This is a genomic window from Phytoactinopolyspora halotolerans (assembly GCF_010550675.1).
In the GTDB taxonomy this organism is placed as follows: Bacteria; Actinomycetota; Actinomycetes; order Jiangellales; family Jiangellaceae; genus Phytoactinopolyspora; species Phytoactinopolyspora halotolerans.
Genome location: NZ_JAAGOA010000009.1, coordinates 172,200 through 261,845, shown reverse-complemented (window position 1 = coordinate 261,845; position 89,646 = coordinate 172,200). Strand labels below are relative to the sequence as shown.

Below are 89,646 nucleotides of genomic sequence, written 5' to 3'. Positions count from 1 at the left end.
GAACCGGCCCCGCCCACCAGCAGCCGCCCCACCAGGCATCTCACCCGGCGAGGCAGAGCTACAAGCAGCCGAATCGAACATGTGTCCATGCTATTCGAACACCCGTACCCCCGCAACCAAGATCCACGACTAACATCGAGATCAACCGTTCGCCCACCACGAACACACCTGCACGGTGCCGAACGTCGTGTGGGGTCCGTTGGCCACGAGCTTGTTGCGCGGAGCGCGCCAATCGATGGTTCAACCGGCGAGCTTGAATGCGAGGTCGGTCTCCCACTTGTTCATGTCCGGCTCCTCAGCCGGGTCCGTGTGGTAGATCTCCAGGCGGCAGCCCCAGAGTTCGCCGTGAGGTGTATCGGAGCGATCCCACTGCAGCCCCTGTTGGTTGCCCCACGTCAAGAGCTCACCCGTCGCTCCCATCAGGCCGTCGGGATGGCCCACGTGAGTCACGGTGGCGTACCTGCCGCCGGGCAGCGTCCCAGCGGTGACCGTGTCGTCGCCGGCCACAGCAGCCTCGACGGGCACGCCGACCTCCACTTCGAGGTCGGCGGCCATGTCGATGCGGTTGTACCTGAAGAACGGCGATCCGGCAGGGGCGACGCCGCGCGCCGCGAGCCAGGCGAAGACCTCCGGCAGCCGGTCGGCCACCTCGGGCATGGTCTCCATGGTGACGACATGTGTGATGCCCACGTAGGGCTGTTCCGTTCGCTCGATGACTGTCGGCACAGTCGGCATGACGGTCTCCTCCGCGTAGACGGGCCCAACGACGGGGTAGACCGTCGAATCATGCGGAACTCATCGTCCGCGCCGATGTCAACTCACTCGTCGATCTCGTCCAGCACGGCGTCGACGAACGCGTCCCAGTCCTTCTCGGGATCGTGCTCCTCACGGGCTTCGCGCATCGCGTCCCGGAGCGCGTCGGGATCGACGTCGTCGAACGTGGAGGCGGCGCCCGGCCTTCCCGGCTTACCCAACAGCTCGCCCGCCTGGTCGGCGTACGAGCCATGCTCGCGCGGGTAGTCGTCGATGCCCTCGCGGTAGCAGTGCACGATGTTGTTGGCGTCGCCTTCCAGCCCACCGCCGCGGTTCATGCTCTGGCTCTCCGGCCGGTAGGTCTCACCGGGCAGCTCGCGTCCGCTCGGCAGCCGGATGCCCGACGCCTCGCGGGTCCGTTCCTCGACGGCGCTCGCGAGATCCTCGCCGAGCTCGAGCGAGTCGAGCAGGCGGCCCCCGACGTAGTCCGTGAGCAGTTCCGCGGCCGCGTCTTCCCGCCCCGACCGCAGCCTCGCCTGCGCACGCCGTTCGATCCGCTTCTGCTCATGCAGCAGGTCCGCCTCGAACTCTTCAAGCTCCGCCGTGACCGGTTTCAGGTACTCCTGCGGGTTCTCGCAGGTGTGGTACATGAGCCGCTTGAACGTCCGCGTCGCGTACCGGGTCGCCTCCAGCGGCGCGTAGTCGGCTGCCAACCACTCCGCCGCCGCACCCTTGGTCATGTAGCGGTGCTGCTTGAACTCCGGAGGCACGTCCTCGGCCCCGATGTAGATGGGAACGTACGGTGTCGCGACGGCGCCGGTCACCGCCGTCCACAGCGCGTTGAGTTCGGGGTGCTTCACGTCGGAGAGCTTGGCCACCTGGCCGTACCCGGACCGGTCGTGCGACCAGCGCGGGTCACGGACGTAGGCGAGCATGTCCTCCAGCGAGACGGGCGCCAGCTCTTTGGCGAGTTCATCCTCCAGCTGGTCCTGCATGTTGAACCCGGCCGGATGGGTCTCGCTGACCTGCGGGTCGTGCGGCTGCAGACCGCCGTAGACCTCGTGCGGGTCGAACTCGTCGCTCTCCTCCGGGTCGAACCAGCCCTGTTCGATGGCGAAATCGATGAAGTTGTCCGAGGCCAGGTACTCGTCCGGATGGTCCTCGAAGTCCAGCGGGAACGGGTTGAGGTAACCGGGGAAGGAGACGCGGGTCTCGTCCGGGCCGAGCCGCTCTGCGGCCCACAGCCCCTGGTTACCGCCGTAGTTGACCAGGACCCAGCCCTCGTCTTCGTCGGCGAACAGGTGCGAGTTGCCGCCGTAACTGGAGTAGCCGTGCTCGTCGATCAGCGATCCCACGATCTCCACCGCTTCACGTGCGGTGCCGGCGCGTTCCATCGCGATGCGGGAGAGGTCGCTGTAGTTCGGACCGCGCTGCACGTCGTCGGTGAACTCCAGCAGCCGCTCGCTGCTCGGCGACCAGATGTCGCGCGCGGCGACGCCGTGCTCGTTCAGGCCGCCGTTGGTCAGCGGTGCCGGGAATCCGGCGAACTCGGAGTAGTTCGAGGTGATGTATGTGTTGGTCTCTCGGGCCTGCGGGATCTCGATCAGTTCTCCGGGCATCCGCGCCTCGTCGGTGATGCCGACCGTCGTCGTCGCTCCTTCGGGGAACTCCCGCCGGGGCACGATTTCCAGCCAGTGGCTCGACGGCTCGTGCCCGAAGCCGCCCAGCAGCACCGAGCCGTCTTCGGTGAGGTCCTTGCCCACATAGAATCCGATGCTCTTGGTCGGCGCCGATGACGAGGGCGTGCTCGCCTCGGCCGGCGCGACTGAGGCGGCCGCGTCGTCCTGACCGCCGTCGACGGCCGCGGCCGCCAAGGGAAGCGCCAGGAGGCTCACCCCGCAGACGGCGAGTACGGAACGGGTTCTCGGGATGGAACGGTGTGCAGTCGAGGTCTCGGCCATGGCGAGGTCACCCTCCTGTTCAGCGACGTCGGTGTCACATCCGGAGGCCGGTCAGCCGGGCGCGCGGCCGACTGCTCCGGCGTCTTGCCTACCCGTATGCGTATGGCTCAATCAACCGTTCGCAGAATCCGGCCCGACATGAGCCAGTGGCCGCCGCGCACTACCCAGGCGGATCGTCGGCCAGGATCTGGCTGAGGGTGTGCAACGCCTGACGGACCATCTGGGGGTTGGTCTCCCAGTAGTAGGGCAGGGCCACTACGGCCTGGAAGAGCGCCCAACCACGGCCGCGTAGCCAGGACGCGTCATCGACGCCGAGTTCCGTGCGGTACCGCGTCCTGCTCGTTCCGGTGAACAGGCTCCACGCGGGCTGCAGGTCGCACGCAGGGTCGCCGACGTTGAGGCTGCCGAAGTCGATGACCCCCGTGAGACGGTCGTCGACGACGATCAGGTTGCCGGCCAGGAGGTCACCATGTATCCAGACCTCTTGTCCGTCCCACAGTGGTGCGCCGAGCGATTCCTCCCACGCTCGAAGCGCGGCGTCGCCGTCGACTCGATCGCCGAGTTCGGTGATCGATTGCCGCACACGCTCGTCGAGGTCGGAGAGCGGTCCGCCCCGGCTGCTCGGCGGGCGTGCAGGCGCGTCACTCGTGTCGAGGTGACGCAGCGCCTGCACGAACGTCGCAAGATCGACTGCAGCCTGATCCAGGTCGGTGATCGTGCCGTTCGCGTTGTCGCCAGGCAACCAGGTGACCACCGACCAGTCGAAGGGAAAACCGTCCGCCGGACGGCCGAGCGCCATCGGTGTCGGCACGGTGAGGGGCAGGTATGGGGCCAGTCTGGGCAGCCATCGGGATTCCTTGGCGGCTTGTGCCGCTGCCCAGCCGATCCGTGGCAGGCGTACGGCGAGTCGGTCACCGAGGCGGTAGATGTCGTGGTCGGTGCCGTACGAGTCGACCGGCTCGATCGGTAGCCCGGCCCACTGCGGGAACTGTGCCGCAAGCAGCCGGCGAACCATGTCGGCGTCGGTCTGGATCTGGTCGGCATGCATCTTGGCTCCGGGCATGGCTCACGTCCGGGCGATGGCGGTGGACGGCCGCGTGTCAGGTTCCATCAACCTCGACCCCCGTCGCACGTCGCTAGTGATCACGGCGGTCATGATTCACGAGCCCTGAGAAGCCGTGCAAGCGAATTTCACGGCAGATGCGACGGTGCTCAGGTGGTGCGCACGATCGCGGCGACCTCCCGGGCCAGCTCGAGGCCCCCGTCCACCGCAGTCGCGTCGCCCGTCGCGACCAGCGTCTGTGCGACGCCTGATGTGCCGGTCAGCGGGACCCGTTGCGTCTGATCCGCCAGATTGACGACGACGCGCAGCGTGCCGCGGTGCAGTACTAGCCAGGAACGCTGCTCGTCGTAGTCCACGGCGACCGCGGTGAGGTCGCCGTCGCTCAGCTCCGGCTCGGCGGCGCGCAGCGCGATCAACCGCCGGTAGAGCTCCAGCATGCCGGCGTGACCGGCGTCGTCGAGCTCGGTCCAGTCCAGCTTGGCGTCGGCGAAGGTGGCCGGATCCTGCGGGTCCGGCATCGCCGCCACGTCCCAGCCGTGTTCGGCGAACTCCTCGATCCGGCCCGGTCCGGTCGCGGCGGCCAGTTCCGGCTGAGGGTGTGAAGTGAAGAACGGCCACCGGGTGGACGCCGCCCATTCCTCACCCATGAAGAGCATCGGTGTGAACGGCAGGCTGAGCAGCAGCACGGCACCGATCCGGACCCGGCCCGGTGAGGTCAGCTCGGGCAGCCGTTCACCGGCGGCGCGGTTGCCGACCTGATCGTGGTTCTGCAGGCAGACGACGAACCGGAAACCGGCGGTGCGTTCAGGATCGATGGGCCGCCCGTGGACCCTGCCGCGGAACGTGGAGTACGTGCCGTCGTGCATGAAGGCCGCGCGGCAGACCTTGGCGAAGACGGCGAGCGACCCGAAATCGCAGTAGTACCCCTGGCGCTCGCCGGTGAGCATCGCGTGCAGCGCATGATGGACGTCGTCGTCCCACTGCGCGTCCATGCCGTAGCCGCCGTCCGCCCGCGGTTCGATCATGACCGGGTCGTTGAGGTCGGATTCGGCGATCAGCGGCAGCGGCCGGCCGACCTCGTCCGACAACCCTTCGACCTCGGCGGACAGCTCGGCCAGCAGGTGCGGACGCCGCGGGTCGATCAGGGCGTGCACGGCGTCCAGCCGCAGCCCGTCGACGTGGTAGTCGCGCAGCCACATCAGGGCGTTGTCGATGATGAACCGCCGCACCGGCGGCTCGGCGAGGTTGATCAGCTCACCCCACGTGCTGCGGCCGCTGGTCAGGTACGGCGCGAAATCGGACAGGAACTCCGCGCCCGGGCCGACGTGGTTGTACACGACGTCGAGGACGACGGCGAGGCCGCGAGCGTGGCACGCGTCGACGAACCGCTTGAACGCGTCCGGCCCGCCGAGCGGCTCGTGCACGGCATACCAGCCGACACTGTCGTAGCCCCAGTTCCACACCCCGTTGACGGCGTTGATCGGCAGCACCTCGACGTGGGTGATGCCGAGTTCGACCAGATGGTCGAGCAGCGCGATCGCATCGTCGAACGTCCCGCCGCGGCTGAACGTGCCGATGTGCAGCTCGTAGATGACCGCCCCGGCCAGGTCCCGGCCGGTCCAGCCGTGGTCGGTCCAGGAGAAACGATCCTGGTCGTAGACGCGGCTGGCGCCCTGGATACCGTACGGCTGCCGCCTGGAGCGAGGGTCGGGCAACAGATCATCGGAATCGTCGAGCAGATAGCCGTAGTCGGCACCGTCCGGCGCGGCGGCACTGGCCGACCACCACCCGTCGTCCCCGCGCGTCATCGGGACGTCGTCGTTCTGGCCGACGCGCAACCGCATGCAGTGTGCGCGCGGCGCCCACAGGTGGAAATCGGTCATCGCATCCGCCATCAGGCAGGCTCGGTATCCGAGGTGTCGGGCGCGAGCAGTGCGACGGGATAGGTGTCCAGCAACCGGCCGAGTCGCGTACGGCCACCCGCCGGCCGCCCGGTCAGCGTGTCGACGAGGCCGCGGGGGAGTTCGGCGACGGTGTCCCGCCACCCGCCGTGCCGGTCCAGTATGACCGGAAGCCGCGTCGCGACGGTGATCGCACCACCCCGGTCGAACGCGACGGCATGGTCCGCGGCCGGTCCGTCCACCCGCACCCGGCGGTACCGTCCGAAGAGCTCCGGCCGGTCGCGGCGGAGCCGGAGGGCGCGGGAGACCACCCACGCCTTCGCGGCACCCGTCGCATCGACCGGCGGGCGCTCGGCATCGAACAGCCGACGCTGCGCCGCGAAGTCCACCGGCCGCCGGTTGTCCGGGTCGACCAGCGAGTCCTCCCAGCCTTCGGTCCCCTGGTAGACATCCGGGACGCCGGGCATGGTGAGCTGCACCAGCTTCTGGCTCAGCGCATTGCTCCACCCGAACGGCCGGATCCGCTCCACCAGGTCGGAGACGGCGTTGCGGAGGTGCGGCTCGTCGTAGAGCGCGTCGACGGCGTCATGCACCGCGCGCTCGAACGACGTGTGGGGCTCAGCCCAGCTCGTGCCGTCGGCCGCCTCACGCATCGCCTTCTCGGCATAGGCGTGCAGCCGGTCCCGTTCGATCAAGCCGACTCCGAGAACGGTCTGCCACATCAGGTAGCCGAATGCGGGGTTCGGCATCGGAGCGTGTTCGCCGAGCAGCGCGACGAGCGTCGCCCACTCGTCGGGCAGTTCCGAGAGCACTGCAAGGCGGGCCCGGACGTCTTCGCCGCGCTTCGTGTCGTGCGTGGACAGCGTGGTCATCGAATCCGGCGCGACGGCCTGCCGATACCGCTGTGCGTCGTGGAAGTCACCGAGCGAAAGCCCGAACCGGCTGGGATCGCCGCCCACCTCGTTGAGCGCGACGAACCGGTTGTACCGGTAGTACGCGGTGTCCTCCACGCCCTTGGCCATGACCGCACCCGTCGTCTGCTGGAAGCGCGCGCACAGCTCGTCCGACGGGTCGCACAGCCGTGGCGCCAGCGTGGTGATCGCGTCCTCGAGATCGGGCCGGCGCTGTCGCGCGGTTTTCGCCGCGGCCGCCAGACGGTCCGCGCCGATCGGCAGGTAGGAGCGGTAGACGTCGAAGGCGACGGCGAGTTCGGTGAGTGCCTCGGCGGCACGGGGGACGTCCGGCGCGAGCCGGGCCAGCCGGCGGAACTCCGCCCGGAGGATCGTCGTGGCGACGTGCCGCTTGCCGGCCTCGACGTGCGCCGCCAGGTCCCGGTGGTCGCCGGTCAGTTCGCGGTACAGCCGGTCGAATCGCGGCTCCGCGGCGGGGTCGATGAACAACGGGCCGACCTCCGCCAGCGCGTCGTACCCGGTGGTCCCATCCACCGGCCACGTCTCCGGGAGTTCCTCGCCGGGCTCGAGGATCTTCTCCACGATCAGCCACACGTCGCCGGTCGCGCGGCGCAGCCAGGTCAGATACCCGGTGGGGTCGGCGAGTCCGTCGGGATGGTCGACGCGCACCCCGGTGACGCCGTCCTCGCCCACCCAGCGGATGACGCGGGCGTGCGTCGCCGCCGCGACGTCGGGATCCTCGACCCGCACGCCGGCCAGGGTCGTGACGGCGAAGAAGCGGCGGTAGTTCTGGTCGGTGTCCGCGCGGCGGGCGTCGGCCAGCTCGTAATGCTGCCGGTCGTGGACGTCGGTCGCGCGTTCGCCGGGCGAGCGTCCGGTCCCGGGTGCGATGGGGAAACGAAGGTCGGCGTAGCGGAGTTCGCCGTTCTCGGCCTTCAGCTCCGTGTCGAGGTCGGCGTCCGGTCCGAGCACCGGCAGCAGGATGCGTCCGCGGGACCACTCGATGTCGAACCAGGACGCGTACGCCGAGTCCCGGCCGCGCCGCAGGACGTCCCACCACGCCGGGTTCTGTTGCGCGTCCGCGACGCCGAGATGGTTCGGGACGATGTCGACCACCACGCCGAGGTGGTGTTCGCGGGTCGCGGCGACGAAGGCGCGCCACCCGGACTCGCCGCCGCGTGACTCGTCCACGCGGGCGACGTCGACCACGTCGTACCCGTGGTTGGAACCGCGTGCCGACTGCAGCAGGGGCGAGCAGTAGACCGCGCCCACACCGAGATCGGAGAGGTGGTCCAACACCGCGGCGGCGTCGCGCAGGGTGAGATCGGCGCTGAGTTGTAGCCGGTAGGTGGACGACGGTGGTCTCATGTCGGTGGTCTCATGCGGGGGAGCCTTCCGGAACACGTCAATGCTGCCATCCTTCACCGGTTACCCACCTGATCGCATCTTCTCCGCCGTAACCCACGACAAGGCGCACCGTCGTGCATGAGGATGAGGGAGACGTCTGTCGATCCATGAAGGGATGGTGGCCGATGGATGCCCACGACTCGTTCCGAGCCGCTCGCGACCTGCTGTTCGAACACCGAGACGACCACGACGCGGCGGTGGCCGCCTTCACCTGGCCGGCATTGGACGAATTCAACTGGGCGCTGGACTGGTTCGATCGGATAGCCGAGGCAAGGCCGGAACAGACCGCGTTGTGGGTGGTCGACGAGTCCGGCGCCGACGTCACCCGCACCTACGCGGAGATGGTGCGGCGGTCGAATCGGCTGGCCGCCTTCTTGCACGAGCACGGGGTGAGCCGGGGCGACCGGGTCCTGGTCATGCTGGGCAACGTCCCGGAACTGTGGGATGTGATGCTGGCCTCGATCAAGCTGGGGGCGGTCATCATCCCGGCGACGACGCTGCTGGCCGGCGCCGAACTCACCGACCGGCTGGATCGTGGCGGCGTCGCGCACGTGGTGACCGACCCAACCCACACGGCGAAGTTCGAGGCGCTGGGCGGGACCTACCAACGGTTCGTCGCCGGCGGTGAGGCCGATGGGTGGGTGCCGATCGCGGCTGCGGAGGACGCGTCGTCGTCGGGCATGTCGTCGTCGTTCGAACCGTCCGGCACGACCAGAGCCACGGATCCGCTGTTCCTGTACTTCACGTCGGGAACAACGTCGCGTCCCAAACTGGTCCAGCACACGCATGCGAGTTATCCGGCCGGCCACCTGTCGACGATGTACTGGATCGGGCTACGGCACGGCGACGTCCACCTGAACGTCAGTTCTCCGGGCTGGGCCAAACACGCGTGGAGCAACTTCTTCGCGCCTTGGAATGCCGAGGCCACGACCCTGGTGTTCAACTTCGCCCGGTTCGACGCCCGCGCGCTGCTGGATGTGCTGGTGCGTTGCGGGGTCACGACGTTCTGCGCGCCGCCCACCGTGTGGCGGATGCTGATCCAGCAGGACCTGGCGTCGTGGGACGTGTCGCTGCGCGAGGTCGTCGGTGCGGGGGAGCCGCTCAACCCGGAGGTCATCGAGCAGGTGCGGCGGGCCTGGGGCCTGACCATCCGCGACGGTTACGGCCAAACTGAGACGACCGCTCAAGTGGGGAACTCGCCGGGCCTGCCGGTCAAACCGGGCTCGATGGGCCGTCCGCTTCCGGGCTACCGGGTCGTCCTGCTCGACCCCGACGGTAACGCGGCGGACGAAGGTGAGATCGCGTTGGACTTGGACGAGCGGCCACTCGCCTTGATGGACGGGTACGTCGACGCCGAGTCGGGCACGGCGGAGGCCGGGTCGGGCGGGTTCTACCGCACCGGTGACGTCGCCTCCCGCGACGCTGACGGCTACTTGACGTACGTCGGTCGCGCCGATGACGTATTCAAGGCGTCCGACTACCGGATCAGCCCGTTCGAGCTGGAGAGCGTGTTGATCGAGCACGACGCCGTGGCCGAGGCGGCGGTGGTTCCGTCGCCCGACCCAGTGCGGCTGGCGGTGCCGAAGGCCTACGTCGTGCTGAGCGACGGGCACCCTGCCTCGGCCGAGACCGCGGAGTCGATCCTGCGGTTCTGCCGGGAGCGGCTGTCCCCGTTCAAACGGATCCGGCGGTTGGAGTTCAACGACTTGCCGAAGACCATCTCCGGCAAGATCCGCCGGGTGGAGCTGCGCACGACCGAACAGGGACGTCCACCCGACGACGCCCGTCGCCCGGACGAGTACTGGGAAGAGGATTTCCCCGCACTCGTCACGTGACGGCGACGCCGCCAGACCGGTCGTGGGGGGCGATGGGATTGTCGCATAGTTCGGCGAGCTCCAACGTCGCAGAACGTCGGGGTCGCGGCCGGATCCATGGCACGTTTGGCGCGTGTGCATGGCTCGCTGAGCGCCTGGCACGATGAACGTCTTGGCGGAGTATCAACCTGGTAGAGGAGTGACGAGAGTTCACATGTCCCCACGGAGTTATCGGACCGCGATCGTCGGCACCGGCGGCATCGCCACGGCCCATGCGCGTGCCATGCACCAATCGGAAGACCGGGCCCGGCTGCTGGCGGTGGTCGACGTCGACGGCGACCGGGCACGCGCGTTCGCCGACACGTGGAGCGTGCCGCGTTCCTTCGCCAGCCTGTCCGAGCTGCTGCTGGAAGAGGAGGTGGACCTGGTGCACGTGTGCACCCCTCCTCAGCAGCACGCACCGATGATCCGGGCATGCCTGAAGGCCGGCACGTCGGTGCTGGTGGAGAAGCCGCCGGCGTTGTCGCTCGCGGAGGTCGATGAGCTCCTCGAGGCCGAGCGACGATCGTCCGGACGGGTAGGCACGGTCTTCCAGCACCGGTTCGGCCCGGCGGCCATCCGGCTGCGGCGGATGGCCGCCGCGGGGGAGCTGGGCCGGCCGCTGCTGGCCACGTGCGCCACGCAGTGGTATCGCGACGACGCGTACTTCGAGGTCGCGTGGCGCGGCTCCTGGGAGAGTGAGGGCGGCGGGCCGACGATGGGACACGGCATCCACCAGTTCGACCTGTTGCTGTCGGTGCTGGGGGAGTGGCAAGAGGTGAGCGCGGTGGCGGTGCGCAGCGCCCGTCAGACCCAGACCGAGGACATCTCCATGGCGCTGGTCACCTTCGATAACGACGCGGTGGCGTCCGTGGTGAACTCGGTGGTGTCGCCGCGTGAGACGTCGGCGCTGCGGTTCGACTACCAGCATGCGACCGTCGAATTGGAGCATCTGTATGGCTACAGCGACGCGGATTGGACGGTGACGGCCGCCCCGGGACACGACGACGTGGCCACGCGCTGGGCGGCCGAGAGCAGCGACGTGTCCAGCGGTCACGACCAGCAGCTCGCCGCCGTCCTGGATGCACTCGATGCGGGAACGGCGTTGCCGGTCAGCCTGGACGACGCCAGGACCACCATGGAGTTCATCGCCGCGCTGTACGCGTCGGCGTTCACCGGGCAGCGGGTGCGGCGCGGGGACATCGGCCCGCACAGCCCGTTCTATCACCGGATGGACGGCAGCGGCGCACCCTGGGCGGGGGCGATCGCCTGATGCCGCCCGCATTCCCCGGGGGCACGTCGGTGAGCCGGCTGTCGGTGTACCGGGACGCGTGTGCGGACGGTCTCGCGGGCGGGACGCCGCATCTGCACACCGCCTCCACCGAGGGCTACGTCGTCACCGGCGGCCGCGGTGCCCTGCAGACCATCGACATGTCCGGGTTCCGGGAGATCGAGCTGGCGGCCGGGTCGACGGTGTGGTTCACGCCGGGCACGATCCATCGGGCGGTCAACCACGATGATCTGGAGGCGGTGGTGGTGATGCAGAACGCCGGCTTACCGGAGGCCGGCGACGCCGTTATGACCTTCCCGCCTGAGGTCGTCGAGGATCCGGCACGCTACCGCGAGGCGGCGACGCTGCCGTCGGATGTCTCCGACGACGAGGTAGCAGCGGCGATGCGGCGGCGGCGCGACCTCGCCGTCGAGGGCTTCCGCCGGATCAGGCAGGCCATCGATGGAGGCGACAGCGGCCCGCTGCAGCGGCTGTATGCCGCCGCGGCGGCGCTGGTCCGTCCGGCGGTCCCCGGGTGGCGGAAGATCTGGGACGGCACGGTGGCGCACACGACTCAGGTCACTTCCGAGGTGCTGGACGCGCTCGAGCGCGGCGAGGCCGGCCACCTGCACGACGCCGTCGTGCTGGAGTCGCCGCAGAGCACGACGCGTCGCTGGGGGATGTGCGGCCGGCTGCACACCCACGACGTCGCACAGCCGCACGTGCACTCGTCGCCGCCCGACGGCAGGTAGGCCGACAGCTCCATTCCGGCGCGATCGCGACCATTAAGAACAGAACCACGACACGCCTGTGTGACCTAGGCAACATCTCCTTCACCTTCACCCGTGACACCCCGGTGAACGAGGCGTTGCCGATTGGAGTCATCATGGCGATCGAGACCAGACCCGCCCCGTCGACGGATCAGCGCACGCCGGCTGAGCTCGAGGAGCAGGCTCGGGCATCTGCCGGACCCAGGCCCGGCGCCGACGAGGCACATATCCCTCCCGTACGGCTGTGGACCGGCAGGATCCTCGGGCCGGTGCTCGCGCTCCTCACCTATTACCTGCTGCCGGACGACGCCACCCTGTCGGTGGCGGCGAGAACGACCGCCGCCGTCGTCGTACTCGTGGCGGTGTGGTGGATGACCGAGGCGTTACCGCTGTCGGCGACGGCGCTGATCCCCATCGTCGCGTTCCCGCTGCTCGGCGTGTTGGAGGCCGGCGAGGCGACGGCACCGTATGCGTCGCCGACCGTCTTCCTGTTCATGGGCGGGTTCATGATCGCGATAGCGATGCAGAAGTGGAACCTGCACAAGAGGATCGCCCTGCGCACCATGCGGCTCGTCGGCACCAAGCCTCGACAGCTGATTCTCGGCGTGATGATCGCGACGGCGTTTCTGAGTATGTGGGTGAGCAACACGGCCACGACGTTGATGATGCTGCCCATCGGGATCAGCGTGCTGGCGCTCGTCGGCGGTGCCGCGGAGCAGGACGGCGACGACACGAGCGTGCGCAACTTCTCCGTCTGCCTGATGCTGGCCATCGCCTACGCGGCGACCATCGGAGGGTTGTCCACTCTGATCGGCAGCCCGCCCAACCTGATCATGGCCGGCTTCGTCGAGCAGAACTACCCGGAGATCTCCATCGGCTTCGCGGACTGGATGAAGGTCGGCGTGCCCGTGTCAGTGGTCTTCCTGATCATCGCGTGGGTGCTTCTGACGCGAGTGATCTACCCGTCGAAGATCGCGGAGATCGCCGGTGGGAAGCGTGTCATCCAGGATGAGCTGGACAAGCTCGGCCCGATGTCTCGGGGTGAATGGAACGTCCTGGTCGTCTTCGTGCTCACCGCGGCCTTGTGGGCGTTCCGCGAACCGATCACCGGCTTCGAGCCACTGACGTCCGTGCTGCCGTTCATGGCCAATCTCGACGACGCGTCGGTGGCGATCGCGGCCGCACTCGTGCTGTTCCTGCTGCCGGCGGCACGGGACAGGTCCGCCAAGAAGGTCCAGTTCACACTGGATTGGCGCACCGCGCAGGCCGGGCTTCCGTGGGGCGTGCTGTTGCTGTTCGGTGGCGGGCTGAGCTTGGCCAAGGCCGTGCAGGACACGGAGCTGAGCGACTACATCGGCGCCGAGGTCGGCGGACTCGGTGGGCTGCCCACTGTCCTGCTGATCGCGGCGATCTGCCTGATCGTTCTCCTCCTGACGGAGTTGACCAGCAACACCGCCACGGCTGCGACGTTCCTCCCCGTCCTCGGCGGCGTGGCCGTCGGAATCGGGCTCGATCCGCTCTTGCTGCTGGTGCCTGCGGCGCTGGCGGCGACCTGCAGCTTCATGCTTCCGGTGGGCACCCCGCCGAACGCCATCGTGTTCGGTTCAGGGCAGGTGACCATGGGACAGATGGTGCGTGCCGGTATCTGGCTGAACCTGATCGGCGTCGTCCTGATCACCGGTATGGTGCTCCTGCTGGGCGGATGGGCGATGGGGATCCGGTTCTGAACCGGCGATTTCCTGCCACACTGTGGGCATGAGCGCGCGGCAGCGGGATCGCGTCCGTCACGGGGCGCGATCCCGTGTGCCTGGCCGGCGTCGTCGTTCCTTGAGCCTGGCGCAACAACTCTTCGCCCTGCAGCTTGTTCTGGTCCTCCTGCTTGTCGTCGCCGGAGGTGCGCTCGCCTACGTCAACGCCCGGCGGGAGAGCGAAGCCGAGGCCGGCCGGCGGGCTCTTGCACTGGCGCATGCGATGGCCGAACTGCCTGAGGTCCGCGGCGCGCTGGACGACGACGATCCGTCCGGCGTGCTGCAACCCCTCGCGGAGTCGGTCCGTGCGGCCACCGGCACGGACTTCATCGTCTTCATGGACACCGACCGCACCCGCTACTCCCATCCGACCGCCGAGCAGATCGGCGAGCGTTTCATCGGAACGGTCGAGCCGGCGGTCGCGGGCGAGAGCCTGACGGAGACCTACCAGGGCACGCTGGGTCCGTCGGTGCGGGCCGTGGTGCCGATCTACGCTGCCGACACTGCCGACGCTGTCGGCTCTGTCGACGCCGCGGACCGGGCCCAGCCTGCTGCGCTGGTGTCGGTCGGCATCCTCCAGGAACGCATCTGGGGCGAGCTGCGTCGCAGGCTCAGCTGGATCGTGGTGATCGCTGTGGCCGCTCTGGGTGTGGCCGCGCTCGGCTCGTTCGCGATCAGCCGCCGGCTCGACCGGCAGACACTGGGTCTCGGCGCGGTCGAGATCACCCGGATGTATGAGCACCACGAAGCCGTGCTGCACGCCGTGCGGGAAGGGCTGCTGGTCATCGACACGGCGGGGCGCCTGATCCTGGCCAACGACGAGGCGGTCGAACTGCTCGGCCTGCCGGAGGATCGCGAACGCAAGACCATCCGCGAACTCGGCCTCAGTGGTCCGTTGGCCGATGTGCTGACCAGCGGTGAGGCCGTGGAAGACCGGCTACACGTGCACGGTGACCGGGTGCTCGTCGTGAGCCAGCAGCCGACCTTCAAGCAGGGCCGCCACCTGGGCAGCGTCGTCACGCTGCGCGATCACACGGAACTGGAGGCGCTCAGCGGCGAGCTGGAGTCGGAGCGGGGCTTCGCCGATGCCCTGCGTGCCCAGGCTCACGAGGCGGCGAACCGGTTGCACACGGTCGTCACGATGGTGGAGATGGGAGAACCGGAGCGGGCCGTGGAGTTCGCCACCGCCGAGCTCCAGACCTCGCAGCAGCTCACCGACCAGGTGACCGGTTCGGTGACGGAGCCTGCGCTGGCCGCAGTTCTGCTCGGCAAGGCCGCACAGGCGCATCAGAACGGCGTGGCGTTCACGGTGTCCCCGGAGACGAGCGTCGATGACACGTTCCTTTCGCCACGCGAACTGGTGACGCTGGTCGGCAACCTTGCCGACAACGCGATCGACGCGGCTGTCGCGGCACCGCCGCCGCGACGGGTCAGCGTGACGATCCAGGGCGACGACGAGCTGGTGGTCAGGGTCACCGACTCCGGGCCCGGCCTCGCCGCCGAACACCTGGACGACGCCCTGAGCTGGGGATGGTCCACCAAGGATGCGGACCACAGCGATGGGGACGGCGCCGCCGTCGATCGTTCACCACGCGTGCACGGCCGGGGGCTCGGGCTGGCGTTGGTCGGCCAGATCGTGCACCGGTACGGCGGAACGGTAGAGGTGGAGCCTCGGATCGACGATGGTGGCGAGAGCGCGATCGTGGTCCGTTTACCGCGCCAAGCGGAGGGAGCGGCGGCGGCGCTCGTCCGGCCCCCGGCCGGCCGGCACGTCGCTGCGCGGCCGATCTTGCCAGGTGAGCCATGATCGGCACGCTCGTCGTCGAGGACGACCCGCGGATTGCCGAGGCGCACGCCCGGTTCGTCGAGCGGGTGCCGGGTTTCTCCGTCGTGGGCATCGTGCACAGCGGCGCCGAGGCGCTGCGTTTCCCCCGCATGGACGACGTCGATCTGATCCTGCTCGACGTCTATCTGCCGGATATGTCCGGCCTCGATGTGTGCCGCGGTCTGCGCAGCCACGGCAGCACCGTCGACATCATCGCGGTGACCTCGGCACACGACATCCAGATCGTCCGCTCGGCGGTCGCGCACGGCGTCGTGCAGTACCTGCTCAAGCCGTTCACCTTCGCCGCCTTCCGCGACAAGCTCGAACGGTACGCGGACTTCCGGCGTCGGATGGCCGGCGGAGGGCAAGCAGCCGCGCAGCATGACGTCGACCGGGCCCTCGCGGCGCTGCGCGGCACCATCGGAGGTCCACTGCCGAAGGGCATGAGCAGCGAGACGCTCGAGGCGGTGACCGCCAAGCTGCGCAACGCCGCCGACGGTCTCTCCGCCACCGAGGTGGGGGAGAGACTGGGTACCGCCCGGGTGACCGCGCGTCGTTACCTGGAGTACCTGGTCGAGCACGGCAGTGCCCGCCGGGAGCCACGGTATGGCAGCACGGGACGCCCTGAGCACGTCTACCACTGGGACAAGAGTTAGTTCACGTCTCTCGTCGACTTGCTGAGCGTAGGTTACGCATAGAGCCGTCCGTCGGACGTCCATGCGTCACGCACGCTCAGCAAGTGCCGGCGACGGGCGTCAGGCGGGCGCCGGGACCTCGCTCACGTACAGCACGTTGCCGTCCGGATCGCGGAAGTCGAACATGGGTGGCACCCCTTCCCAGGTCAGCAGGTCGTCGACGTCCACGCCACGGCCGGACAGCCGGTCGTGCAGTGCCGCGGCGTCGCCGGTGGTGAAACGGATGCCCGTGTCCACACCGGCAGGTGTCTGCGCTCGGGCCGGCGTGAGCGCGATGGTGACATCGGACCGCGGCGGGCGCACCTCGATCCAGCGGCCGCCCAGTTGGTCGATCGGGGCGTCCATCAGCTTCTCGAAGCCTAGAGTCTCGACATAGAACTCCAGCGCCTGGTCCTGGTCTCGCACCGGAATCCCCACGGTGCGTATCGCGTCGATGCGTGCGTTCAATTGGTCGTTCATGGTGCAACTCCTGCCGGGCTCGGGTGTCCTTCTTGGGTGGCTTACCGGGTGGTTGCCGAGGTCTCATCGGCGTGTACCTGTGGTCCCGTGTCGTGTGGTCTGGTACCTGGTCGGTCAGTTGTCTCCGAGTTCGAGGACGGTCTTGAGCGCGGTCAGGCGTGCACGCCAGAAGGCCTTGACGCGCTCCGCCGTCTCCGGATCGGGCAGCCGCTCGTGCTCCACCGCCAGCCGGCTCTTGGCGCCGCCCTCGGCTTCGAAGGTGAAGCTGACCCTCGTGCCGTCGTCCGCCCAATCGAACCGGGCCGACCGACGGGGCCGCGATGTGCGGTGATGCAGGACGACACCGGGCAACCAGCGCGCTCGGTCTTCCGGGCGCAGCACGGCGTCGTAAAGGCGTTCGACGGGAACCCGGACCGTCTTGCTCGTGCCGACGGTGAAGGTCCCGCCGGGGCGTACACCGGGCTGACGAAGACCGCGCGCCTGCTCGTATTCGACGATCAGTTTCTGCGCCCACCAGCTGCTGATTTCGTGTTCGGCCTCGAGCCAGTCAGCGATCTCCCGAAACGGGCGTCCGGCCGCGCCCCATTCGTCGAGCAACGCGAACCAGTCGGCATAGGTGCGGCCGGCGGCCCGTCGCGCGACTTCGGCATCATGTGTGCGTCGCTGCCGTTCGGCTGTCATCATCGTGCTCTCCTTCGTCCGGTGTGTGCCGTGGTGTCTCGGCTCGTCTGTACCAAGAGGTAGAAGCTGCTGCGCCGGTTTCGACATGCTGGAGGAAGGAATCCGGGCGACAAGAGAGGCGAGGCGTGAAGTATCTGATCCTGATCTACACCAACCCGGAGGCACGGCAGCTCTGGGAACAGATGCCCGAGGCAGCCCGGATGGAAGGGCTCAAGGCGTACGCCGCGCTCAACGAGCGGCTCACGGAGTCCGGAGAGATGATCGTCTCCGAGTCTCTCGCCGAGCCGTCGCAGACCAAGGCCGTCACCGTACGTCGCGGGCAGGCGAGCACCACAGACGGGCCGTTCGCGGAGACCAAGGAACAGCTGGCCGGGTTCTACCTCGTCGAGTGCGAGAGCATGGAGCGGGCCACTGAGATCGCCGCGAGCATTCCGGAGGCCGAGGCCGGCGTGGTGGAGGTCCGTCCGGTGCGCACCTACAGCGGATTGGAGATGTGACGACCGAGATCTGGGTCGACAGCCTGCTGCGCGAGCTGGCCCCGCAGGTCGTCGCGCGGCTCGTGCGGCGGTATGGCGACTTCGACAGCTGCGAGGACGCTGTGCAGGAAGCGCTGCTGGCCGCTGCTCAGCAGTGGCCCGTCGACGGGGTCCCGGACAACCCGAAGGGCTGGCTGGTGACGGTCGCGTTCAGGCGGCTGATCGAGATGATGCGCAGCGACGTGGCCCGCCGCAGGCGCGAGGAGACTGCGGCAAGGCTGGAACTGCGAGAGCCGTCGGAACCGGAAGGGCCGGGCGCCGAGGACGACTCGCTGATCCTGTTGCTGCTGTGCTGCCACCCGTCGCTGACACCGCCGTCTCAGGTGGCGCTGACGCTACGCGCCGTGGGCGGACTGACCACGGCCGAGATCGCGCGCGCGTTCCTGGTTCCGGAGTCGACGATCGGCCAGCGCATCAGTCGCGCCAAACAGCGGATCAGAACCGAAGGCGCCGCGTTCAGGCTTCCGTCGCCGCCGGAGCTGCCGGACCGGATCGCCGGTGTGCTGGAGGTGCTGTACCTGATCTTCAACGAGGGATACACCGCGACCTCGGGGACCGACCTGGTGCGCGTCGATCTGACCGCGGAGGCGATCCGGCTGACCCGGCAACTGCAGACCGTGCTTCCCGACGACGGCGAGGTGGCCGGGCTGCTGGCGCTCATGCTGCTCGCCGATGCCCGACGGCCGGCGCGCACCCGTCCCGACGGGGCCCTGGTGCCGCTGGCCGAACAGGACCGCAGCCGGTGGGACAGACAGGCGATCGATGAGGGGATCGCTCTGGTCACGCGGACACTCCCGGAAGGGCCGGTCGGCCCGTACCAGTTGCAGGCAGCCATCGCCGCCGTCCACGCCGAAGCCGCACGTGCCGAGGAGACCGACTGGCCGCAGATCCTTGGCCTGTACGACCTGTTGAACACGCTCGCCCCCGGACCGATGGTGAGGTTGAACCGTATCGTCGCGGTGGCGATGGTTCACGGCGCCGACGAGGGTCTCCGCCAACTTGCCGAAGCCGAGACCGACGACGCGCTGGCCGGCCATCACCGCGTGGACGCGGTCCGCGCCCACCTGCTCGAGATGGTGGGCGATCGCGAGGAAGCCTGCGAAGCGTACCTCACAGCCGCGCGGCGTACGCTGAGCATTCCGGAGCAGCGTTACCTCGAGTCCCGTGCCGCGGCGTTGGGACCAGGCTTGAGCGAGCAAGAGTGATGCACGGTCTGACGCCTACACTGAGCTGATTCGCTCATGGCGAGTGACAACCGCAGCCTTCGCGACGGAAACCCGACTGCGCCGCGAGCAGTGCACCAACATGTGACAGGGCTTGAGTACGCTGACCGTATGAGCGACACAGATGCGGCACGGCGTATACGTGCTGTGTTCGATATGTACGAGTTCGGCGAGCAGATGTACCGTGCAAAGCTGCGCCGTGAATACCCCCAATCTCCGCCGGACGAGATCGAGTCGCTGGTGAAACAATGGCGGATGGATCGGCCCGGTGCGCCGATGGGTGATGCCGTCGGTCGGCTTACGACGCGGTTCGGATGAATCAACTAGAGGCTGCTCTTCGGCGCGCCACCGAAGACCTGGCGCGCTTGGATGTCCGCTGGGCGCTGATCGGTGGGTTCGCCGTGTCGGCTCGGACGGAGCCGCGATTCACTCGTGACGTCGACATTGCCGTCGCAGTTGACGACGATAGTTCGGCTGAACGTCTGGTCCGGTCATTGCTCGCAGAGGGATATCAGCTCATGGCATCGATCGAGCAAGAAGCCACAGGACGCCTAGCCACGGTCCGACTCGCTGCTCCTCTTGCAGATGACGCCGATATGGTGGTTGACCTGTTGTTCGCCAGCTCAGGCATTGAGCGGGAGATCGCCGAGGCAGCCGAAGACATCGAGATCGTCCCTGGGCTCACGTTGCCGGTGGCGAGGACAGGCCATTTGATCGCGCTGAAGCTCCTGGCAAGGGATGACACCCGGCGTCCCCGGGACGCCGCGGACCTTATCGGTCTGGCTGCGGTCGCAGAACCGGAGGATCGGGAACTTGCTCGTGAGGCTGTCGAGTTGATCTCCTCGCGAGGTTATGACCGAGGGCGGGATCTACAACAGGATCTCGAGGCGCTCGGCACGGGCTGAGGCTGCTGTCCGGTTAGCTTCTGATCATCGCTGCCTGGACGGTACCTGCGGTGAGGTCGACGCAGTTCAACCGTGTCGACCTCACCCGCGTGGCATTCCTTAAGCTTCGAGAAGGACGCGGACGTCCCAGGCTTCGAGTTCCACCTGGTCACCCTTGGCATGGCCAGTGCCGGTGAGCACGTCGCGGACCGCGCAGGGTGCGCGGAGCGCGATCGCGTCCCAGGACCAGTGTGGACGAACCGCACCTTGCGGCCGTCGTCGGTGCGTGCGCTGGTCACGGTGATCGGCTGCCGGCTTCGCGCCACGGGTCGGCGTCGTCGGGCGTGACCCAGCGGAACAGTGCTTCGGTGAACGGCGCGTTCGGAACGGTACCGATGTAGGTAATCCGACTGGCGGCCGCGCCATCGCAGACGGAGAACGTCGACTCGTGAGGCGCATGGACCGGCACGTCCTCGGAGAGCCTGGTGAACTCGTCGTAACAGACGCCGGCAGCGCCGGCTAACCGTCCGGGCTGGATCTCCATCCGCGCGCGGGCCTCCGGTGTGTCAAGAGGGTGAACACAGGTATCGGTTAGGTTGCGTTACCTGTGGCGCTCCCGGCCTTGCCTGTTCGGTGCGCCCCCGGCGTGTGTCCGAAGCAGCGCCGGAAGGCGTCGATGAATGCGCTGGCGGAGGACCAACCGCACGCATGCGCGACGGCCGTCACCGGTGTGTTCTCGGCCAAGAGCACCAAGGCGCGGTAGAGCCGCAGTTGCGTACGCCATTGCGGGAACGACATGCCCAGTTCGGCCTTGAACAGCCGGGTCAGGGTCCGATCGCTGGCGCCGATCTCCCTGCCCAGCTCGGTCAGGGTGCGATCGTCCACCGGATTGTCACGCAAGATCGCGCAGAGCTCCACCAGCCGCGGATCAACGGGGGAGGGAAGGTGGATGGGCTGCTGAGGCGACGCGCGCAACTGGTCGAGCAGCACCGCCCGGAGCCGTCGGCGTGGCGGGCTGTCGTCGGTGCTGTTGTCGGTGCGGTCGTCAGTGGTGTCGCTGGTGTAGGCGCGGATCAGCTCGCGCAGCAGAGGGCTGACGGCCAGGACCATCGGCCGGTCCAGGGAAAGCGGATTGTCGGTCGCCGGAAGGCCGAGCAGATGCAGCTCGGTCTCGCCGTGTGCCTGGTGGGAATGGATGGTTCCGGCCGGCACCCAGATGGCGTGGGTGGCCGGCGCGACCCAGGAGCCGGCATCGGTGGTGACGGCCAGCACCCCGCGGGAGGCATAGACGATCTGGTGATCGTCATGGTGGTGCGGTGCGATGACGCCTCCATGCGACAGCCATTGTGCCCGGGTCGGCGCGAGCGGCTTGTGGCGGCTTTCCGTCATGTATAGGCAATTTATCGGAAGCGCGACAGAGCGTGCGCGACAAACATGGACGACGTGCCAACACACAGATCGATCGTTCTGCTTTCGGTCGGACATGGTTGCGTGGACGTCTACCAGGGCGCCGTGGCCGCGCTCGTTCCGTTCTTCATCTCCGAACGCTCCTACAGCTACGCGGCCGCGTCGGGCGTGGTGCTCGCCGCGTCGCTGCTGTCGTCAGTGGCGCAACCGCTGTTCGGCGCGGTCACCGATCGGCGGGCGTTGCCGTGGCTGTTGCCGGTGAGCACCCTGATCGGCGGCGTCGGGATCGCCCTCAGCGGCGTCGCCGGGTCGTACCCGCTGACCTTGGCGTTTGTGGCCGTCTCCGGGGTCGGGGTGGCCGCTTACCATCCGGAGTCCGCCCGGGTCGCGCGGATCGCGAGCAGGGGCAGTCATACCGCGATGGGCTGGTTCTCGCTCGGCGGCAACATCGGCTTCGTGGTGGCGCCCCTCATGGTGGCCATGGTCGTCACGGCCGGAGGTCTGCGACTATCGCCCCTGCTGGTCGTGCCGGCTCTGGTGGGCAGTGTGCTGTGCTTGCCGGTCGTGCGTGCGCTGGACGGCACATCATCTTCCGGCCTCGACCCCTCGGTCTCCGGGGGCGGCGGCAGCATCGACGACAGAGCGTCGTTCGTGAGGTTGGCGCTGGCCGTGGTCTGCCGATCCGTCGTGTTCGTCGGCCTGAGCGCTTTCATCTCGCTCTACGCGCAGGCGCGAACCTCGGGCGGTGCGGCGGCCGGCACCGCGGCGTTGGTCCTGCTGTACGCCGGAGGCGCGGCGGGCACCGTGCTGGGTGGGAACCTGGCCGGCCGTTGGGGCCGCGTGCCGGCCGCGCGCCGGTCATATCTGATCGCCGCCGTCGCCGTCGCCGGCGTGGTGCTCGTCCCCGGACCTGCGTTCTACCTGTTCGTGGCGCTGGCCGCGACTGCCCTGTACGTTCCGTTCTCGCTTCAGATCACTCTCGGCCAGGACTACCTTCCGTCCCGGGTGGGTACGTCGAGCGGCATCATCCTCGGCCTGACGGTCAGTATCGGGGGCCTCGCCAGCCCGGCCATCGGCGCCGTCGCCGACGCGACGTCGCTGCGTGTGGCGCTCGCGCCCCTCATCGTCATGCCGCTGCTGAGCTGGCTGCTGTTCCGAACCCTGCCGGAGCCGCTCAGCACGACGACCGAGAGGCTCAACAAGGTGCAGGAACCTCCCAGAGTGCGCTGATGGGAATCGCACGGGACAGGTGGTCCGCAGGGAAGCGTCTGCTGACCCGTGTACGAGACGACTCCGACAACGAGGCCGGCTCCGAGGCGGTGTGCCATCATGCCCGAAGCGGTGGATGCGGAGGCGGTCGCCGCGTCGATCACCTTCCTGCTCAGCGACGACGGCGTCGATGTCAACGGCGTGGTGGTGGCCTCGGATGGCGGCTGGTCGGCGGCGTGACGGGCTCGCGCGGACCTGTGGTTCGATGTCGTCATGACCGTGACCAGCGATGCGTTCCTGGAGATGATCGATCGGCTGCCCGAGGTGCACAGCGTCGTGTCGCCGAACTACACGACCTTCAAGGTGCGGGACAGGAGCTTCGGGTATCTGTGGGAGGCGACCCAGACGGTCGGCTTGAAGCAGCCCCTCGAGGAGCAGCTCGCGCTGGTGGCGGAACGTCCGGACGTCTTCGAGATCCAGTTCACGGCCGGTCAGTTCGGCTGGGTGGTCGTCCACCTCGCCGGCATCGACGCCGACGAGCTGGCGGAGCTGCTGTTCGAGGCGTGGCGCCTGACGGCGCCGCCCGAGCTGGTCGAGTCGCACGGTGACCGGCTACCTCTGTGAGCTCACCCATCGCCGAGTTCGAAGTGGCAGACGATGGCGGCCGGGGTGTCCCGGTAGGCGGCGTTGACGGCGTCGACACACCACGGGTGTAGCGCCCAGATGTTGGGCGGCCCGCCGGGCACGTGGTCGGGTACTGGCCCGGTGGCGTGCGGCGGTCGACCGTCCGCACCGACGAATGGAGCGGGACGGCGTGGCTCCTCGCAACGGCGGAGCCGGAGACCGAGCGGGAGCGCGGCGGAGAGGTAGTCGCTGGCCAGTCGGCTCCGGTTCGGCACGAATCCGGGATCGCCATTCGGCCCGGCCTTCAGCAGCGGCATGTCGATATCGCCGATCAGTCCGCGCGGATCGGAGATGACAAGGTGCCCACCGGGCCGCAGCACCCGGACGAACTCCTTCATGGCGGTGGCGAGGTCGGGGACATGCGCCAGCGCAAGGGCACACACGAGGACGTCGACGTGGCGATCCGGTAGAGGCAGTCGATGAAGGTCGGCTTGGTAGAACTCGCCCGCCGGGACCTTGGCGCGCGCCTTGACGAGCATATCCGCGGAGGTATCGACGCCGATCACGCGGTGGCCGAGGGAGGCCAGACGGGCGGCGTGGCGTCCGGTGCCGCAGCCGACGTCAGCGGCGGTGCCGACGGGTAACCCGTCGAGGATGTCCCACACGATGGACTGCTCGAGCTCGATCAGCTGATTGCCCGGCTGATCGTACGAGTCCGCCCAGTTCCGGTATCCCTCCTGGATGCTGACCGATTGGACGGTCGCGCCGGGACCGAACCGATCCGCCGCGTCCAGCAGGGCGCGCACCTCGGCGAATCGAGCCTCGGTGAACTCCCGGCCGTACTCGCCGGCGAACGCACGGAGCAGTGCGATGCCCTCCAGACCCAGGAGATATGCCAGTGGGTGGTGATACGCCATCGTACGTGAACTCTCCATGCGGGCCGTGATGATATGCGAATAGAACGTTTCATCGATGTGGCCATCCTTCAGCAGGGTCGCGGGCACGGCAACCAGGTTGGAGAAAGGTTGCGCATATCGGGAGAGCCGCAGGTCAAGCTGTCGGCGAACCGTCGTCCTTGTGATGTCGGGTGCGCCCCGGCCTGCCGCGACCGGATATGACCGCTCGCGCCAGCGTCGTGCCGAATGTGACGAACAGGCCGACCGACAGTAGCGCGTAGATCATGGTGAAGACCTTCGAGACCGCCTGTTCCGGCGCGAGGTCCCCGTAGCCGATCGTCAGGCCGGTCACTACGGAGAAGTACAGGCTGTCCAGCACCGACCAGCCTTCGGTCAGGCTGTAGAAGACCGTTGCGCTCACAACCAAGACAACGATACTGGCGGTGACACCACGGAAGCTTCTGTCCCGCCACGCGGCGCGGAACGCCGCGAGGAAACGCCTTGTCATCAGTAGGAGACCCAGCATCCTGGGAACGCTACGCCACCAGCGCCGGCGCCGGTATGGGTTCGCCGTTAGGCGTCATACGCCGCGGGTAAAGGACCTTGGTAGAACCTCGGAAAGGAGGGCTCATGGCAACCGATCGGCAAGCGGTATTGGTTCGGCTCGAAGACACGGATCTGATGCCTGCCAGCGAGGCCGATGACGTCCGGGGCCACAGTGTGGTGGATCGAGTCGGACAAGAGATCGGCGACGTGGAAGACCTGGTCATCGATCCGGAGGAACGGCGGGTCCGCTTCCTCGAGGTGGGCACCGGGGGATTTCTCGGCATCGGGCAGGACAAACAGCTCATCCCGGTCGACGCCGTCGAGAAGGTCGAGGACGGCGTGGTCCATGTGAATCGGGACCGGACGGAGGTCGCCGAGGCTCCTGCGTATGATCCGAGCCTTATCCAGGAGCCGAGCTATTACGAGGACATCTACAGCCACTACGGGTATTCACCGTTCTGGGTGCCCGGCTACATCTACCCGCCGTTTCCGTACAACCGGTAGCGAGGAGTTCGCGTCGCACGTCGTCGAGGATCGGGCCGGAGATCGCCGGCCCGATCCTCGACGATCATGCGCCGGATAACGGGTTGCAGCCGAGGCGTGACGCATGATGACCTCGTGCTGTGGCCAGTGATGACGGAAGCGGTGACGGTGTCGTCGTGACATCACGCCTCACGATCCGGTTGCCCACCGAGTCGGATCGGGACCGCTTCGTCGAGCTGTTCCGCCGCCAGGATTTCATGGTGTTCTCGTCCGGCGTCTTGTCGGACGAGCAGGCGCATACGCGTTTCGACAGGATGCTCGCAAACGGGCGGCGTTGGCCCTTCGCAAAGCAGCCGTTGATCGAACGGGCGACTGGAACCATCATCGGATACTCAGGTGTCGATTGGATCGACTTCGAGGGTGAGCGGTGGCTCGAGTTCGGCTACCGGCTCGTGCCTGAGGCTCGCGGCAACGGCTACGCGACTGAGGCCGGGCGAGCGGTACTCGCGAAAGCGTCCGGAACGTACGACGGTGAGCTGCTGGCGATCATCGATCCGTTGAATGTGCCCTCCCAGAACGTCGCGCGCAAGCTCGGCTTCGCCTATTGGAAGCAGGCGACGGTCTACGGCCACCTGTGCAACCTGTACCACTTGACCGTGTCCCCGAATCGCTCGGCCGTGTCCTGAACCGCCGCGTTCTCTGTTCAGACATAGACCAAAGGTCTACACTTCGACTCGTTGTCGATCACTGTCCATGTGCGTCGAGCAACGTATGCGTGCAGACCCGATGAACGGAGGCCCATGGCGCAGCGACGTGCAGCACCGATTCTGGATCGACGTACGTTCCTTCAGCTCAGCGGAGTGAGCTCCGCCGCCATCGCGCTGGGCATCGCGGCGCCGGAAGCGGCCGCGGACGAGTCCGTGAACGTCCCCGACGGGGTGTTCGGCCTGGGCGTCGCCTCGGGAGAGCCGGGTGCGCGCAGTGTCGTGCTGTGGACGAGGCTCGCCCCGGAACCGCTGGCCCCGGACGGGCATGGCGGGATGCCGCTGCGACCGGTCCCGGTGCGCTGGGAGGTCGCGACCGATGAGAGCTTCCGACGCGTCGTCCGTCGGGGGACCGTCGTGGCTTCGCCCGAACTGGCGCACGCGGTGCACCCGCACGTCGACGGCCTGCAACCGGGACGGGAGTACTTCTACCGGTTCACGGCCGGGCGCCAGGTCAGCCCGGTCGGGCGGACGAAGACCCTGCCGGCACGCGGCGAACTGGCAGCGTCGTTCTCGTTCGCGACGGCATCCTGCCAGGCCTGGTACCACGGGCATTTCGGTGCCTACAGGCACATGGCCGCCGAGGAGCTCGACGCGGTCTTCTTCGTCGGCGACTACATCTACGAGTACGGAATCACCGACGCCAACCTCTGGCGGCAGGGCGCGACGGTGACCCCCGAACACGCCGTCGAGATCGAGACGCTGGAGCAGTACCGGCTGCGCTACGCGCTGTTCAAGAGCGACCCGCACCTGCAGGCCGTGCACGCGCTCGCACCGTGGATCGTGACGTGGGACGACCACGAGGTGCAGAACAACTACGGCGCGGACGGATCCCGGTACGGGGTCAGTCCAGAGCATTTCGTCCATCTGCGCGCCGTCGCCTACCGCGCGTTCTACGAGAACCTGCCGCTGTCACTGTCGACGCTGCCGGACGGGCCCGACGCGGCGCTGTACCGACGGTTCGACGCGGGCTCGCTCGCGCGGTTCAACATCCTCGACACCCGCCAGTACCGGGACGCTCCGCCGGCCGACACCGACGACCAGTACGACGAGCGACGCACCATGCTCGGGCCGGAGCAGGAACAGTGGCTCTACGACGGGATGATCGGTTCCCCGGCGACGTGGAACGTGTGCGTGAACGGCGTCACGGTCGCGGCCATCACCGAGGACCGCACCGACCAGTGGGACGGGTATCCCGCCGCGCGGCGGAGGCTGATCGACGCCATGCAGCAGTCCACTAACCCGGTGGTGCTCACCGGCGACATTCACCGGCACGTCGCCGCCGAACTGAAGGCGGACTTCGCCGATCCGTCGTCATCGACGGTGGGGGTGGAGCTGATCTGCTCGTCGATCGCGTCCGACGGCGACGGCTCGCCGACGGATCGATACACGCCGGACTGGATCCAGCATCCGTACGTGAAGCTCTACGACGGCCGGCGCGGATACGTCCACTGCCGGATGACACCGGAGGAGCTCACCTCTGAGTTCAAGATCGTGCAATGGATCAGAGCGGACGCGGACGCACCGTTGGAGACGGTCGCGCGGTTCGTCACCCGGGCCGGAACGCCCGGACTCGAGAAGCAGGGATGAGGAGGATGAGCGTGACCACCGCCGCCAAGGTGCCAGCCATCACCGGACTCGACGGCGAAGGCGAACTGGCCCGCATCGTCCTCGATTGGACGCCGGTACCGTGGGAGACCGTCGTCGATCACTACGCCGTCTACGGCGTGCGCGGCGCCGACGACGTCGACGTGGAGCCGGATACGTTGCTGGCCAAGACGGTCTACCCGTATTTCGAGCACCGTGGTCTCGGCGGCGCATCCGAGCAGTGGGTGTACCGCGTCGTCACCGTCGACGCGGCCGGCTCCCGCAGCCGGCCCTCGGCCCCGGTCACCATCAGCAGCGTGGAGTCGGTCAGCGTCTCCGGCACGCCGCTGGCCGTCGTCGGTGAGTTCGACGGCAAGGGTCTGGAGTTCGCCCTCTCGCCGGACGGCTACGCGCAGTACAACGCGACGTTTCCGGACGGCGTGGACTTCCGGTACGGCACCGATCAGGCCGGCACCGGGTGGAGTTATCTGCAGCCGGGCCCGGCTGATTCGTGGGCCGGACGGCGCGACCACCTGTTCCGGCTGCGCTTCGATCTCGCAGAGGTACCCACTGACGACGTGGATCTTGCGCTATGGCTGATCGACAGCCACGCGACGATACCCGGCTCGGCCGTCCTCACCGTCAACGGCACGGAGGTCGACCGGTTGACGTTCGACGGCGGTGCCACGAAGGGCTCGACTCAGGGCGACAGCACCGTTCCGGGGTCCCCGCTGAAGCCGTCCTACATTGAGCGCACCTTGCCGGCTGGGCTCCTCGCCGACGGAGAGAACACACTCGAGCTGTTCAAGGATGACGGGTCCTGGATCGCCTATGACGCGATCGGGGTGTTCGCCCGGGCCGCCGGCTAGCGCCAGGGCGTTGTGTGTGACGGCGCCTGAGGTCATACGGTGACGACGACCTTCCCGGCAGCGTGACCTTGTTCTTGGTACGCGACTGCCGCAGGGATCTCGTCGAACGAATACTGACGGTCGATCATGGGGGTGACCTGGCCGTCCTCGATGAGCTCGGTCAGGGTGGCCAGGTTCCGCTTGTTCTCCTTACACCGGTCCACCATGGTCACGAGCATGCGTTGCGACGCGAACGGAGCGACGGCGAGCATGGAGAATATGTGTCCGACCGGCTGCACCCACCGGCCGGCCGGACCGCCGACGAGTACAAGGCTGCCCGTGCGGTCCAACACCCGCCGGCATGCGCGAGCCGAATGGCCGCCGGCGATGTCAAGCAGGAGATCATAGCGCCGCCCGGTCCGGGTGAAGTCCGTCGTCGTGTAGTCGACGATGTCGTCCGCACCGAGCGACTTCACCACATCGATGTTGCGGGTGCTGCAGACGCCGGTCACCTTGGCGCCGAACGCCTGGGCGATCTGTACGGCGAACGTGCCGACGCCGCCGGAGGCGCCGTTGATCAGCACCGACTGTCCGGGCTGGATGCGTCCCTGGTCCCGCAGCCCTAGCAACGCCGTGTTCGCAGCCAGCGGCACGGCGGCGGCCTGTTCGAACGACAGGTTCCGGGGCATGGGCGCGAGTTCGTGCTCGGGGACGCTGACATACTCGGCGAAGCCGCCCTGCTTGAGCAGCGCGAACACCTGGTCGCCCGGGCGGAACTCCGTCACACGGGGACCGACCGCCTCGACGTGTCCGGCGATGTCCGCACCCAGGATGCGGATCTTCGGCCGACGCAGTCCGAGCGTGCCCGGCATCAGGCGTGCGACGTAGGGCTCGCCTCGCATGTGGTGCCAGTCGTATGGCTGGACAGATGTCGCCCGGATCTTGACAAGAACCTCATGGTCGCCGGGCACGGGCATCTCGACATCGGCCAGCCGGAACGCGTCTGGGGGCCCATAGGAGGACAATACGAATGCCTTCATCACTCCGGCTCCTGTCAGCCATACAACGTAAGTCGTACGTCGTAAGGTAACCGTACAACGTAAGGTTGTCAACGATCCATGTGCGTCCACTCTGCGCACTCTGCACGGATTGACCAAGCGGGGCCGGGTCGGTAATGTCGACCCCCCGTAGCGACGCCTTCGGAGCTGACGGGCGGGGTTTCCGCCCGCAACCAGCTCAACGGAGGTTCACCGTGCCCGGTGACTCGCTCTTCGCCCGCTACGACTTTCGACTCCTGCTTCTAGGGCAGACCACCAGCCAGTTCGGTGCCCAGATCAGCGGTGTCGCCATCCCACTGCTCGCGGTGCTGACCCTCGACGCCTCGCCGCTGGAGCTCGGACTGGTGACGGCTTCGGCCACACTCGCGTTCGCCCTGATCGGGCTGCCCGCCGGGGCTTGGCTCGATCGTGTGCATCGCCGTCCCGTCCTGATCGCCAGCGACCTGATCCGGGCTGCCCTGCTGTGCAGCATTCCGCTCGCCGCCGCCTTCGATGCGCTGACCATCACTCAGCTTGTGGTGGTGTCGCTGTTGAGCGGCGTCGCCAGGGTCTTCTTCGACATCGGCTACCAGAGTTACCTGCCGTCGGTGGTCGGCAAGGACCACGTGTTGGCCGGCAACTCGGCCCTGGAGACGATCCGCGCCTCCGGGCAGATCGTCGGACCGGGACTCGGCGGTTGGCTGGTCGCGCTGATCGGTGCCGCACACGTCGTGCTGATCCAGGCGTTCACGTTCGCGATCTCCGCCGCGTCGTTGGCGGCGATCCGTGGCCGGGAGCGGCCCGTCGAAAAGCCCACCTCCGGTGTCCGACTGCGGCACGAGGTCGGTGAAGGTCTGCGCTACGTCGGCCGGCATCCGGTGTTGTCGGCCATGGCGTTCACCAGCGCCGTGAGCAACCTCGCCTTCGCGATCGCCTCCGCCGTGACCTTCATCTTCATGTCCAGAACGCTCCATCTGTCACCGACCGCGATCGGTGTCGTGGTTGCGCTCGGCGCCGTATTCGCCATGGTCGGTGCGGCGTGCACACCACGGCTGGCCCGGCGGGTCGGTTCCGCTCGGATTCTCTGGCTGGTCCTGGCCGCGACCGGACCGGTCGGGCTGGTCATGCCGCTGGCGCAGCCAGGGTGGCTTGTCGTGTTGCTCTTCGTCGGCATGGCGGCCGGCGAGTTCGGCCAGATCGTCTACGCCATAGGCAGCCTGAGTCTGCGCCAGCGGGTGTGCCCGGACCAGATGCTGGGTCGGGTGAACGCGACCATGCGCGTCATCATCATGGCGGCCTTCCCGCTCGGTGCGCTGTTCGGCGGCGTCCTGGGTGAGGTCGTCGGGACGCGCGGCACGTTGTGGGTGGCCGCGGCGATGATCATGCTCGCGCCCCTACCGGTCTATCGCGCACTCCGGCGCATACGCGATGTGGAGGACGTCGCTCCGGCGAGCTGAAGGGCTCAGCTCTGCTCGTCCTGTGGCTCGTCGCTGTCGTTTGTGCCGATCGTCGTGCGGTGAGCTCGCAGCGAGCCGGGGTGGGCCTTCGCCTCCGGATCACGCTTGGTCTTGATGAGGCTCGCCACGGTGACGATGGCCAGAACGACCACGATGACGACGAGGCTGAGTTCCGTGGCCACCTCGGGGATCCGGTCGTCGATATCGACGTGTGCCCAGTGCAGGATCAGCTTGGCTCCGATGAACGCCAGGATCAAGGCGAGCCCGACCGACAGGTAGACGAGGCGGTCCAAGAGGCCCTTGACCAAGAAGTACAGCGCCCGCAGACCGAGCAGCGCGAAGGCGTTGGCGGTGAAGACGATGTAGGTCTCCTGGGTGATGCCGAACACCGCAGGAATGGAGTCGAGTGCGAACAGCAGGTCGACGCTGCCGATGGCGAGCAGGACGATCATCAGCGGCGTGACCATCCGGCGGCCGTCTATCCGGGTGACGAGCTTGCCTCCGACGTACTCGCGAGTCACCGGCAGGACCCGCCGCGCCGCCTTGACCACGGCGTTGTCTTCGATGTCCGGATCCTCGTCGCGATGCCGGAACAACTGTACGGCGGTATAGATCAGCAGCAGTCCGAACAGCAGGAACATGAAGGAGAAGAGCGAGATCAAGGTCGCGCCGAGGGCGATGAAGATCGCTCGCATGATCAGCGCCAGCATGATGCCGAAGGTGAGCACCATGTGCTGGTGCTCCTCCGGCACGGCGAACGTCGTCATGATGATCACGAAGACGAAGAGGTTGTCGACCGAGAGGCTCTTCTCGACGATGTAGCCGGTGAAGTACTCCGTGCCGAAGTCTCCGCCGTACTGAACCGTGAACCAGACGCCGAAGAGCACGGCGACCAGGATGTAGAAGACCGACCACGCGGTGGCCTCGGGGAACCTGACCCGGTGCGGCCTGGCGGCCGCCATGATCAGATCGACCGCAAGCAGGACGACGATCAGTCCGATCGTCAGCGCCCACGTGAGCAGGCTGATGTCGAGCACGCTACCTCCGTCGAGTAGTGATCTTGCTATGCGCGGACACCGACGTTGAGGTCGGCGTCGATGAGTGTCTCGGCCGCGCGGCGCGCATGGCCGGCTGCCTCGGGTGTGCCGGCGATGGCGGCCGTCACCTGGGCGCCCTCGGCCAGGAGGACGAGCTGTGGACCCAGGTCGGCCGAGCCGCCGGCGTCGGCGACGAGTTGTGCGACGTATCGCTGGAAGTCTGTCTTGTGGTCGCGGACGATCTCGGCGACCCGCGGAACGACGCCGGCGAGCTCGCCGAACGAGTTGATGAATGCGCAGCCGCGGAAGTCGTCGTCGGAGAACCAGCGGCCGAGAAAGTCATAGATGGCCAGCAAGCGCTCGCGGGGCGAGTGCGCCAGCTGCACGGCGGAGGTGACGCCCTGTACCCACGTGTCGTGTCGGCGGTGCAGCACTTCTTCGACGATCGCTTCCTTCGACGGAAACAGTGCATAGAGCCGCTTGAGCGACAGCCCGGACTCGGCCCGTAGGTCGTCCATGCCGACGGCCTGGATCCCACGGCTGTAGTAGAGCCGATCGGCGGCCTGGAGAGCACGTTCCCGCGCCGCGTCGTCATCGATCCGAGTCCGTCTTCCGGTCCCGGCGGATTCTGCTGGCGGGCTTTGCGGGTGCACAGGTCCCATCCTTCCTTATCTGCAGAGGCAAACGTCCGCAGGGTCTCGCGGAGCGGTGAGGCGTGTCGCCGCGTCGCCGCCTCCACCCAACGTCGTCGCAGTACCCGAGACGGACGATGTCAGGCGGGCGACTTGACGCGAGAACGCACGTTCTCTACTATACGAGACATCGCGGAGAACGACCGTTCTCCCACTCGCCGCAAGGAGTTCACCATGCCGTACATCACGGTGGGAACCGAGAACAGCACCAGCATCGACCTCTACTACGAGGACCACGGAACCGGACAGCCTGTCGTGTTGATCCACGGCTATCCGTTGGATGGGCATTCGTGGGAGAAGCAGTCGGCCGCCCTGCTCAGGGAGGGCTATCGCGTGATCACGTACGACCGCAGGGGTTTCGGCCAGTCCAGCCAGCCGACGACCGGCTACGACTACGACACCTTCGCGGCGGATCTGAAGGTGGTCCTGGAGACGCTCGACCTGCATGACGTCGTCCTCGTGGGCTTCTCCATGGGTACCGGCGAGGTCGGGCGCTACTTGGGCACGTACGGATCTGAGCGGGTGGCCAAGGCGGCCTTCCTCGCCTCCCTCGAGCCGTTCCTGCTCAAGACCGACGACAATCCGGACGGCGTGCCGCAGGAGGTGTTCGACGGCATCTACGCAGCCGTGACCCAGGACCGCTATGCCTACTTCACCGAGTTCTACGCCGGCTTCTACAACACCGATGAGACGCTGGGGTCGCGCTTGTCCGAAGAGGCGCTGCGCAACAGCTGGAATGTCGCGGCAGGGTCGTCGTGGTACGCCTCCAGTGCGGCCGTCCCGACGTGGAGCACCGACTTCCGCGCGGACATTCCGAAGATCGACGTGCCGACATTGATCCTGCACGGTACGGCCGACAACATCCTTCCCATCGACGCGACGGCCAGGCCGTTCCGGAAGTTGCTGCCGCAGGCGACGTACGTGGAGGTGGAAGGGGCGCCGCACGGGCTGCTGTGGACCCACGCGGATGAGGTGAACGACGCGTTGCTGACCTTCCTGCGGAGCTGACCGTCGCAGGACCGCATGGCCGCGCCTGGGCGCACGCATCGCACAGGCGCGGCCATCCGTGGTTGTCGGTCCGGGCGCACGTCGCCAGTGGCGGTCGGGGAGAGTCGCGCGTCAGTGTGCCGTCTGCGGAGCGTCGGTAGCTCTCAGTCGCCCGAGCACATGCCGCAGCGCGTGTTCCAGATCGGGATGGCGGAACACGTGCGACGCGCCGGCGAGCACGCCGGGCGCTACCCGCTGACTGGCCAGCGCCAGTTCCTCGGCGCCTTCCTGCCCGAGCAGCAGCCGTGGGCCGAGCCCGGGCACCGGGACGAGCGCGGGCCGGCGCAGGACACGTGCCAGGGTTCGGGTGTACTCCGCGTTACGGACCGGCGTCGGCGCAACCGCGTTGAGCGGACCGTGGAGGTCGGCGTCGCATACGCTACGCAGGTAGATGTCGGCGAGGTCGTCGATGCCGATCCACGACAGCCATTGCGTGCCGTCCCCGAGGCGCCCGCCGAGTCCGGCGAAGAACATCGGATACAGCAGCTGCAACGTACCGCCCCGGGGTGTCTGCACGATGCCGGTGCGGACCTGGACACACCGGATACCGCTGCCGGCCGCGGGTGCCGTCGCGGCCTCCCAGTCCGCGACGACGTCAGCGAGGAAACCGTCGCCGCGTTCGTGATCCTCGGTGAGCAACTCGTCGCCGCGGTGGGATCCGTAGAAACCGATCGCCGACGCCGAGACGAAGACGTGAGGTCCGCTCGGCGCGGCCGCCGCGGCCTGGGCCAGCCGATGCGTCGGCCCGATCCGGCTGTCCCGGATCTCCCGCTTGTGCGATTCGGTGAACCGTCCGCCGATCGACGCTCCGGCCAGGTGGATGACCGCGTCCACACCGGCCAGCAGGTCGGTGTCCGGGCTCTCCGGATTCCACTGCCGCTCGTCCTGGCCGCGGGGTGACCGGCGCACCAATCGGATCACCCGATGCCCCGCGGTGCTGAGCAGCGCCGCCACGGCCGTGCCGACCAGACCGCTGGAGCCGGTGATCGCCACTGTCAACGCATCTGTCTGCCAGCGGCGAGAGCGCTCCTGCGCGGCGAGGTCCTCCGCGAGCTGAGCATGCCGGTAGCGGAACATCGACCGCAGCACGGCCTCGGGAACACTCGTCTCGACGACGTCCGTCACCCGGGTGCCACCGTCGTCGGGGGTGAACTCGTGGGTGTGCCGCCAGCTCAGTACCCGGGAGAACGGCGACGAGGCGAGCTGGTCGACGAACTGCCGGGGAGGGTCGTAACCGTCCGGTTGGTGTGCCGCCGCCCAGGTCAGCCCGCCGGGTAGGCGCAACCGCGCCCGTCCGTCGCGTAGCGACAGCGCCTCCTCGGCCACCCGGACCGGTTGCCAGGGCGGGGTCAACCGGCTGATGGCGCCGGGACGAGCGTGCCAGGCGAAGACGCCCTCGACCGACGCCGGCATGCGGCTCGAACGGAACACGTGACGGGCGACCATGACTGCTGAGCCTACGAGAGACCGGTACCGGCTCCGCGCCGCCACGCGCGGGCCGGCTCGGCCCTGTTCGGGCTCACCGGCGCGGCCGGATGGAGCGGCCGCCCCGGACGCGGCGGAGCAAGCGGACCCGCCGCTTGCTCGGATCGAGGCGATCCAGCGTGACCTGGGCCACCACACCGTAGACCAGGTGTGGAACCAGGTCCGCGGCCCAGTCGGCAGGTGCCCAGCGGCGTGGGTCGGTCACGCCCAGCGCGCTCATCGGCGCGTTGCCTGCGACGGTGGCCAGCGCCGACGCGGCGAGAACCGTCGTCACCGGTGATCGTGGCCGGCCCGCGGCCCGCATCGCCCCCAGCGCCGCACCGGTGCCGACGCCGGCGACGATACCGAGCAGCGCCCCGAGCGCGGAGGCACGCGCCTGCCGCGCCTCGGAGTCGCCCGGTATGGACGTGCCCAGCGAATCGGCCGTCCGCTCGACCGTCTTCTCGGGTGTCGAACTGCCCGGTCGGCCTCGTGCGACCATGTCGAGGTACGTGGTCGCGTTCAGCGCGGTGGTCCCGGCCGCACCGGCCAGGGCGCCGCGGGCCAGATGGTCGAAGAACGTCGCCATGACACCTACCGTTCGCCCTTGGGTCCCTCAGCACGGTCGGTGCGCTGAACGGGACGCAGATCCTCGTCTTCCTGCAAGCGGCGGTTCGCCTCTTCGTCGGCGTCCTGGTCTGCTGCTACGCCCTCGTCTTCCAGTTCCTTGCGGAGCCGGGCACGTTTGACGTCGTACTGGTGGCTTCCTGGACGTGGCATGTTCGCCTTCCTCTTGGTCTCTTTTCGGTCAGTCTCCGCGCAACCGGTCGGAGATCTCGGACTTGTTCATCGACGACGTGCCGCTGACCCCGGCGTTCTGTGCTTGCCGCGCCAGTTCTTCCTTGGTGGCCTCGCCGGGCCGGGCACCGAGATGCTCCGTCCGTGCGGCCACGAAGGCATCGGCCAGCTCGTCGCGTCGCTCATCGCTGAGCCGCTCGCGCATCCCGGGAAGGACTGTGTTCTCTTCCTCCTGGACGTGCTCGTTCACGGCGTTCACGAGCTCGCTGAGCAGCCGGTCGAAGTCCGACGACATCGGATCGACGTGTTGGAGGCGCTCGAGCATCTGCTCGGCCTCTTGATGTTCTTCCTGGCTGTGCGCGATCTCGTCGTTCTCACCGGCCTCCTGCTGGGCGGCCGGGTAGACGTGCATCTCCTCAGCTCGGCTGTGCGCCATAAGCAGCGAAGTCATCACCGGCAGCAGTAGGGGGCGCTGTTCGGGGTGTTCCTTCATCAGCTCGAACAACCGCTCGACTTCCCGGTGGTCTTGCGTGATCAGCTCGACGACATCGAGTTTCTTCGGCATGGGTCTTCTCCTCAACCGGTCTGGCGCCCGGCCAATGAGTCGCGGACCCGATCGACGAATCCGGCACCTGGTGCGAGGATCTTGTTCCACGGCGGCGTGTCCGGAGCACTGGGGTGCGGCCGCGTCGGCGCGCTCTGCTTCGCTTGCTCGACCTTCTGGCCGAGTTCGATCAGTTCGTCCCGGCCGCAGGCGTTCTCCAGCCGAGGCAATGCGTCGTTCTCCTCGTCCTCGACGTGGTGACGCACCTCCGAGATCAGCTCGCGCACCAGCGTCTGGAATCGCTCTTCGGTAACGTCGAGCGACTCGAGCTCCTTCAGGGTCTCCTCGATCTCGGAGTGCTCGCTGATCTCGTGATCGGCGAGCTCGTCTCCGTCATCGAGATGCTCGCGGAACGCTGGGTACAGGTACTGCTCCTCCGCCACGGAGTGCCGAACCAGTTCGGCGATGACCTGGTCGGCGAGCTGGCGCAGCTGCTCGGAGTCGGATGTGGACTCCAGTTGCTTGAACAGTTCTTCAACTTCGCGGTGATCTTCGACGATCACATCGATCACCGTGCGGGTGGGTGCGGACATCAAACCTCCTGTGGGCGTTCCGTGCTTGCGCCGTAGTGCGTACCCCATTGAGCCGCCGTCGAACGTGGTCGGCGCCTATGCCCGCGGGTTTGCGGCACGAACAGCCCGGGCGCGAATCCTCCAAAGGTAACGCAAAGTGTGACCGTTGTGTTATAGTTTCGTGATCTCATGGTTGGGGTATCGCTCTGGGGATCCTCGGCTGATCGGCCGTGAAGAGGCACGCCGGCGGCTTGATGAATGGGGTGAGCAGTTCTTCATGGTGGCGCGGTTGGCTCAGTGGTCCCGCACGCGGACGATCTTCACCTGGATCGCGATGGCGTCGATCGGGGGCGCCCTGATCTTCACTCTCGGCTGGCTCATCGCCGGACGTCTGCAGGACCATTACAACCCGCGCAGTGACTACATCAGCTCGCTTGCCGCGGTCGGAGCCGTCGACGCGTGGATCATGATCCTCGCGCTCGTGGTGTTCGGACTGAGCGTCATCTCGCTGGGAGCAGGGCTGATCCTGTCGCTGAACGACACCTTCGGCCGGATCGGATCCCTTGGTGTTCTCGCCAGCGGGCTCGGCGTGATGCTGGTCGGCATCATGCGGCACGACTGCGGCGTGCAGCTGCCTACCTGCTCGTTCAAGGTGAGCATGGGGGAGATATCCGGCTACCACGCCGTTCACGATGTGGTGGCGGCGACCACGTTCGTCGTCGCCGGCGCGTCTCAGCTGCTGATCTCGCGGAGCGCGAAACGCAGCGAGGGATGGCGTCATCTGCGCATTCCCTCCGCGGTCAGCGGTGGTCTGACCCTGGGGCTCTTCCTGTTGATGAGTTCGCCGGCGCTGGTGAGCTGGGTGGGTGTACTGCAGCGCGGCATCGCGCTGGTCGCGAGCCTGTGGGTCAGCGCGCTCGGCGTTCACCTCTACTGGATGCGCGGTCGCCGGCGCAACGCCTTGACGTCGGCGGCCGTCCACCGGGCCGATGCGGGCGGCGGTGCGCGCTCGCCGGCGGCGCGTGTCTAGCTTCGCGCCTCCAGACGTCCATCGCCGACGCTCGTCAGCGGGTCGTCAGCGCGACACCAGCGAATCGTGAGCGGCATGGCCAAGGCTCTTCTCGTGACCGCGTGAACCGGCATCCGGTCGGTTCACGCCGCTGCGGAGGGGAGCCACACCACCATGACGGCCCAAGCATTGGCGCCACACGCCCCCGGGTCGGGCGACCATCGGCCTGCGACGCCGCCAGACATCGGGCGCGAGATGGCGTGGCTGGACACCTTCTGGACCGCCATGGTCGGCCTCACCCACGCCGTCGCGCTCGGGCACGCCTCGGGGACGTCGGTGGCGGACCTGCTCACTGCTGCGGAGCAAGCGCTGGAGGCCGCGCGCGACGCCGTCGCCGGAATGGCCGGTGCCGTCGAGGCGGGAACCGGCGGAGGGACGCAGCCGACGGTCGCGGCCGGGGTGGGGGAGATGGAGCGGGTGATCCGCGCCGCCCAGTCATACGGCCTGGACGCGAGCGTCCTGCGATCCGCGGCGAGCCTGGCCGACCGGGTGGTCAACGCCGGCCACGGCGACGAGCCGATCACGTTCATGGTGACCGCACTCGCGCAGAGTGCCATCCGTCCGCATCCGCAGGCGCTGGACTGACCCTGATCAATGAATGAAGGAGCACAGACGATGACAGAGCACACTCCGGTGACGGTCCTGGGGCTCGGACCGATGGGCACGGCGCTCGCGAGCGCGTTCGTACGTGCAGGACACCGCACGACCGTGTGGAACCGGACGGCCGGCAAGGCGGCGCCGCTGGTGGAGAAGGGAGCCGTCGCGCCCGGGTCGGCGGCGGACGCGGTCGCGGCGAGCCCTCTGACCGTGGTCTGCGTGATCGACTACGACGCGGTGCGGGCCATTGTCGAGCCGGTCGCGGAGAGCCTGCGCGGCAAGACGCTGGTGAACCTCACCGCGGACACGCCCGACCGGGCGCGCGAACTCGCCGCCTGGGCGGCGGAACGGGGCATCGACTACATCGACGGCGCGATCATGACCCCGACGGTGACCATCGGGGGACCGGATGCGGTCTTCCTCTACAGCGGCCCGGAGCAGGTGTACGAGTCCAACCGGTCCACCCTGGCGAGCCTCGGCGGCACGGGCGCGCATGTGGGCACTGACCCGGGACGCGCGGCGGCGTACGACGTCGCATTGCTCGACACCTTCTGGACCGCGATGAGCGGTGTCGTGCACGCTCTCGCGCTGGCCGAGGCGGAGGGCATCGCCGGCGCCGAGATCGCCGAACGCATGCAGGGCATCCTCGCCCTGGCCGGGCAGCTCACGCCCGAGCTCGCATCGGACGTCGACCGGGGCAGCTACCCGGGTGACGACTCCACGATCGTCTCGAATGCCGCCGGCATGGAACACATCATCCATGCCGCGCGCAGCCGCGATATCGACCCAAGTGTGCTGGAGGCCGCGAAGGCGGTGGCGGACCGTGCCATCAAGGACGGGCACGGCCAGGACGGCTTCTCCCGGCTGGCCGACACATTGCGTCGCACCGATACTTGACGGCGTCAAGGAAATACTTGACTATATCAAATATGGCGACGATCACAGCCACGGCCGCCGACCCTCGGGTGGCGGCCGTACGGCGGTTCAACCGGTTCTTCACCAGGCAGATGGGCCTACTCGACCAGGGCCTGCTGCAGACAAGATTCAGCCTCACCGAATCCCGGGTCATCTTCGAGCTAGCGCAGCGGGAGAGAAGCGAAGTGTCCGATGTCCGCGCCGCGCTGGGCATCGACCCCGCGCACCTCAGCCGCGTGCTCGCACGCTTCGAGAAGTCGGGCCTCATCGAGCGCGCACGCTCGCGGGAGGACGCGCGGCGGCAGACGGTCAGCCTGACCCAGGCCGGCCGCGATGCATTCCAGACGTTGAATGCCCGTTCGAACCTGCAGGCGGAACGGATGCTGGCCCGGCTCGACGAGAGCGAGCAGGAGCGGCTGGTGCGGGCGTTCGCCACGATCACCGACGTGCTGGGGGAGAACGTATCCGAGGACGGTGGCCCGGCGGTGCGCACCCATGTCATCCGGCCGTTGCGTCCCGGGGATCTGGGCTGGGTCGTGCAGCGGCACGGTGCGTTGTACGCAGAAGAGTACGGCTGGGATCAGACCTTCGAGGCGTACGTGGCGCGGATCATCGCCGAGTATGGCGAGCGAACCGACCGGGGCCGGGAGAGCGGCTGGATCGCCGAGGTGGACGGTTCGCCGGCGGGGTGTGTGTTCTGCATGCGCCGGGACGACCAGACGGCGCAGCTGCGGCTGCTGCTCGTCGAGCCGGCCGCCCGCGGCGCCGGGCTCGGCGCGAGACTGGTGGAGCAATGCATCGACTTCGCCAGGGCAGCCGGATACGCGAAGATCGTGCTGTGGACCAACGACGTGCTCACCGCGGCCCGGAGCCTCTACCTCAAGGCCGGCTTCCGATGTGTGGAGGAAGCCCCCCACCACAGTTTCGGCCACGACCTTGTCGGACAGATGTGGGAGCGCGATACTCGGCGGTGAGAGACTCCAGGGGTCAGGGTCGCCCGGCCACGGCTGAGCGGGCCGGTCCGCGATGCAACATGGACGCAAACATCGACGTGGTACCGTCCGGCGCATCGTAGGACAACACTCACCGAATAGCGGCTCAGCAGAGAAAGGGCCTTCAACCGTGCGCGTATCTGTCATCGGCACCGGCTACCTGGGTGCCGTCCATGCCGTGGGAATGGCCGAGCTCGGACACAGCGTCGTCGGAATCGACGTAGACGAGGACAAGGTGGCCGCGCTCAGCGACGGGCGCGCGCCGATCTACGAGCCGGGTCTCGACGAGCTGCTGAAGAAGCACGCGGAGACCGGGCTGCTGCGATTCAGCACCGATTACGCCGAAGCGGCGGACGCGGAGGTGCATTTCATCTGCGTCGGAACCCCGCAGCGTGCGGACGGGCTCGCCGCCGACATGACCTTCGTCGATCTCGCCGTCGATGCGCTCGCGCCGCACCTGGCCGGCGCGTGTCTGGTGGTCGGCAAGTCGACGGTGCCGGTCGGTACCGCGCAACGACTCGCCAACCGGCTGACCAAGCTGGCACCGGCCAGCAGCGACGTCGAGCTCGCCTGGAACCCCGAGTTCCTGCGGGAGGGGTTCGCCGTGCAGGACACGCTCCGGCCGGACCGGCTCGTCTTCGGTGTCACCACATCCGACGCAGAGGTCACGCTGCGGGAGCTATACGCCGACGTGATCACGGCCGGCAGTCCCGTGGTGGTGACCGACCTGCCCACTGCGGAACTGGTGAAGGTCTCCGCGAACGCGTTCCTGGCGACGAAGATCTCCTTCATCAACGCCATCTCCGAGATCTGCGAGGTCGCCAGTGCGGACGTCACCAAGCTGGCGGATGCGCTCGGCCACGACGTACGCATCGGACGCAAGTACCTCAACGCCGGTCTGGGGTTCGGCGGCGGCTGCCTGCCGAAGGACATCCGGGCGTTCATGGCCCGCGCGGGCGAGCTCGGCGCCTCGCACGCGCTGACCTTCCTGGCCGAGGTGGATGCGATCAACCTGCGCCGGCGCGAACGGGTGGCGGAGATCGCCCGGGACATGATCGGTGGCCAGCTGGTCGGGCGACGGGTGGCCGTGCTCGGCGCGGCGTTCAAGCCCGATTCCGACGACGTGCGTGACTCGCCGGCGTTGAACGTTGCCGGACGGCTGCACCTGCAAGGGGCGCATGTGGCGGTATACGACCCGAAAGGCATGGACAACGCGAAGAAGATCTTCCCCACGCTGGAGTACGCCCCATCCGCGATGGACGCGTGCCGACGTGCAGACGTCATCCTGCACCTCACGGAGTGGACGGAATTCCGCGAGCTCGACCCGGCACGCGTCGCCGCCGTGGTGAACGACCGCAACCTGATAGACGCCCGGAACTGCCTGGACGCGGAGGCGTGGCGCGCAGCGGGATGGACCTACCGGGGCCTAGGCCGGCCATAGCACCACGCCCGGGCGTGTTCCGGGCGGGTAAAGCTCCCCGATCACGCTGAAACATCCTGGAAAGGCTGCTCGGTTACGGTGCGGCGGTCCGACATGACCGACCGTTGAGTGACCATGGGGAGCACCACCATGCCGGCAGCCCAGCCTGCTCCCGTTCCGCCTGCCATCCCGGCCGAGCGTAGACGTCGGCCGGGCGCCGCCGGCTTTCGGGGCGATATCCAGGGCCTGCGCGCCGTCGCGGTGCTCCTGGTGCTGGCGTTCCACGCGGGCATCCCCGGTGTCCAGGGCGGATACGTGGGAGTGGACGTCTTCTTCGTCATCTCCGGGTTCCTGATCACCGGCCTGATGATCCGCGAGGTGGAGAGCACCGGGCGGCTGAACCTCCGGCGCTTCTGGGCACGCCGGGTACGGCGGCTACTGCCGGCCGCGACGGTGACACTGACGGCGGTCGCGGTGGCCGTGCTGGTGGTGTTGCCGGTCACCCGCTGGCCGTCCATCGCCTGGGACCTGCTCGCCGGCGCGATGTATGTGATGAACTGGCGGCTCGCCGAGGAATCGGTGGACTACCTGGCCGCGGAGTCGGCCCCGAGCCCGGTTCAGCACTTCTGGTCGCTGGCCGTCGAGGAGCAGTTCTACATCGGCTGGCCGCTGGTCGTGATCGCGGTGATCGCGATCGCGCGGCACCGCGGATGGCGCCCCCGGCGAGCGATGTTCGGTTCCGTTCTGCTGCTCGGTGCATGCTCCCTGGGCTGGTCGGCCTGGCTGACCGAAGCCGAACCGGGGCGTGCCTATTTCGTGACGACGACGCGTGCCTGGGAACTGGCGCTCGGTGCGGCCCTGGCGATCGTGGCGCCCCGTCTCGCCCGGTTGCCCCGCGTACCAGCCGAAGCATTGAGTTGGGCGGGCCTGGCAGCGATCACCTGGGCGGCAGTGACGTTCGATGAGACGACGGCGTTCCCGGGGGTGGCCGCGCTGGTCCCCACCCTCGGCGCCGCGGCTGTGGTCACGGCCGGGATCGGTACGAGCGAGCACACCGCGTGCCGTGCGTTGAACCTGCCGGTGATGCGCGACGTCGGTGCGCTCTCGTACTCGCTCTACCTGTGGCACTGGCCGGTTCTGGTGGCGGCCGCCGCGGTGTGGGGACGCGACGACGGCACACTGTGGTGGCCGGTCGCCGTGCTGGCGGCGGGGTTCTCGGTGGTCCCGGCGTGGTTGACCTACAGGGTGGTGGAGGAGCCGATCCACCATGGACGGTTCTTCGCCGGCTCGTCGTGGCGAGCGGCCGGGCTGGGGACGGCATGCACGGCCGTCGGCGTCGGCGCCGCTGTCGTCGTCGCGTCGGCCGTGCCGACGGTGTCGTACCCGTCCGAAGAGGAAGCCCCCGGAGCGGCGGCGCTGATGCATGGTGGCCGCGCGGTCGTCGCCGATGTCGCGCTCGATCCGGTGGCGGCCGTCGATGATGCCGCGGATGTCTACGCCGACGGCTGTCACCAGCAAGAGAGGGCGAGCGAGCTGGTCAGCTGCGTCTACGGCGATCCGGACTCGGAGATCGAGATCGCACTGGCCGGTGACTCACACGCGGCGCAGTGGCAGCCCGCGCTGCAGAGAGTCGCGTCGTCACATGGGTGGCGGCTGGAGACGTACACAAAGTCCGCGTGCGCGCTCTCCGACGTGACGCTTGCGCGGGGCGGCGAGCCCTACATCTCGTGCGACGAATGGAATGCCCGGCTCATGGACGTCTTCACCGGGCCGGATCGGCCGGATGTCGTCGTCCTGAGTGCGAGCAACGCCCGCGAGGCCTACAGCGACGACGGCACCCTAGGAGAGACCGAAAATGACGAGGTGCTGGCCGACGGGCTGGAACGGACCTGGTCGGCCATCAGGGACGGTGGAGCGGAGGTAGTGGTGATCCGGGATACGCCGTGGCGTACCTTCGCCACTCCCGAATGTGTGGCCGAGAATCCCGATGCGCTGCACGAGTGCGAGTCCGACGCGTTGAGCGACCTGAATCGCAACGGCCGGTCGGACGTGCTGGCACGAGAGCGGACCGAGGGGATCACCTGGGTGGACATGACGGACTACATCTGCCCGGACGGACGGTGTCCGGCGGTGATCGGCAATGTGATCGTGTGGCAGGACAGGCACCACCTCACCGGCCGGTACTCGTCGTCACTCGCGGCCGCGCTGGACGAGGGGATCAGCCGAGCGGTACGGCGTGTGGGCTAGGTGTCCCGTGGATCTCGCGTGACATTACCGGTCGCCGCAGGGTCAAGTATGCGAACCCGAGCAGGCCGCGGTGCCCGCGCAACCAATAGCCCCGATGTGCGTCGGCGCGCGCCCGGATTTCGTCAGCGCGCGGATCGCCGGGATGCTCGACCAGCCACGACTCCATGTCTGCCAGAAAACCCGACTCGAAATCGTCCCATTCCGACCGCTCTACCGCCTCGACACGCATCGGCCGCAGTCCTGCCGCGATCGCCGAATCGGTCAGTCCTGCCAGGTCGTGCCAATCGTCGGCTGACGTGCCCTCCCACATCGAGGCGAGCTCGGCGTCTGTCGGCGGTCGTTCCCAGAATCCGTCGGCGAAGAGCACCCACCCGCCCGGCTCCACCAAGCCGGCCAACGCCGACAACGCGGCATCAGTAGACCCCCACGCGTGCGAGGCGCCGATACACACGGCCAGATCGGGCGCTGGACCCTCCCAGCCGGAGGCATCGCCCTCCACGAAGCTCACCCGATCATCCAGACCCGTATCTGCGGTCGTCTTCCGCGCTGATTCCAGCAATTCGGCATCGATATCCACGCCGAGGCATCGCGCTTGCGGAGCCGCCGACGCGATCCGACGTAGCAGCGCCCCCAGGCCACAACCGAAATCGACCACCATCCTCGGGTCGGCACCGGCCAATTCGCGCACAAGGCGCTCGACGCGCCATGTGGCGATGGGAGAATTGAACTCGAGATGGCCGAAACGCACGGGCCCTGCACTGCCAGTCACGGCGTCCGAGCGTAGCGAGTCTGACCACGCCACAACAATCGGATTTCGCCGGCGGCCGGTCTGAATGCGCAGATCAGGGAAGTGGTCCGGCGAATCGCCTAGGCTCCGCTGTGTGGCTCCATCGTTCACTGTTAGGGCGATGATGGCTTGAGGGCGCTGAGCAAGCCGCGCTTGCCTGTTCCGCGATCGCTGATCCGGGTGGTGTCCGGTCGTTTGCGGGCCCAGCCCCAGCCGTCGCGCTCGTGGACGTCGACGTAGCCGGGATGGGTCCGGACCAGGAGCTCGAAGACCTTGCGCACCTGCGGGGTGCGACGCTGCTCCTCCGGTAGCTCCTTCACCCAGGGCTGTTTGCGCATGTGCTTGGAGCCGCCGAGGGTCCAGTCCAGGTCGTCGAAGAGCACCCATCCGCCCGGTGCCAGCAAGAGGTCCACCAGGAAGAACGCGAAGCCGCTGACGTCCCAGGTGTGCCCGCCGTCGATGTAGGCGAAGTCGAACCTGGGCTGCGGGTCCTGATCGAGCAGTTTCATCAGGTCCCACGTGTATGACGTCTCCGCGTAGACCGGCGTGACGCGCTCGGTGAGTCCGGTGCGTTCGAGCAACTCGTGGATGTTGGGATCGCGCCGGCGGGCGGAGTCCCGGTCGAAGGTCAGCACGTGGGCGTCGCCGCCGATCTCGTCCGCCGCCGCGGCGAAGTAGCAGGTGGACTTGCCGTGAGCGAAGCCGAGCTCGAGGATGCGGCCGAGCTTGTTCTCCACCAGGAAGTCGTAGACAAGCCTGCCTTGCTCGGTCTTCATGTACTGGACGCCGGCGATGACGTCTTCGACGTCGTCGAACTTCATCTGTTCTCCTCAGGGTCTGTGGCGGGATGGGGCGGGGAGACCGGCGGTGGTCAGGCAAGATCCCAGCGCGGTGCGTCCGGCCACAGCTCACTCAGGCGTGCCACGTCCGGGGCGAAGATCTCGGCGAGCCGCGCCCGCATGGTGTCGGTCAGAGAGATGCCGTTGTCGTCGATCACCAGTGCCGGGTCGTCCGGCACCGTGCGGCCCGATGCCGCCAGTCTGGATGCGGTGACGTTGGAGCGCCGTGCGGTGTCGACGGCGACGCCGTCGTCCACGCCGATGAAGCGGAACAGATGCGTCAGGACCTGCTGTGGCTCTCGGGCGAGTCGTTCCGTTCCGACCAGCGTGATCTGGGCGGGATCGAACAGCGCGAGGTAGCGCTCGAGCTGCCAGGCGTACCGGGAGGTCATGAGGATCTTGCTGTCGGTGGCGAGCTGCTCGGAGAACGAGCCCTTCTCCCGTCCCCGGCGCACGTCGTGCAGGTAGTTGGACAGGGTCCGGTCGATCGGGTTGCGCAGGACGCAGATGAGCTTCGCATCCGGGACGACGTGGTGGATGCGGGCGGCCGTTCTGGGCCAGATATGCGCCTTGAGGTAGTTGGGGCTTGATTCGCCCGCGGCCTTGGAATCGGCGGCGCGGGCGAACTGCGCCTCGTACCACGGCAGCCCGCGCTGGTATTTGCGGCAGAAGAAATCCAGCTCCTTCCGCCGTGTGGTGAAGACGTCCGGATGCTGGCCCAGATAGTCGTGCAGGCTGGATGTGCCGGATTTCATCGCACCGATAACCAAGAATGTGGGGACTGGCATTCGACGAGTGTAACGGTGTGGCCACGGCTGTCCAGTGGCTGCCGGAATTCATCTCCCGTCATGTCGGCCGGTGGGCTGGCGGTATGTTTCCGGATTCCTGAGATTGTGCTAAAAGAATGTTAAGCGAACGGAATTCTCGCGACGTTCTGGCAATATTCTCACACAGGCCGGTCAGACTCGGGTGCAGTGCGCCTGTACATCCAGAGATCCGCTTCAGCATGCAGGTCAGGAGCGGTGTGGGCAGGCCCGGCATGCGGTGGCCGGCGCTCGCACCCGGCGGATTTCGTGTGGCGGGTCCGGTCCGTGGCCCTGCTATCGTTCGACGGCATCACGGGCACAGGGTGTCGACGGCCGAGATGGACGGCGTTCGAGATTGTCGGCGTAAAGTGATGGGTGGACTTCGTGCTTCTTTCCTCGCGTCGTCAGCGCGTGTTGGCGCTGATGTGTGCCGTACTCGGCGCTTCGTCGGTGGGCGCGTCGGCGGGCGGGCAATGGCGAATAGCGGCCGCCGCTGCAGGAATGCTGCTGTGCGCGGCCGTGCTGATTCTGGTCGATGTGTCCGGACGCGCCAGGAATCTGGAACGCCGGCAGGCGGTCCTCTCCAAACGCGTTGACGGACTTTTTACCCAACAGAAACGCGAAGCGACCGCGTCGCGTTCGTCGCTGACCGAGAATGCTGCACGGATCATCGACGCCGTCGAGTCCGGCGACGCCCGACTGCTCGAGGCGGTGCACGCGGCCCACGGCGCAAGCGATCGCCTCGGCACCGTCGAGGACGGCGTCGTCCGCCTCGAAGAGGAGGCGGCGCGGCAACGGCAGACTCACGCCGGATTCCGCAAGGAGGTGTTCGGCGTGATCCGGGATCAGACGCGAGAGGTGGAGGCACTGTTACAGCTGTTCTCCAGGGTGTCGCCGCGGCAGCCCATGCCGTCGTCCGGACGCTGGGCGCTCGACGCCACCGGGCTGCTCAACCTGTATGCCCTGGTGCAGCGGGACCGGCCCGAACTGGTGGTCGAGCTGGGCAGCGGCACGTCGACGGTCTGGCTCGGATACGCGCTGGAAGCGGCCGGCACGGGACGCCTGGTCTCGGTGGATCATCTGGACGAGTTCGCCGGGCACGCCCGTGCCGCTGTCGACCTGCACGGCAACCGGGACAGCACCGAGGTCCGGCACGCGCCGCTCACCCCGCTGCGGTTGGGGGACGAGGAGTTCGCCTGGTATGACCGGTCGGCGCTGGCCGACCTCGACGGTATCGACATGCTCGTGGTGGACGGCCCGCCGAAGGTCACTGGACGTCATGCCCGTTACCCCGCGCTGCCGGTACTGCTCGAGCATCTCGCCGACGACGCGCTGGTCGTCCTGGACGACACGGACCGCAGCAGCGAACAGAAGATCGTGGACCGATGGCTGGAGACGGTCCCGGGGCTGCGCCGGGAGCCGGTGCTGGTCGGCGCGCAGGCGGTCCTGCGGTACACCCGCCCCGGGGCGGAGGTGGCCTGATGCGCAGCTACGACATCGTGGTCGTCACCGACCCCCGGCTGGTCGGTGGCGGCAACAAGTCCCTGGCTCAGGAGATCCGGGCGCACGCTCGGCGCGGGTATACCACCGGCCTGATGCCGTACGTGTCGAACTCGAAGGGCGCCCGGATCGTCGACGTCAGCATCCGGGAGCTGCTGGACGAAGGGCTGGTGGAGTGGGTACGGCCGGACGACGGGGTGCGGTGCGCTCTGGCGCTGGCGCGCGGTCCGTCGCTGTTCCTGGAGGCGCAACCCGCACCGGTCCGGCTGCACGCCGAGCGCGCGGTGCTGGTGGCCAACGCGGTGCACGTGGACGCGGCGATCTCGAAGATGGCTTACAACCCGGACGAGGTGGACGCGACTCTGGCGGACGTGTTCGGCCGGCGCTGGGAGTGGGTTCCGCTCAGCGACGTGGTCCGCGGCGAGCTGCGCAAGTTGACCAGCACGCTGGACGTCTCGGCCGAGACCTGGGCGAACATCGTCGACCTGGATCAGTGGCGGCTGCCCCGGGCGAACACCCTGCGCCGGCCGTTCCTGCTCGGCCGGCACTCCCGCGATGACCGGGCGAAATGGCCGGAGAGCGCGAGGGAGATCCTCGCGGCGTACCCGTCGTCGCCGGAGTATCAGGTGCGGGTGATGGGCGGCGCCAGGACGGCGGCCGCCGTCCTGGGCGAGCTGCCGGCGACGTGGACGGTGGAGCCGTTCGGCGCGCGCCACCCGCGTAGCTTCCTCGCCGACGTCGACGTCTACCCGTATTTCCACCACCCCCGGTGGGTGGAGGCGTTCGGGCGGGCACCGTTGGAGGCGATCGCCACCGGCGCGGTGACGATACTGCCGGAGTACTTGCGCGCGGTGTTCGGACCCGGAGCGCTGTACGCGGAGCCGGACGACGTGCAGGGGATCGTGAAACGGCTGGCCGACGATCCTGGCATGCTGGCAGAGCGGCGCGAGGCAGGCTGGCAGACCGTACGGGAACGGTTCGGTCCGGAGGCATACGTGGCCCGGATCGCGCGGCTGATCGGCCCGCCGTCGGCCTCGGAAGGCCGGACGGCGCCGTTCCGGAGCCGCACCGCGCCCGGCGCCGCCGACACCGTCCCGGCTCGACCGGACTCGCCGCGTGCCCGCCCGCGCCGGCGGGTCGTCTTCTTCACCGACAACGGCCACGGCCTGGGGCACATCTCGCGCATGCTGGCCATCGCCACCCGGTGCTCGCCGGACGTGATGCCGTTCATGCTGACCATGTCCGAGGCGTATGGGATCGCCAGCGGATCCGGCGTGCCCGCGGAGTACTTCCCATCCTGGAAACGGCTCGGCCTGGATCGCTTCGCCTGGCGGGAGCTGCTCCGGATCCGGTTGCGGCAGCTGGTGCAGCGGCTACGGCCGGAGCTGGTGGTGGTCGACCACGTGAACCCGCCGCCACTGCTGTTCGAGATCGCCGCCGAGTATCCGGGGCTACGGACCATGTGGGTACGGCGAGGACTGTGGCGGGCCGGCCGGCGGCCTGGCGGGGCGAAGTACTCGCACCTGTTCGACCACATCCTGGAGCCGCTCGACCTCGCCGCGGCCATGGACCGCGGAGCGACCACGCGGATGCCGCACGAGAACATCCACCACGTCGGCCCGATCAACCTGGTGGACACCGACCAGATGCCGGCCCGGGACGAGGCCCGGCACGAGCTGGGCCTTCCCGGTGACGGTGCCGCGATCCTGCTGAACATGTCCGCCGACACCACGCAGGATCTGGTCCGCCTTATCACGCACGTCCGGGACAACGTGCGACGACGACGGCCGGGCGCGACGCTGTTCGCTCCCGAACACGTGCTGCACGCCGACCGGCTGCCGCAGATCGACGGTGTGGTGATGAAACCGATCTATCCGGTCGCCCGGTATCTGCACGCGTTCGACGCGGCGGTGTCCACCACCGGGTACAACACCTTCCACGAGATCGTCCTGGCCGGCACGCCGTGTGTGTTCATGGCCCGGCAGACCGGCAGCCTGGACGACCAGGCGTTGCGGGCGCGGACCGCCACGCTGGGCGGCTTCGGACTGCATGTCGACGACGTGTGGTCGGCCGGCTTCGTGCACGCCCTGAACACCCTGCTGGACCCGGTGCGGGCACGGCGCATGCGGCGGGCGGCGGCAGTGGCACATCCGGGTAACGGCGCCGCGGACGCGGCCCGCGTGGTCTCCGCCATCGCCACCGGACGGGAGGTCCGGTAATGGGCAGAAGCACGGAGCAACTGCTGGCCGAGGCCCGCGGCGGCATGCCGTCCGGACATTACCTGCCGCCCCGCGCACGCAACGGTGCGGTCCGGGTCCTCGTGGTGGCGGTCGGGCACGATCCGGCGCAGCTGGAGGCGCTGGCGGACGAACTCGCCTGGCTGCAGGTCGACCGGCCGTACATCAAACCGGTCCTGCTGCTGAACTCGCCCGACGTGGCGCCGGTCCGGCGACGCGGGTTCGTCTACGAGACCGCCGTCGACCCGGCGACGTGGCCCGCGTATGACGCCACCGACGGGTCGTACGACACCTACGTGCAGCAGCGCGTCATCGAGATGGTGCGGGTGTACGAGCCGCACCACACGGTCGTCGCGGAGCCGGAGAGACCGCTGCCGCGGTGGCCGTTCGCCAAGAGCCTGGACTCGTACTAGGACGATGAGGAGCGCAGACACGATGAGATTCGGACGACTCAAGCTCGCCGCCGCGGCCGCAGGGGTGGTCGCGGTCGCGGCGGTATGGCTGCTGGCGGAGGCCGCGACCGCCAGCCTGGCGATGGCGGGACAGACCGCCGTCATCATCGGTGCGGTGCTGTTCGTCGCGGCAGTGCAGCACCGCGAGAGCCGCCGTCTGGCGGTGAAGATCGACACCTTCCGCCGACGCGTGTACCAGATGCTCGGCGACGACCGGGACCTCCTGGACGCGCCGGCCGCGGTGGAGGTGCCGCAGGAGCATTTCGAACAGCTCGCGCGCCTCCTCTCGGCGAACAACCAGCGGCTGGAGAGTGCGATCGATGACCTGGCGAGCCGGTTGGACGGCGGCGCCGACGTGGACGGCTCGGCGGGCACCGTCCCCGCGGAGACCGCTCCGACCAGCGTCGTCGGTGCGGTGGAACCGCCTGTGCCGGCGGTCGGCAACGCCACCCGGACCCGGCTCTAGCGGCAGGAGCCATCCACCGTGACGAACGCAGACGTGGTCGAGTACGACATGCTGATGGTCTCCGACCTCCGGCTCTCCGGTGGCACGACGGCGAGCATGGCCGAGGAGATTCGCGCGCACGCGGCGGCCGGTTACCGTACGGCTCTGCTGCACGTGAACAGCTCTCTGACGAGCAAGACGCTCGGCGTCTCCGCGCATCTGTCGGCGCTCGTCGACGACGGCCTGGCCACGCTGGTGCTGCCGGGTGACCGGGTGCACGCGCGGCACGCGATCGTCCGGCACCCGGTGGTGGCCCAGGACATGACGGAGCGGCCGGCGACCGTCACGGTGGACGGGGTCAGCCTCATCGCCAACCACCCGGTCTACGACGGAGCGGGAGCGCGGCAGTATGACCCGGTGCTGGCGACTGAGAAGCTTGCCGGCTCGTTCGGGCAGGATCCGTTGTGGCGTCCGATCGGTCCCGTGGTGCGCCGCCAGCTGGCCGATCAGGGCGGCGTGGCACTCGCGGGCGACGACTGGCGCAACCTGGTGGACGTGAGCCGCTGGTCCACCGAGCGGTTGGGCGGTCCGCGCGCGGTTCCGGTGCTCGGACGGCACAGCCGTCCCCATTGGACGAAATGGCCCGACTCCGCGGCCGACATCCTGGCCGCCTATCCGGACTCCGACCGGGTGCGGGTGCGGGTGCTGGGCGGCGCGGACCCCGTGCGCGCCGTGCTCGGGCGGGTACCGGGGCGTTGGCTGGTGGAGCCGTTCGGCGCTCGGCATCCGGCGCACTTCCTGTCCGACGTCGACTTCTTCGTCTATTACCACCACCCCGGCTGGGTGGAGGCGTTCGGCCGGAACATCCTGGAGGCGCTCGCGTCAGGGGCGGTGGCCGTCCTGCCCGAGCACTTCCGTGAGAGCTACGGCGATGCCGCCGTGTATGCCACACCCGCGCAGGTGGGCGCGGTCGTCGCCCGGCTGGCGGCGGACCGCGAGGCATACGTGACGCAATCCAAGCTGGGCAGCGAGTTCGTCGCCTCCCGCTACGGCTACGACGTCCATGTCGACCGGGTGGCGGCGCTGATCGGACCACCGTCCGCCGACGGCCGCCCCCGGGCATCCCAGGCAGCCGAGGCAGCCCAGCCCGGCCGCGGAACCACGGCGGACCCGGGATGCCGGCCGAATCGTGGGTCCCGGCCGGAGCGTGCGTCCCGGCCGGAGCGGGCCCGGGTGTTGTTCGTCAGCAGCAACGGCACGGGGATGGGCCATCTGACCAGGCTGCTGGCGATGGCCAACCGGGCGACGGAGCGGATCGAACCGTTCTTCTTCTCCATGTCGTCCGCGGTTCCGGTGGTGGCTCAATACGGATACAACTGGGAGTACTGTCCGTCCCGCGACGATCTGGACGTGGACGCGAAGGAATGGAACCCGTTCTTCGCCCGGCGTTTCGCCGACGTCGTGCGCCGCTATCGGCCGCGTGCGCTGGTGTTCGACGGCACATGGCCGTACCGGGGTCTCGGCGAGGCGAAGGAACAGTTCCCGGATCTGCTGTATGTCTGGTCCCGGCGAGCGATGTGGAAGAAGGGCCACCGGACAGACCCGCTGGAGAAGTCGGCGTGGTTCGACCTCGTCATCGAGCCTGGGGAGTTCGCGGCCGAGGCCGATGAAGGTCCGACGACGCGGCGTACCGATGCGCACAAGGTCGCACCGATCACCCTGCTGGACCGCGATGACGTGCTCGACCGGGAGGCCGCACGGGCAGAGCTCGGTATGGCTCCGGACGAGCGCGCCGTACTGGTCACACTGGGCGGCGGGAACGCGAACGATCTAGGCCCGGACCTGGAGGCGATCGTCGACGCGGTGGGCCGCCGTCCCGGATGGCACGTGTACGCCACCCGGCCGCCGATCGCCCGCGCCGTCACGTCGGCTGCCGGTGTCCGCACGATCTCGATGTATCCGCTGTGCCGGACTCTGGCGGCCTTCGACGCCGCGATCGTCGCGTGCGGATACAACGCATACCACGAGTCGATTCTGGCCGGCGTGCCCACCGTCTTCGTTCCCAAGGCGAAGGTGACCGACGATCAGCAAGCCCGCGCCCGGTACGCCGACCAGGCCGGGGTGGGAATCGGCGTGGAGGAGGTCACGGCCGCCTCCATCGGTCAGGCGTTGGACCGTCTGCTGGAACCGGAATCCGCGGAACGGATCCGCCGGCGCTGCCTGAGGCTGTACCCGGGCAACGGTGCCGCGGAGGCGATGGCGCTGGTGGAGCAGGTGTTAGCAGAGAAAGGGGTGATCGTATGAGTTCTACGACATCGGCGAAGGCGGGGCCATTGCGGACCAGAACGCCGGGGTACCGCGCCGCGCGGCGGCTCGCAGGCCGGGCGCTACGCCGTTCTGACCTGGCGATGCGGATCGCGAGACGGCTGAGCGGTTCCGCCGCTCCACGCACATCCGGGCAGCACCGCTCGATGGCGTTCCGGCCCGGGCGGTACTTCGTGCAGGACGGCGCACGTCGGCTGCCGGTCGTCGTGGTGGTCGCCACCGGGCTGACAGACGGCGAAGCCGAGCGCATCGCCCGGGAGTTCGAGTACGCCCAGATGATGACCGGCTCATTCCGGCCGCTGTTCGTCATCGACAGCGCCGACTTCGCCCCGTTCCGCAGCCGGGGTTACGTCGTGGAACGGGTGATGCGCGCGCACGAACTCGCGGTGGCCAGTCCGGGCGACTCGTATGGGGAGTACCTGTTCTCGCGGCTGCGTTCGATCGCGTCGGACTACGGAGCGGCGTCGATCGTGCCGCTGCCGGAAGGGAGCGCGGCGACGCTGCGCGGATCGACGGCACGGCTGGTCGGCGCACTCGCTCCCGCATGAGCTGCGGTTGAGTTGTGGTTGCGTCCGGCGGGGGAGGGAGGAATCCCCGGCCCTCGGCTATCCGTCCGCGAGGAGGTCGAACGCCTGCTGGACGACGGTGGTGACGTAGGCCTGGTCGGCCACCGCGTTGGGGTTGTCGGAGCGGAGCTGGACGACCAGAGTATGACCGATGCCGTCGGGGTTCTCGAGGTACCAGGAGAACGCCAGCACGCCGGCGGAGCTGCCGCCCTTGAAGGCGACGTAGGGCCAGTCACCGGCGTCGATCGCCAGGCCCGAGTTGACCGCGAGCAGGTCGCGTACGGTGTCTGCCTCGTCCTGGGAGGCGAGTTCTTGGAGTGAGCGGTGGGCGGCGGCGACGTCGGCGGGGGCAGCGAACCACTCGATGCCGGATTCCCACCGGGGTTCGGCCGTGACGGCGGGGACATCCACCGCGGAGATGTCGGCGGGGAGGTCGGCGAGGATGGAGCGTCGCTCGTCGACCGTGGCGTCGGACCATCGGTCGGGGAGGTCAGGGTCGGTCCAGCCCAGCCGGAAGAATTCGCCGGTGGTGAGGAACGGCTGCATCGCGGCGGGGTCATGGTGACCCATGTCTGCCACGGCGGCCTCCACCGAGTCCCGGCCGACCAGATCGATGAGCATGTCGGTAGCTGTGTTATCGCTGATGGAGATCATCTTCTCGGCTGCCTCGGCCACCGTGACCCCCGCCCCGTCCGGGGCGTCCTGAAGCTCGCCGCTGGGAAGGCTGCGCACCTCGTCGGTGACGGTGAGCGTATCGTCCCAGTTGACATCGCCGTCGAGGACGGCCCGCTGGACGGCGCCGAGCACGTACAGCTTGAACATCGAACCCAGCGGACGGAGCTCATCGGGCGAGGTCTGATGCAGCGGTGCCCACGTTCCGCCGTCGTCCCGGGCCGCATAAAGGGCGACATCGGCACCGGTGTCGCTCAGCGCCGCGGTGAACTCCGACCAGCTCGTCACCGTCGGAGCCTCCGCGGCCGGCTGCACGAAAAGACCGCTGATCGCGTCGTCCCGGTCGACCCCCAGACTCATCCGGTACCGCGAACTCCCGGAGCCGACCAGCTCCACCATGGCCTGACGCGCATCGCCCGAGTATTCGACCGGTGTGAACGGCCCGAGCTCCCGGAGGCCGTCGAACGTCGCGGACACCTGGTCGGCCGGTATCTCGGCAAGGAAGACGTCACTGAACCGTTCGGCCGCATTCTGCGCGTCCGGCCCTGTCTCGGCCGCGAGCTGTTCGAGCACCCAGCGCGCTTGTTGCCCAGCGGGCGTGTCCGGGAATTCGGCCAGGGGCAGCGCGGATTCCGTGGGGGACGGGGTGCCGGTCCCGGAGGCGGTGGCGTCCGCGGTGGCGGACGCGGGCGGCGCCTCACTCGCGGACGATCCGTCGTCGTCCGAGGAGCAGCCTGCGACGATAGCTCCCACCAGCACGGCTGCGGTCAGCAACGGTACGGGATGGCGGCGGGCGCGTCGGTGCATCGTCTCTCCATGCAGGCTCGGTGGCGGTGATCACGAGATTACCGGGCGGACGGGACCGACCGCGCACCGGCTGTCATGACAATGACACGGACGTTAGTCACGCCTTAGTCACGACCGCTCCGGGGCGCTTCCAAACAATTCTCAGAAACTCTTTACGATGCAATGTGTCATCGCTATAGTCATAGCCATGGATCGACCGGATCCGTCCGGACCGGCAAGCTAGGGATCAGGCGATTCACCATTTCGGAAGATGCTCGAACGGAGGGAAGAGCATGTATCTCGTAGACGTCCTGACCGATCTCCTCGACCAGATTGTCAACCTCGTTCTCGGCTTGCTTGGGTAGTTTGTCCGAATGGTTCCCTGATGGTCAGGGGGCGTGATCGAACGCCTTTGGGCCTGCCGTAGTGCTTCGCACGGGGGAATGCACGGCAGTAGGCGCCTGAGGTACGCAAATCCGAAAGTCATACACGGGGGATAAGGGTCCGCGTGCACCGAGAACCGGTGCACGCGGACCTTCTTATTTATGCCGTGCAGCCGCGCCGATGCCGCACGCGAAGAATTCACCGACGCGTCACCGTCATGTCATTCCTGGATGGAATCCCACGAAATGACGTCATGGGGCAGGCTCGTGCGAGCGGCGCGCAGGAAGGCGTACGGCGTGCGCAGCCCGAAATTCGCCACCCGGGACGTGTAGACGTCCGCGTAGCGTTCGACCTGCCGGGCGAACATGCTCTTGTCATTCCCGGCGCGCATCATGGGCCCCCAGGTGGGATTGCCCAACTCGGCGGAGGCCTTCGCCAGGGGAGTGATGCGCTGGTCGAGCTCGCGCAGCTGTTCCAGCAGTTGCGAGATGGACGGGCCATCCCACTCCGGCGCCGACTCGTCCGCGCTGCGCCGTACCTCGGCCAGGCGGGCTTGCGCCACCATGTCCTCGAGCTCGATCTTCTGCGCCATCAACCTGCGCAGCTCCGCCTCATCCTTGGCGAACCGGTTCGCGTCGGCGATGTCCGTCTCCAGCTCGCGCATGATCAGCGCGGTGCGCCAGCGCAACACCGACTTGGTGACGTGCACGTCGCCGAACAGGTGGTCGCCGGCGTACAGGATGTGCGAGCCGTCCAGGCCGAGGCTCTGCTCCACCAGCCGGGCGCACGCGCCGTGATACACGTCGCCCACCTGGAGCGGCCCGCGGTGCGGTTGCAGCAGTCCTCGCTCGGTGTCGACCATCCGGAACGCCGGGATGTACTCGGCGAAGAAGCGCGGCTTGGCCGCCGCGACCACGACGATGTCGAACAGGTCGCGCCACGACCCGCTCGGCACGTGCCGGTCGAACGCGTAGCTCATCATGGCGCGGGTGTAGGACCATTCGCTGTTGGTGATCAACAGCAGCCGCTTCCCGGCGAGGCGCTGGTCGAGCAGCGTCTGTGCGGTGTCCGGGTCGAGGTCGCAGAACCGGTCCGGGTCGGCGGCGATCTCGGCTTTGAGCGTTCCGATCGCGTGTGACTGGTCCAGCGCGGACGACACCTCACGGTACAGCTCGTCGTAGCCGAGCGGGCCGGTGATCTCCTCGGCATCCAGCCGATCGACCAGCTGGGCGTACAGCGCCGCCTCGGAGATGGAGAACATGGTGTTGAGGAACCGGAACCGAGGCTCGCCGAGATCGACGAAGAGATTGGCGTAGGTCTTGCGCAGCTCGTCGAAGGTGAGCTGGGAGGTGCCGTGCTGTGCCTGGATCACGTACCCGAAGCGGGTCGCCTTCACCAGATTGCCTAGATCGAGGTCGATCACCAGGCCCTGCAGATAGCGGTCGGCCTCGAAGGTCAGATCGGCCACCGGAAAGCCCCGTTCCGCCAGCAGCCGGCGGGCGTGCTCGAACGCGGCGCCCTCCCACTCCTCGGTGCGGTAGTGGAGCAGGGTGTAGTCCATGTCATAGCCGATCGCCTCGATGGATCTGAGGTTCAGCGTCCGGTTCGCGTAGATGTCGCGTCCCGGGTTCATGCGGTCTGTCATCCTCGGTCGTCTCCTGCGTCGGGATGCCAGGCTACGACACACTCCGCAACGCGGGCGGAGCTTGGATCGAATCGTGGCGAGAGGTATGGTTTCGGCTAGGTAACGAAGATATAACCGACCCGTCTAAGCGGCTGTCGACCGGCGGGCCGGTGAGAGTCGGGAGGGTGCCGTGCGCATCGGTGATGCGGTCGGCGCGGGCGATGAAGGAAGAGGACCTACATCGATGACGTTCTCTGCAGAATCGGAGTCCGGCGAGCCGTACGTGCCTTTTCCCGAGCACGGCGTACCGGCGGACCAGCTGCGCGCGCGGCTACGTTCCCTCCGCGACGACGATGTGGACTGGCGTCGTGGCCGCATCTGGAGCCTGATCTACTGGGCCGGCGAGGAGCACGACGAGATCGTGCACGACGCGTATCGCGAGTTCGCCTCCGAGAACATCCTCGGGCCGACGGCGTTCCCCAGCATCGCCACCATGGAGAAGCAGGTCGTGTGGATGCTGCTCGACTTGCTCGGCGCGGACCCCCAGGTCGCCGGGGGAACCATGACGTCAGGTGGTACCGAGAGCATCATCCTGGCGGTCAAGGCCTACCGGGACCGGGCACGCGCCGAGCGGCCGGAGATCACCGCGCCGGAGATGGTCGTCCCGGTCACCGCGCATCCGGCGTTTCTGAAGGCGGGTGACCTGCTGGGCGTGCGCCCGGTGCCGGTGCCGGTCGACCACACCTTCCGTGCGGACCCCGCGGCGTTCTCCGCCGCCATCACCGAGTCCACCATCGTGGCCTGCGCGTCGGCCCCGTGCTTTCCGTACGGCGTCGTCGATCCGATCGAGGACCTCGGCGTGGTCGCGCAGGAGCGCGGCATCGGGCTGCACATCGACGCCACCATCGGCGGCTTCGCATTGCCGTTCGCCCGGGAACTCGGACGCAAGGTTCCGCCGTTCGACCTCAGTGTGCCCGGTGTGACGTCGATGACGGCAGATATGCACAAGTACGGTTACGGGCCCAAGGGCTCGTCGAGCATCCTGTACGCCGATCGCCGCCTGCGCCGCTTTCAGTTCGCCGCATATACGGACTGGCCGGGCGGCATCCTGGCCTCGCCGACGCTGCTGGGCACGCGCTCCGGCGGCGCGATCGCCGGCTCTTGGGCGGCGATCACGTTCGAGGGCAGGGCCGGCTACCGGGAGATCTTCCGCAAAGTGTTCGACGCGACCGACCGGCTACAGGAAGGGATCCGCGCGATCCCCGGGCTGCACGTCGTCGGCGAACCGCCGATCAGCGTGTTCGCCGTCGGCTCGGACTCGGTGGACATGATGGCCGTGGCTGACCGCTTGGAGACCCGGGGGTGGCGGATCGACCGGCAGCGCGATCCCGACAGCATCCATCTGATCGTCAACCCGACGCACGTTCCGGTGGTCGGTGAGTTCCTTGATGACCTGGGCTGGGCGGTGGACGGCGCGCCCGCGGCAGGCACCGGGGACACCCGCGCCACCCTGTACGGCGTCAACTCTCGTCTGGAGGCGGGAGCGGACGTCGCGGCAGCCGTCCTTGACCAGCTGGAAGGCCGATACGACACGTGACCGATGCATCCTTAGCCCCGGCGGTGCTGGAGAGTTCGGGGGAGACACCACCGGTTCCATGGCCCGTGATCGAAGCGTGCGGGCTGCCCGAGATCGGTGCCCGGCTGGCCGGACTGTCGGTCCGTATCGACCCGGCGCAGTCCCGGCCGTTCGTGTGTGACGGCACGACGTTGACCCTGCGTCCGGACCGGGCGGCGACGGTCACCGGGTCGGCGCTGATTCTGCGCGAGACGATCGAGTTGACCCGGACGGCCGCCAGCAGCGCCGTGGACGGGCCCGAGACGCTGCGCACGCCGGACTGGGCGCACCGCATCCTCGCCCACGCCACCGCGCTGGCATACGGCGCGACCAGCCTGTCCGCCCGCGGCGAGCCGGCGGCGTTCAACGCGTTCTCGCCGCTTGCGGGCAACGCGACCGAGCTGCTGGACCTGCACGACCGGCTCGATGATGTGGCATCGGCCCAGGCGATCGCCGCGCGGATCGCGGAGTTCGTGGCCGAACGCGACGGGCTGGACCCGTGCCCGGACAGCGAGATCGACCGGGCCGCCCGGGCCTTGCCGTTCGCCGCGCCCACCGAGGTGCTGCTGGCCAGCGGCGGCGATACCCGGCAGACGATCGACTGGCACGGCGGTGTGAACTCGTACGGGATCTCGCCGAGCCCGACCCCGTGGACCAGCCTGCTGGGCTCATGTACGGCGTCGTCGCCGACGACCCGTGGGTTCGACGCGGCGAGCCGGCTTCGGCGCCGGCTGATCGAGGCCGCACTCGGCTACGAGCTCGGCCGGTGTGTGGACGAGCACACCACGGTGATGCGGCGGACACTGCTGGCGGCGCTCGGCGTACGGGGCGATGCCGAGGTGGTCTTCACCCCGTCCGGCACCGACGCCGAGCTGGTGGCGTTGCTGGCCGCGTTGAGCGCGGACGAGCCGGTGCATTCGGTCGTGGTCGGCCAGTACGAGATCGGCAGCGGCAGCACCTACGCCGCTGCCGGCCGGCACTTCTGCGGACGGCTGCCGTCCGGGAACCCGTGCGTGGCGGGGGAGCCGATCGGCGGATTCGACCCGGCGAAGGTCACGACCTCCATTGTCGATCTGCGCGACCCGAACGGTGAGATGCTGCCCCCCGAACAGGTCGAGGCGGCGGTCGAAGCGGCGATCGAGGCACAGGTCGACACAGGCCGGGTCCTCGTGCACGTGGTGGAAGGCTCCAAGACCGGCATCCGGCTGCCGCGCCGGGAGACGGTGCTGCGCTGGCGGGAGCGGTTCGGCGATCGGCTGGACGTGGTGGTGGACGCCGCGCAGATGCGCATCGACCAGAACACGGCGGTGCAGCATCTGCGGGACGGCAACATGGTGATCGTCACCGGGTCGAAGTTCTTCGGCGGCCCGCCGTTCTCCGGTGCGGTGATCCTCCCGTCGACGGTCGCGGGACGCCTGGCGGCGGGCCGGGACCTCCCGGCCGGCATGGCGGACTATCTGACCCGCGCTGACGTGCCGGAGGCGCTGAGTGACCTACGCGCGGTCGCGCGACGCGGGCCCAACGCCGGATTGCTGCTGCGGTGGGAAGCGGCGCTCGCGGAGATGCGTTCGTTCCACAACGCTTCGCCGGAGATCCGGGACGAGGTTCTGCGTCTGCTGGTCGCGGGGCTGCGGAAGATCCTCGAGGACACACCCCAGATCAGCCTGGTGGAGAGTCCGTACACGGCGATTCCCCAGCCGGACACGCGCGGCCTCGACGATCTGCCGACCATCTTCACCTTCCTGGCGCGGCGCCCGGACGGCACACCGTTGACCATGGGCCAGGGCCGGAAGGTCTACCGGATGCTCGCCCAGGACCTGCGCGGCCTGGTGCCGTCCGACGACGCCGTCCTGGGCCGGACCTTCCAGCTCGGCCAGCCGGTTCGGATCCACCAGCAGGACGGTGAATGGATCGGCGGTCTGCGGGTAGCGATCGGTGCGACGACGGTGTCAGAGATTGTGTTCGACCACACTCGTGGCCGACTATGGATTGAGCGCGTGGACCGGACACTGGCCGACGTCGCAGATGCGCTCCGCAAGCTTGGCCTGATCCTGCAGCATGTGGATCTCGATGGAGGCAGTAGATGACGACCCGCATTCCCACCGACGAACTCCAGCGGATGGCCACAACGGCCGGGCGCGATCTCGAGGACGCGCCGGCACAGGACGTGGTCCGCTGGGCACACGAGACGTTCGGGGACGCGTTCGTGCTCACCGCCTCGATGGCCGACGGCGTGCTCTGCCACGTGGCGTCACAGGCGGTACCCGGCATCCGCGTGCTGTTCCTGGACACGGGCTACCACTTCGCTGAGACGATCGGGACCCGAGACGCCATCGCCTCGGCCTACGACATCACCGTCGAGACGGTCGGGCATCCGCTGACGGTCCCCGAGCACGAGGCCAGCTACGGCAAGCTGTACGAGACGTACCCGGACCTGTGCTGCGCGATGCGCAAGGTGTTCCCGCTGGACCGCGCGATCCGCCCGTATACCGCGTGGGCCAGCGGGGTGCGGCGGGCGGAGAACCCGGGCCGTGCCGCGGCTCCGGTGGTCGGCTGGGACCCGCGGCGCAAGAAGGTCAAGGTGAATCCGCTGGCGACCTGGTCGGACGAGCAGGTGGACGACTACATCGCCGAGCACGACATCCTGGTCAATCCGCTGCAGCAGCTCGGCTACGCCTCCATCGGATGCGAGCCGTGCACGCAACCCGTGTCGGACGGAGAGGATCCGCGGGCGGGCCGCTGGGCGGGCAAGGCCAAGACGGAGTGCGGCATCCACTGAGCATGGCCGCTATGGGATGCGGGTTCGGTGGGCTATAGCGCCCCGAACTCGCATTCCATGAAGGTCGACCTCGGCCTCGCCTAAGCACCGGCGGGGACGATCCAGCCAGGTGCCGGTCGACCCGCGGTGATCGGCTGGTGCGGTATGGTGCGCGGAATCCGCCAGCGCGGCGCGCTGAGGTAATGGTCGATGATCGCGCCGCCGATGTCCCGGGGCTGCCCCTCGGTCGGGAACTGACCGGCGGGCGCCTGAAGACAGTCCACGCCGTAGAGCACGTAGAACGGCTCGTCCTCGGGCACTTCCGCGGCGTCAGCCGCGGGATCGGATCCGGGACCGGCTGCGGCGGATCCGACCGCGGGCGGCGGAGCGATCAGGGTCACCTCGGCGTGGACAAGCCCAGGTAGGGCGTCGACCGCGTCGATCGCGACGGTCGCCAGCCGGGGGTCCACCTCTTCCGTGACGTCGACGGCGACCTCGGGAGACGGTCGGTGCGTGGCGGCGACGACGCGGCCACTCACCACATAGAAGCTGAGCGCCTCGCCGGCCGGCCGCTGCTCGACCAGGATCCGTTTGGTACCGACGTGATCGACGTATGCGTCCCGGGCGTGTTGCCATGCCGCCCGGAACTCCTCGGCGGAACGGACGTGCGTGGTCACCCCGTCCGCGCCATCGAAACGTGCCGGACGGACCGTCACCGGCCACCCCAGATTCGCCGCGAACCGCTCGGCCCGGGTGGGCTGGCTCGTGGCGAAGACCCCATACCGGGCGGTGCGGAGCCCCTGCTTCTTCCACAGCTGCCGCTGCTCGTCCGCGTAGGTGCACAGCAGATGGCCGATGCGAGAGGTGTCAGGTCCGTTCAGGCCGACGAACGGCACCGTCGCCTCGGGGAAGGTGACCAGGAGAATCCTCTTGTCGTACCGGTCGGTCTCCAGCCCGCGACACTGCGCGGCGAACTCGATCATCGCCGAGGTCTGGCTGCACCGGTGCGGGACGTTCTCCGCCAGGAACCGCTGGAACTCCTGCATCTGGGTGGTCATCAACGCACCTCGAACCGGTCGGTGGGGGTGACAGCGCCGACGTGGGTGGTCACCACCCGGTATGGCCGGGCCCGCGGCGGCCCGTCGATCGCCTTCGACACGACCAGCCACACGTCGTCCAGCCGTCCGGTGACATAGGCCTCGACCTGCCCCGACGGAAGGTTGCATATGGTACCGGCGACGTTTCGGCCGGTCGCGAGCTGCTCGAACCAGTTCCGGTAGCCGACGCCCTGGACCCGCCCGGAGATCTCGATCCGGACGTTGAGCTCGTCGAGGATCTGTGCCGGCCGGTAGCCGGCAAGCTCACACTGGCGCAGAACCAGCTCGGTGGAGACGTCGCGCGGGGTGCCGAACATGGGGAAGTGGTTCAGGTCGGTGCCCGGGTTGGAGTTCACCTCGATGACGACGGCGCGGTGCTCGTCGACCGGACGCCGGTGGTCGCCGATGAGGTCGACGCCGGAATAGTCGAGGCCGGGCACCGCCAAGGTGGCGCGGACGGCGAGGTCGAGCAGGCTGGGGTGTGTCTCGTCCAAGACTTCGACGCTGTCCCCGCCGTTGGCGATGTTGCCCGCGCTGCCCAGCTGCACGAGCTGCCCGGCGCCGGGCACGCTGTCCACCGTCATGCCCTGTTTACCGAGCCAGTAGCGGGCATTGTCGCCCAGCTCGATCAATGAGCCGTGCATCTGCGGGTTCGCGAGCCGGTGCTGGTTCTTCTGGATGACCAGATCAAGCACCGAGGACCTGCCGTCGCCCTCGACGGATGCGGGTCGGCGCAGCACCACCGAGACGACGCGATCGCCGACGACCAGAAACCGGTAGTCCTCGCCGGTGACGTGTTCCTCGACCACGAACGGGCTGCGGGCAGACGAGGCGCCGGCCAGCATGGCGATGGCGTTGCGGATGTCGCTCTCGTCGCGCAGGTCGGTCGTCACACCCCTGCCGTGGGATCCACCGCGGGGCTTGACGACCACCGGCGCGCCGAGCGACAGGGCATACCGCACGGCCCGCTCGACCTGCCTGGGTTTGAACACCTCGCCCCGCGGTACGGCGACGCCGGCGGCGCCGAGGACCTTCTTGGTCAGGTCCTTCTTGTCGACGACGGCGCGGGTGGACAGCCCGGTCCAGGTGGAACGGCGGCTGGCGAAACCGATCGGCTCGGCGAGCTGCGGATGGTGTGCCAGCACAACGCTGCGGGCGAGCCGGGTCGTGTTCAGCCCGAATGCCAATGCTGCGCGGCTGAGCAGCGGGTTTGCGGTATCGACGGTACCGTCTGAGAACTCGAACTGCATCATCGTGTCTAGATCGAACTCGTTGGCCGCCATCCCCTGGTACGTCGGCGCCGGGGCGGCGGAGCCTGACCCGGTCGCGTACCGAGTCTGGTGATGCACGGCCGGTGCCAGGACGACGCGTCCGCCGATACCGCTTCGCTCGCCGGGAAGGAGACGGTGACGATCGTCGAGGCTCAGCTCGGGGTCGGTCTGGACGGTGCCGGCGATCGAGGCGTCGGGCAACGCCAGGTAGTCGAGGCGGGGGAGTGCGGCCGCGAGCTCCGCCGCCGCACGGGTGCCGACGGCGGAGGCGTGCGGATCGGCGGAGACCGCCACCCGGATCCTCCCGCCGGTGTCGAGCGAACGCGCGAGGTCCAAGGCGGGGAGCACACCGCCGAGCCGACCCGGGTTGAGCTCGACACCGCGCACGCCGCCGAGCACTGCCGCACGTATGTCCTCGACCGATGCGGCACCGGTCAGGACCACGATCCCCGGCCGGTCGTGCTTCGGTGGCGCCAGCACGTCTGCGTATCGCTGCAGTTCGGCCAGCGTCGCATGGTCGGCGGTGACGAACGGCCGTACCAGCACATGCGGCGGTAGCGCACCGCTGCCGATACGGTCAGCGAGGGCCTCGACGAGCTTGTCGGTTTCCGCACGTTCGAGTTCGGCGGCGAATTCCAGCCAGACGGGCACGCCCGGACCGGCCACGGAGCCGACGGCCGAGACCACGTCCAGGGCAGTCGTGCGGTCGGGTAGATCGATCAGCTTGACCGTCGTCCGTCCGACGTGGGGTGCGATCCGCTGCTCTGCCTGGGAGATACTCCGGGCGGCGACCACCCCGACGATGTCGAGCGGGCTCCGCTTGCCTCCCAGCACGTGGGCGAGCGGCACCCCTTCCGCCGTGCTGACCAGGTCGAGCAGCGCCGCCTCGAGGCCCGCCATGGTGCCCCGGTACGGCTCACCCGGCATGGCGACCTTCACCATGCGGCGGGCCAGCGCCCGCAGATCGGCGATCAGCTGCGAGACGTCGGCGGAGACGGCACCCGGGTCGGTACGCACGCGCGCCCCGTGTAACCGTTTGAGCGCGGCGGAGAGGAAGCGCCAGGACCCGCGGCCGGTGTCGCCGGTCAGTGTGCGGCCACGCGGGCACGCTTCCCCGGCCCCGCCGACGGCCCGGCCGTCGACGGTGGCGTCGAGGGTGATGACGACGTTGTGAGCGTATCCGTCACCGGGCCGGGACCCCTTGGACGAGGGGACACGGAGTTCGATGGCTCGGACCCGCGCGATCTCGATGCTGCTGGGCACGAGCGTCACCATACCGGCGGGGCGGCGATCCGCCTACTGCATTCGGTGATCTATCCGGGCGCGGACGACAACAGCAAGGGTTCGACGCGTAGCGAGCCGTCGGCGGGGGGCGTTGTGGCCGTCTGCCTGGTGGCGATCCAGCGCGGCGCGCCCAGGTAATGTTCGACGATCGCTCCGGCCACATCGCGCGGCGCACCGACGGACGGAAAGTGCGCCCATGGTTGGGGGAAGCCGTCCACTCGAGTCACCACGCAGCGGTCGGCGCCCGCGTCCACGATGTCCACGGCCGCATACTCCAGCCCGGGCAGCACCGACACCGCGCGGACGGCGAGTTCGCGCTGGTGCGGCGGCAGCTGCTCGGTGACATCCACCAGGTCGCCGCCGGAGACCACGGTGGGACTGGTGCCGAGTTCGACCCGTTCGCCGGCCGCGGGGACGTCGGTCAGCGCACGCCCCGCCGCCTGGAGCGCGTCCAGCCGGCGAAGACGTCGTGGTACCGGATGCCGCCGCAGGAACGGGTTCCGGGCCCGCTGGACGTTTCTGCGGTCGATGAGCTCCGCGACGCTGGCCTGGCCGTCACCGACGACGTGCGCGGGCACGACCTGAGTGGCGGCGACGACTGAAGAGCGGACCACGAAGACGTGGACCCGGGCTCCGAGGGCGGCTTCCTCGACGATGACGACGCGTCGCCGGGTGCGGCCGTCGTAGGCGGCCATGGCTCGTCGCCAGGCGGCGTCGAACTCCTCGTCCGTGCTGACCCGATCGCTCGCGCCTTTCGGCGGCGCGAGGCGGGCCGGCCGGACGGCGACGGGCCAGCCGAGCTCCGTGGCGGCGAAATGGGCGGCCTGCTCTGTTTGCCCGGCGGAGAACGTGGCCCACGCAGGTACCGGCACGCCGGCGCGGGCGAGGACGAGCTGCTGCACGTCCCGGAGCGCGCGAACCGAGCGCGCCACCACGCTGGAGTCGGGACCGTTGAGGTGGTCGAACGCGATCAACCCTGACGGGTGAGGCACCGTCACCACGTTCTGGTTGTACCGCTGCACCTCGTACCCGCGGTTGATCAGGGCATGCTCGATGAGCGCGGACGCCAGCGAACACCGGCCCGGGACGTTGTCGTGCACGAACTGTTCGATCGACGGCGCGCTCATCGGTGTACCTCGAATCGACCGGTGGTATGGACCTCGTCGACGTGCGTGGTCGAGATCCGGTGGACCATCGCGTTGCGCGGGCCGAGGAAGGCGCCCGAGACGACGACCCACACGTCGAGTGACTTTCCGGACACGTATGCCTCGACCGGGCCGGTGGACAGATTGCGGATCGATCCGGCGACGCCGCGGGCGGCGGCGAGCTCGGCGAACCACTGCCGATAGCCGACGCCGCGTACACGGCCCTCGATCAGCATGCGTACCGAGAGACGATCACTCGTGGCAGGGGGATGGAAGCCCTCGAGCGCGCAGCTGCGCAGCACGATGTCGCTGGAGACATCGCGCGGCGTACCGAACATGGGGAAGTGGTTCAAGCTCGTCGCCGGCATCGAGTTGATCTCCAGGATCGCGGCCACGTGTCGGTCGGGGCCCAACCGGTGGTCGCCCATCATGTCGATGCCGGCGTGATCGAGCCCAGGGAACGTCCGCACGCTGCGAACCGCGAGATCCAGCAGGCTCGGGTGGGTCTCGTCGAGCACCTCGATGCTCTCGCCGCCGGTCGCGATGTTGCCGGCGCTCCCGACGCGAACGGTGCGGCCGGCTTCCAGCACGCTCTGCGGCGTCAGGTCCTGGCGGGACAGCCACGCCATGGCGTCCGGGCCGAACTCCAGCAGGCACCCTCGAGCGTGCGGGTTCTCCAGCCGCCAGCGGTTCTTCTGCAGCACCAGTTCGGTGATGGTCGATCTCCCGTCACCGACCACGGCCGCCGGCCGCTTCAGCACCACCGAGACGACCCGGTCGCCGACCACCAGGAAGCGGTAGTCGTTGCCCGGAACGTGTTCTTCGACCAGGAACTGGCGATCACCGAATCCGGCCGCGTCCAGGGATTCGATGGCACGGCGGATCTGGTGCGCGGATCGCAGATCGGTCGACACTCCGTCGCCGTGACTGGCCTTCTTGGGTTTGACGACGACGGCGGCATCGAGCGAGGCGGCGAAGGCGACGGCCTCGTCGACCTGCCCGGGATCGAAGGCCGCGCCCCGGGGAGCGGGCACGCCGTGGTCGAGCAAGATACGGCGGGTCAGCTCCTTGTCCGCGGTCAACCGGTGCGGCGGCAGGGTGGACCACGAGGTGTTGTTCGGGGTGAAGAACAGCGGCCGGTCGAGGTCGTCGTGCTCGGCGAAGAAGAACGCGCGCGACGTGCGGGTGGTGTTCAAGCCGCGGGTGAGGGCGGCGCGTTCGAGCAGAACGCTGGCGGAGTTGAGCTTGCCGCGGGCGGAGAAGAACGGTGCGAGGGCATCGTTGTCGAAGCTGTTCAGCGGCATGCCCTCATACGTGGGGCGTGTGGTCGTCGCCGGAGAGGCGTCGACCTGCCGCGTGAGGTGCCGCACCACCCGGGCATAATCCGGAGCGGCGCCGATGCCGTGCCCGGCGGGCGCGGCGAGCCGTCCGTTCTCGTCGTCGGTCTCCGCCGGCTGGATCTGGGCGCGTTCGGCGTCGGCCGTCGGCACACAGAAATAGTCGAGCCGGGGGAGTGCGGCGGCGAGCTCGGCGGCGGCACGGACACCGATGGCCGACACCTCCGGTGGAACCGACAGGCCCATGCGGCGCCTGCGCGGGTTACCGGGAAGGCGACCAAGGTGCGAGCACACGGTCAGCATGCCGCCGAGGCGGAACGGATCCACGCATACCGCCCGCGCGCCGCGGGCGGCGAGATCGTGCAGTTGAGGTATCGAGCCTGCCTGCGGCATCACCAGGACGCCGGCGTGGCCGCCCGGGCCCGGCGCGAGCACGTCCAGCTGAGACTGCACGTCGACGATGTCGGTGTCCTCGGTGCCGGCCGGCAGCTCGACCACCAGCTGAGGCCCGAGTTCCCCCGCGTTGACCTGGTGCGCGAGTTCTTCCGCCAGTTTCTCGATCTCCGCCGGCTGCAGAACGGCGGTCAGCTCCAACCAGACGGTCGACCCGGTGCGCGTGACTTCGGCCAGTTCCGAGGTCACGGTCAGTGCTGTCTCCCGGTCGGCGACGCCGGTGACTTTTACCCCAGGGCCTCGCTCACGAATTGCTCGCGTCGACTCCGGCGCCTGGATGAGCCGCTCGGCGTCGACCATGCGATACGTGGAGACCGGCTGCCGGCGACCGCCCAGCAGCGAGGCCGTGGTGGTCTTCGCCGCCCGGGCAGCGAGGTCGAGCAGCGCCGCCTCGACACCCGCCAGCACACCGGCCGGCGGCGCCGATTCAGCCGGGTCACTCGCCTCATCAGCGAGAGCCGCAAGCTGGTGCGTGATGGTGCGGATATCAGCGATGGCCTGCCTGGGTCGTCGCCGGATGCGCGCGCCGTTGAGGTGCTCGACGGCGACGTCGACGAACGCGGCCGGCTGTGCCGACGAGTGGTGCGAGAAGACGGGCCGATATGGGGCCGCCTCGCCCGCACCCGTGATGGGCGGTTCGTCGCCCGACTCGAGGTGAAATACCGTGTTATGTGCGTAAGGTCGGCGTGTCCGTGGTGCATGTGACGAAGGCACCCGGAATTCCAGGGCGTAGGCGCGATCGATCGTCGTGGCCGTGCTGCGCATTGTGATAACGATACGCTCACAAACGGTGCCGGAGCAGTGGTTCCAGCGCGGCGCCATCGATCTGGCGGCCATCTGGCTGCCGCGACCGGTGCGATATCGCGCGAGCTTTCGCCCAGCGCGGCGCTCGCACATAGTGCTCGATGACGGCATCGGCGATGTCGTGCGCCGCGCCGTGCGTGGGGAAGAGCGCGACCGGTTCGGGGGAACAATCGACGTGAATGACGAGACCATCGCCGCGTGCGCCGGGTTCGGGGCGGGGCTGGTCGCCGGGCTCGTCGCCGGAGGCGGCATCCGACACCAGCACGTCCACGCCGGCGTAGGCGAGGCCGGGAAGAGCCGCCACGGCCCGGACCGCGAGGCGACCCAGCCCCGGATCGAGCCGATCAGTGATATCGACGAGGTCCGTACCAACGGCGCGGATCGGATGGTCGCGGGCGAGGAGCGCCGTGCCGATGTCGCCGCCGTCGCCGATGCGCGTGCCGGCGACCACCCGCTCGTCGACGACGAACAGGTGCAGACGGGTGCCGGGCACGTGTTCCTCGACCAGGACAGCCCCGCCGGCGCTGCGCCGGTAGGCGTCGACGGCGTTGCGCCACGCGGCCCGGAACGCGGGATCACCCTGGACGCCGGACGTACGCCCGCGCCCGGGAGCCATGCGCGCCGGCGACACAGTGACCGGCGCGCCGATCCGCTCCGCGTAGCGTTCCGCCTGATTCCGCTGGGTCGGGGCGAATGTGGCGTGCGCGGCAACGGGCACGCCACGGGTGTGGAGCAGTCCGCGTAGCGCGTCCGGGCAGCTGCGCATCAACCGGCCGGTCTCACTCGTGTCCGGTCCGTTCAGGCCATGGAACGGAATCGTGTGCCCGCTGGGCAGCTCGACGACGAGCAGGTTGCGGTCGAGCCGTCGGGTGGGCAGGCCGCGTTGGTGTGCGGCGTGCTCGAACACGGCTGAGGAGAGACCGGCGGCACGCGGCACACGGTCGGCGAGGAACTGCCCGAGGCCGGCAATGGTGGAAGACATACGGCTCATCCGTGGTTCGCTGGGGCTGGAATGGTCGTTCATTCGCGGATCTGAAACTCTCCCGCGTGCACCTCACCGTCCGGTTCGGCGACGTGCACCGTGTTGACGCTGGTGACATTCGCCTTCCGTGGCCCGATGACCGCGCACGAGGCGAGCACCCACACGTCGTCCGCGGGGCCCCGGACCACCGCCTCGACGCCGCCTTCCGGCCGGTTCCGGACCCATCCGGTCACCTTGCGGGTCTGCGCCTGGCTGGCGAACCACTGCCGGTAGCCGACGCTTTGCACGCGGCCCTCCACGGTGATCCGCACGGTCAGCCGATCCCGCACCGGACCCGGGTCGAATCCCGCCAGGTCGCAGCTGCGGAGGACGAGATCGCTGGAGACGTCGCGAGGTGTCCCGGCCAGCGGGAAGTGGTTGAAGCTGGTCGCCGGATTGCCGTTGACCTCGATGATGGCCGCCGGATGAGCATCCACGCCCAGTCGGTGGTCGCCCATGAGGTCGATCCCGGCGTGATCCAGCCCGGGGATGGCCTGTACCGCCCGCACCGCGAGATCGAGCAGGCTGGGATGGGTGTCATCCAGTACCTCGATGCTGTCACCGCCGGCGGCGATGTTCCCTGCACTTCCCAGCCGGACCAGTTGACCGTCGGCGGGCACGCTGTCGGGGGTGAGTCCCTGCCGGCCGAGCCAGTACCTGGCATTGTCGTCGAAGGCGAGCAGACAGCTGCGGGTATGCGGATTCTCCAACCGCCGGCGGTTCTTCTCCAGGACCAGCTCCGTCACGGTGGCCGAACCATCCCCGAGCACCGACGCCGGCTTCTTCAGCACCACCGAGACCACCCGGTCGCCGACCACGAGCAGCCGATAGTCGTCACCGGGTATGTAGGTCTCGACGATGAAAGGCCGGCCGCCGAACGACGTGGCATCCAGGCTGGCGATGGCGGCGCGGACTTCCTCCTCGGTCCGGAGATCGGTGGAGACGCCGGTGCCGTGGATGCCGTTGCGCGGCTTCACCACCGCAGGGGTGCCCAGCGAGGAGGCGTAGGCGACCGCCTCCTCGATCTGCTCGGGACCGAACGCGCGCCCCTGCGGCACCGGCACCCCGGCGTCGGTCAACATGGCCCGGGTCAGCTCCTTATCGACGCTGAGCCGGTGCGCCGGCGTCCCGGTCCAGGCCGACTTGCTCGGCGTGAAACACAACGGCGAGCCCAGCTCGGGATGGTCGACGAGCAGAGTCCGGCGGGAGAGCCGGACGGTGTTCAGTCCGCGGCAGAGCGCCGCGCGCTCGATCAGCGGACTGGGGAACTTGATCTCCCCGTCGGCGGTGGCGAACGGCAGCAGCGGCGTGACGTCGTACGAGTTGGCCGGCAGACCTTCGTACGTCACCGTACGCGCGGGTGTGTTCGGGCCGTCCGCGTGCCGGGTCAGGTAGGAGACCGCCGGCGTCAGCACGGGGATGCCGCCCAGTCCGGGTCCTGATCCCGGCGTGGCCGTGCCGTCCGCATCCACCGTCAGCGGCGGGTTCAGGCCGACCCGGGTCGCCTTCCCGGCCGACGCCGGTGTGACCGGGATGGCGCAGTACGTGACGTGCGGGAGCGCGGCGGCCAGTTCGATGAGCGCGCGGGCGCTGACGTCGGACGCCTGTGCGTCGACGGAGAGCGCGGGCCGGAGACTCAGGTCACGAACGAGCGTCAGCACCGCGGACGGGCCGCCGAGGCGTTGCGGATCGAGGTGCACCGCCCTGAGGCCGTGCTCCGCCGCGGCGGTGGCGTCGGCCGCTGACGCCACGTCTGCCACGAGCTGCAGGCCGGCGCCGTCGGCGTCCGCGGCGCCGACGGCGGCTTGGGCGGCCAGGAACTCGTCCAGGGCATCCGCGCCGGCCGGCAACTGGAGGATGAGGCCGCGCGGCAGCTCGCCGGCCGCGATCCGATCGGCCAGGGCGCGTGCCAGCTTGACCGTGTCCACCTGATCCGCTCGGGCGCCCCGCGTTGCCGGTTCCAGCCACAGCGGCGTGCCCGCGCCCGTGGCATCGGCCGCGCGAAGGGCCGCCTCCAGCACCGCGTCATCACCGGTGGCACCGACCAGCTTGATCGCGGCCGTGCCCGCGGCCCGGGCGAGACGGCGCCGGACGCCGGCACGCGTTCCGCGCACGTCGACGATGGCGCAGGTGCGCACCGGCGCGCGAGAGCCACCGAGCAGCTCGGCGACGGTGACGTCCGCGGCTCGGGCGGCGGTGTCCACCAGTGCCCACTCCAGGCCGGCCAGCATGCCGCGGTAGGGGATCGGCCCCGCGTCGTCCCCGGTACGACTCGATCGCGCCCGTGTCGATCGCGTCCGAGCGGTCTCGACGGCGAGCTCCCGGAGCTCGGTCATCAGCACCTCGATGTCGGCGCGCGCGGCTGCGGGGCGGCGGCGAAGGGTGCGACCCTCGATCCGCTCGAGCGCGGCCTCCAGGAACCGCCAGGAGCCGGATGACGTGTCCCCGGTGACGGCGCGGCCACGCGGGAGCCCCTCACCCCACCCACGGGCCGCGTGCCGGCGACCCGCTGCGTCGATGGTGATCAGGACGTTGCGCGCGTCCGGTCGTGATTCCGAGCGCCGGGCGAGCGGCACCCGGAACTCGGACGCGCGCACGTTGGTGAGAGTGAGGTTGTTCCACGGCATCGGGACTACTGTAATGCCGTCGTGATGTTGCCGTGACGCCGCCGTGCCCGGGATCGACGCCCCGGTTCCGGGTGCCGCTGGTGGATCAGGTGCCGCTGCTGGATCAGGTGCCGGTACCCGTACCGGTTTCGGGCAGCCGGTTGCCGGAGACCAGATCCCGGTACCAGTGCGCCGAGTCCTTCCAGGTGCGTTCGCCGGTCTTGTAGTCGACCCGGATGATGCCGAAACGACGGTCGTAACCGTAGGACCACTCGAAGTTGTCCATCAGCGACCAGGCGAAGTAGCCGCGCACATCCGCGCCGGCATCGATCGCCTGGCCGACCGCGTCGATGTGGTCATGCAGGTAGGCGATCCGCCGGTCATCGTGGATGGCGCCGTCCTCGGCCACGGTGTCCTCGAACGCGGCGCCGTTCTCGGTCACCATCAACGGCACGTCCGGGTAATCGCGGTGCAGGCGGAGCAGCGTCTCGGTCATTCCGGACGGGTCGATGTTCCAGCCCATCGCGGTGTACGGCCCAGGGGGACGGACGAACTCGACGTCGTCGGCGCCGACCCACGGCGAGCCGGCGGCGTCACCGTGCCCGTCGGCGGAGCTGCGGTCGCCGGTGCCGTCCCACGTGCGCACCAGCGCGGTCGAGTAGTAGTTCACTCCCAGCACGTCCAGCGGGATCCGGATCAACGCGGCGTCGCCGTCCTGCACGAACGACCAGTCCGTCACCGACGCCGTGTCCCTCAGCAGGTCCTCCGGGTAGGCGCCCTCCAGCAGCGGACCCAGGAACGCGCGGTTGGCCAGCGCGTCGACCCGTCGCACGGCGTCCTGATCCGCCTGGCTGGCAGGGTCCACCGGACGCGCGACGTGGAAGTTGAGCGTGACCGAGACCTTGGCGTCTGGAAGCACCGAGCGGATGGCACGGCCGCCGAGCCCGTGCGCCAGGTTGAGGTGGTGCACGGCGGCGAGCGCGGCGGCGGGCTCGGTGCGTCCCGGCGCGTGCACCCCGGACGCATAGCCGAGATACGCCGAGCACCAGGGTTCGTTCAAGGTGGTCCACACGTCCACCCGGTCACCCAGCTCCCGGGCCATCAACTCGGCGTACTCGGCGAATCGGTAGGCGGTGTCACGGACGGGCCAGCCGCCCGCGTCCTCGAGTTCCTGCGGGAGATCCCAGTGGTACAGGGTCGCGACCGGTTTGACCCCGCGCTCCAGCAACCCGTCGACGAGCCGGGAGTAGAAGGCCACGCCTTCCGGGTTGAGCGGACCGCGGCCGCCGGGCTGGACGCGCGGCCATGCGATGGAGAAGCGGTACGCGTCCAGGCCGAGGTCGGCGATGTGCCCCAGATCCTCCTCCCACCGGTGGTAGTGGTCGCAGGCGACGTCGCCGGTGTCTCCATTCAGGGTCTTGCCCGGCGTGTGCGAGAAGGTGTCCCAGATCGACGGGCCGCGGCCGCCCTCGGTGGCCGCACCTTCGATCTGGTAGGACGCCGTCGCCGACCCCCAGGTGAAGCCCTCGGGGAACTCCCGGCCATTGTTCGCGGTCGTGTTCATGTGCTCCTCACATGCGTCAAGGGGTGGTCGGGGTGATGCTCGCCGCTCGAGTCGACGACGGTGTCGGCGTCAGACGGATATTAGCGTGCCACAGCTGTGGGAGCCCTCCCAAAACGCCGACGTCCATGGTCGTTACCGGGCCGTATCGCCGTCGGTCACGCCGGCGCCGCGGGCGAGCGCGACGGAATCGCCGGCATGGAGCGTGCAGGGCAGCAGAACCTGTGACGTCGGCGCCTTCTTCTCGATTCTGGCGACCAGCGCCCGCACACCGGCCCGCCCGAGCGCGTCGCCGGGGGAGTCCAGCGTCGTCAGCCGCGGGCTGCACATCGCGGCCATCTCCGGCGAGGACAGCAATGAGATGACAGAGACGTCGGCTGGCACAGAGCGGCCCGCGTCGGTGAGTCCGGTGACCACGCCGGCGGCGGCGTGTTCGTTGTTGACGATGATCGCCGTCGTGTCCGGCGCGGCGACAACCACCTGGCCCGCGGCGATCCGGCCGGCCGGCACCGTCCGCTCGGAATGGACGACGACACCGTCCAGGCGGTGGTCGCTCATCGCTCGCCGGTACGCCTGCTCGATCCGGACCACCGGGCCGTAGGCCAGCTCCACGCTCGATTCGGGGCCATTGATCAGGGCGATCCTGCTGTGGCCGAGCGAGCGCAGATGCCCGACGGCGGTGTCGAGCGTCGCGTCGAAGTCGATGTCGGCATAGTCGAGCTCGCCGGGATGCTCGGTACGGCCGATCATCGTGAACGGCAGCCCGGAACCGGCCAGGACGTCGACCCGGGGGTCGCGGAGGCCGACCTCCATCACGACGACGCCCTCCACCAGCCCTTGGTCGACGAGCTCCTGGATCGCGTCCGCGTCGTCGGCGAGCGGCCACAGCACGAGGTGGTAACCGTGCGCGCGGGCCTCGTCGGCCGCGCTGGTGACGAAGGTCAGCGCGGTACCGGCCAGGCGGTTCTCCATGGCCGGGAAGAGCAGCGCGACGATGCGTGAGTTTCGGCTGGCCAGCCCGCGGGCCAGCACGTTGCGGCGGTATCCGAGCTCGTCGATGGCTCGTTCGATGCGAGCACGGGTGGCGGCCGCCACCGGACGGGTGTTGTTGAGCGCGTTCGACACCGTGCTCAACGAGACGTTCGCCCGTCGCGCGACGTCCTGCATCGTTGCCATCTGAGCTGATCTCCCACCCCGGCCGGCGGTTCGCTGTGTGAACCACAGTGTACGTAAAAAGCGCTTCAACGCCTACCGACGCCACATGCCTCCGATGGTTAAGGCCGTTACCTGTGTCATTGACACGACGTTCGATCAAGTGCTCTTATGTGCTGAATTGATAGTAGAAGCGCTTTACATCGTGTGCCGGCTGTCCGCTAGCCGGTCCGTTGGACCCGCGTCGAAGGAGATGTGACATGCGTACGAGGATCACGACCGTAGTCGGACTCGCCGCGCTGGCGGCGACCATGGTGGCGTGCGCGTCCGAGGACGACTCGGACGAGGCCGCTCAACCGGACGGTCCGATCACGCTGGACTATTGGGCGTGGGGCACCTCGCAGGACGGACTGGTCGAGGCCTGGAACTCCGCACACCCGGACGTGCAGGTCCGGCGTACCGACGCGGGCGGACCGTCGGACTCCTCGGCGAAGCTGGTCACGTCGAGCCGCGCCGATGAGGCTCCGGACGTCGCACTGGTCGAGTACCAGTCGCTGCCGGCGATGATCGTCGCCGACGTGGCCATGGACATCACCGACCATGTGGGTGATCTCTCCGACTCGTTCAACGAGGGCGTGTGGAGCCAGGTGACCTTCAACGATCAGGTGTACGGCGTTCCGCAGGACGTAGGTCCGATGGCGCTGATCTACAACGCGGCGCGCTTCGACGAGCTCGGCGTCGACCTCCCGACGACGTGGGAGGAGTACGCCCAGGCGGCCGCCGACGTGCGCGCCGCCGATCCGGACGCCTACATCTCGACGTTCGCGCCGGACCAGTTCGGCTGGTTCGCCGGCCTCGCCCGGCAGGCCGGCTCGGTGTGGTGGGAGGTCGACGGCGAGACGTGGACGGTCAACATCGACGACGCGACCTCGCGGGAGGTCGCCGAGTACTGGCAGAACCTGGCGGACGAGGACCTGGTCGATACCGGCCCGATCCTGACGCCGGAGTGGAACGCCGAGCTCAACGACGGCAACGTCCTGGCCTGGCCGGCGGCGCTCTGGGCACCCGGCGTCATCCATGGCGTCGCCCCGGATCAGGCGGGGGACTGGCGGCTCGCGCCGCTCCCACAGTGGGAGGACGGCAATCCCAACGTGGCCTTCCAGGGCGGTTCGGCCGTCGTGGTCACCACGTCGGCGGAATACCCCGAGCAGGCCGCCGAGTTCGCCGCCTGGATCAACTCCAGCCAGGAAGGCGCCGAGGTCCAGATCGAGACCGGTCAGTATCCGGCGTCGCTGCTGGGTCAGGAGGCCACCCTGCAGAGCGATCCGCCGGAATTGATGCAGGGCCAGGACGAGTACTGGGAGATCGCGGCCGAGATCGCATCCAGCACGGTCGATGAGATCAGCTGGGGGCCGAACGTGAACGTCGCCGACAGCGCGTTCCAGGACGCGTTCAACAGCGCGGTCACCGATGGCACGCCGCTGGTCGACGCCCTAGCCGAGACGCAGCAGGTGGTCGTGGACGACATGCGCGAGACGGGCTTCTCGCTGAGCAACGAGTGACGCGGAGGCCGCTCGGATGGATCCCACCACGACCGACGCGGCGCCATCGGTGCAGACCGGCGTCCCGCGACGAGTGACCAAGCCCCGCCGGCAGCGCCGGATCGCACCGTACGCGTTCGTCACACCCGGGGTTCTGCTGTACGTCGCGTTCCTGCTGATCCCGATCGTCTACGCGATATACCTGAGCTTCCGCGGTCTGCGCGTGGCGGGCGGAGCCGCGCTCGGACGGCGGGAGGAGGTGTTCGTCGGGTTCGACAACTACGCGAAGGCGCTGACCGACGGTGATTTTCTCGCCGGCTTCCTCCGGCTGGCGGTGTACGGCCTGATCGCGGTGCCGATCACGCTCGGCCTGGCGCTGACCTTCGCGTTGCTGCTCGACTCCGGGGTGGCTCGACTGGCGCGGTTCTCCCGGACGGCGATCTTCATCCCGTACGCCGTGCCCGGTGTCATCGCGACCCTGCTGTGGGGGTTCCTCTACCTGCCGGCGACCAGCCCGATCAGCGATGTATCCGAGGCGTTGGGCTTCGGCGTGATCCCGTTCCTGAACGGATCGACGTTGTTCGTCTCGGTGGCGAACATCGCGATCTGGAGCGGTGTCGGGTTCAACATGATCATCATCTACACCTCGCTGCGCAGCATCCCGAAGGAGCTGTACGAGTCGGCGCGGATCGACGGGGCGAACGAGCTGCAGATCGCGCTGCGGATCAAGGTTCCGCTGGTGGTGCCGGCGCTGGTGCTGACGGGTCTGTTCGCGTTGATCGGAACGCTGCAGCTATACGGCGAGCCCACCACACTGCGCCCGATGACCAGCGAGATCACGCATACCTGGGTCCCGTTGATGGCGATCTACCGGGATGCCTTCCTCCGCGACGACCTGTCGCTGGCCGCGGCGGCGTCGGTGGTGCTCGCCGTCGGCACGCTGCTCGTCTCGATCGTCCTGTTGCGGTTCACCCAGAAACGCGCGTTCGGAGAGTGATGATGGCGACCCTGACCCGACCTGCCGTGTCACGCGCCGGCCGCGCCGGAGACTCCCGGGCCGTCGGCGCGTCCGGCAAGCTGCTGCCGACGATCGTGTTGCTCATCGGCGCCGTCTACTGCCTGCTGCCGGTGGCGTGGGTGCTGGCCGCGGCCTCCAAGTCGCGTTCCGAGCTGTTCTCCACGTTCACCTTCGCGCCCGGCAGCGGGCTGCTGGACAATCTGCGCGAACTGTTCGCCTACGGCGACGGCCAGTTCCTGATGTGGGCGTACAACAGCCTGATCTTCGCCGGACTCGGGGCGTTCCTGTCGATGCTGGTGTCGACCGCGTGCGGATACGGGCTGGCCAAGTTCACCTTCCCCGGCCGGAGCCTGATCTTCTACGCGATTCTCGGCGGGGTGCTGCTGCCCGGCATCACCCTGGCGATCCCGCAATACCTGCTCATGTCGGAGCTGGGACTGGCCGGGACCTACTGGTCGGTGCTGTTGCCGTCGATCATCTCCCCGTTCGGCATCTACCTGTCTCGGGTATATGCAGCGGGGGCGGTACCGAGCGAGACACTGGAGGCGGCCCGGATCGACGGAGCGAGCGAGTGGCGGATCTTCCGATCGGTGGCGTTGCCGATGATGGTCCCCGGTATGGTGACGGTCTTCATGCTGCAGTTCGTCGGCATCTGGAACAACTTCCTGCTGCCCTTCATCATGCTGTCCGACCAGCGTAAATACCCGCTGACGGTCGGGCTCTACACGCTGCTGGCCAACGGCTCCGGGCAACCCGCGCTGTACTCGCTGGCCATCGTCGGCGCGTTGCTGTCGATCATTCCGCTGGTGGCCCTGATCCTGTTCTTACAACGATTCTGGCGGATGGACCTGATCAGTGGAGGACTCAAGGGATGACGACGACACCCGAACCGACCGCACGCACCGTACTAGGCCGCACCGGGGTGGAGGTGACCCGGCTGTGCCTGGGAACGTCCAAGCTGGGCCACGGGTCGGTCACCGACGAGGACGCGGCCGCCACGCTCGACGAGGCGTTCCGGATCGGCCTCACCATCGACACCAGCAACGGATACGGCGCCGACGGCCGCAGCGAGCTGCGGGTGGGAGCGGCCTTGCGGCGGCACGAGGGCAGCGACCGGCCACTGGTCGCGACAAAGGTCGACCCGCGTCCCGGCAACGCCGACTTCTCCGGCGCGCGAGTACGCGCTTCGGCGCGGGAGTCGCTGGAGCGGCTCGGGCTGGAACACCTGCCGCTGTTGAGCCTGCATGACCCGGAGCGCATCACCTTCGAACAGGCGACCGAGCCCGGTGGACCGCTGGAGGTGCTGCTGGCGTTGCGCGACGAGGGTGTGGCAGGCTCACTGGGCGTGGCCGGCGGGCCGGTCGACCTGTTGGAGCGGTTCGTCGAAACCGGGCATTTCGACTACGTCGTGACGCACAACCGGTTCACGCTCCTGGACCGCAGCGCGGAGAGTCTGCTCGAGATGTGCCACGAGCTCGGCCTCGGCGTGTTCAATGCCGCGCCCTTCGGGGGAGGCATGCTGGCCCGATCCGTCCGCGAGACGCACGAGTTCACGTATGCCTACCGGGCGGCGCCGGAACCTCTGGTGCAGGCGGTGCAGGCGATGGACGAGGCGTGCGCGAGCCGCGGCGTCGATCTGTCGGCCGCCGCGCTTCAGCTGAGCATGCGAGATCCGCGCATCCATGCGACCATCGTCGGCGCCTCCCGCCCGGAACAGCTGCGTCGGACGCTGGAGCTGGCGGCGCAGGAGATTCCGGACGAACTCTTCGCCGAGCTCGAGGAACTGAAGCCCGATCGCAGCTACTGGCTCGACGCCGAGGGCCGCTGACCCCCCGCCCCACCCATCCTTTCCCCTATCGTCAACCGTCGCCCGCGTGATTGAGCGGCCAACGGTTGACGATCGTGGGGACACGCCACAGACAGGAGTGACGTCGTGCCGAATGCCGCTCGGACCTTCAGCCACCACCGGCTGCTCTACGGCGGTGACTACAACCCGGAGCAGTGGCCGGAGGAGGTGTGGGCGCAGGACGTCGAGCTGATGCGCCGGGCCGGGGTGAATGCGGCGACGGTCGGCGTCTTCTCCTGGGCACGGCTCGAACCGGAGGAGGGTGTGTACGACTTCGGGTGGTTGGACCGGGTGGTGTCGATGCTGCACGACGGCGGCATCGGCATCGTGCTGGCCACGCCGACCGCGTCACCGCCGCCGTGGTTCTCCCGTGCGCATCCGGACGCGCTGCCGGTCGGCCCGGACGGGACCAGGCTGACGCACGGCAGCCGGGACACCTACGCGGTGACCGCCCCGGCGTACCGGGAGGCGTGCCGGCGGATCGTGCAGCAGCTGGTCGACCGATACGGCAGCCATCCAGGCCTGCTCGCCTGGCATCTGCACAACGAGTACGGCACGTACGACTGGGGCGAGCACACGGCGGCCGCGTTCCGCCGGTGGCTGCGCGACCGCTACGCGTCGCTGGAGGAGCTCAACCGGGCCTGGTACACGTCCTTCTGGAGCCAGCATTACCGCTCGTGGGAGGACATCCTGCCGCCCCGGGCGACGCAGTACCTGCACAATCCGACGCAGGTGGTGGACTTCAGGCGGTTCATGTCCGACGAGATGCTCGCGGCCATGTGCGAGCAGCGGGACATCATCCGCGCGGCCGGGTCCGCGGCGCCGGTCACCACCAACTTCATGCTGCCGACCTGGAACCACATCGAGCAGTGGAGCTGGTCGGACGCGCTGGACGTGCTGTCCGTGGACCACTACCTGGACAGCGAAGGCCCGGACGGTGAGACGCACGCGGCGTACGCCGGGGACCTGGTGCGCTCCTGGTCGCACGGCGAGCCGTGGCTGTTGATGGAACAGAGCACCATCAACATGACGATGCCGCAGCGCCGCCCGCACAAGGACATCAACCGGGTGATCCGCAACTCGCTGTCATACATCGCGCGAGGTTCGCAGGGAGCGCTGTTCTTCCAGTGGCGGGCACCGGCCGCGGGCTCCGAGGTGTGGCACGGCGGGATGGTCCCGCACGCGGGTGAGGATTCACGGACGTACCGTGGCTTCGTCGAGCTGGGGCGGATCCTGCGTGACATCGCCGAAGTGGCGGCACCGCCCGACGACGGGCCGGTCGTGGCGGCCGACGTCGCCGTCATGTGGCATGCCGAGGGATGGTGGGCGCTGGAGACGAAGCACCTGCCGAACGACCGGATGGATTACGCCTCCCTGGTCCGCGGCACGCACCGGGCGCTGTGGCACGCGCGCATCCCGGCCGATTTCGTGGCGCCCGACGGTGCGTTGGACACGTACAAGCTGGTCCTGGTGCCCAGTATGTTCCCGATGGACGACGCCGCGGTGGCGACGCTGGAGCGCTACGTCGACGCGGGTGGCCGAGTCTGCGTCTGGCCGTTCACCGGCGTCGCGGACGAGAACATGCATGTGGTGGCCGGCGGCTACCCCGGCCGGATCCGCTCGCTGCTGGGTGTGCGGTCCGAGGAGTTCCACCCGCTCGGCCCGGATGAGACCGTGCCACTCTCGGACGGCACCACCGGCGAGTTGTGGTCGGAGTACCTGAGCCTGGACGGTGCCGAGGTCACCAGCAGCTACGCCGGTGGCCCGCTCCGTGGCTCGCCGGCCACCACGCGCCACCGGTATGGATCGGGCACCGCGTACTACCTTTCCACTGTGCCGGATCCCGCATCGGTACGGGGCGTCCTGGAGCGGCTGTGCGACGACGCCGGCGTGCAGCGGCCGCTTGGCGTGCGCCCGCCGGCCGATGTCGAGGTGGTGGTGCGCCGCGGTGCCAACGCCGATTACGTCTTTGTGCTGAACCACGGTGACACGCCGGTCGAGGTGACCGGCCCGGGGGAGGACCTGGTCACCTCGACCACGACGACAGGCGGTCTCACCGTCGCCCCCGGCGGTTATGCCGTCGTCCGCACCGACGACACCACGCCGGAGGCGGGCTGGCGACTCGACTGATCGAACGTCGGAGAGTTGTGCCTGTTAGCGTCGGAGAGTTTTATCCGCCAGAGCATGCACAACCTTCCGATGTTTTTCACCCGGAGCCGCCATGATGGCACCGATCGCCCATGGCACGCTGGGCGCTCCCACAAAGAACGCGAACCGGGCGCAATAGCGTGCTTCCAGCGTGCCATGGGCGAGGGTTCAGACCTTGAGGGTTCACACCTCTAGGGTGAGCTCGGTGCTGCCGGGGTCCGCCTCCGCGACGATGCCGGTGCCGGCGACGGCGGCCCGCCACGCGGCCGGGCTGCGGTCGGTGAACTCGGCGCGGACGGTGACGGTCGCCCCGGCGCGGGAGATGGCGAACGTGGTGCGACCCTCGCCCTCGGCATCCGGGATCACCAGTTCGGACTCGTGCCCGTCAGCGAGCTGGTACAGCTGCAGCGTGAGCCCGTCCGCGTAGTCGTAGTCGGGCCGGTCGTCAGCCGCGCCCACCGGCAGCACCGTGTCCGGCCGTACCAGCAGCGGCACGGACTCGAACCCATGTGTCTCACTCACCCAGCGCGGCCCCGTGACGGTCGAACCGTCCAGCAGCGAGGTCCACGTCCCCTCCGGCACGTAGTAGGAGACCTCACCCGACGCGGACATCACCGGCGCCACGAGCAGCCGGTCGCCCAGCATGTACTGCAGCTCCAGATGAGTGGTGGCCCGGTCGGCCGGGAACTCCAGCGCCAGTGGCCGCATCACGGGAATCCCGTCCTCGTACGCCTCCCGCGACACCGCCGACAGGTACGGCATCAGCCGCATCTTCAGCTTGGTGAACAACCGCAGCACGTCGACGGCCTCGTCGTCGAATGCCCACGGCACGCGGTACGAGCTTGAGCCGTGCAACCGGCTGTGCGACGAGAGCAGCCCGAAGGCGGTCCAGCGCTTGAACACCGCCGCATCGGGCGTGTTCTCGAACCCGCCGATGTCGTGGCTCCAGTACCCGAACCCGGACATCGACAGCGACAGGCCGCCGCGCAGGCTCTCCGCCATCGAGGCGAACGTCGAGTCGCAGTCACCGCCCCAGTGCACCGGGAACCGCTGGCCACCGGCCGTCGCGGACCGGGCGAACACCACGGCGCCGCCCTCGCCCTCGTACTCACGCAGCAGGTCGAAGACGGTCTGGTTGTACAGCTGGGTGTAGTAGTTGTGCATCCGCTCCGGATCGGAGCCGTCGTCCCACACCACGTCGGTCGGCACTCGCTCGCCGAAGTCGGTCTTGAACGAGTCGACGCCCATCTCCATCAACCGCCGCAGGTGCGAGCGGTACCACTCCCGCGCCTCGGGGTTGGTGAAGTCCACGAGCGCCATCCCGGCCTGCCACATGTCCCACTGCCAGACCGAGCCATCCGGGCGGCGCACCAGGTAGCCCTTCGCCTTGCCTTCGGCGAACAGCGGCGAGCGCTGCGCGATGTACGGGTTGATCCACACGCAGATCCTCAGCCCCCGCTCCTTGAGCCGCTTCAGCATGCCGGGCGGATCCGGGAACGTGCGCGGATCCCACTCGAAGTCGCACCAGTTGAACTCGCGCATCCAGAAGCAGTCGAAGTGGAAGACGCTCAGCGGGATGTCGCGCTCGGCCATACCCTCGACGAACGACGTGACGGTCGCCTCGTCGTAGTCGGTGGTGAACGACGTCGACAGCCACAGCCCGTAGGACCAGGCCGGCACCCGGGCCGGACGGCCGGTCAGCTCGGTGTAGCGGCGCAGGATCTCCTTCGGCGTCGGCCCGTGGACGATGAAGTACTCGAGCTCCTGATCAACGACGCTGAACTGCGCCCGGGCGACGATCTCGGACGCCACCTCGAACGAGACGTGCCCGGGGTGGTTGACGAAGACCCCGTAGCCGGCGTTGGTCAGGTAGAACGGCACGTTCTTGTACGCCTGCTCGGTGGCGGTACCGCCGTCGTTGTTCCAGATATCCACCACCTGGCCGTTCTTCACCAGTGGCCCGAACCGCTCACCGAGGCCGTATACCGCGTCACCCGGGTTCAGATCGAGTTTCTCGACGACGTGGTGGGTGCCGTCCGGCATCGTCATGAACCCCATGCCCTTGCCGCCCGACGACGTGAGGACGCGTTCACCACCGGCCGTGTTCTCGACGAAATCCACCCGCCAGGAATCACCCCGATGCACGCGCGCGGTCAGGCCGCCGCTGGTCAGCTCGGCGACGTCGTCGCCGGCGCGGACGGCGACGTCGGGGCTCGCGGCGGCGCCCGGCAGCTCGAAGTGCGGCGGCCGGTCCACGCCGCCCGCGTGGTGGGTGATCCGGACCCCGATCACGCCGGCCATGGGGGAGTGGAACCGAACCGTCGCCATGGGCCGGTTCAGCGTGTCTCCGCGACGGGTGATGTGCCGCGTGGGCGCGTAGACGGTGAGGGTACGGTCGCCGGGTTCGACGTCGTACGCCTCGGCCGGATACAGCGCCTGGACTCCTGGGCGGTGCTCCCAGTAGCCATCGGTGAACTTCAAGACGTTCGTCCTTTCGATCTCGTGCAGATGTCAGCGCTCAGCCCGCTCGGCCTGTACGGAAGCGGGAGGTCATGGCGGGGAGGGCGTACGGCGGCCGGCCGTGCGGGCGGCGCCGGAGGTCATTTCACGGCCCCGGCCGAGATCCCTCGCGCGAGCGTCCGCTGGAAGAACAGGAAGAAGAGGATCGCCGGAACGATGCCCAGCAGCGCGGCCGCGCTCGTCGTCGTGGCATCCATCAGCCGGTCACCCTCGAGCACGCCGAGCGCTACTGGGATGGTCTGCTTGTCGTTCGAGATGAGGAAGACCAGCGGGATGAAGAACTCGTTCCAGGTCCAGATGAAGAAGAAGACCACCAGCACGGACAGGGTCGGGCGGCTCATCGGGAAGACGACTCGCCACAGGATCTGCCATCTCGACGCGCCGTCGAGCGCGGACGCCTCCAGGATCTCCTTCGGGAACGTGCCGAACACCGACGCGAGCAGGTAGGTACCGAAGGCACTCTGGATCACCGTGAAGATGATGATCACGGCCAGCTGGGTGTTGTAGAGGCCGACCTGGTTGGCCATGTAGTACAGCGGGTAGACGAGTGCCTCGTGCGGCAACATGTTGGCGATCAGGAAGAGCACGATGATGCTCAGCCGGCCCTTCACCCGCCCGATGCCCAGCGCGTAGGCGTTGAACAGGGAGACGACGACGGCGAGGATCGCCACCGACCCGGCGATCATGATCGAGTTCCAGAGCTTCTGGCCGAAGTTGACCCGGTTCCAGAAGTCGATCATGCCGTCGATGTAGAACTCGCTGGGCAGTGCGAGCGGCCCGGAGTTGGAGTAGTCCGCCGGCGTCTTGAACGCGTTGAGCACGATGACGGCGAACGGGAACAGCATCGCCACCGCGCCGGCGACGAGCAACCCGAGCACGATCCACCGGGCCGCACCGCGGTGGTGCCGGTCCCGCCGGTTCCGTGTGGTCTCCGGCCGCGGCTCGATGTGGGTGGGCGGAGCGGCTTGCGTGGGGGTCATCGGCCGCGCTCCTTCCGCTCGCTGCGCGCCTGGAATCGGATGAACACGATGCTCAGCGCGATGATGATGAGGGTCAGAATGGTCGCGATCGCGGCGCCGTAGCCGACGTTGGCCCGCTCGAAGAAGTGCTGGTATGCGAAGTACGACGGCACGTTGGTGGTGTCCCCGGGGCCGCCACCGGTGAGCACGTAGATCGGGCCGAACACCTTCATCGAGGCGATCGTGGCGGTCAGCGCCACCACGAACATCTCCGGCCGGATCTGCGGGATGGTGATGGCACGGAACCGTCGCCACCATCCGGCGCCGTCCAGCTCGGCTGCCTCGTAGAGCTCCGGGTCGACTCGCTGCAGGGCGGCCATGAAGATGACGACCGGGTAACCGATCTGGACCCAGACGAGGATGGCCATGACGCTGGGCAGCGCGCTGTCCGGGTCGCCCAGCCAGTTCTGCGTCAGCCCATCCAGGCCGACCGCCTCCAGCAGGGTGTTCAACGCGCCGTTCTGCGGCCGCAGGATCCAGCCCCAGACGATGCCGGCGACCGCCACGGGCAGGATCTGCGGCAGGTAGTACATGGCCCGCAGCGTGCTGGCGGTCTTGGCGCCGAACCGCTTGCCGATGATGTCGAACAGCACCGACGCCAGCACCAGGCCGATGGCGGTCGGCACGATGACCATCGCGACGATCATCGCCACCGAGTTCTTGAACGACGTCCAGAACGTGTCATCGGCGAACAACCGGGTGTAGTTGTCGAAGCCGATCCAGCTGATGTCGCCGACGCCGGGCCAGCGCGCGAAGCTCAGCCCGATGTTCATCAGGAACGGAACGACGATGACGGCGGTGAACAGCACCCCGCCCGGTATCAGATACAGCCAGTACACCGGGCTGCGCTCGCCGGTGCCGATGGCCGCCCGGCGCGGTCGCCGTCGCTGTTTGGCGTCGGCGGTGTTGACGGTAGTCATGTCTATGCCCTCACGGAGCGTGGGTTGTCGTACGTGTGCGGAGCCTTCAGATCACGGCGATCCGAGAGGTGGGGAGGGAGCGTCGCGGCCTCCAAGGCGTGGAACCCTCCCCACGGAGGAGGGTTCCACGCTGCATGGGGCCGAGCTTTCCTACTGGAGGAAGTCCTCGACGCCCGTGTCGTACGACAGCTGCAGTTGCTCCAAGACCTCCTGCGGCGAGGCGCTGGAGTTGATCAGCTGCTGGATCGCTGACGCGAGGTCGTCGTAGAACCCGGGGGCAGGCCAGTCCGGGTAGAAGGCCAGACCGTCCGCCTCGTTGATCTCATTGAACAGGGAGATGAGCTCGGCGCTCTTCTCGTCATCCAGGTCGGCCGGGTCCGCCGCGACCGGAAGACCGCCGTTGTTCCCGAGCAGCGCCTGGATCTCCGGGCGCATGGTGATCTCGATGAACTGGTACGCGAGCTCCGGGTTCTCCGACGCCGTGGGGACGACCCACAGGTTGCCGCTGGAGCCAGGATGCAGGTCCGAGCCGGGGAATTCGAAGACGCCCCAGTCGAAGCCCTCGATCTCGTCCACGAACCGCCCGTACCACCACGATCCGGAGAACAGCATCGGGTAGTCGCCGGAGATGAACGAGACGCCCATGTCCTCTGCCGTCAACCCGGCGGAGTCACCCGGAATGTACCCGGCCTCCACCCACTCCGAGAACGTCTCGGCACCGTAGGTGAGCTCCGGGCCGGTGAAGTCGACCGGGTTCTCGTACAGCTGGTAGTCGTTGACGAACTGCCGGTCGGCCTGGGTCAGCGCCAGCTCGTAGAAGAGCTGGCCGGCCGGATACTCCGCACCGGACATGGCCAGCGGTGTCACGCCGGCGTCGACGAAGGTGTCCATGGCGGCGATGAGCTCGTCGTAGGTCTCCGGGATCTCGACGCCGTGCTCGGCGAACATGTCCTTGTTGTAGTAGACCATGACGAACTCGCCGTAGTTCGGCACGCCGTACCAGGCGCCCGAACCCATGATGCCCTGCTCGTCGTAGCGTGCGGTGGTCTGCAGGCTTTCGGAGAGCATCTCGTCCCAGCCGTGCTCTTCCACCGCGGCGGTGATGTCGGTGAGCAGGCCTTGCGATGCCAGCAGGCCGGCCGAGGCGTTGCCCTTGTTGTACTCCATGATGTCCGGCGCCTCGTCGGTGTTGAGGATCATGTTGGCCGACTGCCGGATCTGCTCGAACGCCTTCTCCTCGAACTGGACGGTGGCTCCCGTCTCCTCCTCGAAGATGCGCATCGCCTCGTCCCAGGCGATGCCCATGGCGCCGTTCTCGCTCTCGTAGTGCCAGAGCGTGAGCGTCTGGCCTTCTCCGCTGCCGGAACCCGCGGTTTCGCCGTCACCGCTGCCTCCGTCGTCGTCGCCGCAGGCGGCGAGCAGGAGAGCACCGGCGACGACGGTCGCGGTACCGGCGAGCAGCTTCCTGGTCGGTACCCGGCCCGCTCTGGCGGCGCCGCGGACCGAATGTGTCCGAGCCCTGGTCATGGTCGATCACTCCTTTGTATCGGGGCTTGGGTGGGCACTTAAGGTGTCCGGAGGGTTGTGGGTGTGGTGCGGTTGCCTGTCTCCCGCTGGTCCGACGCGGCCGCTAGGTGCCCTCCCGTGGAGGGAGTTTGCCGTCGGCCAGCGGGCCGGGGCCGGTGGTCGCCTGTGCATCGAGGCGGCAGGGGATGAGTTCGTGCAAGGGTTCCGTCTGGTTCCCTTCGATCCGTTCGATCAGCGACGCGACGCCGAGCCGGCCTAGCTCGGTGCCCGGCGCGGACATGGTGGTCAGCCGGGGATGGCTCATCGCCCCGACCTTGGGCGACGAGACGATCGAGAGCACGGAGAAGTCCTCCGGAATCCGCTGCCCGTGCGCCATCAGCTCCGCCATGGCGCCGAACGTCGCGGCATCGTTCATGGTCACCAGGGCGGTGAGGTCGGGCTGCGACGCGGCCAGTTCACGGACGGTGGCTCGCCCGGCGTCGGCGGAGTCGTCACAGTGGCGGATCACGACCGGGAGGTTCCGATCCGCCATGTGCTTCTCGAACGACTCACCGGCGCGGATGGTCGGACCGTATCCGGCGGTCTGGCTGGCGGCGGAGTGGCTGAGGAAGGCGATGCTCCGGTGGCCCAGCTCGACCAGGTGGTCGATGGCTTCCCGCACGGTGGCGTCGAAGTCGATGTCGGCGTGGTCCAGGCCCGCGGGCTCGGCGGTGCGCCCGATGAGCGTGAACGGGGTGCTGCTCTGCTGCAGCAGCGTCACCCGTGGATCATCGAGACGCACCTCCATCACGAGGACACCGTCGGCGAGGCGCTGCTGGAGCAGGTCGCGGGTCTCGGCGACCTCGTCGTTGCCGATCGGCCAGAGAACCAGGTGATAGCCACGCTCACGGGCGGCCTCGGCGGCCGAAGTGACGAACTCCAGCGCGGTCCCGGAGAGTCCGCGTTCGATGGCGGGGAACAACAGGGCGATGATGCGGGTGCGGCGGCTGGCCAGGCTGCGGGCGATCGCGTTGGGCTGGTACCCGAGCTGGTCCATGGCGGCCTGGATGCGGGCGCGGGTCTTCTCTCCGACCGGGCGGACTCCGGTCAGCGCGTAGGAGACCGTGCTCACTGAGACGCCCGCCAGCTTGGCGACGTCGTTCATGGTGGCCATCGGCGCTCCTCTCTCCGCAGTCGGACCGCCGCCACGATGCGTGCCGTCCGGCCGTGTGTCGAAACGCTTAGTCGAAGCGCTTCGACATCTACGATGTTTCGCCCTTGTTGCGCCTGCCGTCAAGAGGAGTTCGGTTACGGAACGGTCTCGACACGGCGAGACGTGCGTTTCGTGTGGAGATCAACAGCTGAGAGCAGGCCGCGCGCGTTGCTGGGCTGTGCGGAGATGACCGGCA

At 68.5% G+C, this 89,646-nt stretch carries 75 protein-coding genes and 1 pseudogene; 39 read left to right on the top strand and 37 right to left on the bottom strand.

Annotated features, from left to right (window positions below; all coding sequences use genetic code 11):
• Positions 1 to 240: 240 nt before the first annotated feature.
• The 5 genes from G1H10_RS15075 to treY all read right to left on the bottom strand — a co-directional run bounded on the left by G1H10_RS15075 (position 241) and on the right by treY (position 7,957).
• The gene (locus G1H10_RS15075; protein ID WP_163739166.1) at positions 241 to 735 is read right to left on the bottom strand and encodes a GyrI-like domain-containing protein; all 495 of its coding nucleotides are present in this window, start codon (positions 733 to 735) and stop codon (positions 241 to 243) included.
• 83 nt (positions 736 to 818) lie between these two features.
• Positions 819 to 2,714, bottom strand: a complete 1,896-nt coding sequence (locus tag G1H10_RS15070) for a C69 family dipeptidase (protein ID WP_163739163.1) — start codon at positions 2,712 to 2,714, stop codon at positions 819 to 821.
• Positions 2,715 to 2,874: 160 nt separating this feature from the next.
• The gene (locus tag G1H10_RS15065) at positions 2,875 to 3,777 is read right to left on the bottom strand and encodes an aminoglycoside phosphotransferase family protein (protein ID WP_163739161.1); all 903 of its coding nucleotides are present in this window, start codon (positions 3,775 to 3,777) and stop codon (positions 2,875 to 2,877) included.
• A 149-nt stretch (positions 3,778 to 3,926) separates the two neighbouring features.
• The gene (gene treZ, locus G1H10_RS15060) at positions 3,927 to 5,660 is read right to left on the bottom strand and encodes a malto-oligosyltrehalose trehalohydrolase (protein ID WP_163739159.1); all 1,734 of its coding nucleotides are present in this window, start codon (positions 5,658 to 5,660) and stop codon (positions 3,927 to 3,929) included.
• 11 nt (positions 5,661 to 5,671) lie between these two features.
• Positions 5,672 to 7,957: a malto-oligosyltrehalose synthase gene (gene treY / locus G1H10_RS15055; RefSeq protein WP_163739157.1), complete on the bottom strand. Its 2,286-nt coding sequence runs from the start codon at positions 7,955 to 7,957 to the stop codon at positions 5,672 to 5,674.
• 164 nt (positions 7,958 to 8,121) lie between these two features.
• Here treY and G1H10_RS15050 point away from each other — a divergent pair, with 164 nt between their 5' ends.
• The 6 genes from G1H10_RS15050 (at position 8,122) to G1H10_RS15025 (ending at position 16,118) form a co-directional block, all read left to right on the top strand.
• Complete coding sequence (locus G1H10_RS15050; RefSeq protein ID WP_163739155.1) at positions 8,122 to 9,831, top strand: AMP-binding protein; 1,710 nt, start codon at positions 8,122 to 8,124, stop codon at positions 9,829 to 9,831.
• A 193-nt stretch (positions 9,832 to 10,024) separates the two neighbouring features.
• A complete protein-coding gene (locus tag G1H10_RS15045) occupies positions 10,025 to 11,122 on the top strand; it encodes a Gfo/Idh/MocA family protein (protein WP_163739153.1) in 1,098 nt (365 codons plus the stop codon).
• Positions 11,122 to 11,871, top strand: coding sequence for a cupin domain-containing protein (locus G1H10_RS15040; protein WP_163739150.1), 750 nt, complete (start codon positions 11,122 to 11,124; stop codon positions 11,869 to 11,871). The genes G1H10_RS15045 and G1H10_RS15040 overlap by 1 nt, the downstream gene beginning before the upstream one ends.
• 134 nt (positions 11,872 to 12,005) lie before the next feature.
• Complete coding sequence (locus G1H10_RS15035; protein ID WP_163739148.1) at positions 12,006 to 13,616, top strand: SLC13 family permease; 1,611 nt, start codon at positions 12,006 to 12,008, stop codon at positions 13,614 to 13,616.
• A gap of 28 nt (positions 13,617 to 13,644) precedes the next feature.
• A complete protein-coding gene (locus G1H10_RS15030; protein WP_163739146.1) occupies positions 13,645 to 15,444 on the top strand; it encodes a sensor histidine kinase in 1,800 nt (599 codons plus the stop codon).
• Positions 15,441 to 16,118, top strand: coding sequence for a response regulator (locus G1H10_RS15025; RefSeq protein WP_163739144.1), 678 nt, complete (start codon positions 15,441 to 15,443; stop codon positions 16,116 to 16,118). The genes G1H10_RS15030 and G1H10_RS15025 overlap by 4 nt, the downstream gene beginning before the upstream one ends.
• Positions 16,119 to 16,217: 99 nt before the next feature.
• Here the strand turns inward: G1H10_RS15025 and G1H10_RS15020 are convergent, their stop codons facing one another.
• Together G1H10_RS15020 and G1H10_RS15015 are read right to left on the bottom strand one after the other, a co-directional pair.
• Complete coding sequence (locus G1H10_RS15020; RefSeq protein ID WP_163739141.1) at positions 16,218 to 16,616, bottom strand: VOC family protein; 399 nt, start codon at positions 16,614 to 16,616, stop codon at positions 16,218 to 16,220.
• Positions 16,617 to 16,730: 114 nt separating this feature from the next.
• Entirely contained in the window at positions 16,731 to 17,300 is a 570-nt protein-coding gene (locus G1H10_RS15015) for a DUF4287 domain-containing protein (RefSeq protein WP_163739139.1), read from the bottom strand.
• Positions 17,301 to 17,422: 122 nt separating this feature from the next.
• Between G1H10_RS15015 and G1H10_RS15010 the strand changes: the two genes are divergently transcribed.
• From G1H10_RS15010 to G1H10_RS14995, 4 genes are all read left to right on the top strand, one after another.
• A complete protein-coding gene (locus tag G1H10_RS15010; RefSeq protein WP_163739138.1) occupies positions 17,423 to 17,794 on the top strand; it encodes a YciI family protein in 372 nt (123 codons plus the stop codon).
• Positions 17,791 to 19,038, top strand: a complete 1,248-nt coding sequence (locus tag G1H10_RS15005; RefSeq protein ID WP_216853284.1) for an RNA polymerase sigma factor — start codon at positions 17,791 to 17,793, stop codon at positions 19,036 to 19,038. Before G1H10_RS15010 ends, G1H10_RS15005 begins: the two co-directional genes overlap by 4 nt.
• A gap of 129 nt (positions 19,039 to 19,167) precedes the next feature.
• Positions 19,168 to 19,374, top strand: a complete 207-nt coding sequence (locus G1H10_RS15000) for a hypothetical protein (RefSeq protein WP_163739135.1) — start codon at positions 19,168 to 19,170, stop codon at positions 19,372 to 19,374.
• Positions 19,371 to 19,961 (top strand): nucleotidyl transferase AbiEii/AbiGii toxin family protein, encoded by a 591-nt coding sequence (locus G1H10_RS14995; RefSeq protein WP_163739132.1) that lies wholly within the window; start codon positions 19,371 to 19,373, stop codon positions 19,959 to 19,961. The genes G1H10_RS15000 and G1H10_RS14995 overlap by 4 nt, the downstream gene beginning before the upstream one ends.
• Before the next feature lie 274 nt (positions 19,962 to 20,235).
• On the opposite strand, the gene G1H10_RS14990 is transcribed toward G1H10_RS14995, so the two are convergent.
• Both G1H10_RS14990 and G1H10_RS14985 read right to left on the bottom strand, forming a co-directional pair.
• Entirely contained in the window at positions 20,236 to 20,484 is a 249-nt protein-coding gene (locus G1H10_RS14990) for a hypothetical protein (protein WP_163739130.1), read from the bottom strand.
• 47 nt (positions 20,485 to 20,531) lie between these two features.
• On the bottom strand, positions 20,532 to 21,329 hold the full coding sequence (locus G1H10_RS14985; RefSeq protein WP_163739127.1) for a helix-turn-helix transcriptional regulator: 798 nt from the start codon (positions 21,327 to 21,329) through the stop codon (positions 20,532 to 20,534).
• Positions 21,330 to 21,374: 45 nt separating this feature from the next.
• Between G1H10_RS14985 and G1H10_RS14980 the strand changes: the two genes are divergently transcribed.
• The 3 genes and pseudogenes from G1H10_RS14980 (at position 21,375) to G1H10_RS14970 (ending at position 23,180) form a co-directional block, all read left to right on the top strand.
• Positions 21,375 to 22,577 (top strand): MFS transporter, encoded by a 1,203-nt coding sequence (locus tag G1H10_RS14980; RefSeq protein WP_163739124.1) that lies wholly within the window; start codon positions 21,375 to 21,377, stop codon positions 22,575 to 22,577.
• Between the two features lie 96 nt (positions 22,578 to 22,673).
• Positions 22,674 to 22,796: pseudogene (locus tag G1H10_RS35035) on the top strand (SDR family NAD(P)-dependent oxidoreductase); the annotation flags it as partial.
• A gap of 33 nt (positions 22,797 to 22,829) precedes the next feature.
• Positions 22,830 to 23,180 carry an MmcQ/YjbR family DNA-binding protein gene (locus tag G1H10_RS14970; RefSeq protein ID WP_163739121.1) on the top strand — a complete coding sequence of 117 codons (351 nt, stop codon included), beginning with the start codon at positions 22,830 to 22,832 and terminating at the stop codon, positions 23,178 to 23,180.
• Positions 23,181 to 23,182: 2 nt separating this feature from the next.
• On the opposite strand, the gene G1H10_RS14965 is transcribed toward G1H10_RS14970, so the two are convergent.
• Both G1H10_RS14965 and G1H10_RS14960 read right to left on the bottom strand, forming a co-directional pair.
• Positions 23,183 to 24,115: a class I SAM-dependent methyltransferase gene (locus G1H10_RS14965; RefSeq protein ID WP_216853282.1), complete on the bottom strand. Its 933-nt coding sequence runs from the start codon at positions 24,113 to 24,115 to the stop codon at positions 23,183 to 23,185.
• A gap of 115 nt (positions 24,116 to 24,230) precedes the next feature.
• Positions 24,231 to 24,584 (bottom strand): potassium channel family protein, encoded by a 354-nt coding sequence (locus G1H10_RS14960; protein WP_246219555.1) that lies wholly within the window; start codon positions 24,582 to 24,584, stop codon positions 24,231 to 24,233.
• A 122-nt stretch (positions 24,585 to 24,706) separates the two neighbouring features.
• Here G1H10_RS14960 and G1H10_RS14955 point away from each other — a divergent pair, with 122 nt between their 5' ends.
• The 4 genes from G1H10_RS14955 to G1H10_RS14940 all read left to right on the top strand — a co-directional run bounded on the left by G1H10_RS14955 (position 24,707) and on the right by G1H10_RS14940 (position 28,325).
• Positions 24,707 to 25,126 (top strand): PRC-barrel domain-containing protein, encoded by a 420-nt coding sequence (locus G1H10_RS14955; protein ID WP_163739115.1) that lies wholly within the window; start codon positions 24,707 to 24,709, stop codon positions 25,124 to 25,126.
• 155 nt (positions 25,127 to 25,281) lie between these two features.
• Positions 25,282 to 25,791, top strand: coding sequence for a GNAT family N-acetyltransferase (locus tag G1H10_RS14950; RefSeq protein WP_163739112.1), 510 nt, complete (start codon positions 25,282 to 25,284; stop codon positions 25,789 to 25,791).
• A 114-nt stretch (positions 25,792 to 25,905) separates the two neighbouring features.
• The gene (locus tag G1H10_RS14945; protein WP_163739109.1) at positions 25,906 to 27,459 is read left to right on the top strand and encodes an alkaline phosphatase D family protein; all 1,554 of its coding nucleotides are present in this window, start codon (positions 25,906 to 25,908) and stop codon (positions 27,457 to 27,459) included.
• A gap of 5 nt (positions 27,460 to 27,464) precedes the next feature.
• Positions 27,465 to 28,325, top strand: coding sequence for a polysaccharide lyase family protein (locus tag G1H10_RS14940; RefSeq protein ID WP_163739108.1), 861 nt, complete (start codon positions 27,465 to 27,467; stop codon positions 28,323 to 28,325).
• Between the two features lie 32 nt (positions 28,326 to 28,357).
• On the opposite strand, the gene G1H10_RS14935 is transcribed toward G1H10_RS14940, so the two are convergent.
• Complete coding sequence (locus tag G1H10_RS14935; protein WP_163739105.1) at positions 28,358 to 29,344, bottom strand: NAD(P)-dependent alcohol dehydrogenase; 987 nt, start codon at positions 29,342 to 29,344, stop codon at positions 28,358 to 28,360.
• A 212-nt stretch (positions 29,345 to 29,556) separates the two neighbouring features.
• Here G1H10_RS14935 and G1H10_RS14930 point away from each other — a divergent pair, with 212 nt between their 5' ends.
• Complete coding sequence (locus G1H10_RS14930; RefSeq protein WP_216853281.1) at positions 29,557 to 30,798, top strand: MFS transporter; 1,242 nt, start codon at positions 29,557 to 29,559, stop codon at positions 30,796 to 30,798.
• 5 nt (positions 30,799 to 30,803) lie between these two features.
• Here G1H10_RS14930 and G1H10_RS14925 read toward each other — a convergent pair whose 3' ends face one another.
• Positions 30,804 to 31,835, bottom strand: coding sequence for a TerC/Alx family metal homeostasis membrane protein (locus tag G1H10_RS14925; RefSeq protein WP_163739099.1), 1,032 nt, complete (start codon positions 31,833 to 31,835; stop codon positions 30,804 to 30,806).
• Positions 31,836 to 31,861: 26 nt separating this feature from the next.
• Positions 31,862 to 32,488, bottom strand: a complete 627-nt coding sequence (locus tag G1H10_RS14920; protein WP_216853280.1) for a TetR/AcrR family transcriptional regulator — start codon at positions 32,486 to 32,488, stop codon at positions 31,862 to 31,864.
• Positions 32,489 to 32,701: 213 nt separating this feature from the next.
• On the opposite strand from G1H10_RS14920, the gene G1H10_RS14915 reads away from it, so the two are divergent.
• Entirely contained in the window at positions 32,702 to 33,535 is an 834-nt protein-coding gene (locus tag G1H10_RS14915; protein ID WP_163739092.1) for an alpha/beta fold hydrolase, read from the top strand.
• Between the two features lie 111 nt (positions 33,536 to 33,646).
• Here G1H10_RS14915 and G1H10_RS14910 read toward each other — a convergent pair whose 3' ends face one another.
• From G1H10_RS14910 to G1H10_RS14890, 5 genes are all read right to left on the bottom strand, one after another.
• On the bottom strand, positions 33,647 to 35,020 hold the full coding sequence (locus G1H10_RS14910; RefSeq protein WP_216853279.1) for a TIGR01777 family oxidoreductase: 1,374 nt from the start codon (positions 35,018 to 35,020) through the stop codon (positions 33,647 to 33,649).
• A gap of 73 nt (positions 35,021 to 35,093) precedes the next feature.
• A complete protein-coding gene (locus tag G1H10_RS14905; RefSeq protein WP_163739089.1) occupies positions 35,094 to 35,627 on the bottom strand; it encodes a hypothetical protein in 534 nt (177 codons plus the stop codon).
• A 5-nt stretch (positions 35,628 to 35,632) separates the two neighbouring features.
• Positions 35,633 to 35,818, bottom strand: a complete 186-nt coding sequence (locus G1H10_RS14900; protein WP_163739086.1) for a hypothetical protein — start codon at positions 35,816 to 35,818, stop codon at positions 35,633 to 35,635.
• A 28-nt stretch (positions 35,819 to 35,846) separates the two neighbouring features.
• On the bottom strand, positions 35,847 to 36,401 hold the full coding sequence (locus G1H10_RS14895; RefSeq protein WP_163739085.1) for a hemerythrin domain-containing protein: 555 nt from the start codon (positions 36,399 to 36,401) through the stop codon (positions 35,847 to 35,849).
• Positions 36,402 to 36,412: 11 nt separating this feature from the next.
• Positions 36,413 to 36,976 carry a hemerythrin domain-containing protein gene (locus G1H10_RS14890; protein ID WP_376778616.1) on the bottom strand — a complete coding sequence of 188 codons (564 nt, stop codon included), beginning with the start codon at positions 36,974 to 36,976 and terminating at the stop codon, positions 36,413 to 36,415.
• Between the two features lie 157 nt (positions 36,977 to 37,133).
• On the opposite strand from G1H10_RS14890, the gene G1H10_RS14885 reads away from it, so the two are divergent.
• From G1H10_RS14885 to G1H10_RS14860, 6 genes are all read left to right on the top strand, one after another.
• Positions 37,134 to 37,982 carry a DUF998 domain-containing protein gene (locus G1H10_RS14885; protein WP_163739079.1) on the top strand — a complete coding sequence of 283 codons (849 nt, stop codon included), beginning with the start codon at positions 37,134 to 37,136 and terminating at the stop codon, positions 37,980 to 37,982.
• Positions 37,983 to 38,135: 153 nt separating this feature from the next.
• Positions 38,136 to 38,606 carry an imine reductase family protein gene (locus G1H10_RS14880; RefSeq protein ID WP_163739076.1) on the top strand — a complete coding sequence of 157 codons (471 nt, stop codon included), beginning with the start codon at positions 38,136 to 38,138 and terminating at the stop codon, positions 38,604 to 38,606.
• Between the two features lie 30 nt (positions 38,607 to 38,636).
• On the top strand, positions 38,637 to 39,515 hold the full coding sequence (locus tag G1H10_RS14875; protein ID WP_163739073.1) for an NAD(P)-dependent oxidoreductase: 879 nt from the start codon (positions 38,637 to 38,639) through the stop codon (positions 39,513 to 39,515).
• Positions 39,516 to 39,547: 32 nt separating this feature from the next.
• The gene (locus G1H10_RS14870) at positions 39,548 to 40,507 is read left to right on the top strand and encodes a bifunctional helix-turn-helix transcriptional regulator/GNAT family N-acetyltransferase (RefSeq protein ID WP_163739070.1); all 960 of its coding nucleotides are present in this window, start codon (positions 39,548 to 39,550) and stop codon (positions 40,505 to 40,507) included.
• Positions 40,508 to 40,655: 148 nt separating this feature from the next.
• The gene (locus G1H10_RS14865) at positions 40,656 to 41,966 is read left to right on the top strand and encodes a UDP-glucose dehydrogenase family protein (protein WP_216853278.1); all 1,311 of its coding nucleotides are present in this window, start codon (positions 40,656 to 40,658) and stop codon (positions 41,964 to 41,966) included.
• Between the two features lie 114 nt (positions 41,967 to 42,080).
• Positions 42,081 to 44,192: an acyltransferase family protein gene (locus G1H10_RS14860; protein ID WP_163739063.1), complete on the top strand. Its 2,112-nt coding sequence runs from the start codon at positions 42,081 to 42,083 to the stop codon at positions 44,190 to 44,192.
• Here G1H10_RS14860 and G1H10_RS14855 read toward each other — a convergent pair.
• The 3 genes from G1H10_RS14855 to G1H10_RS14845 form a co-directional block, all read right to left on the bottom strand.
• Positions 44,164 to 44,961: a class I SAM-dependent methyltransferase gene (locus G1H10_RS14855; RefSeq protein ID WP_216853277.1), complete on the bottom strand. Its 798-nt coding sequence runs from the start codon at positions 44,959 to 44,961 to the stop codon at positions 44,164 to 44,166. The genes G1H10_RS14860 and G1H10_RS14855 overlap by 29 nt on opposite strands.
• A gap of 131 nt (positions 44,962 to 45,092) precedes the next feature.
• Entirely contained in the window at positions 45,093 to 45,800 is a 708-nt protein-coding gene (locus G1H10_RS32405; protein WP_163739056.1) for a class I SAM-dependent methyltransferase, read from the bottom strand.
• A 50-nt stretch (positions 45,801 to 45,850) separates the two neighbouring features.
• A complete protein-coding gene (locus G1H10_RS14845; protein WP_163739053.1) occupies positions 45,851 to 46,606 on the bottom strand; it encodes a sulfotransferase family protein in 756 nt (251 codons plus the stop codon).
• 402 nt (positions 46,607 to 47,008) lie between these two features.
• Here G1H10_RS14845 and G1H10_RS34550 point away from each other — a divergent pair, with 402 nt between their 5' ends.
• Genes G1H10_RS34550 through G1H10_RS14815 form a run of 6 tightly spaced genes read left to right on the top strand, consistent with a single transcriptional unit; the run spans position 47,009 to position 54,131 of the window.
• Positions 47,009 to 48,106 carry a class I SAM-dependent methyltransferase gene (locus G1H10_RS34550; RefSeq protein WP_163739051.1) on the top strand — a complete coding sequence of 366 codons (1,098 nt, stop codon included), beginning with the start codon at positions 47,009 to 47,011 and terminating at the stop codon, positions 48,104 to 48,106.
• A complete protein-coding gene (locus G1H10_RS14835) occupies positions 48,106 to 50,343 on the top strand; it encodes a hypothetical protein (protein ID WP_163739047.1) in 2,238 nt (745 codons plus the stop codon). Before G1H10_RS34550 ends, G1H10_RS14835 begins: the two co-directional genes overlap by 1 nt.
• Entirely contained in the window at positions 50,343 to 50,774 is a 432-nt protein-coding gene (locus G1H10_RS14830) for a hypothetical protein (protein WP_163739044.1), read from the top strand. The genes G1H10_RS14835 and G1H10_RS14830 overlap by 1 nt, the downstream gene beginning before the upstream one ends.
• A 22-nt stretch (positions 50,775 to 50,796) precedes the next feature.
• On the top strand, positions 50,797 to 51,279 hold the full coding sequence (locus tag G1H10_RS14825; RefSeq protein ID WP_163739041.1) for a hypothetical protein: 483 nt from the start codon (positions 50,797 to 50,799) through the stop codon (positions 51,277 to 51,279).
• Between the two features lie 18 nt (positions 51,280 to 51,297).
• A complete protein-coding gene (locus tag G1H10_RS14820; protein WP_163739039.1) occupies positions 51,298 to 53,562 on the top strand; it encodes a hypothetical protein in 2,265 nt (754 codons plus the stop codon).
• The gene (locus G1H10_RS14815) at positions 53,559 to 54,131 is read left to right on the top strand and encodes a hypothetical protein (protein WP_163739036.1); all 573 of its coding nucleotides are present in this window, start codon (positions 53,559 to 53,561) and stop codon (positions 54,129 to 54,131) included. The genes G1H10_RS14820 and G1H10_RS14815 overlap by 4 nt, the downstream gene beginning before the upstream one ends.
• Before the next feature lie 57 nt (positions 54,132 to 54,188).
• Here G1H10_RS14815 and G1H10_RS14810 read toward each other — a convergent pair whose 3' ends face one another.
• On the bottom strand, positions 54,189 to 55,628 hold the full coding sequence (locus tag G1H10_RS14810) for a serine hydrolase (protein ID WP_163739033.1): 1,440 nt from the start codon (positions 55,626 to 55,628) through the stop codon (positions 54,189 to 54,191).
• A 583-nt stretch (positions 55,629 to 56,211) separates the two neighbouring features.
• Positions 56,212 to 57,636 carry an HAD-IG family 5'-nucleotidase gene (locus G1H10_RS14805; protein ID WP_163739030.1) on the bottom strand — a complete coding sequence of 475 codons (1,425 nt, stop codon included), beginning with the start codon at positions 57,634 to 57,636 and terminating at the stop codon, positions 56,212 to 56,214.
• Between the two features lie 223 nt (positions 57,637 to 57,859).
• Here G1H10_RS14805 and G1H10_RS14800 point away from each other — a divergent pair, with 223 nt between their 5' ends.
• From G1H10_RS14800 to G1H10_RS14790, 3 genes are read left to right on the top strand one after another with little or no spacing between them, the layout of a single operon-like run.
• Positions 57,860 to 59,212, top strand: a complete 1,353-nt coding sequence (locus G1H10_RS14800; protein WP_163739027.1) for a pyridoxal phosphate-dependent decarboxylase family protein — start codon at positions 57,860 to 57,862, stop codon at positions 59,210 to 59,212.
• Entirely contained in the window at positions 59,209 to 61,317 is a 2,109-nt protein-coding gene (locus tag G1H10_RS14795; RefSeq protein ID WP_163739024.1) for a hypothetical protein, read from the top strand. The genes G1H10_RS14800 and G1H10_RS14795 overlap by 4 nt, the downstream gene beginning before the upstream one ends.
• Positions 61,314 to 62,009 carry a phosphoadenylyl-sulfate reductase gene (locus G1H10_RS14790; protein ID WP_163739021.1) on the top strand — a complete coding sequence of 232 codons (696 nt, stop codon included), beginning with the start codon at positions 61,314 to 61,316 and terminating at the stop codon, positions 62,007 to 62,009. Before G1H10_RS14795 ends, G1H10_RS14790 begins: the two co-directional genes overlap by 4 nt.
• A gap of 80 nt (positions 62,010 to 62,089) precedes the next feature.
• Here G1H10_RS14790 and G1H10_RS14785 read toward each other — a convergent pair whose 3' ends face one another.
• From G1H10_RS14785 to G1H10_RS14750, 8 genes are all read right to left on the bottom strand, one after another.
• Complete coding sequence (locus G1H10_RS14785; RefSeq protein ID WP_163739018.1) at positions 62,090 to 63,046, bottom strand: ATP-grasp domain-containing protein; 957 nt, start codon at positions 63,044 to 63,046, stop codon at positions 62,090 to 62,092.
• Positions 63,046 to 65,619: an acylphosphatase gene (locus G1H10_RS34545; protein WP_163739013.1), complete on the bottom strand. Its 2,574-nt coding sequence runs from the start codon at positions 65,617 to 65,619 to the stop codon at positions 63,046 to 63,048. The genes G1H10_RS14785 and G1H10_RS34545 overlap by 1 nt, the downstream gene beginning before the upstream one ends.
• A 50-nt stretch (positions 65,620 to 65,669) precedes the next feature.
• Complete coding sequence (locus tag G1H10_RS14775) at positions 65,670 to 66,767, bottom strand: hypothetical protein (protein WP_163739011.1); 1,098 nt, start codon at positions 66,765 to 66,767, stop codon at positions 65,670 to 65,672.
• A complete protein-coding gene (locus G1H10_RS14770) occupies positions 66,764 to 69,340 on the bottom strand; it encodes an acylphosphatase (protein ID WP_163739008.1) in 2,577 nt (858 codons plus the stop codon). Before G1H10_RS14770 ends, G1H10_RS14775 begins: the two co-directional genes overlap by 4 nt.
• Positions 69,341 to 69,356: 16 nt before the next feature.
• Complete coding sequence (locus tag G1H10_RS14765; RefSeq protein ID WP_163739005.1) at positions 69,357 to 70,361, bottom strand: hypothetical protein; 1,005 nt, start codon at positions 70,359 to 70,361, stop codon at positions 69,357 to 69,359.
• A gap of 38 nt (positions 70,362 to 70,399) precedes the next feature.
• Complete coding sequence (locus tag G1H10_RS14760) at positions 70,400 to 73,027, bottom strand: acylphosphatase (protein ID WP_163739003.1); 2,628 nt, start codon at positions 73,025 to 73,027, stop codon at positions 70,400 to 70,402.
• A 103-nt stretch (positions 73,028 to 73,130) separates the two neighbouring features.
• Positions 73,131 to 74,570: a GH1 family beta-glucosidase gene (locus G1H10_RS14755; RefSeq protein WP_163739001.1), complete on the bottom strand. Its 1,440-nt coding sequence runs from the start codon at positions 74,568 to 74,570 to the stop codon at positions 73,131 to 73,133.
• Positions 74,571 to 74,702: 132 nt separating this feature from the next.
• Positions 74,703 to 75,743 (bottom strand): LacI family DNA-binding transcriptional regulator, encoded by a 1,041-nt coding sequence (locus tag G1H10_RS14750; protein WP_163738997.1) that lies wholly within the window; start codon positions 75,741 to 75,743, stop codon positions 74,703 to 74,705.
• A gap of 236 nt (positions 75,744 to 75,979) precedes the next feature.
• Between G1H10_RS14750 and G1H10_RS14745 the strand changes: the two genes are divergently transcribed.
• The 5 genes from G1H10_RS14745 to G1H10_RS14725 all read left to right on the top strand — a co-directional run bounded on the left by G1H10_RS14745 (position 75,980) and on the right by G1H10_RS14725 (position 82,254).
• Complete coding sequence (locus G1H10_RS14745) at positions 75,980 to 77,281, top strand: ABC transporter substrate-binding protein (RefSeq protein ID WP_216853276.1); 1,302 nt, start codon at positions 75,980 to 75,982, stop codon at positions 77,279 to 77,281.
• A 16-nt stretch (positions 77,282 to 77,297) separates the two neighbouring features.
• Complete coding sequence (locus G1H10_RS14740; protein WP_163738995.1) at positions 77,298 to 78,257, top strand: carbohydrate ABC transporter permease; 960 nt, start codon at positions 77,298 to 77,300, stop codon at positions 78,255 to 78,257.
• Positions 78,258 to 78,259: 2 nt separating this feature from the next.
• A complete protein-coding gene (locus tag G1H10_RS14735) occupies positions 78,260 to 79,153 on the top strand; it encodes a carbohydrate ABC transporter permease (RefSeq protein ID WP_163738991.1) in 894 nt (297 codons plus the stop codon).
• Positions 79,150 to 80,106, top strand: coding sequence for an aldo/keto reductase (locus G1H10_RS14730; RefSeq protein ID WP_163738988.1), 957 nt, complete (start codon positions 79,150 to 79,152; stop codon positions 80,104 to 80,106). Before G1H10_RS14735 ends, G1H10_RS14730 begins: the two co-directional genes overlap by 4 nt.
• Positions 80,107 to 80,211: 105 nt before the next feature.
• Positions 80,212 to 82,254 (top strand): beta-galactosidase, encoded by a 2,043-nt coding sequence (locus G1H10_RS14725; protein WP_216853275.1) that lies wholly within the window; start codon positions 80,212 to 80,214, stop codon positions 82,252 to 82,254.
• A gap of 201 nt (positions 82,255 to 82,455) precedes the next feature.
• Here the strand turns inward: G1H10_RS14725 and yicI are convergent, their stop codons facing one another.
• The 5 genes from yicI to G1H10_RS14700 all read right to left on the bottom strand — a co-directional run bounded on the left by yicI (position 82,456) and on the right by G1H10_RS14700 (position 89,411).
• Positions 82,456 to 84,753 (bottom strand): alpha-xylosidase, encoded by a 2,298-nt coding sequence (gene yicI, locus G1H10_RS14720; protein WP_163738985.1) that lies wholly within the window; start codon positions 84,751 to 84,753, stop codon positions 82,456 to 82,458.
• Positions 84,754 to 84,872: 119 nt separating this feature from the next.
• A complete protein-coding gene (locus G1H10_RS14715) occupies positions 84,873 to 85,772 on the bottom strand; it encodes a carbohydrate ABC transporter permease (RefSeq protein WP_163738982.1) in 900 nt (299 codons plus the stop codon).
• Positions 85,769 to 86,731, bottom strand: a complete 963-nt coding sequence (locus G1H10_RS14710) for a carbohydrate ABC transporter permease (RefSeq protein ID WP_163738979.1) — start codon at positions 86,729 to 86,731, stop codon at positions 85,769 to 85,771. The genes G1H10_RS14715 and G1H10_RS14710 overlap by 4 nt, the downstream gene beginning before the upstream one ends.
• A 150-nt stretch (positions 86,732 to 86,881) precedes the next feature.
• Positions 86,882 to 88,258, bottom strand: a complete 1,377-nt coding sequence (locus G1H10_RS14705; RefSeq protein WP_163738976.1) for an ABC transporter substrate-binding protein — start codon at positions 88,256 to 88,258, stop codon at positions 86,882 to 86,884.
• A gap of 103 nt (positions 88,259 to 88,361) precedes the next feature.
• Positions 88,362 to 89,411 (bottom strand): LacI family DNA-binding transcriptional regulator, encoded by a 1,050-nt coding sequence (locus G1H10_RS14700; protein ID WP_163738973.1) that lies wholly within the window; start codon positions 89,409 to 89,411, stop codon positions 88,362 to 88,364.
• Positions 89,412 to 89,646: the final 235 nt, after the last annotated feature.

What these genes read in the sequence shown, in the direction of transcription:
- G1H10_RS15075 (WP_163739166.1), bottom strand. Translation starts at nt 735, where the DNA reads ATGCCGACTGTGCCGACAGTCATCGAGCGAACGGAACAGCCCTACGTG.
- G1H10_RS15070 (WP_163739163.1), bottom strand. Translation starts at nt 2,714, where the DNA reads ATGGCCGAGACCTCGACTGCACACCGTTCCATCCCGAGAACCCGTTCC.
- G1H10_RS15065 (WP_163739161.1), bottom strand. Translation starts at nt 3,777, where the DNA reads ATGCCCGGAGCCAAGATGCATGCCGACCAGATCCAGACCGACGCCGAC.
- treZ (WP_163739159.1), bottom strand. Translation starts at nt 5,660, where the DNA reads ATGACCGATTTCCACCTGTGGGCGCCGCGCGCACACTGCATGCGGTTG.
- treY (WP_163739157.1), bottom strand. Translation starts at nt 7,957, where the DNA reads ATGAGACCACCGTCGTCCACCTACCGGCTACAACTCAGCGCCGATCTC.
- G1H10_RS15050 (WP_163739155.1), top strand. Translation starts at nt 8,122, where the DNA reads ATGGATGCCCACGACTCGTTCCGAGCCGCTCGCGACCTGCTGTTCGAA.
- G1H10_RS15045 (WP_163739153.1), top strand. Translation starts at nt 10,025, where the DNA reads ATGTCCCCACGGAGTTATCGGACCGCGATCGTCGGCACCGGCGGCATC.
- G1H10_RS15040 (WP_163739150.1), top strand. Translation starts at nt 11,122, where the DNA reads ATGCCGCCCGCATTCCCCGGGGGCACGTCGGTGAGCCGGCTGTCGGTG.
- G1H10_RS15035 (WP_163739148.1), top strand. Translation starts at nt 12,006, where the DNA reads ATGGCGATCGAGACCAGACCCGCCCCGTCGACGGATCAGCGCACGCCG.
- G1H10_RS15030 (WP_163739146.1), top strand. Translation starts at nt 13,645, where the DNA reads ATGAGCGCGCGGCAGCGGGATCGCGTCCGTCACGGGGCGCGATCCCGT.
- G1H10_RS15025 (WP_163739144.1), top strand. Translation starts at nt 15,441, where the DNA reads ATGATCGGCACGCTCGTCGTCGAGGACGACCCGCGGATTGCCGAGGCG.
- G1H10_RS15020 (WP_163739141.1), bottom strand. Translation starts at nt 16,616, where the DNA reads ATGAACGACCAATTGAACGCACGCATCGACGCGATACGCACCGTGGGG.
- G1H10_RS15015 (WP_163739139.1), bottom strand. Translation starts at nt 17,300, where the DNA reads ATGATGACAGCCGAACGGCAGCGACGCACACATGATGCCGAAGTCGCG.
- G1H10_RS15000 (WP_163739135.1), top strand. Translation starts at nt 19,168, where the DNA reads ATGAGCGACACAGATGCGGCACGGCGTATACGTGCTGTGTTCGATATG.
- G1H10_RS14995 (WP_163739132.1), top strand. Translation starts at nt 19,371, where the DNA reads ATGAATCAACTAGAGGCTGCTCTTCGGCGCGCCACCGAAGACCTGGCG.
- G1H10_RS14990 (WP_163739130.1), bottom strand. Translation starts at nt 20,484, where the DNA reads ATGGAGATCCAGCCCGGACGGTTAGCCGGCGCTGCCGGCGTCTGTTAC.
- G1H10_RS14985 (WP_163739127.1), bottom strand. Translation starts at nt 21,329, where the DNA reads ATGACGGAAAGCCGCCACAAGCCGCTCGCGCCGACCCGGGCACAATGG.
- G1H10_RS14980 (WP_163739124.1), top strand. Translation starts at nt 21,375, where the DNA reads ATGGACGACGTGCCAACACACAGATCGATCGTTCTGCTTTCGGTCGGA.
- G1H10_RS14970 (WP_163739121.1), top strand. Translation starts at nt 22,830, where the DNA reads ATGACCGTGACCAGCGATGCGTTCCTGGAGATGATCGATCGGCTGCCC.
- G1H10_RS14965 (WP_216853282.1), bottom strand. Translation starts at nt 24,115, where the DNA reads ATGGAGAGTTCACGTACGATGGCGTATCACCACCCACTGGCATATCTC.
- G1H10_RS14960 (WP_246219555.1), bottom strand. Translation starts at nt 24,584, where the DNA reads ATGACAAGGCGTTTCCTCGCGGCGTTCCGCGCCGCGTGGCGGGACAGA.
- G1H10_RS14955 (WP_163739115.1), top strand. Translation starts at nt 24,707, where the DNA reads ATGGCAACCGATCGGCAAGCGGTATTGGTTCGGCTCGAAGACACGGAT.
- G1H10_RS14945 (WP_163739109.1), top strand. Translation starts at nt 25,906, where the DNA reads ATGGCGCAGCGACGTGCAGCACCGATTCTGGATCGACGTACGTTCCTT.
- G1H10_RS14940 (WP_163739108.1), top strand. Translation starts at nt 27,465, where the DNA reads ATGAGCGTGACCACCGCCGCCAAGGTGCCAGCCATCACCGGACTCGAC.
- G1H10_RS14935 (WP_163739105.1), bottom strand. Translation starts at nt 29,344, where the DNA reads ATGAAGGCATTCGTATTGTCCTCCTATGGGCCCCCAGACGCGTTCCGG.
- G1H10_RS14915 (WP_163739092.1), top strand. Translation starts at nt 32,702, where the DNA reads ATGCCGTACATCACGGTGGGAACCGAGAACAGCACCAGCATCGACCTC.
- G1H10_RS14910 (WP_216853279.1), bottom strand. Translation starts at nt 35,020, where the DNA reads ATGGTCGCCCGTCACGTGTTCCGTTCGAGCCGCATGCCGGCGTCGGTC.
- G1H10_RS14905 (WP_163739089.1), bottom strand. Translation starts at nt 35,627, where the DNA reads ATGGCGACGTTCTTCGACCATCTGGCCCGCGGCGCCCTGGCCGGTGCG.
- G1H10_RS14900 (WP_163739086.1), bottom strand. Translation starts at nt 35,818, where the DNA reads ATGCCACGTCCAGGAAGCCACCAGTACGACGTCAAACGTGCCCGGCTC.
- G1H10_RS14895 (WP_163739085.1), bottom strand. Translation starts at nt 36,401, where the DNA reads ATGCCGAAGAAACTCGATGTCGTCGAGCTGATCACGCAAGACCACCGG.
- G1H10_RS14880 (WP_163739076.1), top strand. Translation starts at nt 38,136, where the DNA reads ATGACGGCCCAAGCATTGGCGCCACACGCCCCCGGGTCGGGCGACCAT.
- G1H10_RS14875 (WP_163739073.1), top strand. Translation starts at nt 38,637, where the DNA reads ATGACAGAGCACACTCCGGTGACGGTCCTGGGGCTCGGACCGATGGGC.
- G1H10_RS14870 (WP_163739070.1), top strand. Translation starts at nt 39,548, where the DNA reads ATGGCGACGATCACAGCCACGGCCGCCGACCCTCGGGTGGCGGCCGTA.
- G1H10_RS14860 (WP_163739063.1), top strand. Translation starts at nt 42,081, where the DNA reads ATGGGGAGCACCACCATGCCGGCAGCCCAGCCTGCTCCCGTTCCGCCT.
- G1H10_RS32405 (WP_163739056.1), bottom strand. Translation starts at nt 45,800, where the DNA reads ATGAAGTTCGACGACGTCGAAGACGTCATCGCCGGCGTCCAGTACATG.
- G1H10_RS14845 (WP_163739053.1), bottom strand. Translation starts at nt 46,606, where the DNA reads ATGCCAGTCCCCACATTCTTGGTTATCGGTGCGATGAAATCCGGCACA.
- G1H10_RS14835 (WP_163739047.1), top strand. Translation starts at nt 48,106, where the DNA reads ATGCGCAGCTACGACATCGTGGTCGTCACCGACCCCCGGCTGGTCGGT.
- G1H10_RS14830 (WP_163739044.1), top strand. Translation starts at nt 50,343, where the DNA reads ATGGGCAGAAGCACGGAGCAACTGCTGGCCGAGGCCCGCGGCGGCATG.
- G1H10_RS14825 (WP_163739041.1), top strand. Translation starts at nt 50,797, where the DNA reads ATGAGATTCGGACGACTCAAGCTCGCCGCCGCGGCCGCAGGGGTGGTC.
- G1H10_RS14815 (WP_163739036.1), top strand. Translation starts at nt 53,559, where the DNA reads ATGAGTTCTACGACATCGGCGAAGGCGGGGCCATTGCGGACCAGAACG.
- G1H10_RS14810 (WP_163739033.1), bottom strand. Translation starts at nt 55,628, where the DNA reads ATGCACCGACGCGCCCGCCGCCATCCCGTACCGTTGCTGACCGCAGCC.
- G1H10_RS14805 (WP_163739030.1), bottom strand. Translation starts at nt 57,636, where the DNA reads ATGACAGACCGCATGAACCCGGGACGCGACATCTACGCGAACCGGACG.
- G1H10_RS14800 (WP_163739027.1), top strand. Translation starts at nt 57,860, where the DNA reads ATGACGTTCTCTGCAGAATCGGAGTCCGGCGAGCCGTACGTGCCTTTT.
- G1H10_RS14790 (WP_163739021.1), top strand. Translation starts at nt 61,314, where the DNA reads ATGACGACCCGCATTCCCACCGACGAACTCCAGCGGATGGCCACAACG.
- G1H10_RS14785 (WP_163739018.1), bottom strand. Translation starts at nt 63,046, where the DNA reads ATGACCACCCAGATGCAGGAGTTCCAGCGGTTCCTGGCGGAGAACGTC.
- G1H10_RS14775 (WP_163739011.1), bottom strand. Translation starts at nt 66,767, where the DNA reads ATGAGCGCGCCGTCGATCGAACAGTTCGTGCACGACAACGTCCCGGGC.
- G1H10_RS14770 (WP_163739008.1), bottom strand. Translation starts at nt 69,340, where the DNA reads ATGCGCAGCACGGCCACGACGATCGATCGCGCCTACGCCCTGGAATTC.
- G1H10_RS14765 (WP_163739005.1), bottom strand. Translation starts at nt 70,361, where the DNA reads ATGTCTTCCACCATTGCCGGCCTCGGGCAGTTCCTCGCCGACCGTGTG.
- G1H10_RS14760 (WP_163739003.1), bottom strand. Translation starts at nt 73,027, where the DNA reads ATGCCGTGGAACAACCTCACTCTCACCAACGTGCGCGCGTCCGAGTTC.
- G1H10_RS14755 (WP_163739001.1), bottom strand. Translation starts at nt 74,570, where the DNA reads ATGAACACGACCGCGAACAATGGCCGGGAGTTCCCCGAGGGCTTCACC.
- G1H10_RS14750 (WP_163738997.1), bottom strand. Translation starts at nt 75,743, where the DNA reads ATGGCAACGATGCAGGACGTCGCGCGACGGGCGAACGTCTCGTTGAGC.
- G1H10_RS14745 (WP_216853276.1), top strand. Translation starts at nt 75,980, where the DNA reads ATGCGTACGAGGATCACGACCGTAGTCGGACTCGCCGCGCTGGCGGCG.
- G1H10_RS14740 (WP_163738995.1), top strand. Translation starts at nt 77,298, where the DNA reads ATGGATCCCACCACGACCGACGCGGCGCCATCGGTGCAGACCGGCGTC.
- G1H10_RS14735 (WP_163738991.1), top strand. Translation starts at nt 78,260, where the DNA reads ATGGCGACCCTGACCCGACCTGCCGTGTCACGCGCCGGCCGCGCCGGA.
- G1H10_RS14730 (WP_163738988.1), top strand. Translation starts at nt 79,150, where the DNA reads ATGACGACGACACCCGAACCGACCGCACGCACCGTACTAGGCCGCACC.
- G1H10_RS14715 (WP_163738982.1), bottom strand. Translation starts at nt 85,772, where the DNA reads ATGACCCCCACGCAAGCCGCTCCGCCCACCCACATCGAGCCGCGGCCG.
- G1H10_RS14710 (WP_163738979.1), bottom strand. Translation starts at nt 86,731, where the DNA reads ATGACTACCGTCAACACCGCCGACGCCAAACAGCGACGGCGACCGCGC.
- G1H10_RS14705 (WP_163738976.1), bottom strand. Translation starts at nt 88,258, where the DNA reads ATGACCAGGGCTCGGACACATTCGGTCCGCGGCGCCGCCAGAGCGGGC.
- G1H10_RS14700 (WP_163738973.1), bottom strand. Translation starts at nt 89,411, where the DNA reads ATGGCCACCATGAACGACGTCGCCAAGCTGGCGGGCGTCTCAGTGAGC.